General features: G+C 37.3%; 82 protein-coding genes, 3 tRNA genes and 2 pseudogenes (1 of these 87 cut by a window edge). 27 read left to right on the top strand and 60 right to left on the bottom strand.

The window, feature by feature from the left end; translation table 11 throughout:
* From ACFIKJ_RS02140 to ACFIKJ_RS02130, 3 genes and pseudogenes are all read right to left on the bottom strand, one after another.
* A pseudogene (locus ACFIKJ_RS02140) lies at nt 1–76 on the bottom strand (elongation factor Tu); the annotation flags it as partial.
* Nucleotides 77–256: 180 nt separating this feature from the next.
* Nucleotides 257–330: transfer RNA gene (locus ACFIKJ_RS02135), tRNA-Gly, on the bottom strand.
* A 31-nt stretch (nt 331–361) separates the two neighbouring features.
* Nucleotides 362–445: transfer RNA gene (locus tag ACFIKJ_RS02130), tRNA-Tyr, on the bottom strand.
* Between the two features lie 205 nt (nt 446–650).
* Between ACFIKJ_RS02130 and ACFIKJ_RS02125 the strand changes: the two genes are divergently transcribed.
* Nucleotides 651–1,481, top strand: a complete 831-nt coding sequence (locus ACFIKJ_RS02125; RefSeq protein WP_375625965.1) for a TrmH family RNA methyltransferase — start codon at nt 651–653, stop codon at nt 1,479–1,481.
* Nucleotides 1,482–1,484: 3 nt separating this feature from the next.
* Here ACFIKJ_RS02125 and ACFIKJ_RS02120 read toward each other — a convergent pair whose 3' ends face one another.
* The 6 genes from ACFIKJ_RS02120 to ACFIKJ_RS02095 all read right to left on the bottom strand — a co-directional run bounded on the left by ACFIKJ_RS02120 (nt 1,485) and on the right by ACFIKJ_RS02095 (nt 7,458).
* Entirely contained in the window at nt 1,485–2,210 is a 726-nt protein-coding gene (locus tag ACFIKJ_RS02120; protein WP_375651534.1) for a rhomboid family intramembrane serine protease, read from the bottom strand.
* An 879-nt stretch (nt 2,211–3,089) separates the two neighbouring features.
* Nucleotides 3,090–3,515 carry a DUF2155 domain-containing protein gene (locus ACFIKJ_RS02115; RefSeq protein ID WP_375625183.1) on the bottom strand — a complete coding sequence of 142 codons (426 nt, stop codon included), beginning with the start codon at nt 3,513–3,515 and terminating at the stop codon, nt 3,090–3,092.
* Between the two features lie 89 nt (nt 3,516–3,604).
* Complete coding sequence (locus tag ACFIKJ_RS02110) at nt 3,605–4,003, bottom strand: NADH:ubiquinone oxidoreductase subunit NDUFA12 (protein ID WP_375624962.1); 399 nt, start codon at nt 4,001–4,003, stop codon at nt 3,605–3,607.
* Nucleotides 4,004–4,184: 181 nt separating this feature from the next.
* A complete protein-coding gene (gene gatB / locus ACFIKJ_RS02105; protein ID WP_375624963.1) occupies nt 4,185–5,684 on the bottom strand; it encodes an Asp-tRNA(Asn)/Glu-tRNA(Gln) amidotransferase subunit GatB in 1,500 nt (499 codons plus the stop codon).
* A 128-nt stretch (nt 5,685–5,812) separates the two neighbouring features.
* Nucleotides 5,813–7,240, bottom strand: coding sequence for a trigger factor (tig, locus tag ACFIKJ_RS02100; RefSeq protein ID WP_375625960.1), 1,428 nt, complete (start codon nt 7,238–7,240; stop codon nt 5,813–5,815).
* A 135-nt stretch (nt 7,241–7,375) separates the two neighbouring features.
* A tRNA-Leu gene (locus ACFIKJ_RS02095) sits at nt 7,376–7,458 on the bottom strand.
* 134 nt (nt 7,459–7,592) lie between these two features.
* On the opposite strand from ACFIKJ_RS02095, the gene trmFO reads away from it, so the two are divergent.
* A complete protein-coding gene (gene trmFO / locus ACFIKJ_RS02090; RefSeq protein ID WP_375625958.1) occupies nt 7,593–9,005 on the top strand; it encodes a methylenetetrahydrofolate--tRNA-(uracil(54)-C(5))-methyltransferase (FADH(2)-oxidizing) TrmFO in 1,413 nt (470 codons plus the stop codon).
* 986 nt (nt 9,006–9,991) lie between these two features.
* Here trmFO and ACFIKJ_RS02085 read toward each other — a convergent pair.
* The 8 genes from ACFIKJ_RS02085 to ACFIKJ_RS02050 form a co-directional block, all read right to left on the bottom strand.
* Nucleotides 9,992–10,270 carry an HU family DNA-binding protein gene (locus ACFIKJ_RS02085; protein ID WP_012231443.1) on the bottom strand — a complete coding sequence of 93 codons (279 nt, stop codon included), beginning with the start codon at nt 10,268–10,270 and terminating at the stop codon, nt 9,992–9,994.
* A gap of 231 nt (nt 10,271–10,501) precedes the next feature.
* Nucleotides 10,502–12,928, bottom strand: coding sequence for an endopeptidase La (gene lon, locus ACFIKJ_RS02080; RefSeq protein ID WP_375653317.1), 2,427 nt, complete (start codon nt 12,926–12,928; stop codon nt 10,502–10,504).
* Between the two features lie 183 nt (nt 12,929–13,111).
* Nucleotides 13,112–14,386, bottom strand: coding sequence for an ATP-dependent Clp protease ATP-binding subunit ClpX (gene clpX, locus ACFIKJ_RS02075; RefSeq protein WP_273723371.1), 1,275 nt, complete (start codon nt 14,384–14,386; stop codon nt 13,112–13,114).
* A gap of 183 nt (nt 14,387–14,569) precedes the next feature.
* Nucleotides 14,570–15,202, bottom strand: a complete 633-nt coding sequence (clpP, locus tag ACFIKJ_RS02070; RefSeq protein ID WP_012755012.1) for an ATP-dependent Clp endopeptidase proteolytic subunit ClpP — start codon at nt 15,200–15,202, stop codon at nt 14,570–14,572.
* 146 nt (nt 15,203–15,348) lie between these two features.
* Complete coding sequence (locus tag ACFIKJ_RS02065) at nt 15,349–16,158, bottom strand: hypothetical protein (RefSeq protein ID WP_375625953.1); 810 nt, start codon at nt 16,156–16,158, stop codon at nt 15,349–15,351.
* A gap of 10 nt (nt 16,159–16,168) precedes the next feature.
* Complete coding sequence (gene trkA / locus ACFIKJ_RS02060) at nt 16,169–17,545, bottom strand: Trk system potassium transporter TrkA (RefSeq protein ID WP_012755010.1); 1,377 nt, start codon at nt 17,543–17,545, stop codon at nt 16,169–16,171.
* A gap of 4 nt (nt 17,546–17,549) precedes the next feature.
* Nucleotides 17,550–18,908, bottom strand: a complete 1,359-nt coding sequence (locus ACFIKJ_RS02055) for a sigma-54 dependent transcriptional regulator (RefSeq protein WP_012755009.1) — start codon at nt 18,906–18,908, stop codon at nt 17,550–17,552.
* A 1-nt stretch (nt 18,909) separates the two neighbouring features.
* Complete coding sequence (locus tag ACFIKJ_RS02050; protein WP_375625950.1) at nt 18,910–21,177, bottom strand: ATP-binding protein; 2,268 nt, start codon at nt 21,175–21,177, stop codon at nt 18,910–18,912.
* Between the two features lie 173 nt (nt 21,178–21,350).
* Here ACFIKJ_RS02050 and rirA point away from each other — a divergent pair, with 173 nt between their 5' ends.
* The 3 genes from rirA to ACFIKJ_RS02035 are packed head-to-tail and all read left to right on the top strand — an operon-like array spanning nt 21,351 to nt 23,494.
* Nucleotides 21,351–21,794, top strand: a complete 444-nt coding sequence (rirA, locus tag ACFIKJ_RS02045) for an iron-responsive transcriptional regulator RirA (RefSeq protein WP_273788340.1) — start codon at nt 21,351–21,353, stop codon at nt 21,792–21,794.
* 24 nt (nt 21,795–21,818) lie between these two features.
* Nucleotides 21,819–23,009, top strand: a complete 1,191-nt coding sequence (locus tag ACFIKJ_RS02040) for a bifunctional 2-C-methyl-D-erythritol 4-phosphate cytidylyltransferase/2-C-methyl-D-erythritol 2,4-cyclodiphosphate synthase (protein ID WP_375670202.1) — start codon at nt 21,819–21,821, stop codon at nt 23,007–23,009.
* Nucleotides 23,006–23,494 carry a CinA family protein gene (locus ACFIKJ_RS02035; protein ID WP_375624974.1) on the top strand — a complete coding sequence of 163 codons (489 nt, stop codon included), beginning with the start codon at nt 23,006–23,008 and terminating at the stop codon, nt 23,492–23,494. Before ACFIKJ_RS02040 ends, ACFIKJ_RS02035 begins: the two co-directional genes overlap by 4 nt.
* 540 nt (nt 23,495–24,034) lie before the next feature.
* On the opposite strand, the gene ACFIKJ_RS02030 is transcribed toward ACFIKJ_RS02035, so the two are convergent.
* The 15 genes from ACFIKJ_RS02030 to tpiA all read right to left on the bottom strand — a co-directional run bounded on the left by ACFIKJ_RS02030 (nt 24,035) and on the right by tpiA (nt 39,051).
* Nucleotides 24,035–24,496, bottom strand: coding sequence for a type II toxin-antitoxin system RatA family toxin (locus ACFIKJ_RS02030; protein WP_375638538.1), 462 nt, complete (start codon nt 24,494–24,496; stop codon nt 24,035–24,037).
* Between the two features lie 2 nt (nt 24,497–24,498).
* The gene (gene lipA / locus ACFIKJ_RS02025; RefSeq protein ID WP_375670200.1) at nt 24,499–25,461 is read right to left on the bottom strand and encodes a lipoyl synthase; all 963 of its coding nucleotides are present in this window, start codon (nt 25,459–25,461) and stop codon (nt 24,499–24,501) included.
* A 67-nt stretch (nt 25,462–25,528) separates the two neighbouring features.
* Entirely contained in the window at nt 25,529–26,989 is a 1,461-nt protein-coding gene (gene lpdA / locus ACFIKJ_RS02020) for a dihydrolipoyl dehydrogenase (protein ID WP_375625945.1), read from the bottom strand.
* Between the two features lie 220 nt (nt 26,990–27,209).
* Nucleotides 27,210–28,553, bottom strand: a complete 1,344-nt coding sequence (locus ACFIKJ_RS02015; RefSeq protein ID WP_375670198.1) for a pyruvate dehydrogenase complex dihydrolipoamide acetyltransferase — start codon at nt 28,551–28,553, stop codon at nt 27,210–27,212.
* A gap of 14 nt (nt 28,554–28,567) precedes the next feature.
* Nucleotides 28,568–29,935 (bottom strand): pyruvate dehydrogenase complex E1 component subunit beta, encoded by a 1,368-nt coding sequence (locus tag ACFIKJ_RS02010; protein ID WP_375670197.1) that lies wholly within the window; start codon nt 29,933–29,935, stop codon nt 28,568–28,570.
* Between the two features lie 16 nt (nt 29,936–29,951).
* Complete coding sequence (gene pdhA, locus ACFIKJ_RS02005) at nt 29,952–30,992, bottom strand: pyruvate dehydrogenase (acetyl-transferring) E1 component subunit alpha (RefSeq protein WP_375651538.1); 1,041 nt, start codon at nt 30,990–30,992, stop codon at nt 29,952–29,954.
* Nucleotides 30,993–31,127: 135 nt separating this feature from the next.
* The gene (locus ACFIKJ_RS02000) at nt 31,128–31,439 is read right to left on the bottom strand and encodes a septum formation initiator family protein (RefSeq protein WP_012754998.1); all 312 of its coding nucleotides are present in this window, start codon (nt 31,437–31,439) and stop codon (nt 31,128–31,130) included.
* A 187-nt stretch (nt 31,440–31,626) separates the two neighbouring features.
* Nucleotides 31,627–32,079 carry a TM2 domain-containing protein gene (locus ACFIKJ_RS01995; protein WP_375670196.1) on the bottom strand — a complete coding sequence of 151 codons (453 nt, stop codon included), beginning with the start codon at nt 32,077–32,079 and terminating at the stop codon, nt 31,627–31,629.
* A 383-nt stretch (nt 32,080–32,462) separates the two neighbouring features.
* Nucleotides 32,463–32,873: an NINE protein gene (locus ACFIKJ_RS01990; protein ID WP_375670195.1), complete on the bottom strand. Its 411-nt coding sequence runs from the start codon at nt 32,871–32,873 to the stop codon at nt 32,463–32,465.
* A gap of 385 nt (nt 32,874–33,258) precedes the next feature.
* Entirely contained in the window at nt 33,259–33,666 is a 408-nt protein-coding gene (locus ACFIKJ_RS01985) for a TM2 domain-containing protein (protein ID WP_375625937.1), read from the bottom strand.
* Between the two features lie 111 nt (nt 33,667–33,777).
* Nucleotides 33,778–35,049: a phosphopyruvate hydratase gene (gene eno, locus ACFIKJ_RS01980; RefSeq protein WP_375625935.1), complete on the bottom strand. Its 1,272-nt coding sequence runs from the start codon at nt 35,047–35,049 to the stop codon at nt 33,778–33,780.
* A 70-nt stretch (nt 35,050–35,119) separates the two neighbouring features.
* Nucleotides 35,120–35,956: a 3-deoxy-8-phosphooctulonate synthase gene (gene kdsA, locus ACFIKJ_RS01975; protein ID WP_375625933.1), complete on the bottom strand. Its 837-nt coding sequence runs from the start codon at nt 35,954–35,956 to the stop codon at nt 35,120–35,122.
* 36 nt (nt 35,957–35,992) lie between these two features.
* Nucleotides 35,993–37,621, bottom strand: a complete 1,629-nt coding sequence (locus ACFIKJ_RS01970; RefSeq protein WP_375670194.1) for a CTP synthase — start codon at nt 37,619–37,621, stop codon at nt 35,993–35,995.
* Between the two features lie 127 nt (nt 37,622–37,748).
* Nucleotides 37,749–38,204: a preprotein translocase subunit SecG gene (gene secG, locus ACFIKJ_RS01965; RefSeq protein WP_375625929.1), complete on the bottom strand. Its 456-nt coding sequence runs from the start codon at nt 38,202–38,204 to the stop codon at nt 37,749–37,751.
* Nucleotides 38,205–38,286: 82 nt separating this feature from the next.
* The gene (gene tpiA / locus ACFIKJ_RS01960) at nt 38,287–39,051 is read right to left on the bottom strand and encodes a triose-phosphate isomerase (protein ID WP_375624990.1); all 765 of its coding nucleotides are present in this window, start codon (nt 39,049–39,051) and stop codon (nt 38,287–38,289) included.
* A gap of 154 nt (nt 39,052–39,205) precedes the next feature.
* Between tpiA and ACFIKJ_RS01955 the strand changes: the two genes are divergently transcribed.
* Nucleotides 39,206–41,095, top strand: coding sequence for a peptidyl-prolyl cis-trans isomerase (locus tag ACFIKJ_RS01955; RefSeq protein WP_375651540.1), 1,890 nt, complete (start codon nt 39,206–39,208; stop codon nt 41,093–41,095).
* 917 nt (nt 41,096–42,012) lie between these two features.
* On the opposite strand, the gene ACFIKJ_RS01950 is transcribed toward ACFIKJ_RS01955, so the two are convergent.
* The 9 genes from ACFIKJ_RS01950 to tatA form a co-directional block, all read right to left on the bottom strand.
* Nucleotides 42,013–42,873: a phytoene/squalene synthase family protein gene (locus tag ACFIKJ_RS01950; RefSeq protein WP_375670193.1), complete on the bottom strand. Its 861-nt coding sequence runs from the start codon at nt 42,871–42,873 to the stop codon at nt 42,013–42,015.
* A 773-nt stretch (nt 42,874–43,646) separates the two neighbouring features.
* The gene (locus ACFIKJ_RS01945) at nt 43,647–44,033 is read right to left on the bottom strand and encodes an Mth938-like domain-containing protein (protein WP_273723333.1); all 387 of its coding nucleotides are present in this window, start codon (nt 44,031–44,033) and stop codon (nt 43,647–43,649) included.
* 449 nt (nt 44,034–44,482) lie between these two features.
* The gene (gene yajC / locus ACFIKJ_RS01940; RefSeq protein WP_375670192.1) at nt 44,483–44,935 is read right to left on the bottom strand and encodes a preprotein translocase subunit YajC; all 453 of its coding nucleotides are present in this window, start codon (nt 44,933–44,935) and stop codon (nt 44,483–44,485) included.
* 684 nt (nt 44,936–45,619) lie between these two features.
* The gene (locus tag ACFIKJ_RS01935; protein ID WP_375625921.1) at nt 45,620–46,801 is read right to left on the bottom strand and encodes a peptidoglycan DD-metalloendopeptidase family protein; all 1,182 of its coding nucleotides are present in this window, start codon (nt 46,799–46,801) and stop codon (nt 45,620–45,622) included.
* A 155-nt stretch (nt 46,802–46,956) separates the two neighbouring features.
* Nucleotides 46,957–47,616, bottom strand: coding sequence for a protein-L-isoaspartate(D-aspartate) O-methyltransferase (locus ACFIKJ_RS01930; RefSeq protein WP_012754986.1), 660 nt, complete (start codon nt 47,614–47,616; stop codon nt 46,957–46,959).
* 133 nt (nt 47,617–47,749) lie between these two features.
* Nucleotides 47,750–49,027: a serine--tRNA ligase gene (gene serS / locus ACFIKJ_RS01925; protein ID WP_375625918.1), complete on the bottom strand. Its 1,278-nt coding sequence runs from the start codon at nt 49,025–49,027 to the stop codon at nt 47,750–47,752.
* Nucleotides 49,028–49,087: 60 nt separating this feature from the next.
* Nucleotides 49,088–49,870, bottom strand: coding sequence for a twin-arginine translocase subunit TatC (gene tatC / locus ACFIKJ_RS01920; RefSeq protein ID WP_375624998.1), 783 nt, complete (start codon nt 49,868–49,870; stop codon nt 49,088–49,090).
* Nucleotides 49,867–50,271, bottom strand: a complete 405-nt coding sequence (locus tag ACFIKJ_RS01915) for a twin-arginine translocase subunit TatB (RefSeq protein WP_375625916.1) — start codon at nt 50,269–50,271, stop codon at nt 49,867–49,869. Before ACFIKJ_RS01915 ends, tatC begins: the two co-directional genes overlap by 4 nt.
* A gap of 55 nt (nt 50,272–50,326) precedes the next feature.
* A complete protein-coding gene (tatA, locus tag ACFIKJ_RS01910) occupies nt 50,327–50,638 on the bottom strand; it encodes a twin-arginine translocase TatA/TatE family subunit (RefSeq protein ID WP_273788360.1) in 312 nt (103 codons plus the stop codon).
* A 1,637-nt stretch (nt 50,639–52,275) separates the two neighbouring features.
* Between tatA and ACFIKJ_RS01905 the strand changes: the two genes are divergently transcribed.
* From ACFIKJ_RS01905 to pgsA, 3 genes are all read left to right on the top strand, one after another.
* Nucleotides 52,276–53,139, top strand: a complete 864-nt coding sequence (locus ACFIKJ_RS01905) for a 23S rRNA (adenine(2030)-N(6))-methyltransferase RlmJ (protein WP_375670191.1) — start codon at nt 52,276–52,278, stop codon at nt 53,137–53,139.
* A gap of 397 nt (nt 53,140–53,536) precedes the next feature.
* Entirely contained in the window at nt 53,537–55,516 is a 1,980-nt protein-coding gene (gene uvrC, locus ACFIKJ_RS01900) for an excinuclease ABC subunit UvrC (protein ID WP_375670190.1), read from the top strand.
* Nucleotides 55,517–55,588: 72 nt separating this feature from the next.
* Nucleotides 55,589–56,170 carry a CDP-diacylglycerol--glycerol-3-phosphate 3-phosphatidyltransferase gene (pgsA, locus tag ACFIKJ_RS01895; protein ID WP_375625003.1) on the top strand — a complete coding sequence of 194 codons (582 nt, stop codon included), beginning with the start codon at nt 55,589–55,591 and terminating at the stop codon, nt 56,168–56,170.
* A gap of 333 nt (nt 56,171–56,503) precedes the next feature.
* On the opposite strand, the gene ndk is transcribed toward pgsA, so the two are convergent.
* The 4 genes from ndk to bafA (ACFIKJ_RS01875) form a co-directional block, all read right to left on the bottom strand.
* On the bottom strand, nt 56,504–56,926 hold the full coding sequence (ndk, locus tag ACFIKJ_RS01890) for a nucleoside-diphosphate kinase (RefSeq protein ID WP_375625004.1): 423 nt from the start codon (nt 56,924–56,926) through the stop codon (nt 56,504–56,506).
* A 383-nt stretch (nt 56,927–57,309) separates the two neighbouring features.
* Nucleotides 57,310–59,877 (bottom strand): BafA family autotransporter, encoded by a 2,568-nt coding sequence (bafA, locus tag ACFIKJ_RS01885; protein WP_375670189.1) that lies wholly within the window; start codon nt 59,875–59,877, stop codon nt 57,310–57,312.
* Between the two features lie 405 nt (nt 59,878–60,282).
* The gene (gene bafA / locus ACFIKJ_RS01880) at nt 60,283–62,847 is read right to left on the bottom strand and encodes a BafA family autotransporter (protein WP_375670188.1); all 2,565 of its coding nucleotides are present in this window, start codon (nt 62,845–62,847) and stop codon (nt 60,283–60,285) included.
* Nucleotides 62,848–63,209: 362 nt separating this feature from the next.
* On the bottom strand, nt 63,210–68,771 hold the full coding sequence (gene bafA, locus ACFIKJ_RS01875; RefSeq protein ID WP_375670187.1) for a BafA family autotransporter: 5,562 nt from the start codon (nt 68,769–68,771) through the stop codon (nt 63,210–63,212).
* A 562-nt stretch (nt 68,772–69,333) separates the two neighbouring features.
* Here bafA (ACFIKJ_RS01875) and ACFIKJ_RS01870 point away from each other — a divergent pair.
* Nucleotides 69,334–70,623 carry an MFS transporter gene (locus ACFIKJ_RS01870; RefSeq protein ID WP_375648258.1) on the top strand — a complete coding sequence of 430 codons (1,290 nt, stop codon included), beginning with the start codon at nt 69,334–69,336 and terminating at the stop codon, nt 70,621–70,623.
* On the opposite strand, the gene ACFIKJ_RS01865 is transcribed toward ACFIKJ_RS01870, so the two are convergent.
* The 3 genes from ACFIKJ_RS01865 to ACFIKJ_RS01855 are packed head-to-tail and all read right to left on the bottom strand — an operon-like array spanning nt 70,620 to nt 71,495.
* Complete coding sequence (locus ACFIKJ_RS01865; protein WP_012754973.1) at nt 70,620–70,883, bottom strand: hypothetical protein; 264 nt, start codon at nt 70,881–70,883, stop codon at nt 70,620–70,622. The two genes, ACFIKJ_RS01870 and ACFIKJ_RS01865, sit on opposite strands and share 4 nt — an antisense overlap.
* A complete protein-coding gene (locus ACFIKJ_RS01860; protein WP_375648256.1) occupies nt 70,873–71,049 on the bottom strand; it encodes a hypothetical protein in 177 nt (58 codons plus the stop codon). The genes ACFIKJ_RS01865 and ACFIKJ_RS01860 overlap by 11 nt, the downstream gene beginning before the upstream one ends.
* The gene (locus ACFIKJ_RS01855) at nt 71,049–71,495 is read right to left on the bottom strand and encodes a DNA polymerase III subunit chi (protein ID WP_375670186.1); all 447 of its coding nucleotides are present in this window, start codon (nt 71,493–71,495) and stop codon (nt 71,049–71,051) included. The genes ACFIKJ_RS01860 and ACFIKJ_RS01855 overlap by 1 nt, the downstream gene beginning before the upstream one ends.
* A gap of 397 nt (nt 71,496–71,892) precedes the next feature.
* Between ACFIKJ_RS01855 and lptF the strand changes: the two genes are divergently transcribed.
* The 6 genes from lptF to rsmA all read left to right on the top strand — a co-directional run bounded on the left by lptF (nt 71,893) and on the right by rsmA (nt 79,432).
* Entirely contained in the window at nt 71,893–73,083 is a 1,191-nt protein-coding gene (gene lptF, locus ACFIKJ_RS01850) for an LPS export ABC transporter permease LptF (protein ID WP_375653297.1), read from the top strand.
* Nucleotides 73,080–74,171, top strand: a complete 1,092-nt coding sequence (lptG, locus tag ACFIKJ_RS01845) for an LPS export ABC transporter permease LptG (protein ID WP_375653293.1) — start codon at nt 73,080–73,082, stop codon at nt 74,169–74,171. Before lptF ends, lptG begins: the two co-directional genes overlap by 4 nt.
* Entirely contained in the window at nt 74,172–76,532 is a 2,361-nt protein-coding gene (locus ACFIKJ_RS01840; RefSeq protein WP_375670185.1) for an LPS-assembly protein LptD, read from the top strand.
* A 109-nt stretch (nt 76,533–76,641) separates the two neighbouring features.
* Nucleotides 76,642–77,598 (top strand): SurA N-terminal domain-containing protein, encoded by a 957-nt coding sequence (locus ACFIKJ_RS01835; protein WP_375625012.1) that lies wholly within the window; start codon nt 76,642–76,644, stop codon nt 77,596–77,598.
* Nucleotides 77,598–78,611: a 4-hydroxythreonine-4-phosphate dehydrogenase PdxA gene (gene pdxA / locus ACFIKJ_RS01830; protein ID WP_375625893.1), complete on the top strand. Its 1,014-nt coding sequence runs from the start codon at nt 77,598–77,600 to the stop codon at nt 78,609–78,611. The genes ACFIKJ_RS01835 and pdxA overlap by 1 nt, the downstream gene beginning before the upstream one ends.
* Nucleotides 78,602–79,432, top strand: a complete 831-nt coding sequence (gene rsmA, locus ACFIKJ_RS01825; protein WP_375625014.1) for a 16S rRNA (adenine(1518)-N(6)/adenine(1519)-N(6))-dimethyltransferase RsmA — start codon at nt 78,602–78,604, stop codon at nt 79,430–79,432. The genes pdxA and rsmA overlap by 10 nt, the downstream gene beginning before the upstream one ends.
* Nucleotides 79,433–79,462: 30 nt before the next feature.
* On the opposite strand, the gene gmk is transcribed toward rsmA, so the two are convergent.
* The 7 genes from gmk to ACFIKJ_RS01790 form a co-directional block, all read right to left on the bottom strand.
* The gene (gene gmk, locus ACFIKJ_RS01820; protein WP_375625015.1) at nt 79,463–80,140 is read right to left on the bottom strand and encodes a guanylate kinase; all 678 of its coding nucleotides are present in this window, start codon (nt 80,138–80,140) and stop codon (nt 79,463–79,465) included.
* 300 nt (nt 80,141–80,440) lie between these two features.
* Nucleotides 80,441–81,472 (bottom strand): endolytic transglycosylase MltG, encoded by a 1,032-nt coding sequence (mltG, locus tag ACFIKJ_RS01815; RefSeq protein WP_375670201.1) that lies wholly within the window; start codon nt 81,470–81,472, stop codon nt 80,441–80,443.
* Between the two features lie 174 nt (nt 81,473–81,646).
* The gene (gene fabF, locus ACFIKJ_RS01810; RefSeq protein WP_375670184.1) at nt 81,647–82,909 is read right to left on the bottom strand and encodes a beta-ketoacyl-ACP synthase II; all 1,263 of its coding nucleotides are present in this window, start codon (nt 82,907–82,909) and stop codon (nt 81,647–81,649) included.
* Nucleotides 82,910–83,010: 101 nt separating this feature from the next.
* Entirely contained in the window at nt 83,011–83,247 is a 237-nt protein-coding gene (locus ACFIKJ_RS01805) for an acyl carrier protein (protein WP_004860281.1), read from the bottom strand.
* Nucleotides 83,248–83,508: 261 nt separating this feature from the next.
* Nucleotides 83,509–84,246, bottom strand: a complete 738-nt coding sequence (gene fabG, locus ACFIKJ_RS01800; protein ID WP_375625888.1) for a 3-oxoacyl-[acyl-carrier-protein] reductase — start codon at nt 84,244–84,246, stop codon at nt 83,509–83,511.
* An 18-nt stretch (nt 84,247–84,264) separates the two neighbouring features.
* Complete coding sequence (gene fabD, locus ACFIKJ_RS01795) at nt 84,265–85,209, bottom strand: ACP S-malonyltransferase (protein ID WP_375670183.1); 945 nt, start codon at nt 85,207–85,209, stop codon at nt 84,265–84,267.
* A gap of 74 nt (nt 85,210–85,283) precedes the next feature.
* Nucleotides 85,284–85,871: an undecaprenyl-diphosphatase gene (locus ACFIKJ_RS01790; RefSeq protein ID WP_375625884.1), complete on the bottom strand. Its 588-nt coding sequence runs from the start codon at nt 85,869–85,871 to the stop codon at nt 85,284–85,286.
* A 329-nt stretch (nt 85,872–86,200) separates the two neighbouring features.
* Here ACFIKJ_RS01790 and rpsF point away from each other — a divergent pair, with 329 nt between their 5' ends.
* The 10 genes and pseudogenes from rpsF (at nt 86,201) to ACFIKJ_RS01740 (ending at nt 96,657) form a co-directional block, all read left to right on the top strand.
* Complete coding sequence (gene rpsF / locus ACFIKJ_RS01785; protein ID WP_375625882.1) at nt 86,201–86,611, top strand: 30S ribosomal protein S6; 411 nt, start codon at nt 86,201–86,203, stop codon at nt 86,609–86,611.
* Nucleotides 86,611–86,859, top strand: a complete 249-nt coding sequence (gene rpsR / locus ACFIKJ_RS01780) for a 30S ribosomal protein S18 (protein WP_375625880.1) — start codon at nt 86,611–86,613, stop codon at nt 86,857–86,859. Before rpsF ends, rpsR begins: the two co-directional genes overlap by 1 nt.
* A gap of 150 nt (nt 86,860–87,009) precedes the next feature.
* Nucleotides 87,010–87,990, top strand: coding sequence for a hypothetical protein (locus ACFIKJ_RS01775; RefSeq protein ID WP_375625878.1), 981 nt, complete (start codon nt 87,010–87,012; stop codon nt 87,988–87,990).
* Between the two features lie 25 nt (nt 87,991–88,015).
* Nucleotides 88,016–88,612 carry a 50S ribosomal protein L9 gene (rplI, locus tag ACFIKJ_RS01770; protein WP_375625876.1) on the top strand — a complete coding sequence of 199 codons (597 nt, stop codon included), beginning with the start codon at nt 88,016–88,018 and terminating at the stop codon, nt 88,610–88,612.
* Between the two features lie 595 nt (nt 88,613–89,207).
* Nucleotides 89,208–90,698, top strand: coding sequence for a replicative DNA helicase (locus ACFIKJ_RS01765; protein WP_375619412.1), 1,491 nt, complete (start codon nt 89,208–89,210; stop codon nt 90,696–90,698).
* A 561-nt stretch (nt 90,699–91,259) separates the two neighbouring features.
* Nucleotides 91,260–92,249: pseudogene (locus ACFIKJ_RS01760) on the top strand (DnaB-like helicase C-terminal domain-containing protein); the annotation flags it as partial.
* Between the two features lie 6 nt (nt 92,250–92,255).
* Nucleotides 92,256–93,632 (top strand): DNA repair protein RadA, encoded by a 1,377-nt coding sequence (gene radA / locus ACFIKJ_RS01755; protein WP_375670182.1) that lies wholly within the window; start codon nt 92,256–92,258, stop codon nt 93,630–93,632.
* Nucleotides 93,633–93,759: 127 nt separating this feature from the next.
* Nucleotides 93,760–94,335: a CvpA family protein gene (locus tag ACFIKJ_RS01750; protein ID WP_375625022.1), complete on the top strand. Its 576-nt coding sequence runs from the start codon at nt 93,760–93,762 to the stop codon at nt 94,333–94,335.
* 82 nt (nt 94,336–94,417) lie between these two features.
* Nucleotides 94,418–95,911, top strand: a complete 1,494-nt coding sequence (gene purF, locus ACFIKJ_RS01745; RefSeq protein ID WP_375625023.1) for an amidophosphoribosyltransferase — start codon at nt 94,418–94,420, stop codon at nt 95,909–95,911.
* Between the two features lie 2 nt (nt 95,912–95,913).
* Entirely contained in the window at nt 95,914–96,657 is a 744-nt protein-coding gene (locus tag ACFIKJ_RS01740; RefSeq protein WP_375653329.1) for an SDR family NAD(P)-dependent oxidoreductase, read from the top strand.
* Nucleotides 96,658–96,727: 70 nt separating this feature from the next.
* Here the strand turns inward: ACFIKJ_RS01740 and pssA are convergent, their stop codons facing one another.
* From pssA to cysS, 5 genes are all read right to left on the bottom strand, one after another.
* The gene (pssA, locus tag ACFIKJ_RS01735) at nt 96,728–97,567 is read right to left on the bottom strand and encodes a CDP-diacylglycerol--serine O-phosphatidyltransferase (protein ID WP_012754949.1); all 840 of its coding nucleotides are present in this window, start codon (nt 97,565–97,567) and stop codon (nt 96,728–96,730) included.
* Nucleotides 97,568–97,575: 8 nt separating this feature from the next.
* Nucleotides 97,576–98,274, bottom strand: a complete 699-nt coding sequence (locus ACFIKJ_RS01730) for a phosphatidylserine decarboxylase (RefSeq protein WP_375638586.1) — start codon at nt 98,272–98,274, stop codon at nt 97,576–97,578.
* A 117-nt stretch (nt 98,275–98,391) separates the two neighbouring features.
* The gene (locus ACFIKJ_RS01725; RefSeq protein ID WP_375625026.1) at nt 98,392–100,275 is read right to left on the bottom strand and encodes an ABCB family ABC transporter ATP-binding protein/permease; all 1,884 of its coding nucleotides are present in this window, start codon (nt 100,273–100,275) and stop codon (nt 98,392–98,394) included.
* A 115-nt stretch (nt 100,276–100,390) separates the two neighbouring features.
* The gene (locus tag ACFIKJ_RS01720) at nt 100,391–101,062 is read right to left on the bottom strand and encodes a DUF421 domain-containing protein (protein ID WP_375625027.1); all 672 of its coding nucleotides are present in this window, start codon (nt 101,060–101,062) and stop codon (nt 100,391–100,393) included.
* A 45-nt stretch (nt 101,063–101,107) separates the two neighbouring features.
* A complete protein-coding gene (gene cysS / locus ACFIKJ_RS01715; protein ID WP_375625867.1) occupies nt 101,108–102,616 on the bottom strand; it encodes a cysteine--tRNA ligase in 1,509 nt (502 codons plus the stop codon).
* 499 nt (nt 102,617–103,115) lie between these two features.
* On the opposite strand from cysS, the gene ACFIKJ_RS01710 reads away from it, so the two are divergent.
* Nucleotides 103,116–103,442, top strand: the 5' portion of a protein-coding gene (locus ACFIKJ_RS01710) for a TIGR02301 family protein (protein ID WP_375651547.1). Its footprint extends 42 nt past the window's final position; only the first 327 of its 369 coding nucleotides appear in the window; its start codon is at nt 103,116–103,118; its stop codon lies off the right edge, out of view.

Here is a 103,442-nt window from a genome sequence, read left to right as displayed (position 1 = left end):
TCTTCCCATGATCAACGTGACCAATCGTACCAATATTAACATGCGGTTTTGTTCGTTCAAACTTGCTCTTCGCCATCGCTATTAATCTCTTGTTTTATTCCCTATTTTTGTTAGCACCTAGGGACAGTCCTGCAAAACTCAATCCGATTAGGCTGTAACCAGCTCAATCACCACAACTCTTAGACGGAAAACCCCACCCAATCTATAAATGGAATATCCTCCATCATACCTATTTGCCCAATCACCAACAACTATTTGGAGCGGGTAGCGGGAATCGAACCCGCATATTCAGCTTGGAAGGCTGCTGCTCTACCATTGAGCTATACCCGCATGACTCACATACAAACTCTCCTTCGATGAATGGTGGAGGGGGTTGGATTCGAACCAACGTAGCATACGCAACGGATTTACAGTCCGCCCCCTTTAACCACTCGGGCACCCCTCCATTACACCGGTAAAGTCGCGCAATGAGACATTACGACAACCATCTTGAATACCCATTCAATTCAATCTGATTGCGAAGTGGTTATGACGATTACTATTGTATCTGTCAACAGAATAAATACAATTCTGTACAAATTTCCTGCTCATAACTTTAAATCATAAATTTTTTCTCTCTATTTTTCTTATTAACACGCTATAAAGAAGCTATGAAAGAAAAAACATCACAAAATTCTCATTATGCTCGTTTACGTCGCCGATATCGCGATACAAAAAGCTCTTCTTCTCGATCTTTTACACACCTAAAGAAGAAAGCTGCTTCTTTACACCAAGGGATAATCCATCTTTATGGCATTCATTCTGTTCAGGCAGCTTTAGAAAACCCAAAAAGAATTTTAAAATGTCTTTACGTTACACAAAATGCCTTAAAACGATTAAATATATCCGAATCAGATTATCCTTGCTCTGTTACATTATGCACCCCCAAATATCTTGATTCGCTTGTTGGAAGTGAGGCTGTTCATCAAGGTATTGTTTTGGAAACTCTCCCCCTCAAACCATGCAAACTGTCGGAACTAACCAATACTGATCTGGTCATTGTCATGGATCAAATTACTGATCCGCATAATGTTGGCGCTATTATGCGCTCTGCAGTCGCATTGAAAGCTAAAGCGCTTATTACAACTTGCCGTCACTCTCCCCACGAAAACGGTGTTCTTGCAAAAGCGGCATCTGGAGCTCTGGAAATGATTCATTATATTACCGTACGAAACCTCGCTGAAGCTCTTCAAGAACTTCATCAAACAGGTTTTACAAGCTTTGGTCTTGATTCAGAAGGGCACAAACCTCTAGAAACAGCATTAACAGGGAATAAAATTGCTCTTGTTTTAGGAGCAGAAGGTAAAGGTTTACGTAAAAAAACACGTGAAACCGTTTGCGCTTTAACACGCCTTGATATGCCTGGAAATATTAAATCATTAAATGTTTCAAATGCAGCAACAATAGCGCTTTATGTGGCACATAAATATCTTAGATTCTAGTTTTTATTTTTTTTGTGAAACATCAAAAAAACCAACCAACAAAAAACCCGCAAGAAACCCGCCAATATGAGCTTCCCATGCTATTGAGATGCCATTTTCTTCAAACAAAATAGAAGAAATACCTATGATAAAATCAGCCATCAGCCATACACCCATATAAACGAGCACCCCCTTAGAACACAGAGCTTTTTTAATGGACAATAAAGGTCCCAAAAGTTTTTCGTTCTGCGCATTGACAGCTAGATTACCACTAGGAAAACCGTAACGTGCAATAGCACCCATCATTCCAGATACGGCACCTGACGCCCCAATAAGTGATATGGTACTTTCTTGATGAAATGTAAAATAAGTCAAAACAGAAATAACTGCCGTTAACACCCAAAAAATTAAAAAACGTAAAACACCAAAATGCCTTGCTAAAGGAGAGCCAAAAACCAAAAGCCAAACCATATTAAGAGCAACATGTTTAAAACTACTATGCATAAATGAATAACTCACCATGGTATAACAGAGTGCTACAGGATCCCTCTTAAACAATGCTGGTATAAATGAAAAAAACTCAAGACTTTCAGTATAAACCTGATGAGAGAAAAAATACTGAGAAATGCAATAAAGACAAAAACAAAATGCTATCAAAACAACTATAATAAATGGAACATTCAACAAGGGTTCTTTAGGTTGTTTCGGCAATCGGGAAACATCATTATGTTGGTGACTAAAAACTTTCATTGTATAAAATCTCGTATTTTTCAGAAAATGGGTTATTCTTTATACAAAATAAATATACCACTCCCAGTGATACAGAATCTTTTCAACGCCTCTTCGGAGCCCCTTTTTCAATAGCTCTACATGAAAACACGTGTATTTTATACAAAAGATTTTAAAAAGCATGGATACCAAGAATATGATTTACAAACTTAGTGGTATCCTGCTTACTTAAATGTGAAGTTATCATACAATACACAAGAACTTACGAATAGATAAACTCACTTATGAGGTGGTGTATAATCAAAATATATAAACATTGTTTTCTTACTAGAAATATATTGATCATTGCATTTTTTAACTAAGCTATACTTCGATTGATAAACTTTAAATAATCTTAAATCTCAATTTTTCCATTAATATAGCTTGCATTGCTTCTACTCTTTGAATGAAAAACGACATCTCTATGAGAAAAAACTACCAACACAGCTTTCTCTAGATATACTCATTGGTGTTTCATGATGAATTACTCTCTTGATAGCCTTTTTCCCTCATAAATGCAAAAGCGTCAGTCCATCTCTTTAACAAATATAAACAAGCCTTTCATTTCAACCTCTAACAGATATAATTCAAGAACTGTCTCCTATGAAACACTGAAAAAATACGTTGGTTCTAATGATGCATCTTTGAATTTAAACAGTTCATGAAGGAAATTTTTATTCCTTATCTTAGAGAATCTTATCTGCACATCCGCCACTTGTAATGCGCAAGAGAATAATTTGGATTAATTCAATATAGAAAAATTTTAAATGAGAAAATCATAGGAATTTGAACCTCCTATTAAGTTGTAAAATGATAAATGACCATTATAAATCAATGTATTATAAATAGATAACACACTCATCATTGAAGAGGAAGATCTTGAGAATTCTGCTTGCAATCCTTTAACCACACATCATAAATAGGATGCTCAACAGCATTCAAACCAGGACTATCTGCAAACATCCATCCTGTAAAAATACGCCGTATTTTTTTATCTAATGTCACTTCATTGACTTCAACAAAACCAGTTGTACGCGTTGGTTCATCTTTAGAGCTCGTATAACACGCACGTGGTGTTACCTGTAATGCACCGTACTGATAAATTTTACCAAGAGTAACTTCAAAACGTGTGGTCCGCCCCGTGATTTTGTCAAGACCTGCAAAAACAGCAATTCCATTGCTAATACGTTCAGCACGCACCCCATTATTTAAGGATAAAAACACTAAAATTCCCATTAAAAAAATATATATAAAATGCCTCACCCCTAACAATAAAAAAAATCTCATCATATCAAAATTAATCGCACCTTAAAAAATAATTCTTTTCATAACATAGATTCAAATAAGACAAAAATATACGAGCGCATTAAAACATTTTATTTTTTAGGTGACCACGCATCATAATCTTCATGCACACAAGAACGCTCTCCACTGGAGGTGATAGCCCCCTTTGGTCGATAGCTCTCACTTGTTCCTGTCATATTTGCAACATGGGGCTTTTCCCATTCATAAGGATGATAATCCTCCTGTGTTGGTGGAGAATCACAGCGATGATGAATCCAGCCGTGCCAACCTGGTGGAATAGTAGAGGCCTCAGAATAGTCTTTATAGATAACCCAACGGTGCGGATAACCATCCTTATGAAGTCCCCCTTCATAATATATATTTCCAAATTGATCTTCCCCTATCCGCTTACCTTTGCGCCATGTGAAAAAACGCGTACCAATGGTATTGCCATTCCACCATGTGAAGATTTGCTTAAAAAAACGAGCCATCTGCTATTCCATTCATTTAGTGCGCTCATGAAATTAATCGTTGGAATAAAACTGTTAACGATTGAAATTACCGAAAAAGTTACTAGGAAATTCAGCTACAATTCCAATTGATAGGATAACGTGCTATCCCTTAATTTCAAGAAGATATCATATGTATGGCTTCTTCTCCACCCCATAAAATTTAATCTATGCCAAGTTTCATCTTAACCAATTCATTAACAACTTGAGGATTTGCCTTACCACCTGTTGCTTTCATTACCTGTCCAACAAACCAACCAGCTAGAGCGGGTTTCTGTTTTGCTTGCGCAACTTTATCAGAATTATTAGCAATGATTTCATCAACGGCTCTCTCAATTGCCTTTGTATCCGTCACCTGCTTCATATTTCGCTCTTCTACAATTTGGCGTGCATCTCCCCCCTCATTCCAAATAATCTCAAAAAGATCTTTGGCAATTTTTCCAGAAATAACTCCTTCTTTTATGAGATCAATAATGCTTCCCAATTGATTTGGCGATACTGGTGACTCTTCAATCTCACGATTATCTTTATTTAAAGCCCCTAAAAGGTCATTAATCACCCAATTGGCAACCATTTTTCCATCACGCCCACGCGCTACTTCTTCAAAATAATCAGCAATAGCCTTTTCCGTCACAAGAATGGAAGCATCATACACTGTCAATCCCATTTCCTTAACAAAACGTGCTTTTATAGCGTCAGGCAATTCTGGTAAGTCTTCTGCCAAAGCATCCACAAATGCCTGATCAAATTCTAATGGTAAAAGATCAGGATCAGGAAAATAACGATAGTCATGTGCTTCTTCTTTTGAACGCATAGAGCGCGTTTCACCTTTAGCCGCATCAAAAAGCCGAGTCTCTTGATCTATGACTCCTCCCTCTTCTAAAATTGCGATCTGACGACGCGCTTCATACTCAATTGCTTGACCAATAAAGCGAATAGAATTAACGTTTTTAATTTCACAGCGCGTTCCAAAATTTTCACCAGGACGACGAACAGATACATTGACATCTGCACGCATAGAACCTTCATCCATATTGCCATCGCAAGTGCCCAAATAACGAACAATCGTACGCAATTTTGTCATATAGGCTTTGGCTTCATCTGATGAACGCATATCAGGTTTGGAAACAATTTCCATAAGAGCAACACCAGAACGATTAAGATCTACAAAAGACATCGTTGGATGTTGATCGTGCATCGATTTTCCAGCATCCTGTTCAAGATGCAACCTCTCAATTCCCACTTCAATATCTTCAAATTGGCCATTCGAATCTGGACCAACAGATATGATAATCTTTCCCTCTCCCACAATGGGATAGCGAAATTGAGAAATTTGATACCCCTGCGGTAAATCTGGATAAAAATAATTTTTGCGATCAAAAACAGATTTTAAATTAATATGCGCCTTTAATCCTAACCCCGTTCGAACCGCTTGACGGACACATTCTTGATTAAGAACAGGCAACATACCTGGCATGGCTGCATCAATGAGTGATACATGATTGTTCGGCTCTGCACCAAATTTGGTTGACGCTCCTGAAAAAAGTTTCGAATTTGATATGATTTGCGCATGAACTTCCATGCCAATGATGACTTCCCAATCACCTGTAACTCCAGAAATAAAACGCTTAGAATCAGGAGTACGCGTATCAATGATGCTCATTGCCAATCCACTACCAATATTTTAAAATACACTCATGGCTTATCTAAAACCATTCTCTCAGTGCAATCATAGGATATAAATCTTACAAAAAGCCCGATTCTATCGGGCTTTTTCTGTTTGCATAAATATTAAGCTTTTTTAGGAGCCTTTTTCTTAACTGATGTTTTCTCTGTAGAGGTTTCTTTCACTGCAGATTTTTTCTTTGCCGGCTTTTCTTCAGGGACATCTGATTCGTCATATTCTTTCATCAACTCTTCAACCGTCACTTCTTTATCTGTGACTTTTATCTGTGCTAATAAATGATCAATGACCTTTTCTTCAAAAATTGGAGCACGTAGATTTTCAACAGCTTCCGGAGTCCTGCGGAAAAAATCCATAATCTCTTTCTCTTGTCCAGGATACTGACGAACCTGATCAAAAACGGCTGCTTTTAGCTCATCCTCACTAACTTTAACACCAACCTTCATTCCAATTTCAGAAAGCACCAAACCAAGACGAACACGACGTTGCGCAAGGATACGATATTCCTCCCGTGCCTTTTCTTCTGTAATACCTTCATCTTCAAAACTGCGCCCAGCCTTTTTCAAATCATCATTAACCTGAGCCCATATATTGTTAAACTCAATCTCTAAAAGTTCTTCAGGAATCTCAAAATTATAATCAGCATCTAAAGCATCAAGAATTTGACGCTTAACTTTTTGACGTGTCACTGAACCATATTGGCTCTCAATCTGTCCACGAACGACCTCACGTAAGCGATCCAGAGACTCTAAACCAACTTTTTGTGCTGCTTCATCATCAATTTTTAATTCATCTGGTTTAAAGACAGCTTTGACAGTAATGTCAAACTCTGCTTCCCGTCCGGCCAAATGTGCTGCACTGTAATTATCAGGAAATTTAACAAAAATCGTTTTTGCATCCCCAGCTTTCACACCAACCAATTGCTCTTCAAAACCAGGAATAAATTGTTTTGACCCAAGAATCAGTTGTGCATCACTATCTGCCCCACCTTCAAATGGAGCGCCTTCAAGCTTACCTTGATAATCTATGGTAATACGATCACCTTCTTCAGAAGCCCCCTCTTTTAGGGAATAATTACGCGTAGAAGAAAGGACGCGATTGATTTGATCATCAATATCCTGTTCAGGAATAGTTGCAATTTCACGGATAACCTTAATATGTTCAAAATCTTTAATTTCAATTTTTGGTAAAACTTCATACTTTAAACTAAAAGTAAAATCAGCTTTGCCATCTAGAATTTTTTCATCTTCATCTATATCAATTTTCGGCTGCATCGCTGCACGTTCATTGCGATCTGCTAAAATAGACCGAGGCGCATCACTGAGTATCTCATTGAGAATCTCCGCCATAAAGGATTTACCATACATTTTTCGCAAATGCCCACTAGGCACTTTACCGGGACGAAAACCATTAAGCTTGATTTTTCCCTTGGTATCATCCAATCTTTCATTCAACTTTTCTTCTAAATCTTTCGCTGGAACCACGATCTTAATTTCGCGCTTCAGTCCTTCATTAAGCGTCTCGGTAACCTGCATTAAACACCTTCATTTTCCTAAGGAGAGGGATAAACCCACTCTAATAATCATTACATTCTAACACTTCGAGTGTTACATTTACCATGAAGCGGAATTTCAGACACGTAGAAATCCGTAGCACTTAAGGGATTGCTTTGGTGCGGATGGAGGGACTCGAACCCCCACGGTCTCCCGCCAGAACCTAAATCTGGTGCGTCTACCAATTTCGCCACATCCGCTCAAACTTACAAGCTAATAACCTTATACAAGCGGCGTTTCTATACCATTAATTACAGAAAAAAAGCAAACAAATATATTAAAAAAAACAAAATCTATGCTTTTCATACATAACTGCTTACGCTAAAAGTCAATTATGTTAAAGACATTTGATATCCCAATTCATATCATCGGTGGCGGTCTTGCGGGGTGTGAAGCAAGTTGGCAAATCGCTCAGTCAGGAATTTCTGTTGTTTTGCATGAAATGCGACCCGAAAAAAAATCAGATGCCCATAAAACCGATAATTTGGCAGAACTGGTTTGTTCAAATTCATTTCGTTGCGATGATTCATTAACAAATGCCGTAGGGCTTTTACATGCTGAAATGCGATTAGCGAAATCGTTAATTATGAAAGCTGCTGATGCCAACAAAGTTCCCGCAGGTAGTGCCCTTGCTGTTGACCGTGATGGATTTTCAAAAACTGTTACGACAGCACTCGAAAACCATCCTCTTATAACAATCAAACGTGAAGAAGTTCAAGAAATTCCTAAAGCTTGGAAACATGTTGTCATTGCAACGGGTCCCCTTACATCGCCTGCACTTGCTCAAGAATTACAAGCAATAACCGGTATAAAAGCTCTTTCTTTTTTTGATGCGATTGCACCTATTATCCATACCGATAGTATTGATATCAACATTTGTTGGTATCAGTCTCGCTATGATAAAATTGGTCCTGAGGGAACAGGAAAAGATTATCTTAATTGTCCCCTCAACAAAGAACAATATAAAACATTCGTTGAAGCATTAAAAAATGCTGAAAAAACAGAGTTTCGTGACTTTGAAAAAACGCCCTATTTTGATGGATGCCTCCCCATTGAAATTATGGCTGAGCGCGGACTTGAAACGTTAAGACACGGTCCTATGAAACCTATGGGCTTAACCAATGCCCATAACCCTACAGTTAAACCTTATGCTGTCGTTCAATTACGCCAAGATAATAAACTTGGAACGCTTTACAATATGGTCGGCTTTCAAACAAAACTGAAATATGGTGAACAAATTCGCATTTTTAGAATGATTCCCGGTCTTGAAAAAGCAGAGTTTGCGCGTCTTGGTGGTCTTCACCGCAATACCTACCTCAACTCGCCAATTATTCTTGATCAAACCCTTCGTTTAAAACAAAAAAAACAACTACGCTTTGCAGGACAAATTACCGGATGTGAAGGTTATGTAGAATCAGCGGCAATAGGGCTTCTTGCTGGACGTTTTGCTGCTGCCGAATATCATCATATTTCCCCTTGCCTACCCCCACAAACTACAGCATTCGGAGCCCTTTTGAATCATATTACGGGGGGACACATCATAGATGAAAAAGCAGAAACACAGTCCTTTCAGCCAATGAATATCAATTTCGGACTCTTTCCCCCTATTGCTTCTATTAAACATTCAGGAAAACGCCTAGCAAGTAAAGAAAAAAAATTAGTAAAAAAACAAGCCATAACAGCGAGAGCTCTCAATGATTGTACTCAGTGGTTAGCAGATAAAGAATCAAAGAGTTTCTGTTTATAAAAAACACACGATTCGCTTCTCATCTACTGATATGACTCTCGTGAAAAAATCATTCTAAAGCCTTTTAATGGCTGTCTCTCCCAATCAATAAATACTACCTACGTTTCATCATTTATTCAATTATGTAGGTGCTTGTAAAATAACTTTTGGCTATAAAAAACCTTTACCGCTACCAACAATTTATATGATTTAATAACTAAAAATAAAATAGATGGAAAATACACAAGCAATACTGTACTATCTCTATTGATTGATAGTTTTTATATTATGTAATGTAATTAGTTTATAGAAGAAAAACGCTCGCTTGCATATCACAAGTGAAATAAAGATATGGAAAAAATATTTGTAGGATAGAGCTTGATCTGTCTCTTCCCTCTTAAATGCCAAGAAAAAACATAATATTGAAAGTGAAATCTGATTATCATAAGATTCTTTCATTTCAGATTCTCTTATAATAAATCGATAAAAATTATCCTCTTGGTGCGTCACAAGCAAGCTTGGCGTATAAGTAAAAGAATAAAATTACCCCTTATGCACTCGTCTCAGATATTGAGGGCTAGTCGCAACATTATAGGAACTGAGAAAAATAGTACAATGGCACCAATATGCGCTTTTATTAAGCATAAATGGTGGTATATAATAACTTTTATACACTTCACAGAGTTTTTTGCCTCATACTATTTACGGGTCTTATTTTTGAAATAAACACCGTAACACTTCAGCGTAATAAAAGTTAACATTACATTTTATAACCCATACCAGTACTTCACTAATACAGTGCAATATTTTATTGAAATGTCTAAAAACAATATATTTTAAGCTGACAGTACTTTATACAACACTTAAAATCATTTTCAAAAATACCAGCAATAAATGAAAATAAAAAATACCGCAAAGATCTCAAAATATTATATAAAAAACACGCATAATACATGTGTAAAAAAAACCCGCTTATAAATAAATCGGGTTTTTTAATGTCGCTTAAATTATTTTTTATTAACTGCTTCTTTAAGGCTTTTTCCTGCAGAAAATTTGGGTACAGAACGTGCTGGAATATCGATTTCAGCACCAGTTGAAGGATTACGCCCCTTTGTTGCAGCACGATGAGAAACTTCAAAAGAGCCAAAACCAGGAAGACGAACATCTCCTCCTGAAGCCAAAGCTTCTGTTACAGAAGCCATAAAAGCATCAACAACAGCACCAGCTTGCGCTTTCGAAACACCTGCCTTTTCAGCAACGGAGCTAACCAATTCACTTTTATTCATAAAATATTTCCTTTCCCTATATTACCTGACAACATGACTTAATCATGTTATTGGTCAGTTTATTGAAAAGTACAACAAACAGAAGTCTTATTTTTATCCAAAACATTGTTTTTTTAGCAATAATCACAGTTATTCACGGAATTTTTTACTTTTTCCAACAAAAAACAGAATAATAACCTCAACAACGCCTTCTGCCACCTAAAAAATGTCGTTATAAATGAGATAAGTGAATCAGTGTGCAATCTGTATTCCTTCACTATCACTGCTCTCTGACCGGATTGGGACAGCCACCGTAGAGGGTTCTTTCCATTCAATAGTGTCTGGAAAACGAACCAAAGCATGTTTCAAAACTTCACTCACATGATTTACCGGAATAATTTCCATATTATTTTTGACATCGTCAGGAATATCAACCAAATCTTTTGCGTTTTCTTCAGGAATAAGTACTTTTTTTATCCCTCCTCGAAGAGCTGCTAGGAGTTTTTCTTTTAATCCACCAATTGGTAAAACGCGTCCACGTAAAGTAATTTCACCAGTCATTGCAATATCTTTATGCACAGCTACTCCTGTAAGAACCGAAACAATTGCTGTCACCATTGCAATCCCAGCAGATGGGCCATCTTTTGGCGTCGCACCCTCTGGAACATGAACATGGATATCGCGTTTTTCAAAAAGTGGAGGTTCAATACCAAAATCAACAGCACGAGAACGTACATAAGATGCTGCCGCTGAAATGGACTCTTTCATAATATCACGTAAATTTCCAGTTACAGTCATCTTACCTTTGCCGGGCATCATAACTCCTTCAATGGTCAATAACTCTCCACCAACTTCTGTCCACGCAAGGCCTGTCACAACACCAATTTGATTTTCTCCTTCAATCTGATTGTAATGATAACGTTTAACACCCAAGAAATCATGAATATTATTTTCTGTAACTTTTACAGATTTTTGATGCGTTTTGAGAATTTTTGTAACAGATTTGCGGGAAATTTTCATGAGTTCACGCTCAAGGTTACGAACGCCTGCCTCACGTGTATAAAACTGAATAATTGACCTTAGTGCTCCATCAGAAATACTAAGTTCTTTTTTAGACAAACAGTGATCTTTTAGTGCCTTTGGTAAAAGATGCTGTTTAACAATTTCCATTTTCTCACATTCAGTATAACCAGCAATACGAATAATTTCCATACGGTCCATTAACGGACCTGGAATATTAAGCGTATTGGCAGTTGTGATAAACATGACATCAGAAAGATCATATTCAACTTCCAAATAGTGATCAATGAATGTACTGTTTTGTTCAGGATCAAGAACTTCTAATAAAGCGGATGAAGGATCTCCACGAAAATCTTGTCCCATTTTATCAATTTCATCAAGCAAGAAAAGCGGATTAGATTTTTTTGCTTTTTTCATAGACTGGATAATTTTTCCAGGCATCGAACCAATATATGTTCGGCGATGTCCGCGAATTTCTGCTTCATCCCGCACGCCTCCCAATGAGATACGAACATACTCACGCCCCGTCGCCTTTGCAATAGAGCGCGCTAATGATGTTTTCCCTACACCAGGAGGACCTAACAAACAAATAATGGGACCTTTTATCTTTGATGCTCGACTTTGGACGGCCAAATATTCAATAATTCGCTCCTTAACTTTTTCAAGACCGAAATGTTCATTATTCATGACCTTTTCAGCAAAATCTAAATTGTTTTTAATTTTAGATTTTTTACCCCAAGGCATTGCTAATAACCAATCAAGATAGTTACGTACAACAGTCGCTTCTGCAGACATAGGAGACATATTCCGTAATTTTCTCAATTCTGCCCCAGCTTTTTCCTGCGCTTCCTTGGATAGTTTTGTATTCTTGATGCGTTCTTCTAATTCAGAGAGTTCATCTCGGCTATCATCACCTGCGCCTAACTCTTTTTGAATAGCCTTCATCTGCTCATTGAGATAATATTCTCGTTGGTTTTTTTCCATTTGCCGTTTAACATGCGAACGAATACGTTTTTCAACCTGCAAAACAGAAATTTCTCCTTCCATGAAGGACAGAACTCGTTCAAGACGGGCCCGTACAGGTAAGAGCTCTAATATTTCCTGTTTTTCTGCAAGTTTAATCATCAAATGAGAAGCAATCGTATCGGCAAGCTTAGAAGGATTATCAATCTGGCCAATCGCATTGACAACTTCAGGAGAGATTTTTTTATTAAGCTTTACATAGTTTTCAAAATAAGCAATCACTGACCTTGAAAGAGCTTCAATCTCAACATCACTCTCTCTAGGTTCTTCTGTAACAGTCGCATATGCCTGATGATAACCTTCACTTAAAGCAAATTGACTAATTTTTGCACGTGCAGTTCCTTCAACCAAAACCTTTACAGTACCATCAGGCAGCTTTAAAAGTTGAAGAATATTGGCAAATGTACCAATATGATAAATATCCTCTGATTTTGGATCGTCATCAGAAGCGTTTTTTTGTGTCACCAAGAGTATTTGCTTGTCAACCGCCATCGTTTCTTCAAGAGCACGAATTGATTTTTCGCGCCCCACAAAAAGTGGAACAATCATATGGGGGAAGACAACAATATCACGAAGAGGTAAAACAGCATAAACCCCATCTCTTACTTCATCTGTCTTTTCATCAATATATTGCATAACTCTCCTTTCTGGAGCCTATGAGCTATCTACAACAACCAGCTCACCTTTAGAAAACCTCAGCTCTTCACAATACATGAAGTGGTAATTACTCATACATAAATCAAGCATTATAATGATATTATTATAAACACCCATCAAATACCGTTCATTATCACCTTTTATATTGTGCATCGCACAATATCATGCTGATACATTTTCTTTATCTTCTGCACGTTCTGAGTAAATATAAAGAGGACGCGCTTTCCCATCAACGACATCACTCGAAATAACCACTTTTTGAACGCCTTCAAGAGCCGGTAGCTCAAACATCGTCTCAAGAAGGATCTTCTCCATAATTGAACGTAAACCACGAGCACCAGTTTTACGTTCAATTGCTTTCTTCGCAATAACACGTAAAGCATCTTCATGAAATGCTAATTCGACATTCTCCATTTCAAAAAGACGCTGATATTGCTTTACTAACGCATTTTTAGGTTGTGATAAAATTTGCATGAGGGCGTTAACATCTAAATCCTCTAAGGTAGCGACTATAGGAAGGCGCCCAATAAATTCTGGTATTAGACCAAATTTTATAAGATCTTCAGGCTCTAAATCACGAAAAATTTCACCGACACAACGCTCATCAGGAGCCTTAACGGTCGCAGAAAAACCAATAGAAGTTTTTTCACCACGTCCTGAAATAATCCGTTCTAAACCTGCAAAAGCTCCCCCACAAATGAATAAGATGTTTGTGGTATCAACCTGAAGAAACTCTTGTTGCGGATGCTTACGTCCACCTTGAGGAGGAACAGAAGCAATCGTTCCTTCCATAATTTTTAATAACGCTTGCTGAACCCCTTCCCCCGAAACATCTCTTGTAATAGAAGGATTGTCAGCCTTACGAGAAATCTTATCAACCTCATCAATATAAACAATACCACGCTGCGCACGTTCAACATTATAATCTGCTGCTTGAAGAAGCTTCAAAATAATATTTTCAACATCTTCACCCACATAACCCGCTTCAGTCAAGGTGGTCGCATCCGCCATCGTAAAAGGCACATCAATAATACGTGCTAATGTTTGTGCAAGATAAGTTTTACCACAGCCCGTTGGACCAACAAGAAGAATATTTGATTTAGCCAACTCAATATCATTGCTTTTAGACTGATGCGCCAACCGTTTATAATGATTATGAACAGCAACAGAAAGAACACGCTTTGCATGCTGCTGACCAATAACATAATCATCAAGAACTGTTATAATTTCCTGTGGCGTAGGAACACCATCACGCACCTTAACCCCAGAAGACTTATTTTCTTCCCGAATAATATCCATGCAAAGCTCTACACATTCATCACAGATAAATACAGTAGGCCCCGCAATGAGCTTACGCACCTCATGCTGACTCTTGCCGCAGAACGAGCAATAGAGAGTATTTTTTGATTCGTTCCCGCTATTGCTAATTTTGCTCATTTTTCTTTCCTTTCACCACGATATATGAATACTTTGCCTTTTCAAAGGAAGCTTTTCATCATGAAAACTAAAAGACATATAGAAAACCATGCATGTCTCAATCTTTTTAGGTGTTTGTCTTATTTTGCGATATTTTTTATAAAACTCTGTGATTTAAAGTAGCTGTTTTTTCTATAAAAACTCTTAATCTTTTTCTTCTTTTTCAGTTTCTGCACGATATTGTATAACATCATCAACTAAGCCAAACGCTTTGGCTTCTTCTGCTGTCATAAAATGATCGCGATCGAGAGTTCTCTCAATAATCTCATAATCTTGACCTGTATGTTGAACATAAATTTCATTTAAACGCCGTTTCATCTTTATAATGTCTTGCGCATGTCGCTCAATATCTGAAGCTTGACCTTGAAAACCACCAGATGGTTGATGCACCATAATACGTGCGTTTGGCAATGTAAAACGATGACCTTTTGCTCCAGCTGTTAACAATAAAGACCCCATAGATGCCGCCTGCCCCATGCAAAGCGTAGAAACAGGAGGGCGAATAAACTGCATAGTATCATAAATAGCCATACCAGATGTTACGACACCACCTGGAGAATTAATATAAAGACTAATTTCTTTTTTAGGATTTTCCGCTTCCAAGAAAAGCAATTGTGCACAAACAAGCATTGCCATACCATCTTCGACAGGACCATTAATAAAAATAATCCGCTCCTTTAAAAGACGGGAAAAAATATCATAGGCCCGTTCACCACGATTGGTTTGTTCAATAACCATAGGAACAAGGCTTAATGCTGTTTTCATTGGATCACTCATATTTTTACTTTCCGTTCATATAACAACCGCTCTTTACACATTCAATGTTTTTATCCATATGTTAACATTACTCTCTTGCGCAAGCTACAATCAAGAGCTATTTAAGGTAGATTAAAATCTCAATAGTTAAAATAGCAATAATAACTCTATCTAAACAAATGATGAACATCAGGGATGCGAGATACCGCCCAATGGTAAAAACTTCCTTCCTGAGGTCTTTTCGTGGTCTTTGTCTTTCTGTGAATATGAAAGCCTATCAAGCGTGAATCTGTAAGCGGCTTTATGCCAAAAGCTGGTTCAAAAATACGTTCAGTTTTTCGCCCAGTCCAATAATAAAAAGTTTCCTTTTCCTTTGCTTCATGAAAAAAACCATATCGTTTTGCTAATCGTGAAATACCATCATTGCCAAATATCGTAACACCAAGACTTCCCGGTAAAATCGGCATTTTTTTTCTCTTTAACCAGAATGGTCTCCAAATACGACGCTTAAATCCAAGCCAATGAGGAATAATTTCTGTGCCTGCCCAATAATCTTCAAATATTTTTATAATAGGGTTATTGGGCGGAAAATAAAGTGCAGAAACGCCTACTCTTGTATTATTTTCTCTTGCCAACCAAACCTTATCCGCATCTGGATGAAATTGTTTAACAAGGTAAACATCTGTATCTAACCAAACACCTTGTTGATATTTCATCAGCATAACACGAAAAAAATCCGAAAACTGAACAATTGTACACCCTGGTTTATTATCAGAAAAATCGGGGTCAAGGCGATAAATTGCTGAGCGTGGTAAAATTGATTCGGCTTCATGCAACTCAACACCGGCAGGAAGATTATCTATTTTTTTATCATAACTAAAAAGCTTAACGCGCTGTCCAGTTTTAACCATTGAGGACAAACAAAGCCTATCCACCAATCTTAATTGTCCACTATACCAAAAAGTACAAATATCCATAGATAATATATCAAAAATATTCTAAACTTACGCGAAAGAGTTGTTCAACATCACGAACCCTATCAGCAAGAGCAAAAATCACTATTCTATCACCAGACAAAATGCGCGTATCTGCCGAAAGTTGTATTATTGTCTTATTGCGATAAATTGCACCAATTCTCAAACCATCTGATAAATTGAGCTCTGATAATGACTTACCAACCAATGAAGATGTTTGCATCACTTCAGCTTCAATAATTTCTGCTCGGCCATTAAAAACTGAATGAACAGAACGAATACGTCCACGGCGCATTTGTTGCAAAATTCTCGATATTGTAACGCTATGGGGATTAAGATATGCATCCACACCAACAGCACGACTAAATTCTTGATAGGCAACATTATTAATCAATACCATATTGGCTTTGCAGCCCAATCTTTTAGCAATAATAGCGCTTAAGAGATTAACCTGATCTTGATTGGTCAATGTAATCATTAAATCGGACTGATCAATTCCCGCATCTTGAAGAATCACTGGATCTAACACGTTACCGTATAAAACTGTTGTTTTTTCAAGCTGATCAGCAATCGTGAGAGCTCTTTCTCTATGCGATTCTATAATCTTCAATTTTAATTTATGGAAACGCTTTTCAATAGCCTGTGCAACATAAAGGCCAATGTGACCGCCTCCTGCAATAATCATGCGGTGGGCATCTTGTTCTTTATGACCAAAAAGCCCAACAGCACGGCGCATTTGATCACGAGCAACAACAAGATAGGTTATATCACCAACGCGTAATTGCGTTTCTGAATGTGCAACCAATAATTCCGCGCCACGTTTAATAGCGGTAACCGTCGTATGAAGATCTGGAAAAAGCTCTGTTAATTGACGCAAAGGTGTATTAATAACTGGACAATCTTCCATGCATTCCAAGGCTAGCGCAACAACATCATCATTACAAAAATAAAGAACATCTATTGCACCAGGTAAAGCAATACGGCGCAAAACCATTTCCCCAACTTCAACTTCTGGCGAAATAACCACATCAATGGGAATATTCTCTCTGGAAAAAAGCGTCTTATAACGTGGTTCTAAATAAGATTGTGAACGAATACGAGCAATTTTTGTGGGCACATTAAATAATGAATGTGCTACTTGACAAGCTACCATATTGACTTCATCAAACAAAGTGACAGCAATCAACATATCAGCTTTGTCTGCATCTGCAGCCAAAAGAACTTCAGGACGTGAACCGTGACCAACAAAACCTCTCACATCCAATGTATCGCGAATCTTTTCAATTAATCTCGTTTCAATATCAATAACAGTAACATCGTGATTTTCAGCAGCAAGACGCTCTGCTATCCCATACCCAACCTGTCCTGCTCCGCAAATAATAACACGCATCGCTTTAAGAAACTCCAAGCGCTTTAAGTTTACGGTGCAAAGCTGAACGCTCCATGCCTATAAATTCAGCAGTACGTGATATATTTCCACCCAAACGCCCAATCTGTGCCACTAAATATCTCTTTTCAAACAATTCTCGTGCTTCACGTAACGGCAAATCCATTATACTTTCATCTGAATCCATTTGAAGACGTGGCAAAGAATCACTTACTTCACTGGGAAGAAAGTCCGCTGTTATAGGACCATCACCATCCCGCACAAGAATAAGAAGACGCTCAATATTATTGCGTAATTGCCGCACATTACCCGGCCAAGCATGCGTTTGCAAAATAGCAATCACATCATCACTGATTGCACGCGGTTTAATCCCAACCTGCTGTGATATTGTTTTTACAAAATGATGTACAAGTTCTGGAATGTCTTCACGACGCGCTGAAAGGGGCGGAACAGCAATAGGAACAACCGAAAGACGGTGGAAAAGATCTTCTCTAAAGCGCCCATCAGAAATGAGGTTTTCAAGATTTTGCGCTGTCGAAGAAATAATACGCACATCCACTTTAACACGTTTTGTGCCGCCAACTCTTTCAAATGTCTGCCCCGTTAACACCCGAAGAATCTTACCTTGAGTCTCACGTGGCATGTCAGCAATTTCATCAAGATATAATATACCGCCATGAGCTTCCTCTAAGGCACCGATCTTGCGCTCTCTTCCTTCCATTTCACTGCCAAACAGCTCTATTTCCATTCTTTCCGGAGTAATCGTTGCAGCATTTATTGTAACAAATGGCCCATTCGAACGCGTTGAGAGCGCATGAATAGTTCGTGCAACAGTTTCTTTTCCTGCCCCTGAAGGACCTGTTATCATGACGCGACTATTGGTTGGTGCTACTTTTTCTATGATTTGACGCAAATTTTTTACAACTGTCGATTTTCCGAGCAACTCTAATGTCTCGTTCGAACGCTTTCGCAATTCTAAAAGCTCACGTTTTAAATTTGAGTTTTCAAGTGTTCTCTCTGCAACCAATACAAGTCTATCAGCTTTAAAAGGTTTTTCAATGAAATCATATGCCCCTCGCTTTATAGCGGAAACAGCCGTCTCAATATTACCATGACCAGAGATCATAACGACCGGAAGAGCCGGATATTGCGTTTTAATTTCATCAAGCAATGCTAAACCATCAAGACGACTACCCTGTAGCCAAATATCCAAAAAAATGAGCTTTGGAATACGCTCACTAATTTGAGCCAATGCTTCATCAGAGTTACAAGCAACACGCGTTTCATAACCTTCATCATCTAAAATACCAGCAACAAGCTCACGAATATCTGCTTCATCATCAACAATCAAGATATCTGATACCATACTATTCCCCTATCTTATGATTTATGGCTTGTATAATACTACCCTGCTTACCCCCATCCGCCGGAAATATCAAACGGATCATCGCACCACGACCTTCATAAAAACTCTCCGGTGCATCATGAAGCTCCATGGAACCACCGTGATCTTCAATAACTTTGCGCACAATGGCTAACCCGAGCCCTGTTCCTTTTTCCCGCGTTGTTATATAGGGCTCTAATAACTTTTGTCTTTGCTCTTTAGGAAGTCCTTTCCCATTATCAACAACATCCACAACCACCCATTCCTCTTGACGATAAGAACGGACAAGAATATGACCGTGAATATTTTCCTCTCGCACAACTGAATCTATGGATTCGCTCGCGTTTTTGATAACATTGCAAAAAGCTTGTACAATGAGACGGTTATCAAATGCACCCATAAGTGGTAGACTTCCTAAATCTTGCTCAAAATGAATATCATGTCGTGTCACTTCTATCAAGAAACATGCTTCGCGCAACAATTCTCGTATATCTAAAATATGCATTTGTGGTTTGGGCATACGTGCAAAAGAGGAAAACTCATCAACCATACGCCCAATATCTCCAACCTGTCGAATAATTGTCTCAATACACCGCTCAAAGACCTCTCTATCTTGTGTAATAACTTTGTTATAACGTTTACGAATGCGTTCGGCGGATAACTGAATGGGTGTGAGGGGATTTTTTATTTCGTGTGCAATACGCCGTGCAATATCCGCCCACGCCGCTGTACGTTGCGCTGCAACAAGGTCTGTAATATCATCAATTGTTAGAACCCAAGATTGCCCCTGTCCATCATCCTCTTCCATCGTAACTTGGACATTACAGACACGCTCTTTTCCTGCAACGTTTAAAGTAACCTGCTCACGATGATTTTTACGATCCAATGAACGTGCAAACTGAAAAACCTGCCAAATTTCAGCACTTAAAGATAAAAGACTTTGTCCAACAACGTGTTCAGAGCGAATATCAAACATCGCTTCAATAGACCGATTAATAATTGTAATATCACCATTATCATCTATACCTGCTACTCCTGCTGTTACACCCGATAACACTGCTTCAGAAAAACGCCTTCTCTCATCAATTTGATCACGCACTGCAATCAACTCATTGCGCCGACTTTTCAATTCACTAACCATGTAATTAAAAGTTTTGGATAATTGCCCAATATCCCCATCTTTTGCTCGTACTGGCACAAAAATTTCCATATTTCCAGTAGCAACATCATCAGCTGCACTAATGAGAAGACGAATAGGACGTACTAAGCGATCAGCGACAGCAATAGCGGCCCAAATAGCTGATAGGAATAAACTAAAAAAAAGACATAAATAAAGCATACCAAATGCAATTTGCGTCAGCAGGCGATTTTCATTTAAATCACGATAACGATCTGTATTGACTTCTGTCAAACGCAAAGCAGATAAAACACCTTTATCAACGTCACGCACCAAATATAGAAATGTGTTTGGAATGTTGGTAAATTTTAAAATAATACCAAAATAATCATGCACGCCTGGTTGAAAAGAAAAAGGCCTCGCACTGGTTGCACGTTCAATAAGATTGGAAGGAGGAATTGGCAGTTTATCTTCATCACCAAGAGCACTCGATATAAAAATAGCTCCGCTAGAACTTAACAAAAATGCGCCACGCAAATTGCGTCCTATAGCATGGCGCGTCAATTGCATCCTATATTCAGCTGGATTACGTTCTAAGAGTTTTTTGTTATCAAGTGCAAATGCCATCGCGTAGGATAAATTTTTTAAATTTTGAAGCATTTCATCTGCATAAGCATTTGCTAAATCAATAGAAGAGCCCACAATTTGCCGCGTTGTTGTATCAAACCATCGATCAAGTCCCAAATTTAGTGCTGGACCCGATACAAGAGCTACAGCAACAGCTGGCATTGTTGCAACAAGTGCAAACAATGAAATAAGGCGCACATGAAGACGCGACCCTGCACGCCTTGAACGCCAAGCACGAATGATCGGAATCATCTCATAAAAAACGATGACAATAAGCCCTAAAACCCAAAAACTATTAATCCCTATAAGAATAAGAGTTACTGTTCTACTGGGAACAACAGGGGTTAATCCAATAAGAATAATAAATGAAACAGAGGCCGTAAGTAAAGCCAATACAATAATTGTAATCCCTAAAAAAATATATACCTTACTTAAACGATACAACTCATCGTTATAAGTATTTTTATCTATGTCTTGAAGATTCGTCACAGATGTTATATTCGTCATGAGCTTACATACCCTTATCCCATTATTCTCATATAACCTTTTGTAGCAAAAATTGACAATACTAATACTACATTTAAAATAGAGCAAATATAGTCAACGAGAAAGAACTTCTACATTTTGCAAAATATCTTTAAAATAAACTGTGTTCGACGATACTTTACGAAGGAAATGAGATGCGATTAACAAAACAAACAAATTATGCTCTTCGAATGCTCATGTATTGTGCAGATAATCAGGGAACTCTCAGTCGTGTTCCAGAAATTGCTAAAGCATATGCCGTTTCAGAACTTTTTTTATTTAAAATCCTTCAGCTGCTTGTTCAAGCAGGTTTTATACAAACAGTGCGTGGACGCAATGGTGGAGTTAGATTGGCGAAACCCGCAGCAGAGATTTCAGTCGCTGATGTTGTGAAAGTAACAGAAGATAACTTTTCCCTAGCAGAATGTTTCGATACTGCAGAACCAACTTGCCCCTTGATCGATTTTTGTGGTTTAAATACCGCACTTCAAAAAGCATTAAATGCTTTTTTTGAGGTGTTATCCGTGATATCCCTTGCTGATCTACAACAACCATCCTTTCAAAATCATTTTAAAATTAATGACAAAAAGGCAAACTAAGATTATAATACAAGGAGATTAGGTATTTCTATTGCAGCAATAATATTAGCCGCTGGACGTGGTGAAAGAGCAGGATCTCCCCATGAAATTCCAAAACAATATCGGCTTCTAGGACAAAAGCCGATTATTTATCATACCGTGCATTGTTTTTTGCAGCATCCAGCTATCACAACAATTATCCTTGTTATTCATCCAGAAGATCGTCAAATCTGTGAACAAGCTATTGGTGATTTTAAAGAGCGCCTTATTATCGTTGAAGGAGGCAATACACGTCAAATCTCTACCTTAAATGGACTTCAGGCACTCAAAAAATTCAATCTCCAATATGTGCATATTCATGATGGTGCACGCCCCTTTATCGAAAAAAAGCTTCTTGATAACATTCACAATACAATCACACCTCAAGAAGGTGTTCTTCCTGTCCTTCCCATCTCTGATACCCTTAAACGTGTAAATAATCAGCATGTTTTAGAAACAATTCCCCGTACCCATCTTTATAGTGCACAAACTCCACAGTGTTTTCCCTTTGAACATATCTTAGCCGCCCATAAGCAAGCAAAACAAGCTTGCAAAAAAGAATTCACTGACGATTCTGCGATTGCAGAATGGTTTGGAATTCCTATGCGTACCGTTCCTGGGGATCCTAACAACATAAAAATTACATGGCATGAAGATTTTAATACCGCACATTTATATCTCCAAAAGAAAATGCAAATGTTTCCTGATATCCGCACCGGCAATGGTTATGATGTTCACTCTTTCGAGGAAGGTGACTTTCTTATTTTATGTGGTATAAAAATCCCTTTTCATAAAAAATTAAATGGACACTCCGATGCAGATGTTGCTCTTCACGCGCTAACAGATGCCCTGCTCGCTACGCGAGGTGCTGGAGATATTGGCACACATTTCCCTCCCTCTGATCCCCAATGGAAAAATGCATCATCAGAAATTTTTCTCCGTCATGCTCTTGATATTCTAAAACAAGCAGGTGGTCGTATCGCCAATGTTGATATCACAATTATCGCTGAAAATCCTAAAATTGGTCCCTATCGTCATGCCATGACAGAAAATCTTATGACAATACTTTCAATGACACCTGATCGAATCTCTATCAAAGCAACAACAAATGAAAGGCTTGGATTTATTGGTCGTGGTGAAGGAATTGCTGCTCTTGCAACAGCGAGCGTTCTTTATTCAGGAGAACTTCCCCAATGACATATCTTTGTGAAAAACAAGCACATGAAGTCCTTAATATCTTTCGCCAAAAAGGTTTGCTGTTAACAACTGTAGAGTCTTGTACAGGAGGACTCATTGCTGCAAGCCTCACAAATATTGCAGGCTCGTCAGATGTTCTCGATTGTGGATTTGTTGTTTATTCAAATGAATCTAAAACACGCCTTGTTGGCGTTTGTGCTGAACTTATAAAAACCTATGGCGCCGTTTCAAAAGAAGTTGCTCTTGCAATGGCTGAGGGTGGATTAAAACATTCACAAGCTGACATTGCAGTCTCTGTAACAGGAATTGCTGGTCCAGGAGGAGAAAGTCTTGATAAACCTGTAGGACTTGTGCATTGCGCAGTTGCTTACAAAAATCATAAAACTCTGCACAAAGAAATGCACTTTGGTCATCTTAACCGCAATGCTATCCGCCATGCAACTGTTGAAAATGTTTTTAAAATGATTCTGGAATTGCTTCACTGAATTCCCCATACTAATTTCAAAGCTCTCTATTCCACATTGAGTCTATAATCGTCAACATCTTGAAAAAATGATTTATTGCGCCACAACTTTCAGTTGAATTAATCAAATTTATTCACTTGCACGCCACAAGAAAAAAACTGTATAAATAAAATGATTAAAGAAAAGGATACTTGTACCTCTCTCAAATGCTAAGAGCTCGCGCAACATCTCGAGAGATGGCAAATAAATGGTGCAGGCTGACTTCTTCATAAGTGTAAAGATGTTTATTTATATACTTTTACGAGTATCTATACTATTTATTATGAAATGGGTATGACGCAAGCATGTCCTATTTGGGCGTTTTGTTTGGATATGCCTCTATTAAAAAAGAGAAACAAAAGCGTGAAGCTGTGCATCATCTTCATCATTTAAAATGATATTCCTTTAATATGCTTTTCAAAGCTGAAAAAGATGAATTAAAACAAATAGTAAAGATGGAAACCAGTTTTCACCTTCACGCCGTTATAAGCAATACCTATTGTTAAAAAATAACAGAATAGACTATGTTATCGTAGAGCCATAAATCTGATGCGCACGCTTCTCAAAAGCGTCGGTGAATTTACGAAACGCAATATCAAACATTGAGCCCATCACTAATCCAAGCGTTTTACTTTTAAATTCATAATCAATAAAAAACTCTACATTACATGCATTGGTATTTTCAATATCATGAAAGGACCAACGATTTTCAAGATATTTGAATGGACCATCAATATATTTAACTTCTATAAGATTTTTTTCCGGCTGAAGAAATACTTGAGTCGTAAAAGTTTCACGGATAATCTTATAGCCAACGGTCATATCCGCAAGAAGCAATATTTTTTTCCCATACTCTTTTCGAGAACGTACTATCAAAGACTCACACATTGGTAAAAATTCAGGATAACGCTCAATATCTGAAACCAGCTCAAACATTTCACTGGCACTATGGGTGATCTGCCGATGTATTGTAAAAATCGGCATAATTATCTCTGTAAGGAAAATTTTTCATCACGCGCTTTTTGCAAAATAGCAAAATCATCTCCAGCATGATGAGATGAACGTGTCAGAGGATTGGAGGCCATATGTAAAAATCCTTTTACTTTACCAATCTTGGCAAAAGACTCAAATTCTTCAGGAGGCACAAAACGAACAACTGGATGATGTTTTCGTGTAGGCTGCAAATATTGTCCAATCGTCATAAAGTCAACATCAGCAGAGCGCAAATCATCCATCAATTGCAAAATTTCATTTCGCTCCTCCCCAAGACCAACCATAATTCCCGATTTTGTAAAAATTGTTGGATCAAGTTCTTTAACGCGTTGTAATAAACGAATTGAATGAAAATAACGTGCCCCTGGACGAACCTTCAAATAGTTAGAAGGAACTGTTTCTAAGTTATGATTAAAAACATCAGGCTTAGCAGCAACAACAACTTCTAAAGCGCCATCCTTATGACGAAAATCAGGTGTCAGAACTTCAATTGTTGTTTTAGGAGTTTTTTGACGAATCGCATAAATAACTTTTGCAAAATGCTCAGCACCACCATCAGCAAGATCATCACGATCAACAGATGTAATGACAACATGTTTTAATTCCATCCGTGCAACAGCATCGGCTACACGTTCTGGCTCATTATCATCAACGGCAAGTGGAATACCTGTTGCAACGTTACAAAAAGCACAAGCACGCGTACATATTTCACCTAAAATCATAAAGCTAGCATGCCGCTGGCTCCAACATTCGCCAATATTAGGGCAACCAGCTTCTTCACATACAGTCACTAACTTATGCGTACGTACAATACCATGTGTTTCCTTATAAATTGGCGATGTTGGCGCTTTTACACGAATCCAATCTGGCTTTTTTTGAACGCTTGTATCAGGACGATGTGCCTTTTCAGGATGACGCAAACGTCTATTTGTAACTCTATCAACAACCGTAACCATTTAAGCCTTTGCCTTATAAATACGAAGTAACAATCAAAAATATAAAATCTTTCATACAATCCAGTCATCAAGCGTTTAAAACTTGACCATAAGCATCCAATACACTTTCTTTCATCATTTCCGATAAAGTCGGATGTGGAAAGACAGTATGCATTAATTCTTCTTCTGTTGTTTCAAGATTCATAGCAATAACAAAACCCTGTATCAATTCTGTTACCTCAGCCCCTACCATATGGGCCCCAAGAAGCTGTCCTGTTTTTTTATCAAAAATTGTTTTTACTAACCCCTGATCTTCACCCAAAGCAATCGCCTTGCCATTCGCAGCAAAAGAATAACGACCAATACGTATATCATAACCTGCTTCTTTTGCTGTAGCTTCTGAAAGCCCTACAGAGGCAACCTGTGGTGTACAATATGTACACCCTGGAATTTTTCTTTTATCAAGCGGATGAGCATTCTTTAAACCTGCAAGATGCTCAATACATATCACACCTTCTTCTTCTGCTTTATGTGCCAACATAGGAGGACCTGCTACATCACCAATAGCATAAATGCCTTCCACCCCCGTCCAACTCCATTCATCAGTTACAATGCACCCGCGATCGGTTTTTATTCCCAAAGCTTCTAAACCAAGATTCTCAATATTACCTTGCACCCCAACAGCCGAAATCAACCGGTCAACAGTCATTGACTCTATTTTACCTTGAACATCAATATGTACAGTCACAGAATCAGAAGATTTTTCAACCTTTGTTACTTTTGCTTGACGAAGAATGCGTAAACCTTTTTTCTCTAACTGTTTACAAGCAAACGTTGAAATTTCAATATCTTCAGCAGGCATGATGTGGGGCATCATTTCAACAACAGTTACTGTCGCCCCCATATCACAATAAAAAGAGGCAAATTCAATGCCAATAGCCCCAGACCCTATAACCAAAAGCGATTTTGGCATTGCTGGCGGTATCATAGCTTCAAAATAAGTCCAAATGAGTTTTCCATCTGGCTCAATACCAGGAAGGACACGAGGACGTGCACCCGTTGCAATAATGATATGCTTTGCTTGATATGTTCCCTCCCCTAACGTCCCTTTAGGGACTGGATTTTGCGGTTGCATAATCGGTTTGGAGGATGAAGAAACCATAATTTCCGCAGGATGGCTTCTCTTCGCTTCTTTAGTAAGCTTTGCTTCACCCCAGATAATATCAATTTTGTTTTTTTTCATTAAAAAATCAACACCAGCATTTAAACGTGCTGAAACACCGCGTGAACGTGCCACAACATCTTTGATGTTTGCCTCAATTGAACCATTAATTTTTAGTCCATAATTTTTTGCATGTTCAGCAAAATGTTTCATTTCCGCTGAACGTAGAAGGGCCTTTGTTGGAATACACCCCCAATTTAAACAGATCCCTCCCAAATGTTCACGTTCAACAATCGCAGTCTTAAAACCACATTGTGCTGCACGAATTGCGGTTACATATCCGCCTGGACCTGATCCAATCACAATTACATCATAAAGATTTGCCACAGTAATTCCTCCATGGATATATATAAAACGGATATGCATTTTTTGAACTTAAAACTGCAAAACAACATCACAGAATTATCTTATGTCTTTTTCTTTAAGCTTCACGTAAATGCTTTACCCAAACTAGAAATAGCAATAACATTGCTCTTCAAACTCTTAAATTTGTTTTTATTCTCTTAACACACTCTCTCACAATTTACGTGAAGAACTGTTAAACAGTTCAAACCAACATTGCTAATGGATTTTCAATCATCTTCTTAAAAGCCCGCGCGAGCTCTGCGGCTAAAGCACCATCGACAGCACGATGATCCGCAGAAATTGTAACTGACATAATTGTCGCAACAACTAATGCACCATTTTTAACAACGGCGCGTTCTTCCCCTGCACCAATCGCAAAAATCGTCGCATGCGGTGGATTAAGGATAGCCGAAAAACTTTTTATACCATACATCCCCATATTTGATACAGCTGTTGTTCCACCCTGATATTCTTCCATTTTTAACTTGCCCTCACGCGCACGCTTTGCAAAATCCTTCATCTCTTTGGAAATAAGTGATAACGGCTTTTCCTCTGCATGGCGAATAATCGGCGTAATTAACCCATTGGGAATAGAAACAGCAACCCCAACATCACAATGTTTATGATGAAGCATTCCGCCTTCAAGCCAAGAGACATTCGCATCAGGAACAGCTTTCAAAGACAGTGCGACAGCTTTGATCACCATATCATTAACAGAAAGCTTATAAGTAGGCTGAGTTTCTTCCTGCCCCTTAATCATTGGTGCAGCAGCATTCAGTTGTGTACGCAGTGCTAACAGCGCATCAAGTTCACAATCTACCGTTACATAGAAATGTGGAACTCTCTGTTTTGATTCCATCAAACGTGTTGCGATTGTTTTACGCATATTATTATGGGGTGCGAAGGTATATTCATCCTCTTTAAAGAGTTTCAGTATCTGTTTGTCAGAAGCACCTGTAGCTACTAGCTCCCCTATTTGTGATGAATAAGACACTTTAGAAATATCACTACTCACAGCTTTTTCTACATCGCGCTTGATAATACGCCCATGCGGACCACTTCCAGAAATAAGGGATAAATCAAGGCCTTCCTGAGATGCTAATCGCCGCGCTAAGGGAGAGGCAAAAAGACGCGCTACCTTTTTATCTTGCTGTATTAATTGCTGAGCTGATGATTCATGAGACATTTTTGTACCCTTTGAGTCCGTCTGTTTCAGAGTATCTGTCTGTTTTACGCGCTCTGGTTCTTGTTTTGTAGAAGAAGAGATTTCTTCTGAAACTTTTGCCGCTTCAGCTAAATCTTCACCTTCTTCTGCTAAAACAACAATTAAAGCATTTACTTTAACGCCTTGTGTTCCAGCAGGAACAACAATTTTGGCAACCCTACCTTCATCAACGGCTTCGACTTCCATTGTCGCTTTATCCGTCTCAATCTCAGCAATAACATCACCGGAGGAAACCTTATCTCCCTCCTTAATATTCCATTTTGTTAAATTTCCCTCTTCCATCGTAGGGGAAAGTGCTGGCATTGTAATTTTAATGGGCATTATGCTTTCCTCCGTTATGCTCTGTATGTCACAGCCTTAACGGCCTCAATAATCTCAGCAGTATTAGGCAAAGCCAACTTCTCAAGATTAGCAGCATAAGGCATCGGAACATCTTTACCAGAAATCGTAGCAATTGGCGCATCAAGATAATCAAAAGCCTGCTGCATAACACGCGTTGCTATTTCAGTTCCCACGGATGACTGAGGAAATCCCTCTTCAATCGTTACCAAACGACCTGTTTTTTTAACTGAAGAAAGAATTGTTGGAAGATCCATCGGGCGAATGGTTCGTAAATCAATCAATTCAACATCGATACCAAATTGTTCAATTTCCGGCAACGCTTGAACGGCATAATGCATTCCAATTCCACACGCGACAATCGTCACATCTTGTCCAGACTTATGAATACGCGCCTTACCAATAGGCAAAACAAAATCATCCAATTGAGGGACATCAAATTGATGCCCATACAAAATCTCATTTTCAAGAAAAATAATAGGATTATCATCACGAATAGCAGCTTTCAGCAAACCTTTTGCATCTGCAGCACTATAAGGCATGACAACTTTCAGACCTGGTACATGACTATACCATGCAGCATAGCATTGAGAATGTTGAGCACCAACACGGGCAGCCGCGCCATTGGGACCCCTAAAAACCATAGGAGCGGTCATTTGTCCACCAGACATATAACGTGTTTTGGCTGCTGAGTTAATAATTTGGTCCATCGCCTGCATCGCAAAATTAAATGTCATAAACTCGACAATAGGACGTAACCCTCCAAAAGCAGCCCCGACAGCCAGCCCAGCAAAGCCGTGCTCTGTAATTGGGGTATCAATAACTCGGCGTTCTCCGAATTCTTCCAACAAACCTTGACTAACCTTATAGGCACCTTGATATTGCGCGACCTCTTCCCCCATGAGAAAAACTTTTTCATCACGCCGCATTTCTTCAGCCAAAGCCTGATTAAGCGCTTCACGAACTGTCATTGTAACCATTTGTGTTCCCGCTGGAATATCAAAATTAGGAAATGTATCAAAAGTAGAAGCAGACTGCGGAACTGACGATGCCAGAGAAAGAGGAGATTCCTTAGTTTTTTTTGCTGTATCAGTAGGTTGCGAAATATCCTCAGCACGCTCACCTTCTTCTAACAAAATCGCAATAACAGTATTAACCTTTACGCCTTCAGAACCTTCAGGCACAAAAATTTTACCAAGAGTACCTTCATCAACGGCCTCTACTTCCATTGTAGCCTTATCCGTCTCAATTTCAGCAATAACATCGCCAGAGCTAACCTTATCACCTTCTCTCTTGAGCCATTTAGACAGTTTACCTTCTTCCATAGTTGGTGAAAGCGCCGGCATCAAAATATCAATAGACATACTTGCTTCCCTCGCATCAAACTAAAATATCAGTATAGAGCTCAGAAGCATCTGGCTCTTGATCACTTTGTGCAAAATCTACCGCATCAGCAACAATTGCACGGACCTCTTTCTCAATAGATTTTAAATCATCTTCGTTCGCCCAATTTTTTTTAAGAATCCGACTTTTTACTTGATCAATCGGATCGTGCTCCTCTTTTATTTTTTGGACTTCTTCCTTTGAACGATATTTTGCTGGATCAGACATGGAATGACCACGATAGCGATAGGTCTGCATATCAAGAATGATCGGTCCTTTACCTGAGCGTGCCCAAGAAATCGCTTCATCAGCAGCTCCTTTTACTGATCGAACATCCATACCGTCAACAACAATACCTGGAATTTCAAAAGAAAGACCACGTCGGGAAAAATCAGTTTCTGCAGATGCACGTGAAACTGACGTTCCCATAGCATACTGATTATTTTCAATAATATAAACAACAGGAAGCTTCCAAAGTGAAGCCATATTAAAACTTTCGTAAACCTGCCCCTGATTTGCGGCACCATCACCAAAATAAACCAATGTCACATTATCTTTACCAAGGTACTGATTCGAAAATGCCAAACCTGAACCAATTGGAACCTGCGCACCAACAATACCATGTCCTCCATAAAAGTTCTTTTCTTTAGAGAACATATGCATCGAGCCACCTTTCCCTTTGGAAAAGCCACCTTGACGTCCCGTTAATTCTGCCATGACACCACGTGGGCTCATCCCAACGGCTAACATATGACCATGATCACGGTAAGACGTAATAACCTGATCACCTTCTTTTGCCGCTTTCAATGTTCCTATAACAACGGCTTCCTGACCAATATAAAGGTGACAAAATCCCCCAATAAGCCCCATACCATAAAGTTGTCCTGCTTTTTCTTCAAAACGGCGAATTAAAAGCATTTCACGATAAGCATCAATTTCTTCTTCTTTTGTAAAGTCTGCTATTGGTGCTTTCTTTGTGGTGCTTGATAATGCAGTGCGCGCCACCGACGCAGAATTTTTTTTAAGTCGTTCTGCCATATTAAACTCCCTTTTATGATTATTTAGGAATAACCTTTACGAACAAAAGTTACAAGCCTTATCAATCGGCTTAAACAATATCATTGCTGATTGTTGTTTAAAGTAAGCGATTTTTCATTTACCTTTGGTATCATTTCAAGGTATTAAGATTGTCAGTTCATTTGGCTTAGAAAAGTTCAAATTCTTTCGGACATACTCATCCAGCATATCTTTTTCTATATGTCCATTGCGTAAAAGAGAAATACGCTTTTCCATGAATATCCGCTCAGCTTCTATTTTATGAAGCTCCTTTTCTAATTCGCTAATATGCTGATTAACTTCACTGCGTGAATACAATCCATACTCACCATGATAAATGTGATAACTGAAATAGCTTAAGACTCCCACCGTCATAAGAGGTAGTACAAAGCGCACTTTGATTGATCGACGTTTCTGCTTTGTCCACATAAAATAGCACAGTCTTTACAGCACAAATTTTTTAATATTTTGCCCAACTATGCACGATTTTGATTAATACCTCATTACCAAATCTATACACTCAAACAATTTGTTATCGCCAATTTATCCCCCCCTTAAATACAATCAAAGTAAGCTGAATGCCCCACTTTTTGTATTACAAATATTGGATATCCCACTAACTTGTGATTTTACACCCATCTTTGTCTTTAAAACTTCCTGTTAAAATGACTATAAAATCAATCAATACCCAAGGTGTAATTATCAAAAAAATTCCTATAAGCCCTACCGGCATAAGTATTACACTTATTATAAGTATTACACTTATTATATTTATAAGAAGCATTGCAATGCCCGTTCCAACTTTACCAACCATAAAACGATGAAGTCCTAGTCCACCTAGAAAAAAACAAACGACCGCTAACGTCACTTTTGATTGCTGTGACTGACCTTCAGTCAAGATAGGGAAAATAGATTTAATGGTATCCCCTTCACACACAAAATCAACGACGTCACCAACTTTCGGCGGCGTTTTTCCTGACCAATCCCAATTCGCAAACTGATAGCGCTTACCATCAGCCCCTGAAATGAAATAATCTCCTTGATCATGACCAATAATCTTACCTTTCATCTTCACCACCTATAAAATTGTTATTCATAAAGAAGCTTTTCTTCTAATATGATAATATGTTGAATAAACATCACTGCATGAATACAGTCTGTATTCACCGTGATATATGACAATTTAAAAAGCTAAAAATTCCCCAACAACTTAAAATTCCCGCAATTACAAGTGGTAATACAAAGCACGCTGTTCGATTTGCACCTTTGCTTTTTTCATATGAAATAGTACAGTCTTTTTCAATAGTTTTATTTAAATATTCATAATTTTCTTTAATATTTCACATTTAAAGACATATATTAAAATAATTTACATTATTAAATTAATATATTGACAACATTAAAAGTAAAGAAAGTGCCTCACTCTTTACATTTTATATTATTCTAAAATTTCTACCAATTTATAATTTTATCCCCATTTTCATCCCTAAAATATCCGGATAAAATAACTATAAAATCGATAAACGACCACGGTATAGTAACTAACAGCCCTATACCTGTTATCGTTATAAGAAGCATTGCAATGCCCGTTCCGACTTTACCAGCCATAAAGCGATGAATTCCCAACCATCCAAAAAACCAACAAACAAGTGCTATCGCCAATCTTGATTTTTCTGACTGCGATTTACTCAAAAGAGGGAGAACAGATTTAACAACATTATCTTCATATACAAAATCAACGGTATCCCCTACCTTTGGTGGTTTTTTTCCTAACCAATCCCAACTCGTAAATTGATAACGCTTACCATCAGCCCCTGAAACGAAGTAATCTCCTTGATCCTGACCAATAATCCTACCTTTCATCCTTGCCCACCTATAAAGCTTCTCCTCATGTGTTATTCATAAAGAGATTATTTCTAATTTGATGATATATCGATTAACCTCACGGCGTAAATAAAATTTGTAGCAGCCGTGATAAACGTGAAATTAAAATAGCTCTGATCCCCCCAATGAGCTAATGTTTTCTGCTGCTATAAGCAGCAATACAAAACACACCTTAGTGGATTTACGCCGTTGTTTTACCCACATAAAATAGCACAGTCTTTTTCAATACTTTTATTCAACTGTGCATATTTCTCTTAATATCTCACATTAAAGAAATAGAGTACAATAATCTTGCATTATGCAACTCAATATATTGATCGAAATAAAAAGTAAACTTAATTATTTTCTTTTTATTATAAAATTTTTACAAATCTGTAATCTGATTCCCATCTTTATCCGTAAATCTTCCAGCAACAATGACTATAAAATCAACAATTGCCCAAATACCGGTAATTATCAATCCAAACAATGATAAAGATAGAACCAGCATTAAAGCACCAGTCCGAACTTTACCAACCATAAAGCGATGAACACCAAAGATACCTGCAACCCAACAAAGCAGTGCGAACATTATCTTTGTGTTCTCTGTACCTGGTCTCAACAATGGGAAAACAGAACTGACAACACCTCCTTCACAGACAAAATCAACAGCATTACCAATCCTTGGTGGATTCTTTCCCAACCAATCCCAAGTCGCAAACTGATAACGTTTACCATCATCACCCGAAACGAGATAATTTCCTTGGTCTTGACTAATAATTATACCTCTCATATTAATCCCTATAAATTTAAACACTTAAAAATTATTGCGTATATGCCTTTGATAAAAAATCTCAATTTCATAGTCTAAATAATATCATACTCTCACACTCTTTGCTCGCAACTATACACGATATAAATCACCAGCATAACGCGCTTGGGCTCCTAGCATTTCTTCAATACGAATAAGTTGATTGTATTTTGCTAATCTATCCGAACGCGCAAGAGAACCTGTTTTAATTTGTCCACAATTCGTTGCAACCGCAAGATCTGCAATGAAAGAATCCTCTGTTTCGCCTGAACGATGAGATATAATGGCACGATAACCTGCTTTATGTGCTACTTCTACAGCATCAAGTGTTTCACTCAATGTACCAATTTGATTAACTTTTATGAGAATAGAATTGCCTACCCCCATTTTAATACCATCACGCAAACGTGCTGAATTCGTTACAAACAAATCATCGCCAACAAGCTGACATTTTTCTCCAATTGTGTCAGTGAGTAACTTCCAACCTTCCCAATCATCCTCTGCCATTCCATCTTCAATTGTAATAATAGGATAATTTTTCACAAGCTGCGCTAAATAATCTACCTGCTCTTGGATGTCACGGCATTTGCCCTCACCTTTATAAAAATACGAACCATTTTTATAAAATTCGGTTGAAGCACAGTCTAAACCAATGGCAATTTGTTCACCTGGTTTATAGCCACATATCATGATAGATTCCATAATAAAATCAATAGCTTGATCAGCACTTTTAAATTGAGGTGCAAAACCACCTTCATCACCAACATTGGTATTATAACCCGCATCTTTTAAACGCGTTTTCAATGCATGGAAAATCTCAGCGCCATAACGGATAGCTTCTCTTACAGTAGGAGCTCCTATAGGAATAATCATAAACTCTTGAAAATCAATCAAATTATCAGCATGAACGCCACCATTAATAATATTCATCATGGGGGTTGGAAGAATATGCGCTTGTGTACCACCAATATAACGATACAAAGGTAAATTTAATGAATCCGCAGCTGCTTTTGCAACAGCTAATGAAACACCAAGAAGTGCATTGGCACCAAGACGGGCTTTGTTTGGCGTTCCATCCAAAGCAATCATTGCTTGATCAATAGCAATTTGATTTGTTGCATCCCGCCCACCAAGTTCTTCAAGAATTTCGCCATTAACTGCAGCAACCGCTTTTTCAACACCTTTCCCTTGATAGCGCAAACCACCATCACGAAGCTCTATAGCCTCGTGTGCTCCTGTTGAAGCTCCCGATGGAACCAGAGCGCGACCAAAAGCTCCATTCTCCAAACGAACATCAACTTCTACCGTTGGATTACCACGGCTATCAAGAACTTCACGTCCAATGATATCGACAATTATAGTCATATGTGTTTCCTTATCCAATAAAAGTCTTGATTCATTTCTAATGTCCTATTAATGAAGTGTTTTTCTCTTCTCAATTCAACTTCTTTGACAGATAATCAAACTCCATTAAAGTCTCAAGCAATCTTTGTAAATTATCAAGTTTAACCATATTGGGTCCATCAGAAGGTGCATTATCTGGATCTTGATGTGTTTCTAAAAAAATACCTGCTACCCCAACAGAAACAGCTGCACGCGCTAAAATTTCAACAAATTGACGCTGTCCACCAGATGAAGCACCCTGCCCCCCAGGTTCTTGAACAGAATGCGTTGCATCAAAAATAACAGGAGCACCAAATGAACGTAAAATAGGCAATGAACGCATATCAGAAATAAGTCGGTTGTAACCAAATGACGTGCCTCGCTCACAAAGCATAACATTCGGATTACCACTGTAAACAACCTTTTTTAAAACATTCTCCATGTCCCACGGCGCTAAAAACTGACCTTTTTTAATGTTAATAACACAGTCTGTTTTGGCGGCTGCTACCAAAAGATCTGTTTGACGACATAAAAAAGCCGGTATTTGTAAAATATCAACCGTAGAAGAAACAATTGTACATTGCTCTTCTGTATGCACATCAGTTAGTACAGGGCAATTAAACTCTTTTTTTAAATCAGAAAAAACAGCCATTGCCTTTTCAAGACCAATACCACGTGCCGCACCCAAAGAAGTTCGGTTAGCTTTATCGTAACTCGATTTATAAACAAACCCGATACCAAGCTGATCGGTAATTGTTTTAATACGACCAGCCATTTCAAAAGCATGATCGCGACTTTCCATCTGACACGGCCCTGCAATTAATGAAAGAGGCATTTCATTTGAAAAAATAATATTTCCAACTTTCACACGGGCATTTGGTTTAGTCATTTTATCCCTCAAAAGCAAAGTAACCCAATTTATGCATTAAACTAATCGACTTTGTTCTACAGCGGCTTCAATAAAAGAAGAAAAAAGCGGGTGAGGATCAAAAGGACGAGATTTTAATTCTGGATGATATTGAACACCAATAAACCATGGATGATCTGCATATTCTATCGTTTCTGGTAAAATACCATCAGGAGACATCCCAGAAAAAATCAAACCACACTGTTCTAACTTATCCTTATAATCAATATTGACCTCATAACGATGACGATGTCGCTCGACAATCTTGGTTATCCCATAAATTTGAGCAATATGACTCTCTTCTTTTAATTCAGCAGCAAAAGCACCAAGACGCATTGATCCGCCGAGAGCACCATTTCTTGTACGTTTTTCAAGAACGTCTCCTTTAAGCCATTCTGTCATTAAACCTACAATTGGATTTTCTGTTTCGCAAAACTCACTTGACGAAGCATTCTTAATCTGTGCAATATTGCGCGCAGCTTCTATACAAGCTAATTGCATCCCAAAACAAATCCCTAAAAATGGGACTTTACGCTCTCGTGCAAATTGAATTGCTCGAATCTTTCCTTCTGCCCCTCGTGCCCCAAAAGCACCTGGAACCAAAATTCCATGGGCTTTTTGTAAAGCTGAAACAGAATCTTCTTTTTCAAAAAGTTCCGAATCAATCCACTCAATATTAGCTTTTACTTTATTCGCTAAACCACCATGTGCAATCGCTTCAATAAGAGATTTATAAGCATCCTTTAAACCCGTATATTTTCCTACAACAGCAATCGTAACTTCTCCTTCAGGATGGTGAATACGATGCGTAATATCTTCCCAACGATCCATCTGAGGGGAAGGTGCCGAATCGATTCCAAAAGCACAAAGAACTTCAGAATCCAAACCCTCCTTATGATATGCCATAGGAACATCATAAATTGTTGGCATATCTAATGCCTGAATGACTGCATTGGAGCGAACATTACAAAAAAGTGATAATTTGCACCGTTCTGTTTCTGGAATAGATCGATCTGCACGTACAAGCAAAATATCAGGAGAAATACCAACTGCTTGCAATTCTTTGACAGAATGTTGTGTTGGTTTCGTTTTTAATTCACCTGCCGAAGGAATATAAGGCATTAATGTGAGATGGACATAAACGACACTTTGTCTTGGTAGCTCATTGCGAAGCTGACGAATCGCTTCTAGAAAAGGCATTGCTTCAATATCACCAACCGTTCCGCCTATCTCACACAAAACAAAATCAAATTCTTCATTTCCCATCGTAATGAATCTCTTAATTTCATCCGTAACATGAGGGATAACTTGGACTGTTGCCCCCAAATAATCACCACGCCGCTCTCGTTCAATGATATTGCGATAAATACGCCCTGTTGTGATATTATCTTGGCTATTTGCAGAACGCCCAGTAAAACGCTCATAATGACCAAGATCAAGATCCGTTTCTGCACCATCATCGGTCACAAATACTTCACCATGTTGATAAGGTGACATCGTACCTGGATCAACATTTAAATAAGGATCAAGTTTGCGAAGACGTACACGATAACCACGAGCCTGTAATAACGCTGCTAACGCCGCCGCTGCGATGCCTTTTCCAAGGGAAGAAACCACACCACCAGTAATAAAAACATAACGTGCCATGGGCTTATGGTGATAAGCAATTTATAATGATTTTTCCAGCAAAAAATGCAAAAAGAAACAATTTTTCTTCTAAAATAAAAAAGGTGAAAAAATCACCTTTTTAAAAAGTCTATATTTTCTTAAAAAACTATTTCGTACTGTTATCCGGAACTGTATTTTCAAGAACCGGTGGAACTGGACTTTCTGCTTCAGGATTTGCGGACTGTTTCTGTTCCTGCGGAGAATTCGAATTGCCTCCTAGCTGTTCAAGAATAGAAGGGGAAGAAGACTCACCATCTGATGATGGGACTGATTCTGATCCTTTATTGGTAGAATTCTGCTCTGAATTAACCGGTATACGCTTTAAAATATCAGAACTAGAATTTGATATATTACCCACCACGGTAAGCCCAATAGACACAACAAAAAAACAACAGGCTAAAATAGCAGTCAAACGTGTTAAAGGATTTCGAGATCCACGAGTTTTCATCAACCCTGAGCTATTACTCACACCTAGCCCACCACCTTCTGAAGGTTGGATTAATATAACACCAACCAGAGTAATCACAATCAACAAATGAATAACTATAAGTACTGTTTGCATAAACCCTGCTCTTCAAATAACTCTTTCATAGCTATTTACACATAAATAACACACAATCCAAGGAGAAACTAAAATTTCTCTACTATAGTTTACGACAAACATCGCAAATAGTTAAAAAATCAATCGCTTTTAAGCTTGCTCCACCTATTAAAGCACCATTAACATGAGGAATGCTTAAAAGCTCAAATGCATTGGATGGCTTTACGGACCCACCATAAAGCAGACGTATCTTATCGCCTTCATCACTAAAACGAGAGCGCACCTTATCACGAATGAAATGATGTACTTTTGCAATATCTTCTGGAGTCGCTGTATTGCCGGTGCCTATCGCCCAAACAGGTTCATAAGCGATAATGGTATTTTCTGCTGTTGCATCATCTGGTAAAGATTCTTCAAGCTGCTGCGTGAGAATATCTAGTACTTTATTATTATTACGCTCCTCCAATGTTTCACCAATACATACAAGAGCCACAAGACCTGCTCGCCACGCAGCTTGCACTTTAGCACAAACAATCGCATTATTTTCTTGGTACATTGTACGACGTTCTGAATGCCCAATGATGACATGACTTGCTCCTGCTTCTTTAAGCATAAAAGCTGAAATATCTCCAGTATAGGGACCATGATCATCAAAATGACAATTTTGTCCTCCCAAAAGGAGATTTTTGCCATCCAGCATATCAGAAGCACGGGATAAAAGCGTTGCTGGGACACAAATAAGCGCCTCAAAAAGATGACTGAGATCAGATCTAACGCCTGTAGCAATAGCACGCAACTCTCCAAGTGTTTCACCCGTTCCATTCATTTTCCAATTTCCAGCAAGAAAAGGCCGAGTATTTGGAGACATATTTTCACCTCAAGAGCTCTTACAATACATTGTTTATCTGTAGTTACCAAATTATAACATGAAAGCAAGTCTTTAAAGCTTGCATCTTTTGTCTCTTTATTGCAAATTCTATTACTGCTTTTGTAATAATTTATGTTAAAAATAGGATTGAACAATGCTTGACGTCATAAGAAGTGCTACAAATTCTTGGATTTTCAGAATTTTCCTTGCTATTTTACTCTTATGCTTCATTCTTTTATGGGGAGTACCGCATTTACACAAAAAAAGTGAAAGAGATCTTATTACTTCTGGAAAATCCACAGTAACTGTCGATGATTATCGTCTCGCACTTGCCGATCAAAGTGCACGTTTAGCCCAAGCGGCTCATCTTGGACGTATGTTTACAGCAAATGAAATGCAGCAATACCAAATTCCTGCTTTTGTGTTTAATCAATTACAACAAAATGTATTGCTTGATGAACAAGTACGTAAAATGAAAATAAGTCTTTCAAAAGATACAATAGCTCATACGATTGGTTCTGATAAGATGTTCCAAGTAAATGGCACTTTTGATAAAAATTTATTTTATAACTATCTTCAGCATTTACGTATTAGTGAAAGTGCTTTTCTTAATTATTACTCCAAACAAGAAAAGCGTAACCAACTTATTTCAGCTTTACTCTCTGATATGAAAGCACCAAATCTCTTTTATAAAGCACTTGCTCTTTATCAAGGAGAAATGCGTATTGCTGATTATCTCGTTATTGATCTAAAAGAAAAGGAAACAATTGCTGATCCTGATGACGAAACACTACAAAAATGGTTTAAAACACATCAAAGTCAATTTCGTGCTTCAGAATACCGCACTGTCTCTTTGTTATCTATGGAACTTAATAATTTTGTAAAACCTAAAGATATCTCAACAGATGAGGCAAAAGCCTATTATACACAAAATGCTTCACGTTTTGTAACGCCTGAAAAGCGTACATTCGAAGAACTGCGATTTCCCTCACGCGAAGAAGCCGATAATGCAGCAAAAAAAATAGCTGATGGATTGAGTTTTGATGAACTGGTAAAAGCTGAAAAAAAGACTCTTAATGACATAAAAAAAGGGCCTTTCGCAGAAAATGAACTTCCTAATCATCTAGCATCTGAAGTTTTTGAACTTCAACAAGGCCAAGTCAGTCCTGTGATAAATGACTTACAGGGTCCTGTTATCATTCGCGTCACACATATTGAACCCTCAAGCTCTCTTCCTTTTGAAAGTGTCGAAGAAAATATTCGCCAAACACTTGCCAAAAATCGTGCTACTGATGATATTCGTAACAATTATGTAGCCATTGAAAATGCTCGTTTTGAGGGTGCTTCTCTCAAAGAGCTAGCTGATCAATACAAGTTATCTTTGCGCACAATTACCATTGATAAAACGGGAAAAACGCTTGAAGGTGCAATACTCACGGATTTACCTCAAAAAGATATTTTACTGAATGCCATCTATCAATCAAACGAAGGAGTCGATCTTGATCCTCTCTCTTTTCAAAATGGTGGTTATCTCTGGTATAAGGTCGATAAAATTATTCCTGCCCGCGATAAGACACTTGAAGAGGCTAAGCTAGATGTTCTTTCTCAATGGAAAAGTGAGGAAATTCAACGTCTTCTTGATGAAAAAGCCCAAAATGCTCTCAAGCAGCTCACGGAAGGAAAAAGTCTTGTTGCTCTTGCTCATACCCTTGCTGTTACAAAACAAACAACACCAGCCCTCCGGCGTCAAGACTCATTTGCCCCCCTTGGCGTTGAAGGGATTAAAGCATTATTTTCTGCTCCCAAAGGTCATTATGGCATCATAAAAGGTCCAGTTTCAACAAACCGTATCATTTATCAAATAAAGACTGTAACCATGCCTCAAGATATCACGCCTCATACTCTTTCAACTGAGGTTCGCACCAATATAGATATGATGATAAGAGAAGATCTCAAGCTAGAAATGCTACAAGTTGCCAATAAAGAACACCCTTTGGAAATTAATAGCACAAATTATAATCAGATCTTTAACGCTCTCCAATAAAAAGATTGTGCATAATTTAAAGAACTTATTCGATAAAGTTTCCATCAACTCTTCGTCTATAGTTGAAGAGGTAAGATAGGTCTCTTGTTTCCATATCTTAGGATCAGTATTTGTATAATGATTAATTCTCTCGCAAATCAGTGCATGTATGGATTTGCGAGAAAATAGTCAACGGAATGTAGAGTCGTTTTTGCAACGCATTAAAAAATATTATCCATCCAAAGGTTGTAAAAGTTGCCGCACACTAAGCTATACCCATTAAGCTATAAATGTCATCCCTATCGTCATTCATTTATAGCTTATCATATTGCTACTCTTAATACTCATTCATAAGGAGCGTATTGCTTTTTCTTTAAATGATTTCATTTACACACCCAACTTATAATATACAAAAAAACTATTTTTAAAATTCATTATAAAAATGAAGAAATCTTTTTCTATTCAAGACTCTCATTCAATATGAGAAAAAACGAATTATCATTATAAATCAATATATTCATAAATCATAACAGTCATCAATTATGATTTTATAATTTCTCAAAAATAAGAGTTTTTTATAGACTTATAGACTGCCAAGACAACTTCTCTCATAAAATAGAAATTTTATTTCATTTGCAAATGAGATACAATCAACATACTTAAAAGTTTTTCATCAAACAAACCAATGTATTGAGCTTTATCTCATATTTTTCTTTCTCTGCATCTCACCCTTCCAATACACTGAATAAAACATATTACCGATAAAGAAATACATCGTATTTTCAAGATCATAAAATTTCTTATTCTTTTGCGCTCATAACAACCAAAACATCAACATTTTTTATAACAAAAAATGGTTTGGAAACACCATAGTTCCTTTTATCTTCATATGAGAAAATCAGTCTATATGTTACGCATTCCGACATAGTAATATTCTTTTACAATATCTTTGGAAAATTGCCGCTTATTGCTGCCCTTGTTATCAACCAATAGCGATATATCAATGGCAACGTTGCATTCTCTTGAAAAATTTCAGCCCCCAGCTGTATAGCTTTTTGAAGAGAAGCCGGTACAATGACCAATGGAAGAAAAGCTGGCTTAAGAACTCTAGGTAAAGCACAAGAATACTCGTGAAATTGGGTATAATGATCGCGCGATAATGCTACCATAGCTTCAACAATACGACCCTTTTGTTGATCACTGAGACGATGAGATTCCAAATCTTCCCTATTCACTCCTACAGCCTTTAATATATCAGTAGGTAAATAATATTGATATCGTGATTGCATGAATGATAAAAGACGCAATACACCGCTTAATCCTTGAGAAATCCCTCCATGCTCATAGATATCTGTAAACTCTTGTGCATTATCAGGATCTAATATCTGACAAGAAAGCTGTAAAATTATGCTTGCTGTCTCACCACAATAATGCTCTAGATCATGAAGCGTTTCTATTGGATTGTGATAAAGATCTAAAATTTGTGCATTACAATAACGTAAAAAAGCTGTCTTAGGTAAATTAAAAAGAGTCATTGCTTTCAATAAATCACTCAAAATCGGATTATTTCCACTCGTTTGTATTTCACCATGAGCAATAGAATCATACCACCAACGTAACCGTATTTCTCCTATGAGTGGATCATGTACACTTTCGCGAATACGAGAAACTTCAGCATTAAATACGTAAAGAGCAGCCAATGCTTGGCGCTTTTTTTTAGGCGCAAATAAAACCGATATATAGCGATCACGATCTATGGTACGTAAAATATCAAGACAATAAGGAAGAGAGCCTATCATTCGAACCTATTAACGTCCCTTTTTTAGCAATGAAATTAATATCCTCTTTTTATTCATATTAAAAAATGAGGGATAAGCAAATACAGCTCAGAAAATAAGATTTTTAAATGTGTCTCTTAACTGTATTATGAATTAAAATTTCTTTTCTAGTCACTTTTCGTTTTAGAAAGAAAAAAATTAAATAAATAACTTTTCTGATAAAACTTATCTTATCGAACCTCAAGTTTTCATTTGCAGTAAAAAAAGCTAAAAACTAATCGTAACATGCATAGTGAAAATTAGAACAACAAACAACGCAAAACACTTTTTAGTGGATAGATGACAATGTTATTTTGTAAAAAACGCACTGATCACAAAAACTTCATCAAAACATTGATTTATAATGATAAATTTTTATACGTTAAATTAGAATCCCAAATATCGTAGAATGCTTTCATTTCAAACCAATTCCATGTTGACTCAATCAAAACTATTCCCTTGCACGTCACAAGCGGAGCTGGCTTGTAGGTAAAAACTGTATAAGAAAGAATTTAAAATGCCTCTTATGAACTGTCTCAAGTGCCAAGAGTTGATCACTCATGTGATTCATTGAACTACGAACAAGCTCTGCCCTGAATACTTGCTGCTGTATTTAAAAACACTTAATGCGTTAAGTTATGTATATTTTATTCCCCTTATATCACCACTTTAAACGACGGTATTTTACGGCTTAGCAAAATACTCACACAAGTCTTTCATACTAGATGAGAGCATTTATTTTATTAAACAATACTCTATTCTACCGCAAATAATAACGCCGCAACAGCGCGATCTTCAGCCAATAAAACATTAAATGTACGCACCGCCGCTCCTGTACTCATTGTATCTGATGAAATACGTTTTTCCCATAAAAGAACCCGTAACTCTTCAGGTAATCGCAATAATTCAATGCCAGTACCTATTAATAAAACTTCGATTTCAGAAGCTTCTTCTAAAATACGAGATATATCCTCTTGAGTGGGAATAGGTCCTGCCATATCAATGCCATAAATACCTGATGGTACACAAATAATAGAACCTCTATGAGACATATCAGCAAAACGAAATCCACCATTTCCATAAGCATCAATAGGTGCGCGACTTGGAAAATGCGCTTCACGAATTTGAATTGCATCGAACATGAACAAGCACCCTTTATTTTTGAATAATCCAATTGTCTTTGCTACTTCTCACCATAAAATTAAAGGAAGGCTGATACAAACATTGATATCTTAACCATAGCCTAGTATTGAAGTGGAAATTTTATATAAAACCCTAATCTTCTCATACAACGAGTATATGAAAATTTGATAATAAACCGCAATCAAAAGCTATACCTGCTTAAATAAATCTATCTTTTAAAAAGTTTTCTCAGCTTATTTACTCGCAAGTTTCTTTTTATAGAAACAATGATCTTGTTTAAAAAACAGAAAAAAATTGCGTAATATTCTATAAATAAAGCAACTATTTTAATAATCTCAAGGAAACAAAAACTCCATTTTCTGTAGCCACTATAAAAGCTATTTTTCCAATGAAATTGTCCTGATCTTGCCAAGCTTTTTATAAAAATGCTTAAAACTGCCACTACACCTTAAGATGCATTTTCCTTTGATATAGCTTTTTTCTCTTTAGAGACACTCATATTTTCTTTCGTTGTCGTTTTAGATTTAGACTTTTGTGGTGTTTTTGTTTTAGCATTAAGCTTTGATTTTTTTTCTGCAATCGGCTCACCTTTAACGCGCACATCAGCTAATGTTGAGCGAATAACACGAATATTCATACTCTCACCAATTTCAACCTCTAATTCACCACTCTCGTCGTGAACCTTCGTAACTTTGCCGATGATACCACCACCCGTTATAACTGTATCACCACGACGTACTGCATTAAGCATTTCTTGGCGTTTTTTCATTTGAGCACGCTGTGGACGAATCATAAAAAAATACATAATTGCAAAAACTAAAATGAGAGGGACAGCGCTAGCAAATGAAATTCCACCGGAAACATCGCCTGCAACTTGAGCATAAGCGTTCGTAATAAACATTTTCATCTCCTATAGTTAAACCTCAGGTATTTCCCACTCTATTAAAATGAAATTCCGATACAGAAAAAATTCCTAAAGAATTTATCATAAAAAGCAATAACTACATAATCTAATCACAGCTTTACAAAAATACAATAAATCCTTAAGAGATAGAATACCAAAATACAATGAGAAAAATCTTTAAAATAGATTCACTTTCCCCTATTATATATCCTAAAATATAGAATTTTTCACTAACTCAATAAATTATACAAGATAATTTTTCTCATGAAAAAACTTTAATTTATATAGATAATTCATCGTTTTTGATATCGAATGACAGATCTAAGTACAGTAAAATACTCTCATTTCAAACCCTCTGAATTAATCAAAACGATTTTCTTGCACGTCTCACATATGAAATGAGCCTGTAGATAAAAACTTTTTAAGAAAAGCGTGAAATATCTCTTTTCATGCTTCTCTCAAATGCAAGAGCAGTTGGAACACTGAAAGCTGACAAATAGTATGATGCTATTGCCTTACACTTTCATAAACACAAAGATGGTAATATCTAACGCCCCAACGAAATACTCTGATTAAACCAATGATTTTTTGCTGCAATGTTATTGATTTAAGAAAATCAATTGTTTTTCATGAAGTTTCTATAAACTGTAAGGCTATTCAAATTTTAAAGTCATCAATCAATTAGTTTTCTAAATATTTAAGGGGATCAACAGGTAATGAATTCTTACGCATCTCAAAATAGACACGTGGCGTTTTAACATTTCCTGAAACACCAGATTTAGCAATCTCATCACCGCGTCTTATCCTTTGTCCTTTGTTAACAACAAGTTTACTGTTACATCCATAAATAGTGATAATATTATTTTCATGTCGAATCATCACAACATTACCAAGCTCTTTTAATCCATCTCCCGCGTAAATAACAACACCATTTTCTGCCGACTTTACCGAAGATCCTTCCGGCACTGCAATATCTATTCCTCGATTCATTACTGTTCCCTTTTTTTGACCGAACTGGCTTAACAAACGCCCTCGTACTGGCCAACGCATCTTAGAAATTCCTGTGGCTTGCGGAGTCGTCATATTATCTGTATTCGTAACAGTATTTGACAAACCAGTCTCATGATTCAATTGCGTCATCTGTTTAGAAAAATTTTTCTCAGAACTTGATTTGTTCATCTTTGCAGGGGGTGGCGTTGTTACAGGAGCTTTATATATAGGAGAGGACTTCTTGTTTTTTATAGAGGACATCAATTGAGATTGGGCTGCAGATTCTGTTTTTGACACTGTCCAATCGTTATTATTGTGTGCATTTGAAGCTGCTAATGTACGCCTGCTTGGAACAACAAGTACCTGACCGATATAAATGGAATTGCTGTTTATACCATTTGCTAATTTTAATGCCTCAACACTAACCCCTATTTGTCGTGCAATACTGAGTAGTGTATCTCCACTCTGGACAATATAAGAATTCCGCCGAAAAATAGGAGACTTATCCATTTGTGAACGAGAAAGAGTTCCAAGATTACGTGGAGGGGAGCCCATAACGCGACCATCAGAAGAAGTTATCCTACCTTGATGTGGAAAATTATAGGGAGAATTGTCATCTCCCCACGAATCATCGCTTGATTCCACAGGCGGCAATTCAGTGCTTTGTATCATACCACTACCGTATGATAGCATTCGCGGATCTATAGACATTGTGCTCGATATATTTGATTGAGATGATACCGTACGATGAGAGAACATATTAGAAAAACGCTGTGTACCAGAACTACAACCAGCAACAATAGTTACCACCGCTAAAAAAGTTATTCTCTGAAAATTATGCTGGAAAATATTATCCAAAGCTTTTAGACACATCGTTTTGCTCACTCATCAATAATCAACTCACTCTATTAAAGCTTTTTTAAATTACCGAAGAGTTAAAATGAGATGTTTTATTCATAAATATCTTTATATAAGATCAAAATGAATTTAACATAGACAATTTGCAGAAATTTCTTAGCTTTTAAAAATTAAAGTATCTCCGCAATGCCTTTAATAAAAGGTTGGTAACGCACTTGGAACAGTTCTAAACACTCAAATCGACTACCAATTTTTGTATAGCGCGTCACCGTTTGTACCCCTTCGTCAGGTCCTATCGCCTGAATGAGAATTCCGTTTTCAGCTAAAAGTTCTAAAAATTCCTTGGGTTCATCAAAACGTGATGGCCAAATAAGAATGCGATCAAATGATCCCAAGCCTGTCACACTATGACTTCCATCAATCTGCCGTATAATAATATTTTCAATTCCTAAAGTTTGAAATTTTTGGCGCGCCAAATCAACAAGCGTTTTATAACGATCAATCGTTGTCACACGGTCACTCAGACATGCCATAAGCGCAGTACAAAAACCAGATCCTGTACCGATTTCTAAAACGCGATGCCTTTTTTTCAACGATAATGCCGAAAGAATTAAGAGTTGTTCTTCCAAACGTTCCATATATTCACCACACTCAAGGGGAATAACCTTATTATCATAAGCACTATTAAACCAAGGAGCAGAAACAAACTGTTGACGCGGAATTTTCTCTAATGCCGAAAAAAATCGCACGTCATCAATGCCTTTGCTACGCATTTTCAGTACAAGAGCGGCTAACTCCTCACGAAATTGTAAAATACCCTTTTGCCCCATAGTATCATTCAATCTCCAATGGAGGTGCACTTTTATTATACTGACAAACTGCTTCTTTTAAAATGGCAAAAACTTGCGTTTGCATATTATCACCTCTTGGCAATAAACGCATATTGTCTCTCCTTTCGTAAAATTAAGCAGTAATACAACGCATGCCTCCCATATAAGGTTGTAAAACATCTGGAATAACAATTGATCCATCAGCCTGTTGATAATTTTCAAGCACGGCAATAAGACAACGTCCAACAGCTGTACCAGAACCATTAAGGCTATGAACAAAATGCAATTTTTTATCGCCTTCTGTACGATAACGTGCATTCATACGACGACCTTGAAAATCTCCACAAACTGAACAGCTAGAAATTTCACGATAACATTCTTGACCAGGAAGCCAAACCTCGATGTCATAGGTTTTACGTGCTGCAAACCCCATATCACCCGTAGAAAGAACCACTGTGCGAAAAGGCAAACCAAGTCGTTTTAATATATCTTCTGCACATTCTGTCATACGTTCTAATTCAATTAAAGACTGCTCTTCACTGGTAATTGAGACCATTTCAACTTTCCAAAATTGATGCTGACGCAACATACCGCGCGTATCACGACCGGCTGCTCCCGCCTCTGAACGAAAACAGGGAGATAAAGAAGAAAATCGCAGTGGTAGATCTGATATTTCAAGAATTTCATTGTTGACCAAATTGGTTAATGGCACTTCTGCCGTAGAAATAAGCCATCGACCATCTGTTGTACGAAAAAGGTCTTCAGCAAATTTCGGCAATTGTGCTGCTCCGTAAACAATCTCATCACGAACAAGAAAAGGTATTGAGACTTCTGTATAACCATGCTCATTGACATGCACATCAAGCATAAATTGACCTAATGCCCGTTCTAGCCGTGCTAACGCCCCTGAAAGTATTGTAAAACGTGTTCCAGACAAACGACTAGCTCGTTCAAAATTCATCTGCTTGAGATCTTGACCAAGATCAAAATGTTCCTTTGGTGTAAAATTAAATGTTGGAGGTGTACCAAAATGTCGAATGACGACATTATCACTTTCATCTTTACCTTCTGGAACATCATCTAATGGAATATTTGGAAGTGCTGAAAGAATTTTTTCAAGACTCTCCGTCAGCTGTTTTTCTTCCGCTGTTGCAGAGGAAAGAAAGATTTTAATCTCTTCACCTTCAGCTCTAAAGCTTTCAGCCTTTTGCTGATCAGATACCGCTAAAGCCTGTCCTATTTCCTTTGAAACCGCATTGCGACGTTCCTGCGCCAATTGTACCTTAGCAATATGCGACCGACGTGCAAGATCAAGTTGTATTAACCTCTCAGCTTGCGGCTCAAGACCTCTACTTACGAGTGCTTTATCTAATTTCTCAGGATTGTCACGAATCCACTTAATATCAAGCATAAAAATTCCTCATTTATATTTTTTTATTAATTTCTTATCGCATAAGATTATACACTTTTCTTAAGCGGATTTTCTTCTCTTTTCTATACTGTAAGCAATTAAAATTGAAATCTCGTAAAGTGCTATCGTTGGTAAAGCCACTGCAAACATCGTAAAAAAATCCGACGGCGTTATGATTGCCGCAATGATAAAAGAAAGTAAAATAGCCCATTTTCGTTTAGACGCCAAATCATGAGACGTTAAAAATCCAACTTTTGTTAAAAGACTGATGACAAGAGGTAATTGAAAAATCAAACCAAAAATTAGGATAAATGATGTCATAAAGCCCAAATAATCAGAAATACGCACTATAAACTCTATTTTTAAATGAACATCTGGAAGAAATTGTTGAGAAAGGCTAAACCATAGTATTATTGGCGCTAATAGACCATAAACAAACGCTCCCCCAATACAAAATAAAATAGGCCCCCCAATGAGAAATGGTAAAAAAGCCATACGCTCATTTTTATAAAGCCCTGGTGCAATAAAACTATAAAACTGAAAAGCCGTATAGGGAAAAGATAAAATAATTCCCCCAAAAGCAGAAAGCTTCATCTTCGTTAAAAAAGTTTCCCATACTTGCGTTGATTGCAAACGAATATCCTCAGGATTACCCCCTGCTATTTTCATTGCCCACTGATACGGCCATAGTAAAAAATTTAAGATATAATCTTTAACAAGAAAACACATCATAAAAGCGATCATAAATGCAACTAGGGCAGCAATAATTCGCTGACGAAGTTCGATTAAATGTTCTAAAAGTGGTGCCATATGGGCATCAACTTCATCTTTCTTAACATTCATGACACATCTTCTTTATCTTTAGAAGCTATAGATCCTGTCATATCTTTATTGGTTACGTTGTGATCGCATTCCAAAAAATCTTTACCTTTTTCTGATTTATGGTGTGTTGCCTTAACATCCAAATTATCGTGGATATCTTCTAATGTATTTTGAATGGGATCAAAAGTCTCTGTCAACTTCTTGCTTGAATCGCTAATATCCGAATATGTTTTTTGCAAATCATCGAGCTCGATTTGTCTTATTGCATCATCAAACTGATGACGCAGCTCTTTTGCCATTAAACACATATGAGCTCTTACCTTTGCTATTGTCTTTAATATTTTAGGTAAATCTTTCGGTCCAACAACAATGATGAGAACAAGTAAGATTACGACAAACTCTGGTCCATCAATCCCAAACATCTCTTAATTCGACTTCCTCATCAAAAAATAACGCACAATGATGATTACGTTTTTGTTATTTGACACGCTGTTTTTTAGCAACAGATGTTTTGCTTCTTTTAGAAGCAGAAGAAGCCTTTCTGCGCGCTGTTACATGTTTTACCGATAATGGCTGAGATTGTTGAGATTCTACATCAATTATTTGGGAAGTAGTAGCCATTTCAACTTTATCCTCAATGCCATCATCTTCTTCCTTCATATTTTTTTTGAAGGCTTTAATTCCCTTAGCAACATCGCCCATTAATTCAGAAATCTTACCGCGACCGAAAAGCACAAAGATAATCAGTAAAATTATAATTAAATGCGTTGGTGAAAAAATATTACCCATTACTCTCTCTAACTTTATGCTTTTAAATTTGATTTCATTTATTCATGCTTCCTCTGAAGAATGTATCAAATATAATATCTTAATTATATATTTTCTTCTTAACTTAAAAACAATCACACGCTTTTATTGCAAAAGAACTTTTTATCATCTCATCCCTTCTTAGCGTATTATAACACAAACCATTCAAAAATGATAAACCGCTTCATATAAAATTAAAAAAGCTTAAAAACTTTTCTAAAATAACTTCATCTGATCTCTTAGTTACTCATCTTCCTGTAAATACTATAGCTCATGTCTTTCCTTTTAAACAATGTTGTACGTATCATTACAAATATTTCCTCCAAATTATCCATTACTGATAAAAAACATACCATGCTGTAAAAAAATTTACGTATTCAATTAAAAAATTCAGAAAGAAAAATCTCTAAAAAACTTTCTTGACACATCATCAGTCTCTTTAAAAACTATCATCTTACGCATAAGATTTATTCTTTGCGTTGGTGGGAATTTTATCATCCATTATTCCATATACAATACGAAATATAAGCCATCATCGCATTCAATTAAATATCTGACGTGTGGATAAAAACTATTCGCGGAAAGAGTAAAAATGCACTTTATGAATCAGGTCAAGTGCCAAGAGGTATGGCCAATACTAAAAAATAAAAATGGTACCAGCTTGCGCCTTTATTCAGTAAAATACCTCCATATAACCAGCTCTTTGAACCGCTGCATGCCCTAACTATTACAAGTCTCCGGATTCTGGGCATGCGTTCTCATAATATCATGTGCTTAACTTATCTCAGTATTGAAAACAGAATGGGCATTAATAGAAAATTACATCCAATCAAAAGCATGGAATCGAAGCACAATCCATGTAAAAGAATTTCTTATCCTAGTCTTTTTATAAGATTATCTCATAAAGCCGCTAGATAATACAGTGTTAGAGATAGATACACCTATTTACTTTAGTTAAAAACCCCTCATTTTATTGAGATCGCTTGCAGAGAACATATCACTTTTTAAAAGTTTTGTTTTAGCACCATACACAATAATCTAGCCATTTAGCATGTATAATATAAAGCTTGGGTTTCGCTTAAACCAATGAGATTCATCCACACTTTTATAAAAATCTATCACTATAATACCAGCACTTTATTGCTCTATCCATAATTTTACGCTCGCTAAAAAAACTGATAAATGTAACAATGTTTTTATCAAGCATTTTAAATTCTTTAATCTTTAAACAAGTAAATTTATGAATGAATTTGAAAGATAACCTTAAATTTTTTAACAAACTTCACTAATATTCTCGTTAATTGCTTGTCTTTTATAGTTTTCCTGAAAGAGTCCGCGATCATAAGAAACTTCTCTTACAACATAACTATCTCTATTGAAATGTTTGCCCTCTCCCTATCTATTTTTCATATAAAAAAATTTAAGATCTTAATGATGAATCTCATGATATGAAAATAGCCCAGTGAATAAATGCTCCTATGACATTAATATTTTTCTGTAGGGTATTATTTGGGAGTGAGGGTATTATTTGATTTCTATAAGAGTATTTTTATGGATATCAATTCTAATATTCTATGCTAATAATCCGGTACAGTTATACATATGATAGAGTTTATTCCATGAATTATCGGCATATTTATCATGCTGGCAATTTTGCTGATGTTTTTAAACACATTATTGTCACTCGCATTGTAGAATATCTCAAACGCAAAGAAAAAGCTTTTCGCGTTATAGATACGCATGCTGGAATCGGTATTTATGACCTTTCTTCTTTAGAAGCACATAAAACAGGAGAGTGGCGCGAAGGTGTCCAACGGCTTTTTTCAACTCCTATCCCAGAAGATTTAAGAGCACTCCTTTGTCCATGGTGTGATATCATTGATGCCCTTAATAAAGGGGAAAAAGAAATTGTATTTTATCCTGGATCTCCTGTTCTTATTCGTCAATTATTACGGAAACAAGATCGCCTCACCGCAATAGAATTGCACAACGAAGATTATCATATTTTAGCAAAAAACTTTGCCGGAGATTATCAGACAAAAGTTCTGCATTTAGATGGTTGGCTTTCCTTAAACGCTCATGTACCACCAAAAGAAAAACGTGGCTTTATCCTTGTTGACCCTCCCTTTGAAAAAACTGGAGAATTTTCCCGCCTTATTGAGGGATTAATGAAAGCCTATCGTCGCTTTTCTGGAGGGATCTACGCTTTATGGTATCCTGTTAAATATGATAAAGAAATTGAAAGTTTTCTTCACGCGCTTTATCAAACTAGAATTCCTAAGATTCTACAGCTTGAAATGCGTATCCGAAAAAGCTCAAATCCACCAACAATGAATGGAAGTGGTATGATTATTATTAACCCTCCTTATCTTTTGGAAGAAGAAATGAAAAAACTCAGCCCCTTTCTTATCAACCGTCTGGGACAAGATGAAAATGCCCAAATAACGCATAAGTGGCTTCAAAAAGAACATCTATTATGTTAAATCTTTCTCTATATTTTTTCTAAATCAAATATCATGTTGTAAGATACAAACGCATTAAATGATAAAGTTCTTTGATTTTTTGAATAATATCAACATGTTATAATGATATGCTAACAACGATCAGCGTGAATTAATTTTTTCCCTTTTAGAAAGTCTATCCTCTTAATCATTATAGATTTCCTATTCCAATCATTTTAATGGATAAATTGAGCAAATTCATAAAACTATTTTAGAATAACAACTCTTATATTTTTTATAAAAGATCGGCTCTCTAAAATCATACTCTTATGCTATAAGATTTTATTGATAGAAAAAATTATAAAGATATAAATAATCATTATTTAATAAAAAAGAATATTTCATATATTAAACAACAAGCATATTCTTAATAAACGGAATGGTCCTGAAAAATAATACAAATTGTCCGCAAAATGAAGGGGAAAAGCTTTCTTTTCTCTCTAACATTACATGGAATAATGCCAATCAAAATAATGAGAAAAATCAATTCCAAGGTGTCAAATTCATACAAGAGTTTGTTAGACACCTCCCGCATAAGCCAGGGGTTTACCGGATGATTGGTAAAAATGGTGATGTTCTCTATATTGGCAAAGCTCGTAATCTCAAAAAACGTGTTTCAAACTATACACGTGAACAAGGACACAATAATCGTATTACCCGCATGATTCGCGCAACATATCATATGGAATTTATCGTCACCCATACAGAAACAGAAGCACTCCTTTTAGAAGCCAATCTCATAAAAAGATTGCATCCACATTTTAATGTATTACTACGTGATGATAAAAGTTTCCCTTATATTATGATTACAGATGATCATCGAGTGCCTGGACTTTACAAACATCGTGGTGCCCGAACACGAAAAGCTCACTATTTTGGTCCTTTTGCTTCTGCTGGTGCAGTGACACAAACAGTTCATGTTTTACAACGCGCCTTCTTATTACGAACCTGTACTGATTCAGTTTTTGAAAACCGTACACGCCCCTGTTTGCTTTATCAAATTAAGCGATGTTCTGCACCTTGTACCCATGAAATTAGTGACAATGATTATAAAGAACTGCTGAGGGGAGCAAAAGCGTTCCTTTCGGGAAAAGATCAATCTGTTAAAAGTAATATGGTTCAAGCTATGCATAAAGCCGCAGAAAATCTTGATTTTGAACAAGCAGCTTCCTATCGTGACCGCTTATCAGCCCTTTCTCATATACAAAGCCATCAAGGTATTAATCCTCAAACGATAAAAGAAGCGGATGTATTTGCAATTGCGCAAAAAGAAGGAATGACCTGTATTCAAGTGTTCTTTTTTCGCATGGGGCAAAATTGGGGAAACCGTGCCTATTTTCCTAAAGCAGATCCCTCTTTTTCCTGTACTGAAATTTTAGCGAGTTTTCTTGCTCAATTTTACGATGATAAACCACTTCCCAAAAGCATCCTTTTATCTGAAGAAATTGAAGAAAAGACACTTCTTACAGAAGCATTGAGTCTCAAAGCAAATCACAAAGTGTCTCTCTCTTTACCCAAACAAGGTGAACGGAAAACTCTTGTTAATCATGCCTATCTCAATGCTCATGAAGCACTTGAACATAAGCTTTCTGAAACAGCCACTCATACAAAATTGCTTCAAGGTCTTGCCAAAACATTCCAACTACCTTTTCCTCCACGCCGGATAGAAGTCTATGATAATTCTCATATCATGGGAACAAATGCTGTAGGTGCTATGATTGTTGCTGGTCAAATGGGATTTGTTAAAAATCAATATCGCAAATTCAACATTCGCTCAATAGATATCACGCCTGGCGATGATTTTGGCATGATGAAAGAAGTGATTAAACGAAGATTTTCACGCCTTATAAAAGAGCATGATCAGTCAAATAGAAGTCATGACATAAAAGATAATGATCTTTTTCCCATTTGGCCTGATCTTATCTTAATCGATGGTGGTGAAGGACAAATCAACAGCGTACATGCAATACTTGCTGAATTACAATTAAATGACCTCTTCACAGTTGTTGGAATCGCCAAAGGTGTTGACCGCCATGCGGGACGTGAACGATTTTTTATAAAAGGTATCCCCCCCTTTACACTTCCTCCACGTGATCCTATCCTCTATTTTTTGCAACGTCTGCGTGATGAAGCACACCGTTTTGCGATTGGAGCTCATAGGATAAAACGAAAAAAAGAAACATTCAAAAACCCACTTGATGAAATCGAAAATATCGGTCCGACAAGAAAGCGTGCGTTGCTTTATCATTTTGGAAGTGCCAAGGCTATTGCTAGTGCCTCACTTGAAGATTTAAAAAAAGTTACGGGAATTTCTATGACAATTGCACAAAAAATTCATAACCATTTTCATGAAAAATAGGCTTGTTTCATAACCTTTGCCTTGTTACGTTTAGGAAATATATTCTCTTTCACAAGAATTAAAAATGGCTCCATGAAAAATCATACTTTTTCTTTTCCAAATATTTTAACTTATGCACGAATTGTCGCAGTCCCAATGGTTGTTGCATGCTTTTTTTTAGAAGGGCGATTACAATCAAGTGATATCACTCGCTGGATTGCTGTGTCCATTTTTATCGTTGCATCCATTACTGACTTTCTTGACGGTTACCTTGCTCGTATTTGGGAACAAACATCCAATATTGGTCGCATGTTAGATCCAATTGCTGATAAACTTCTCGTCTCTGCTTGTTTGCTCTTGCTTGCCGCAGACAGTACCATCGCTGGGTGGACACTATGGGCAGCTATTATCATTCTTTGCAGAGAAATTCTTGTATCAGGATTACGTGAATATTTGGCTGAGTTAAAAGTTAGTGTTCCTGTCTCTCGTCTTGCAAAATGGAAAACTTTTGTACAGATGATCGCTATTGTATTTCTTTTAGCTGGACCAGCCGGTAATAAAATTTTCCCTTACACAATAGAGTTCGGCATTACTATGCTGTGGATTTCTGCCCTCCTTACATTGTGGACAGGATGGGATTATTTTCGTGCAGGTTTAAAACACGTTATCCTATGAATAGTATGGAGATTTATAATGATAATTTATCTTTTTGCACTTAAATAAAAGACGAAAATAGCATAAAATTGATTCATTTTAAATCTATTAATGATAAATCAATAAAACGCTCTTTTGCACATTACAAGTAAGGGTGGCATGTAGATAAAAGCTCTTCAAAAAAAGAGTAAATAGATTTTATATTCTTGCAAAAGCAGCTGCAATATTAAATGCTAACAACGATGAATGCTCCCTATGCTTTCAAAAAAGTCTATAATCTCATAAGCAAAAAACCGAAATATAGTGTTTCGGATTTTTGCTTCTTATAAACGCTTTATTATTATAAACTCTTGATTAACCAACAATTTCTACCTCAGAAAACCAAAAGGCGATTTCTGTTTTTGCCGTTTCAGCGCTATCGGATCCATGGACAGAATTTTCGCCAATCGATAAAGCATGAACCTTACGAATTGTCCCTTCTTCTGCATCACTAGGATTCGTAGCCCCCATTACTTCACGGTTTTTAGCTATTGCATTTTCGCCTTCCAAAACTTGTACAACAGTTGGACCAGAAGACATGAATTCAACCAATTCACTAAAAAAAGGGCGTTCTTTATGAACAGCATAAAAATTTTCAGCCTCACGTTTGCTCATCCAGACACGTTTAGACGCAATAACACACAAGCCCGCATCCTCAAGCATTTTAGTAATTGCGCCAGTCAAATTACGACGGGTTGCATCTGGTTTAATCATCGAAAAAGTACGCTCTAAAGCCATTTAACCACCTTTATTTCATTTATAACATTCTCTCGCCATTTCTATAGCGAGCAAGAAGCGATTTGCCAAGTGACTCTGCAAAAATCTACACAAATTCTCAAAAATATAGAATGAATTATAAAGAAAACTTTGATAGAAATACCTGTAATTTCTCATCCCATCATAAAGATGCGCTACCGACTCTCAATAAACATTGAACCTTCTTGTATAATCTTAAATGCCTCTCATCAAATTTATCATTGAAGTCATAAGAAAAGCCAAACATGCAAAATATATACCTTTTTGAAAGCCTTCTTCTTTAAAGAGGATGAACCTAGATACTTCGATCTAGGTTTGAAAATCCTTCTACACACATTGAGATCAATCAAAAAATAACCATATAATTAGAAACTATAGCGTACACCTAAAATACCCTGAAGGGACTGTTTTGTTTTACGTCCTTTAACATAATGTGCCTCACCATATAACTTTAACTTCTCACTCACTAAACTGCTCAAACCGATTCCTAACTTACCTGCATTACCCGATAAGTCAGTGGTAAATGAATGCCGTTGATTAATCAATGTATGGTTGTCATCTTTATGCTCACGCAACCATGCTGCTGTAATATACGCAAGTGATGAGGAATCCATACGAGAACCAAATTCATATCCTAAAGATATGCCAACCTCACTGCGTAATGAAGTGAATGGACGCATGTCACCTATCATGTCATTTGATAACTTGATTTCTTTACCTTCAACTTGCAACCATGTAAATTGTCCATAAGGCTGCAACCAACTGCTCTTTGACGTCTTAAGTCGATAACCTGCTTCAAAGGAAGTACCCACCGCCCATTGCCTATAACTTCCTTCAATCCCTAAACCATTCGTTGAAACTGCCTTTAGAGTATTCTGATAATGATTGTATTTTAAAATACCATCGAGATACCAACCACTATGATCCAAATAAGTAACATAAGCGCCAATGCCATAAGTATTAATACCGCTTATACCACCCCGTGCATGCGCAATGCGTGCGCGGTCATAACTGCCAAAACCACCTATATAAAATTCTCCATTTTCCCACTCGCTTAAACTATTGATCCCTAAAACAATACCTGTCTGATCCAACTTAAAATCTATATGCTCTGTAGCAATACTCTCTTTAGACTTGATCGCATAGGTCCATAAAGCTGCATTCTTGTTACTTTTATCTAGAATTCCTCTTCCCGCACGCACGGTTTGCATTTCATTGTGAAAAACCATCGCTGGAGCCACAGACATAGACAATACGGCATCTGTAGAGGGAGTGGTTAAAAAGTGAGAAACTGAAAGCGTCTCTCTCAATTGTGGAGAAGGCTGTTCTTTATGAACTGGACGCAAAATCATTTGATCGGCTAACGATTGTGAAGATTCTGAAACAACAGCAGGTTGCTTTCCATCAGAAAAATGAAGAGAACTTGTTGGAGGAGACTTCACATGAGTGCGATTTTCTTGAGAGGGAGATACCGAAACACTAGAGACATTCTGTCTTTCTGTTAAATGACGTGGAGGACGTGGCTTGGATTGCTCTTTTTTAGTAGGTTTACGAGGACCGGTATTTTTTCCTCCAGAAGGAGAACTTTGATCAGATAATGCAACAGGGACCTTCGTTTTTTTGTTTACACACTGTGTTTCAGTATTAGAATGTTCTGCATTTTCAGAAAGTCTACTTAAATACCAAATTGTAGCACTACCACTAGAACTAGCACATCTTTCTCTCTTCAGCAATTGATACTGATAGGTTCCACCATCGACAGCTGTAATGTCCTTGCCCAAAAAATCTGCCAGAGTAAAATTAGCTCCTCCATCTTGGCTTCTATCAGTAATTAACGGAAGTTCAGTAACCAGACTATTCCTTTTTGAGAGAGAACCTGTAATTTCACGACCAGAATCTGCAACGCTTATTTTGTGATTACCTGCGCCCTTACCAATTGATAAGTAATCATTCAAATCTCCCGTAGCACTAATATTGAATCGAAAATGTAAATCCCCTGAAAGTTTCTCAACATGAAGTAAAATATGTCGTGGATCATACGGGATAGAAGTAAAAATAACAGTTCCTCCGTGCCCCCCTAAATCTTCAATTTCAATCTGAGGTTTTTCTCCTATATTCCGCTCACCAACCTCAAATATTGTTTCATCAACTCTTGCCTCTATAGGAATCTTTTTCTTAGTGATATGGTTTGTCCTATCACCAGCAAATAAATAAAGTTCTCCGTGATCATTGACCCTTACTTCTCCAACGATTTTTTGAACACCAACATGGAACCACGATTTAGCAAAGCTGTTAACAGTCAGACCATCCACCAACCCTTTAGGATATACAACTTGAATAGCATGATCTTTCAAATTAGTAGCATAAGATTCTCCTAACGCTAAGACATGCTGTCTCCCATTCCCAGAGATCTCAGCATACATTGATTTTCCCCCCTCTTTTCTTTCTCCCGAATAAAGATTTTGTTCTCCGTTATCTCCCACTTTCGTATACCAAACCCACGTTCCATCATACACATTCTGCTGTCCAACTGCTCCACCATCCCCCGAAACTGTGGAATTATATGCACTACTTTTTCTCTCTACGCTTGTAAGATCAATATTTGGCTCTTCATGAATAAACTGCTGACCTCCCAAAATTTTGGCGTTCATTGCAATTCCTGCACGTGTAACTATTTGCATTCCTCCTTTTTTAATAGTGGAACCTACAGAAGTTTTTCCATTTTCAACAAGCTCTACATCACCATATTCAATCGTAATATTATTTTTAAAAAAACTAGCAATCTGTTCTAATTTTTTTTGTTCCTCTTCTCTATTTCGCACATGTGTTGCTCTTGTTAGCTCTCCATTCCTGTTTTCAACTGCACTTGCAACTTGTACAAGACAACTACTGATCATCAATACTGAGAAACTTAACTTATGTTTATACTGCATTATCGACACTCCACTCTCAATTATTTAGAAAAATATCCCACGGCTACGTAGGTAACTCGTCTTAGATTGTATCGTAATGTGTTTTATTTATGTTTAAAAACACTTTTTAAGTGTATTTTTTAATATAAACAACTTTAAGTTGTGTATCTATAAGCAGCTAGAAAGTTCTAACTTAAGGCAGAAAATCTGAATAAAATTCAAATTGTTTACTTGAGTTCAAGGAACAATTTTCAATATTTGAGGTTATAGATGAAAAAAACGCTCGTGCCTTCAAAGGAGAGTATAAAAATATCCTTACTGTTTAAGAAGATCTCTACACTCTCGAGAAGACAAAATCGAGCGTTATCTGTTTAAGCATGCAAAGCAATTACATTCATAAAGTTAATCAGCCGTGTACACACATATTTAGAAACTATAGCGTAATCCTAAAATACCTTGAAGAGCATTCTTAATCTTATGTCCTTTCAGATAATGTGCTTCCGCATAAAGTGTCAGTTTATCATTGACCGAGCCGTTTAAACCAATTCCCAATTTACCTGCACTGCCTGATAAATCTGTAATAAATTTATACTGGTTATTAATTGTCGTATAATTATTATTTATATTCTCACGCAACCAAGCTGCCATAATGTAAGCTGTTAATGAAGTTTCTGAATTCACAAAAAATTCATGTCCTGCAGTTAATCCAACTTCACTGCGGAATGAAGTTAATGGACTTAGATCACCTATCATTCCATTGGAAAGTTTTATTTTTTTACCTTCAACCTGCAAACCTGTTAGCTTGATATAAGGCTGCATCCAAGTATTCTGTGCCGGTGTAAAATAACAACCAATTTCAAATGACCCACCTATCGCCCACTGATTGTAATGACTTTGAATAGCTAAACCATTCGTGGAGATAGCTTTCAAATTATCTCGGTAATAATTATATTTCAAAACACCATCCATATACCATCCACGATGATCAAAATAAGTTGCGTAAGTTCCAATGCTATAAGAGCTCAAATCGCTGTCACCACCTCGTGCATGAGAAACACGTGCTTGATCATAACTACCGAAACCACCAACATACAACTCTCCATGCCTTAATTCACTCAACTGATCAGCACCAAAGACTAAACCTGTCTGCCCAAGCTTAAAGTGTGTATGGCCTGTCGCAACACGTTCTCTACTCTTAATCCCATAAGTCCATAGTTCGATATCTTTCTTATTTCTGTCCCAAATTTTTCTACCATTCCGTACAACTTGCAACTCATTATTAAAAATAAGTCCAGGAACTACGGACAACGTTAACACTGCATCTGTAGAGGGGGTTGTTGATGTTTCACCAGGAAAAAAAGGATCTGTCGGATTTGGCATAGAAGGCTCTGGTCCACTGAGGCGGTCTGCCGATAAAAACCAAACTTTTCCATTTTCATCCTTTCTTTCTTTCAAATCATACATATACGTTCCACCATCAATGGCGTTAATTTTGTCACCCTTAAGATCTGTCAACGTAAAATGTGCGCCACCACTTTGATCCCTAATTAAATCACGCTTATTTGAAAAAGGATCCGTGATTTCAACTCCAGAATCAGCAACACTTATTGTATGTTTCCCAGCGCCTTTCTCAACCAAGAGATAATCACCACGGTTATGAGCAATCGTCGTATTGAACGCGAAATGTAAATTTCCTGAAAGATTATTCACATGAAGCTGAGAATAATATGGATCAGAACCTGTAAACGAAAAAATAACACTCCCTTCACCACTTAATTTTTGTATCAAAGAACTTTTTCCATCAAACTCATCAGTAATAGAATACAGTTTTGTATCTTTTCCATTTAAAATAATATCTTCTACTATGGTACGATGTTGATCATTCCCAGCATAAAGATGAATCTGCCCAGAATGATTTACCTGTGTCTTGCCTTCTAATGTTGCCCCAGCATGCACCCATGATTTTGTTTCATCATTCATTGTTAGATTTTTTACAGATCCATCAGAATATATTTCCTGAATAGCGCTCTCATTTAAAGTAACTCCAATAGCCTTACCGCCTTTTAAGATACGCTGTTTACCACCGCCAAAAACTTCTGTGTCAAATGCAAAACCACCATTTTTAGCACTTTGAGATTTTTTTCCAACCTCTTGTATGCCCCCTCGCATAACTTTCGTATCCCAAACTTTTCCGCCATCATATACTTTTTGTTGGCCTAGTATTTCATCTTGACCATAAATGACAGTATGAGAAGCACTACTCCCTTTAACCTCTCCTCCAACATCCCCCTCCCCGAAAACAAGTTGCTCACCACCATAAATTTTAGTCCCCTCTACTTTTCCTCCATTTCCAACACTTTGTTGTCCACCTTCTTTAACGACAGCATTTTTCGAAAAGCCTTGTTTCCCCTTTAAAGCCTCGACATTTTCAATTCCACCATGTTCAATTTTACTATTCTCACTGAGTCCTCCTGCATACACATAAAGCTCTGCACCATTCCTTACAGTGTTATTAATGGATCGCCCTGGACTATTAATCTCACCATCATTTGAAATGTATGCTTTACCTTCATTATCAAGGATATAATTTTCTAACATTGCCCCATCTTTAATGGAGATAAGTTCAGGTTTTTTAAGAAACGCAATATTTTCTTCTTGTACATCATATCCAGCATTGTCACGACGACTGCTGTCAAGCTCCTGTTGACTCGCAAACACTCTAGCGCCCTTATCCATGATAAAATCGCTAGGCTTTTTTAAAAAGTCTAATTCATTGCGCATCCTTATAATAACATCATTAGATGCTCCAAGTATGCATCTGCCTGTTTTCATATCCTCATTGTATTGATCTTGAAATACTTTATCATTTTCATAACTTGAAGATTGACAAAAAAGTGCTGCCCCCCCCTCATTTGCAGCAGCAGCTTGCACAAAACAGCTGCTCAACATGAGTATCCAACAATGTTGTTTCCATTTATATTGTAGAGCCATATCCTCCCCCCTTCACGCCTGCATAGACACTAAACGTAATTAGCTCTACAAAACATATTTTCAACCTTAGATTGCAAACAATCCTTCTTAAAAATCCTCTTTATCCCATAAAAAACTGTTCTCTACAGTTTTTTAAATACTTTTTTGATCAAGAATATAAGGGCGTTTTTATAGTGCTTCTTTAGCATTTCCTCGGAGTTTTCTTATCAAAGAAAAAGTAATGCATAATAAAGTATATAAGGGTATACAGTTTATCATGAAAAGCGAAGCTGCATGCTCTGAAAAATTGTTCTCTGAACCTTCAATTAAAGACCTTTAAAAACAATCATACATTTAAAGATAACTAAAAAATAACCATATAATTAGAAACTATAGCGTACACCTAAAATACCCTGAAGGGACTGTTTTGTTTTACGTCCTTTAACATAATGTGCCTCACCATATAACTTTAACTTCTCACTCACTAAACTGCTCAAACCGATTCCTAACTTACCTGCATTACCCGATAAGTCAGTGGTAAATGAATGCCGTTGATTAATCAATGTATGGTTGTCATCTTTATGCTCACGCAACCATGCTGCTGTAATATACGCAAGTGATGAGGAATCCATACGAGAACCAAATTCATATCCTAAAGATATGCCAACCTCACTGCGTAATGAAGTGAATGGACGCATGTCACCTATCATGTCATTTGATAACTTGATTTCTTTACCTTCAACTTGCAACCATGTAAATTGTCCATAAGGCTGCAACCAACTGCTCTTTGACGTCTTAAGTCGATAACCTGCTTCAAAGGAAGTACCCACCGCCCATTGCCTATAACTTCCTTCAATCCCTAAACCATTCGTTGAAACTGCCTTTAGAGTATTCTGATAATGATTGTATTTTAAAATACCATCGAGATACCAACCACTATGATCCAAATAAGTAACATAAGCGCCAATGCCATAAGTATTAATACCGCTTATACCACCCCGTGCATGCGCAATGCGTGCGCGGTCATAACTGCCAAAACCACCTATATAAAATTCTCCATTTTCCCACTCGCTTAAACTATTGATCCCTAAAACAATACCTGTCTGATCCAACTTAAAATCTATATGCTCTGTAGCAATACTCTCTTTAGACTTGATCGCATAGGTCCATAAAGCTGCATTCTTGTTACTTTTATCTAGAATTCCTCTTCCCGCACGCACGGTTTGCATTTCATTGTGAAAAACCATCGCTGGAGCCACAGACATAGACAATACGGCATCTGTAGAGGGAGTGGTTAAAAAGTGAGAAACTGAAAGCGTCTCTCTCAATTGTGGAGAAGGTTGTTCTTTATGAACTGGACGCAAAATCATTTGATCAGCTAAAGATTGTGAAGATTCTGAAACAACAGCAGGTTGCTTTCCATCAGAAAAATGAAGAGGACTTGCTGGATATGCCCCTTCAATAATTTGACTTCCAAGAGTTGAAACAGTTAGAGATACAGAATCTGGAGATTTTTGCCTTAAGTTTTGGCGGTTTTCTCTTCGATGTAGCAACTTAATAGCATGCTCTTTTGTAACTGTAATAGTTGAAAGAGAAGAAACTGATTGATTTTGATTTAAATGCCACGCAGATCTACTCCTACTACGTGGCAAACTGTTGAGAAATGAAACATTATCAATAAATACCGCAGATAAATACCAAACTTTTTCACCCCCATCCTCATCAATTCTCTGTTTTAAACCATACATATAGATTCCGCCATCAATAGTTTTAACATTTGCACCAGAAAAGCTTCTCAGAGTAAAATGTGCTCCTCCACTTTGATCAACTATTAAATCAAGTTCTGTTGAAGAAGGATCAACAATTTCAATACCGGAATCTACAATACTTATTGTGTGAGAACCACGACCATTCTTGATAAAGAGATAATCACCCTCTCCTTCTGCAAGGCTAACATTAAAATCGAAATGTAGACTCCCAAAAAGATTATCAATATAAAGTTTAGAGTAATGTAAATCGGATTCTGTAGAAGTAAAAATAATATTTCCCACACCGCTTAGCTTCTTAATATAGATTTCTGTGTTTCCATATCCAGTAGAAATAGAGTATAATTTAGCGTTTTCTCCCTCTAAATTAATATCATCTACTGTTGTCTGAGAATTTTTATATTCAGTATAAAAGCTATTATTTCCAGCATAAAGATGGACTTGTCCCAAATCATGAATCTTTATTTTTCCTTCCAACATCGCACCAGCAAAAATCCATGAATTGGCTCCTTCTTTAATTGTTAGATTTTTTACAATGCTACCAGCATGAACTTCTTGAGCAGCATGGCGGTGTAAAGTCACAATATCCACCTCTCCCCCTGCTAATACCCGCTGTACCCCACCCGCGAAAACCTCAGTATTCACGGCTAATCCACCACTTTTTTGTATAAAATCATCATCTGCGAACCATTTAGCAAGAGTTTGTATTCCTCCACTCATCACTTTTGTTCTGACAACCATTCCATCATCGTATACATTCTGCTGTCCCGGTGTGTCACCTTGACCATAAATTGTCGTATCATAAGCACTGCTCCCAACAATTCCACCGTCCACATACCCATCTCCAAAAACAAGCTGCTCCCCACCATAAATTTCAGCTCTCAATGCGGATCCTCCTCCCTCCACTCTTTGTTTTCCACCCTCGTAAATAATCGTAAATTCTGAGATACCCTGTTCCCCTACAATCTCTGAACCACCATTTTCAATTGTTGTATTCTTACTAAAACCACCATTCTTAACATAGAGTGTTGCAGTTTCTGGAACTGTATTATTAATGGATAATTTAAAATCATCCGTTTCTCCATCACCAGCAATATAAACTATGCTATTGTCACCGAGTATGGAGTTTTGTAAAAATTTTTCACCTAGACCAGTAATGAAATCCTCTGCATAAAAATTGAAATCACCTGTATAAGAATTGGCTCTAGAATCTTCCGAAGGAGAAACAGTATTGTCTTGCTCAAAAGAGTTATCTATAGGCAACTCCGTATGAGATGGAGAAAAGATAGGAGTAGAAATTTTTTCCAATGTAGATGATGTCGATAAAGACCAAATCTTTCCACCGTTATGATCTCTTTTCTTTAGAGCGTACATGTAGACTCCATTATCAACAGTAGCTATCTCTTCACCCCCAAAATCTATCAGAGTAAAATGCGCATTTCCGCTTTGATCATGAATTAAATCAAGCTCCAAAACTAAGTTCTGATTTTGTGGAAGAGAATTGGTCATTTCAGCACCAGAATCGATAACGCTGATGGTGTGATGACCTGCTCCTTTTTTTATAAGAAGATAATCACCGCGCTGTTCTGCAAAATTAGTATTAAACCTAAAATGTAAATTACCTGAAAGATTACCGACCTCAAGTTTAGAGTAATGTGGATTAAACACGGTAGAAGTAAAAACAACGCGTCCATCCCCGCTTAGATCCTCAATCAAAGAGCTTTCACCATCCATCTTGGAAGCAATAGAGTATAATGTGGTATCTTTGCCATTTAAAACAATTTTTTCTACTTCAGTATGAGATTGCTCAGCACCAGCATAAAGATAAATCCGTCCAGAATCATGAATCATGGTGTTTCCTTCTAGTGTTGCACCAGAATGTAACCACGATTGTGCTTGATCCTTAATCGTTAAATCTTTTACATAGCCTCCTAAATCTATTGCTTGAAAAGCATTCCCTTGTAAGAGAACACCAATCGCGATTCCTCCCGCTAAAACGTGTTGTTCTCCACCAGAAAAGATCTTCGTATCAAATGCAAAACTGCTATAATGGTCTAGATCTTCTTCCACAAAAAGATTTTGTACCCCTCCTTCCATGATCTTTGTGCTAAAAACCTCTCCATCATCATACACATTCTGGTATCCTAGCACTCCATTTTTACCAGAAACGACAGTGTCATAGGCGCTACTCCTTACCATCCCACCTTTGATATTAGACTTTCCTGAAACAAACTGCTCACCACCGTAAATTTTAGCCCCTTCAGCTTTTCCCCCATCTTCAACCTTTTGTTTTCCCCCTCTCTTAACTGTACTATCCTGTGAAAGACCCTGTGTTCTAATAAGTTCAGTACCGCCTCTTTGAATTATCGTATACAGGCTAAAACCACCGTTATAAACGGAAAGCTTTCCAGCATCTTTAACTATATTACTAATTGAAGTTTCTCCATTGCTATCAACTTTCTCACTGTTACTATCAAAGCTAGGATCAGCAATCGTAATAATCATTCCCTTTTCAATTGTGCGTTCTATGAGATCATTCGATAATGAAGCCATAGCAGATGGTTGCAAGTTAAAATCAGAAAATAAAGAGGTATTTTCCTCATCAAGAGCATAATTCGCATCTAAATACCAAATTTTACCATTTCTCTCATTTTTTCTCTGTTTCAAACTGTACATGTAGGTTCCGGCATCAATAGCTCTGATTTTTTCACCAAAAGTGTTTGTTAAAGTAAAATGAGCGTTTCCACTATGATCGGAAATTAATTTAAGCTTTTTGTGGGAAGGGGCTGTACCCTCACCTCCAGAATCAGTAATACTTATTGTATGATAACCTGAACCACTTTCTTTAATGACAAGATAATCACTAAGATGCTTGGCGAAGTTTACATTAAAATCAAAATGTAAAGAACCTGATAGATCATCAATATTAAGCTTAGAGTAATGCTTATCAGCCCCAGAAGACGTAAAAATAACCCTGCCACTTCCAGTTACATTCTGGATATTAACCTGAGATTTTTTGCCATTATCTTCAACAGCAATAATGTATAGCTTGGCATCTTCTCCATTTAAAATAAGATTTTCTACTTCCGTAACAGCTTCACCATTCCCAGCATAAAGATAGAGGTTGCCAAAATCATTAACATTTGTATCCTTATCTAATATTGCACCAGCAAAAACCCATGATTGTGCTTGGTGGTTAATTGTTAGATTATCCGCGTATCCAGAATCATATATCTTCTGAGTAGCTCTATCATATAAAGTAACTTCGCTCGCATTCCCTCCTGCTAAGATATTCTGCGCACCATTTTTAAAAAGCTCGGTACTAAGTGCAAAAGCCCCCTCATTGATTGTAAAATCCTCATTTTCTGTATCAGCTGTATCAGTATCTTCTGAGAATCCGTTATTAAAATTCTCTTTACCATCAAGATTCTGGACACCTCCTTTCATAACCTTTGTATCAACAACCATCCCCCCACTATAGACACTTTGTAGTCCTAGGATTCCATCTTCAGCATAAATTTCGGTGTTATAAGCACTACTTTCCTTATCTTTACGCGACAAACCAGTTCCAAGGACCCCTTTACCAAAAATAATCTGCTCACCACCATAGATTTTAGCCCCCTCAGCATTTGCACCACTCTCAACAATTTGTTTACCACCTTTTTTAACAGTGGCATATTCTGAACTGCTCAGATTTTGGACGAATTCAATACCACCACTCTCAATTGTCGTATCCCTGCTAACACTTGCTGCATCAATGTAGAGTTTTCCACCTCCTTGAATCGTATTATTGATGGAATAGCCTGCATCTTCATATTTAAAGCTATTTATTTCAGAATCTTCAGAGTCACGATTAGTAATATAGACAATAGCACCATCACTTATTATTGAATTTGTGAGTACTTCAAAGAATAGGCTTTCTAATCTCTTCCTTTCCTCTTCTGAAGACTTACTTCCTTCTACTATCTGTTTATTCTCTATCCTTTTTGATCCCCCTTTTTTTTCTTTTAATCCCCTCACTTCCGATAACATTTTTTTTGTCTCTTCTAGATGTTCACTGATACTTACTGGTGTTAATAACTTTTCTTTTGGTGTCGCTACTCCATCTGCACTCGCAATCTTGACAAAAAAACCGCTGGTCATTAATGCATAAAAACTTAATTTAAATTTGCGTTGCATTATTCACACTCCATAATTTCAAATTTAAGTTTCCCTATTTAGAAAAAAGTGCATAGACCAAAACAACTCAATGCAATTGCTCAACCTCATGTCTTTTAAGATGATAAAGCATTCGATGGACTAAACTCTGACAGATCAAATATACATCCTGTGTTTTAAAATACATGCACAACTAAAAGATTTAATTTCTTTCAGATACGCTTAAAAAGTGTTATAATTACATCTATGAAAAATATTTTTGAGATACCAATGGCTGATCTATAAATAAGATTGATCCCTCAATAGATAAAAATGGCATTAAACATTAAAGGAAACAGTAATATTAATGAGAGCAGCCTTTATATCCACATATTTCATCCTCTACAGCATTTAAAACAGTGTCTTTATTCTATTTAACTTGGATAATCTAAAGAACACTTATTCATGCTCATCAAGCCATAACCATTGTTCTAATATATAAGAAACATCATAATATCGACTCGACAGTGATTTGAAATTTTTATAATTATAGTCAGTTAACTCATCATTTGATTTGTCATATACTGAAAGGGACATTCTATTCATGTCTATAAACTTAGAAATGCAAGGTAAAAGCAACAGAAATTCCCCTCGTCGCATTTTGTTTGCAAGCCTTATTGGCCCAACAATTGAATTCTTTGATTTCTACGTCTTTGCCACTGCCGCAGCTCTCATATTTCCTCATGTGTTTTTTCCAACACAAAATGATCAGATTGCCATTTTACAATCTTTCCTGATCTTTGGAGCAGCCTTTTTTGCCCGCCCCTTTGGATCAATTGTTTTTGGACATTTTGGAGATAAAGTTGGAAGAAAAGCAACACTTATTGCTTCTCTTCTCACGATGGGTCTTTCAACAGTCATTATTGGTTTTCTTCCTACTTATGAAACTGCTGGATGGTTTGCCCCTTTCCTCTTGACCTTGTGCCGTATTGGACAGGGAATGGGATTAGGAGGAGAATGGGGAGGAGCTGTTTTGCTCGCAACAGAAAATGCCCCTCCAGAAAAGCGCGGCTGGTACGCGATGTTCCCCCAATTGGGTGTTCCAATCGGTTTATTTTTATCTATTGCCGTTTATTTAGGTCTGTTGCATTTCCTTGATCATGAAGGACTTTTAGCTTGGGGATGGCGCATTCCTTTTATTGCTTCAGTTGTTTTTATGATTATAGGATTGTGGGTCCGTCTTTCAATCAATGAAACTGTTCAATTCAAAAAAACTCTTGAAAGTAAGGAACGAGTCAAAGTTCCTATCATCGATGTCTTTTTAAAATGTCCACGAATCTTATTTCTTGGAATATTTTCTGGTATGGCAACATTTGTTTTGTTTTACTTGGTCACTGCTTATTTGTTAAGCTACTCAACAAACCATCTGCAATTGCCATTTTATCAAGCTCTTCAAGTCGAAATTGTTGGTGCTATTTTCTGTGGAATTTTTACTGTCATCACTGGAAGACTCGCTGATCGTATTAGACGTAGAACTTTGATGATTTGGGTTACAATCATCACCGGTATCTATTCTTTTGCAATTCCTTATTTCTTAAATTCTGGAGTTATAGGAGTCCTTGCAATGTCTGTTATTGGTTTGTCTATCATGGGGATGATATACAGTCCTCTTGGTGCTGTTTTGGCTTCACCATACCCAACAGCAATTCGATATACTGGTTCTTCTATTACTTTCAACTTATCGGGTATCGTGGGAGCCTCTCTTGCGCCTTATATTGCAGAATATCTGGTACAGCATTTTGATACATCTTATATCGGCTATTATTTGCTTCTTGCTTCTTTTATTTCACTGATTTGCTTCGTCGGATTTACAGATGATGAAATATCCAACTAAAATATAATAAAGAAGAATAAAATAAGTACTGGCAGCAAAAATGCTGCCAGTTTCATTTTTAAAGACATGGGTTGCGGTATTTTCCACCACAATATTCCCGCGAACAAAGCGCTTAAAAAGAAAAATAAAAAATCTGCAATATTGCTTATATAAGCAACAGTAAACATTCCTGATAGGATATGTGTTGTTCCCAACCACGAAACGCAAAAAAAAGCCAATATCACAGCCCATAAAACAAGCAAAATTCGATCAATTATCATGATGCCGTTTCATTTTTTTAATTGTAGGCCATATCTTTAATATGCCTAAAAGAAAAATCACAATAAAAACCCAACGCCCTCCCCCTGATCCTTTCGCAATAAAAAGCGCTGGATTTACTATTCCTACCAATCCTATAAAAATCAGAACAACAGAGATGAGACGCATTAAACCTGTTTTTCCCAACAACGATCTTCAGTCTGTTGCCAATACGTTAAATTATGATTTTCCATTTTATATTTTTTCCACTGTGCACGAATAAGACTCAACTGCTCATCATTTCTACCATCAAATATCACAACAAGCCGTTGATAAGTATCAATATTCGAACATACGGCTCCCTCTATGAGAAAACGAATCTTTGAATCATTCGGATTTTCTTGTCCTGTCGTCAGAAATACAGGCTGAAAGTTTGAATATTGATCACACTCAGTTCCATGTCCAATAAATGATTCATCCGCATAAACCCATAAATGCATATCCATAGAATCGCGTTGTTCTTCACTTACACATTGTATTGTTACCTTACCAAAACGAGCCAATGCACGCTCTACAAGCGTTGGCAAAATATCTTTCAGCGTTGACTGCGTCAAATGATAGAATAAAATATCCAACCTCTTAAGCCCTCATCACTCTTTATAAAAAGCTAACATCTTTTTTAGAGAAACTTCCATACCCCCAATATAAAAGGAAACGGTTCAAGATATAAACCCTCTTTTTTGATTGAGATCATTATCTTTTTGCACATGTCTTTAAAAGACAAAAATTTTTATTTTCAACGTTAATAAAAAAGTTTTTTAAGTTATTTTCTAGATTCTTTGTAGACTATAGTTGAAAATAAAATATAATGTACGGAAAATTTAAAGAGGAACTCATAGGCAATTTTTTATTATTTATTTAGTTAAAATATCCAATTCATGGAAGGATATTTTTTCAAACTTTATTACATTTTAACCGAAAGCAGTAAAAATATTTGCTATCGAATTAAAGGCTGAGGATTTTCCCCAATTTATGCGTATTATTGAGTTCTACATCCTGAAACGTGTCCTTGTTTTGTTTAGTTCTGTCATGATTGCAGCAGTGGGCGTTAGTTGGACAGTACAAATTCTCGCACGGATAAACTTTCTCACAACAAGCAAACAAACACTCCTCACAGTCTTACAATTTTCACTCTCATTGGTTCCTTCTGTTATTTTTCTTGTCATTCCATTTGCATTAGTGATCGCAGTTACAACCATCCTCTCAGCAATGCATCAAGACTCAGAACTTGCTGTCATAAATGCCTCTGGTTTTCCTAAAAGTACTGTTTGGAAACCTATCCTTCTTCTTGCTATTGTTACATCCTGTATCTCCTTTTCTATAGCTAATTTTGTTGTTCCTCAAGCGCGTCTTCATATGCGACAAATGCTAGCAAGCGCTCATTTTGATCTTATTAATCTATTCATTAGTGAAGGAAGCTTTCAAAAACTCGCCAATAACCTTTACATAGAAATTGGCGAACGAAATCCAAATGGAACACTTGAACGCCTTTTCATTGCCGACCAGCGTGATCCTAAGACTGATCTTTTTTATTATGCAACAGACGCATCCATTGTGAGCAATAAAAACGGCAGTTTTCTGGTTCTCAATAACGGTGAAATAGAAAGAGTCAACCATCAAAATAACAGTGTTTCAATCGTTCAATTTAGCTCATACACTTTTAGCCTAGGGGAGTTTATCCCCAGTGATAAAGCACCTACTCTTTATCCAAAAGATCGGTCTCTTTCTTATTTACAAAACCCTGATCCAAAAGATCCCTACTATCAACGAAAACCACTCCAATATAAAGCTGAATTTCACCGCAGATTAACACAATGGCTCTACCCTATTGTTTTTTCACTTATTGCATTAGCAGCGGCAGGGGATGTACGCTCCCATCGACAAGCTCGTCATTCCGCAAATCTCTCGGCAATTGCCCTTTCTTTTCTGGTGTATTGGATAGGATATTTTTTCGCAGAAAAAGCAAAGAACGATCTTGCATACGTTCCTCTCCTTTATATTATGCCCATAGGAACAAGTGCATTTGTCTTTTTTATGCTTTTAACGAATCATAAAATTGGGCTCCCTACAAAAGTTAATGAGATTATTCAAATCGCTTTTCAAAAAGTAATGAACAAATTTGAACATCGAAAATCTCAAGATTCCTCGGATGAAATATCATGATTGGGTGGACACTTGGACGATACTTTTTTATACGTTATCTTAAAATAACTTGTTATTTCTGGGGAAGCATTTTTGTTCTTGCTCTTTTAATCGATTTCACAGAGAACTCCGGCAGGCTATCCTCCATTCCGCATCATACAGCAAAAGATGCATTTTTCCTCTCTGTTTTACGCATCCCTTTTATCATGCAACAACTCATCCCTTTCATTGCACTCTTTTCTGCAATGGCAACACTTATCTCGCTCAACAAAAAACTTGAACTTGTGGTGACTCGTTCAATCGGTGTTTCGGCATGGCAATTTCTTATGCCAGCCTGTTTGGGAGCTTTTCTTTTGGGATTATTTTCAATTCTTCTCATTAATCCACTTGCTGCATGGGGATTTTCTCAAGCAGAAAAAAAGATGACTGAATGGCGCAATAACAATGTACTAACACCTTTTCATAATACAGGTATCCACTGGTTAACACAACGTACAAATTTAGGCAGAACAACCATTGGTGCTAAATTTATCACTGACCAAGGACTTTCTCTTCTCGATGCAACCTTTGTACAATACAAGGACAACGCAACCGTCAAAAATTGGATTAATACCCCAAAAGCAACCTTGACTAATGGATCTTGGCTATTAACAAATGGAACAATCTATAAAATAGGGCATCCTCCTGAAAAATTTGCCGTGTTGCAAATAAAAACTAATCTAAAACCTGAATTTTTAACGGAACGTTTAGTGAATCCCGCGACTATTCCATTTTATCAACTGCCAAAAAAAATTATGATTGCACGTTCATTTGGCTATTCTGCTAATAATTTTGATATGTATTTCCAATCTTTGATTGCATTACCGGCATTGCTTGTGGCAATGACCCTCATTGCAGCAACTGTATCTTTAAATTTTACACGTTTTGGGCAATCTAGAAAGTTGATTCTTGGTGGCGTAATAGCCGGGTTTATGCTTTATGTTATTTCCGTACTCGTTCAAGCATTTGGTAATGCTGGATATATTCCACCAATTATTGCAGCTTGGACACCCGTTGTTATTGCGTTATTCTTAGGAATCTCTTTTTTACTGCATAAAGAGGATGGCTAAGTGAAAGCATTAACGCTTAAAAAAATTATTTTAACAAAATTAAGTGCTCTCGCTTTTAAAAGTGTTATGGGGGTTATTTTAGGAGGCGCTTTGTCTTATTGTGCGCACGCTCAAAGCCTTATGTCTCCTTCTCAAAGTCGCATTCAAAATCCGGAACGTCCTCTTTTGCTCTCTGCGGATGAACTCATCTACAATCGTGATGAAAACACTGTTTCTGCACAAGGTAATGTCCAAATCGAATATGATGGCAATAAAGTTGTCGCTCAAAAAATTATTTACAATCAAAAAACAGGACGGCTTATAGCACAAGGGAACGTTGAAATTACTCAAAAGGATGGTAATAAAATTTATTCCAACCAAATTGATATGACCAAAGATCTTGGCGAGGGTTTTGTAAACGCCTTACGTATTGATACAGCCAACAATGTTCACTTTTCAGCCCAAAATGCTACACGCAAAAACAATCACATAACAGTCTTTGAAAATGCAACCTATACAGCCTGTGAACCTTGCTCTTATAAACCAGATAGAGACGTCCTATGGAAAATTAAAGCAAGAAAGATCATATGGAATAATAGTATCAAAAAAATTCGGTTTGAAAATAGCAGTTTTGAAGTTTTTGGTGTCCCGATTATAAAATTTCCAAATTTTGAGATCTATGATCCAACTGTCAGGCGTGCTAGCGGTCTGCTTACTCCTCATTTTTTTTATACTGATTATCTCGGTATGGGGATAAAGAATTCTTATTTTTGGAATCTCGCCCCTCACTATGATTTTACCCTTTCTTCTACCGTTTATACCCAACAAGGGCTTTTAACCGAAGGGGAATGGCGTCAACGTTTAAAAATGGGCAGTTATAATATTCGCTTTGCTCATATATACCAAATGAAACAGCATAGATTTGATAATGATACGATTGATGCACAGCATAAAAACCGTTATATGCTGGCAACAAAAGGGGACTTTCGTATTAATTCACACTGGACTTATGGATGGGATATTCTTGCACAATCAGATCGGCATTTTAGTCGTGCCTATAAACTTGAAAACTATAGCAATCCTACACAACTTTCTCAGATCTATCTGAATGGTCTTGCAGGAAAAAAATATTTTGATATGCATTTTTATCATTTTAAAGTTCAAGATTCATTATTGAATGATCCTCATTATGAACGTCACTCTCGGCAAGCTTGGGTCCTACCGCGCATCGATTATTTTTTCACACCAGATGAACCCATTTATAATGGGGAGCTTACCTTCCATAGTAATATACAATCAATTTATCGTCGTCATGCTGACTTCAGTTCACACGACCAGAAGGGAAACCCTCTCAACATAGTAAGACTTTCTGGTATGGCTGGAAATAGTTTGCGTTTAACAAACGAGCTTCAGTGGAAAAAGCGCTTCAACACGCACAATGGCCTCATATTAACCCCTCTTCTCTCTCTACGAGCTGATATTATTACAACCAATGCAAGCGAAAATTATACAGATTCTACAGAAAACAATGCCTTATCCGCAATTCATGGTTCAACAATTCGTGGCATGGCAACAGCAGGCTTGGAACTACGCTATCCCTTCCTCATTACAGCTGATCATTCTACACATATTATAGAACCAACCGCACAAATTTTTATACGCAATAATGAACAATATATTGGACAAATTCCTAATGAAGATGCTCAAAGCTTTGTCTTTGATGCAACCACTCTCTTTAAACGAGACAAATTTTCTGGTTATGATCGTGTAGAAGGTGGCACACGAGCCAATATAGGTCTAAGATATTCTGGAAGCTTTAATGACAATTGGTCTCTTTATGCTCTTGTTGGACAATCCTTTCATCTAGCAGGAAAGAATTCTTTTGCAGAAAAGGACTTTGTCAATGTCGGTATTCATTCTAGCTTAGAGGCAAAACGTTCAGACTATGTTGCAATGTTTGGTGCGACCCATAAAAGTGGTTTTTCCTTAGAAACGCGTGGACGCTTTGACAAAAAAACAGGAAAAATCCGCCGTAGTGAAATCGAAGCATCACAAAAATGGCAAAATTTTTGGGCGGCTCTACAATATGCCTATATCGCAAAGCAACCAGATTATGAATATCCTCAAGAGCGCCAAGAAATTTCTTTTCAAACAGGACTTAAACTGGCAGATTATTGGTCTATTAATAGCAACGCCGGTTATGATTTAGTATCTGGTACGTTTGTAAAGCGAGGAATTAGCTTGAATTATACAGATGAATGTTTCGGGTTAACATTCGGTTATCAACAGGTAACGAATCCAGGCAGGAAAACACCCTTGCAAAACTTTAATTTCTCTCTTTCATTGCGTACGATTGCAGATATCGGAAAAAAGATAGATTAATTTATAAAGAGAATGTATCAGTCATTTAACTTATCATTGTTTTTATGAAAGAAAGAGTATATTTTAAGTTGTTGATGAGAATTAATAAACAATGCGAAAGCCTATTCACATGAATAAATTGAAAAAGCGTGTTCTTGCTTTATTTTATATTGCGTCTTTGAGCGTAAGTAGCCTTCTAATAAATGAATTTTTGATTCCGACAGTCTTTGCGCAGACTTCTATTGTTGTTACAGTTAATGGCAACCCCATCACAAATTATGATATACAAAGGCGCCTTGCTTTTCTCAGATTACAACAAAAGCAAGGCAATTTGGTGGCACAGGCTAAAAAAGAGCTTATCGATGAAAAGCTAAAAAATATTGAAATAAAACGTCGTAATATTGAAGTAAGCAATGATGAAGTTGATAAAGCTTTTGAGAATTTTGCGACACAAAATAATATGACGATTGATCAGCTCAACCAGATTCTGATCCAAACTGAGATCACTGTGCAACACTTTAAAGATTACATCCGTGGACAAATAGGATGGGGGCGTCTTGTTAGTGCACGCTATCAAGCTGAAACAGGTATGATTAGCGAACAAGAAGCTGTACGCAGGATATTAAAAAATGGTGGTGTAAAACCTTCAACCAATGAATATACATTACAGCGAATTGTTTTTGTTATTCCTGCACATCGTCGTTCAGAAATTTTTGAAAGACGTCAAAGAGAAGCAAGCAATTTTCGCGCACATTTCCGTGGATGTGCCAATGCTCACAATCAAGCAAGAGGTATTTTAGACGTTACTATCCGCCACTTAGGAAAGTTTCTGGAACCCCAACTTCCCAATGCATGGGAACAAGCTATTCTTGCAACGCCTGCTGGAAAAATGACAAAATTACAAGAAACATCTGATGGAATAGAAGCAATTGCTGTCTGCAAAATAAAAAGAGTTTCTGATGATTATGTCGCTCGACTAATATTTTCTCTTCAAGATAGTAAAAAAAGAAGCCCGCAAAAACTTGAAGAATTAAGCGACAAATATTTAGGAGAACTGCGGCGAGTGGCGCGCATTCAAAATTCATAATGGCTGCTCTTATTGTTAGCGGTGGTGATCCTGCCGGAATTGGTCCTGAAATAGTCCTAAAAGCGTGGAATTTGCGTGTTACGCGCCAAATTCCACCTTTTGTGCTTCTTGCTGATCCAGATGTTATTCGTTCGCGCGCTCGTTTTTTACAGATTGATGTTGAGGTGCAATCTGTTTTAATCAATAATTCCGCAAAAAATTTTCAAAACGCTCTTCCTATCATACCATTAAAAAACAAACAAAGTGATCAATTAGGTATACCTTCATCGAATAATGCCGCTGGAATCATTGAAGCAATTGAACGCTGTGTTCAATTGATTCAAAATGGCCATGCATGTGCACTTATCACTTGTCCTATTGCAAAAAAGAATCTTTATGATGCCGGTTTTCAATTTCCAGGTCATACAGAATTTTTAGCCGATTTAGCCCATAAAGCTTTTCATAAATGTTATCATCCAGTTATGATGTTAGCAGGACCTCGATTAAAAACAGTACCAATAACTGTTCATATTCCATTTAAAAATGTTCCTTCACAGCTTACCCGTGATTTAATTATTCAAACGGTACTTATTACTGAATGTGACTTAAAAACACGGTTTAAAATAACGTCACCCCGACTAGCTGTTGCTGGTCTTAATCCTCATGCTGGAGAAGAAGGTGCAATGGGAAAAGAAGATATTGAAGTTATCACTCCTGCTATTGAATATCTTAAAAAAAAAGGACTCAATATTGCAGGCCCGCTGCCTGCCGACACAATGTTCCATGAATGCGCAAGAAAGGCATATGACGTTGCCATTTGTATGTATCATGATCAAGCCCTTATCCCTGTTAAAACATTAGACTTTGATAGCACTGTTAATGTCACGTTAGGTCTCCCTTTTATTCGCACGTCCCCAGATCACGGAACTGCTTTTGACATTGCTGATAAAGGGATAGCCTCTCCCGAAAGCTTTATTGCTGCTCTTAAACTTGCAAATCAACTTGCCGAAAATAGTTTAATACCATGCCAATAGATAATCTCCCTCCTCTACGTGAGGTCATTGATATATATGGATTACAAGCGCATAAATCTTTGGGGCAAAATTTTCTTTTTGATCTTAATTTAACATCTAAAATTGCTCATCATGCAGGTAATATAGAAGGAAAACCTGTTCTTGAAATTGGTCCTGGTCCTGGAGGTCTCACACGAGCCTTGCTAGCAAAGGGCGCCATTGTAACAGCAATAGAACGCGATGAACGCTGCATACCAGCTCTCTTAGAAATAGAAAAACACTATCCTAAAAAATTAAAAATTATTTGTAATGATGCACTGAAGCAAGACTTCTCAAAACTCTTTGAAACAAGCCCAGAAAAACCTCGCATTATTGCAAATCTTCCCTATAATATTGGAACACAACTCTTATTAAATTGGCTTTTGACTGAACCATGGCCTCCTTTTTATGAATCAATGACATTGATGTTTCAACGTGAAGTTGCCAAACGGATTACAGCTAAACCTCAATCTACTCATTATGGACGTCTTAGTGTCTTAACTGGCTGGCGTACCACTGCTAAAATTGCTTTTGATGTGCCCCCTCAAGCCTTCATACCAATACCTAAAGTAACTTCTTCCGTTGTTCATATTATTCCGCGAACACAACCTCTTGCCTGCTCTGCACAAAAACTAAGCCTCGTCACAAAAACCGCCTTTGGACAAAGGCGAAAAATGCTTCGTCAAAATCTCAAAATACTTGGAGGTGAAGTGCTGTTAGAAAAAGCTGGAATTGATGGAACGCGCCGTGCTGAAACGCTCTCGGTTTCCGAATTTGTAACTTTAGCGCATCTAGTTCTCTAAAAAATTGCAATTTTTGTTATACAATCTTTTTTAATCAAGACATTTATCGATCTTTTCAGCAATAAGCCCATCAACAAAAGAGTCAAGATAAGAACAGCGCTCGCGTTTTGCGGTTTCAGCTAAATAAATTGATTTAATAAAAGATAAAGACTGATCTAAATCTTCGTTAATCACAACATAATCATAAGAACGCCAATGCTTTAACTCCGTTCGTGCATTTTCCAATCGTAAATTGATGATATCTTGACTATCTTCTGCTCGACGATGTAACCGCGAAACAAGCTCTTTCATTGATGGTGGAAGGATAAAAACAGATACAGTGTCTCCCAGCATCTTTTTTTGCAGCTGCTCGGTACCTTGATAATCAATATCAAATAACATATCACGGCCAATACTCAATGCGTTTTCAACAGTTTCACGTAAAGTGCCATAATAATTTCCGTGAACTTCTGCCCATTCAATAAATTCATCTCTATCACGCTTATATTCAAACTCTTCCTTTGAAATAAAGTGATAATGCAGTCCATCTACTTCACTAGGACGCCTTTTCCTTGTGGTCACACTTACGGAAAGCTCTAATTGTCCATCTTTTAGAAGTAATCGAGAAATTGTTGATTTACCAGCACCTGAAGGTGAAGAGAGAATAAATAAAAAACCGCGGCGTTGATTTATTTTTATAGCACTCAATTTACTTTCGAAGACTGTCATTACATCACTCTACTTTGTTCATAAATGTTTCTCCAAAATTTGAATTATACATTATCTCAACCTTTCCCCTAATCAATGTGTTTTCTTAGCAGTTTTCAATGTTATTCTGCTCTTTTTTGAGATACGTTATTAGCAGTGTATTCACTGCTTTCTTAAATATTTTTATCCATACGCTAATCCTACTTGTGACAGACAAAAAAATGATTTTTTTATCATTCTCATAAAAAGTTTAAAGAGAAAAATTTTACTATATTTTGCATTCTCATTTACGATGCAAAAAGATGTGTTATCGTTATAAATTCAATGTCTTGCCTTTAATTCTCGCCACTTGCGAACATTCACATTATGTTCTTCTAAAGTTCGAGAAAAAACATGCCCTCCTGAACCATCAGCAACAAAATAAAGTGCGTCACTGCTTGGTGGATGTGCCACCGCTTTCAAAGAATCTCGACCTGGATTTGCAATAGCTGTTGGAGGCAAACCATTAATTTTATAAGTATTATATGGTGTTTCCTTCTCAAGATCTGAACGATAAATTGCACGACCTGATGGCTTTCCTTTTCCTCCAAAGAGACCATAAATAACTGTTGGATCCGATTGAAGACGCATATGCTTTGTAAGGCGGTTATAAAATACCGCAGCAACCATTGGTCTTTCTGCTGCAATTCCCGTTTCTTTCTCAACAATTGAGGCTAATATAACAAATTCATCAATCGATTTAATGGGTAAATCAGGCGAACGCGTAGCCCATATAGCATGAATTAATTTTGTCTGTTCTTCACGCAATCTGTTTACAATCTCTTTACGCGTTGTCCCCCGAATAAAACGAACAGTATCCGTCATTAAACAGCCCTCTGGAGGCAAAATTTTTGGAAGATCTCCAATCAAAATTTCATTCGCAGCTAATCGATCGAAAACTTGCTGAACCGTTAAACCTTCAGGTACTGTAAATGTATACTCAATAGATTTTCCTTTCACAAGAATATCCATAATATCCTGCATCGAAGCATGTGCTGGAATTAAATATTCACCAGCCTTCAGATGCGTTGTTTTTTGGTGATAACCAACCCCATAAACAAAAATATCTGATGATCGAATGAAACCACGTTTTTCTAGCAATGAAGCAATTTCACGAATTCCTGTGCCAGGATGGATAAGAACAATTTGTTCTTCCTCAATTTTCCCCTTTTCTTCAAAAATACTTTTTCCAATATAAAGAGGAATACTTATGGCGAAAAGAATAACCACAATCAGCATAAGAAAAAAATGACCGAGAATAACCAACGGATTACGGACGATCGATGATTTCTTTCGTTTTTTATGTACTAACATGTCATAACTATCTGCTAAATGATTCGAAGAGGAATCACTTACGTCCATTAATGATTTTCCTTTTTTCACACCGGACATAACCCCTCAATAGCGATTAAGGACAATATTATAATTTCTCATTCACCTTATAATAAAGTAGAAAACTCAAAAGCAGAAATTAAATAAAAATACTTATTATCCCCTAAAACGTCGCATCACCAACGATGCATTTGTCCCACCAAATCCAAAAGAATTAGAAAGAATCGTATCAATCTTTCGTTCACGCGGTTTGTGTGGTACAAGATCGATTTTCGTTTCAATCGATGGATTGTCAAGATTAAGTGTCGCTGGGGCGATATTATCCCGTATAGCTAGAACAGAAAAAATAGCCTCAGCAGCACCGGCAGCACCAAGTAAATGCCCGATAGATGATTTCGTTGATGACATGGATACTTGTGGTGCATAATTCCCTAAAACACGCTCAACAGCCGCTAGCTCTATAGAATCAGCCATCGTTGATGTACCATGAGCATTAATGTAATCAAGTTCACTCACATTCACTTGTGCACGCTTAAGAGCAGCCATCATACTACGCTGAGCCCCTTCACCACTTTCTGAAGGCGCTGTAATGTGGTAAGCATCACCAGATAAACCATAGCCAATAACCTCAGCATAAATACGCGCTCCTCGTTTTTTGGCATGTTCCAGCTCTTCTAAAACAACAACTGCCGCTCCTTCCCCCATCACAAAACCATCACGATCAGCATCATAAGGACGTGACGCCCGTTCAGGATCATCATTGCGACAAGTAGAAAGAGCTCTACAAGCTGCAAAACCTGCAAGAGATATCCGATTTATCGGAGATTCGGTCCCCCCTGCCACCATGACATCGGCATCACCAAACATAATCAAACGTGCCGCATCACCAATCGCATGCGCTCCTGTCGAACAAGCCGTTACAACAGAATGATTAGGCCCTCGTAAACCATATTGAATAGACACATAACCAGAAGCAAGATTAATCAAACGACCTGGAATAAAAAAAGGAGAAACACGACGAGGTCCCTTATCACGAAGCGTATAACCAGATTCAACAATGCCCTCAATACCCCCAATTCCTGAACCAATTAACACACCTGTACAAATCTGATCTTCATCATTCTTAGGAAACCATTCTGCATCTGCAAGCGCTTGGTTAGCAGCAGCCATTGCATAAACAATAAATGCATCAACTTTACGTTGCTCTTTAGGTTCCATATACAAATCAGCATTATAGGTCCCCTCTGTTCCATCCCCTAAAGGGATACGCGCAGCAATCTGGCATGGCAAATCTGACACATCAAACTCAGTAATACGTCGGACACCACTTCTTCCTTCAAGAAGTCGTTTCCAACTATATTCAATATTACCAGCTAATGGAGATACCAATCCTAAACCAGTAACAACAACACGTCTCATAACTTCTAACCTTGAACTAAACTTCACCTCTCAAAGCTCTCTTTTCAAAAGAGCTCCGAAGAATATAGGCAAAAGCAATTTATGCCTTTGCCCTTTAGTAATCATGCAGAAGCTTTATCAATGAACTTGACTGCATCACCAACTGTGAAAATCGTTTCAGCAGCCTCATCTGGAATTTCTACCCCAAACTCTTCTTCAAAAGCCATAACGAGTTCAACTGTATCAAGGCTATCAGCCCCTAGATCATCGATAAAGCTTGCATTTTCTACAACTTTATCAGCATTAACCCCAAGATGTTCCACAATAATTTTCTTAACGCGCTCTACTGTATCACTCATGTTGAAATCCTCGAATTTATATTTTCCTATAATTTGGTTAACTATATCGGCTCATCTAATCAAGCAATAGATGCATCACTTTAAAAGATTTTAGCAATGATTTAAAACATCCTGTGGATATCCCCTACAAAATGAACCAATCTGACATTCCGACATCAATTGATCAACGGCCATGTTAAAGAAATAGATGCATCTTTCTATTTCAATCGTTACTATCTAAAATAATACAACTCATAAATCAATGTGGAATAAAATAAATACTCAAATCATTGCCATTCCACCATTGATATGAAGTGTTTGACCTGTCGTATAGGCTGCTTCATCGCTTGCTAAATAAACAGCAGCAGCGGCTATTTCTTGCCCACTTCCCATACGCTTCATTGGAATCGCCGCCATAATGGCTTCTTTTTGCTTTTCATTAAGCTTGTCTGTCATTGCAGATTTAATAAATCCTGGAGCAATACAATTGACAGTGATGTTTCGCGAAGCAATTTCTTGTGCCAATGCTTTAGAAAAACCTATCAAACCTGCTTTTGCAGCACAATAATTCGTTTGTCCAGGATTTCCCACAACACCAACAACAGATGTAATGTTAATAATCCTTCCATAACGGCGGCGCATCATAAAATGTATTAATTCACGCGTCAAAAGAGAAGCAGCTGTTAGGTTAACTTCTAAAACATCATCCCAGTCTTTATCTTGCATACGCACAAAAAGACCATCCCTAGTGATTCCCGCATTGTTAACCAAAATATCGACGCCATCCATTTCTCTTTCTGCAACTTCAGCCAATTGTTTAATCGATTGGCGTTCAGAAAGATTAGCGGGAAATACAAAAACATTCTGCCCTAATTCTGCCGCCACTTCTCTAAGCTTTTCTTCACGTGTTCCATGAAGTCCAACAATGGCTCCTTGTGCATGAAAGCAGCGTGCAATTGCCTCACCAATTCCTCCCGAAGCCCCCGTTACAAGAGCTTTACGTCCTGTTAATCTAAACATTTTTTTACTCCTTATAGATTAAACGCCAAGCATGCCTAGCGCTGATTCTATTTCATCAACTGTTCCAATTGTTACCCCCTTTATATCTTTGTTAATACGACGCGTTAAACCTGTTAATACTTTTCCAGAACCAACTTCAAAAAGCGTATCAACCCCATTAGCAGCGATCCATTCTATCGTTTCACGCCATCGCACTCTCCCAGTCACTTGTTCAACAAGAAGAGTAGTAATACGCTCTGGATTGCTCTCAGGTGCAACAGAAACATTAGCAATCAAAGGAACAATAGGGGGCATTTTGTTAACAGTCAAAAGTGCTTTCTTCATGGCATCAGCAGCAGGTTGCATTAAAGATGAATGAAAAGGTGCAGAAACTGGAAGAAGAAGTGCACGTTTTGCACCTTTTGTTGATGCAATCTCTACCGCTGTCTCAACTGCTTTTGCTTTACCTGAAATAACAATTTGCCCACCACCATTATCATTAGCAATTTGACATAGTCCTTCTCCAGAAACAGTTTCGCAAATTTCTTCCACAATGTGCTCTTCCAAACCAATCAGTGCTGCCATAGAACCTTCACCAACTGCGACAGCAGCCTGCATAGCATTGCCACGAATACGCAAAAGTCTTGCCGTATCTGTGAGAGTAAATGTACCAGCAGCACAAAGGGCCGAATATTCGCCTAAAGAATGACCAGCAACAAACTTTACCTTTTCTTCTATACGAAGCCCTAATTGTTGCATCACACGAATGACAGCCATGGATACAGCCATTAATGCCGGTTGTGCATTTGCTGTTAACGTTAAAACATCTGCTGGTCCTTCAAAAATGATCTTTGATAATTTCTCACCCAAAGCATCATCAACTTCCTCGAAAACCATCCGTGCGGCAATAAATTGCTCTGTAAGCGCCTTCCCCATACCAACAAGTTGACTTCCCTGCCCTGGAAAAATAAAAGCTGCACCCATTTATCAACTCCTAAAATTGTACAAAATTATTCTCTTTTGACCTTATTCATCCGCACAAATCAAGATAAAGCCCTTTATTTAAAACGAATACCACTCTTAAAATTATATTTTAAAGGCGGAATTTGATATAAAAACTTAGGAAAGTAGGGAGCTATAAACTGAATAACACCCAAACTTATGAGACTTCCTAAAATTGCACCTGCTAAAATATCAAAGGGATAATGTACACCCACAAAGATGCGCGCCCAACAGATCAAGCACAAAAACACCGTGGCAAATTTAAAAGCAACTTTGTATCGGTAAAAATAAAAGTTAGCTGCATAAGATGCAATGGTCAAGGCATGATTACTAGGAAAAGAAGCTGTTGCACGATGTTGAATAAGCGGTGTCGCTAACCCTACCACGAATGGGCGAGGATGAAAATAAAAAAGAGAAATGAGATAACCTACGAAAAGAGCCGCACAAATACTCATGCAAATGCTTAGTACGACACATCGTTCCCTCTCCCCACCACAAAACCACAACGCACAAAGATGGAGAGGAATAATGTAAATTAAAAACTTTGCACAAAAAATACTAAACAAAACTACAATCGACCAAGCTTGATGATTGCCGACAAACATTTCAAAGAGTGTAACATCAATCTGGTTTAAAAAGTCCATTTTTCTCTCCTTTATGTTACAGTACTATCTTTTTGTAGAAGAGGGAAATATATCAAGATTTAACAAATCAATTTTTTTATGTGCATAAACTTGCTATTTTAAAAGATAACCTGTAGATATGAAATATTCGTTGCCGGCACTTTAGCTGGAGGTTGAACGGAGGGCTGTAAAATATCAGTAGGAAATACAATGTTTCCGGCCTCCCGTGTCTCCGCTCTCGGATGTCTCGAATCGTAAACGCGTCCTTTCTTCTTTGGATTTCCAAAAAAGACAAGTCGCAGAGGCTTTGCGCTAAAACCGGTGAGATTTAATTGAAGAAAGGCAAAACAATGGCTCTTTATGAACATATGTTCCTTGCCCGACAAGACATTACACCGCAGCAAGTTGATGAACTTTTGAGTCTCTACAAAGGTGTCATTGAAGCACATGGTGGAAAAGTTGGGCGTGTAGAAAATTGGGGACTTCGTCCTCTTGCTTACCGTATTCGTAAAAACCGTAAAGCTTATTATACTTTGGTCAATATTGATGCACCAGCTTCAGCAATTGCTGAAGTGGAACGTCAGATGCGCATCAATGAGGATATTTTGCGTTATATGACCATTCGCGTAGAAAAACACGAAAAAGAAAAATCTGCTATGCTCTCACACCTTGATCGCAATAGCCATCACATTGGACACGATGAAGAGCGTCCTCGTTTTCCGCGTCGTCAACGTGAAAATGCTATAGAAGGGGTAGAATGATGACTGATACCAATCAAAACTCTGCACGTCGCCCCTTTCATCGTCGTCGTAAAACATGTCCTTTTTCAGGGACTAATGCTCCCAAAATTGATTATAAAGACATCAAGTTGTTACAACGTTATATTTCCGAACGTGGGAAAATTGTTCCTTCACGGATTACTGCTGTTAGTCAAAAAAAACAGCGTGAATTAGCTAATGCTATCAAACGTGCTCGCTTTTTAGGCTTACTTCCGTACATTATAAAGTAAACGATCAATACGCTATGCAACTGGAGAGTTTATCCAGTTGCTTTTCTTATATGGTTTTAAAAATAGCTTGTTGCATCCTATGTTAAGCTATTACATGTCAAAGTTGGGGTATTGACGCGCCCCTAACTGCAGAAAGCAGGACAGCAATAAATGAAAAAAAATCGTACCTATGAGATATTAATCGGTATTTTAGCAGGATTATTTGCTGTTGTAATAGGAATGGCAATCATCAGTGTTGCAAATATCGCGCCCTTTTTTTCTCTTCTTCTTGGCTGCTTTCTTTCATTGCCAATTTTTATTGTTGCGTTCGGTCAAGGAACATTAGCCAGTCTCATCGCCCTCATAAGTGCCACTGTTGTTCTTATCATAACCACTAATACCTATATTGCTCTTGGCTTGATGTTCTTATTTTTCCTTCCTGCTGTCTATGCTTCTTGGCTTCTTGGGCTTGCACGACCAGCGCAAAAAGAAAACGAACTGATATGGTATCCATTATCATCGGTTATTTTTCATTTAACTAATTTTATCGCTCTTATAGCAACTTTCATTGGGCTCTATGTTCAAACCCGTCCTTCCACACCCGTCATTGCAAAAAAAATCACCGAAAACATAGCACAAACTCTGCAACAATCACAGTCAATAAAAGAAGCCGATATACGCGCTTTTAGTGAGCTTTTAATGACGCATCCAGCAACTTTTACTGCTGTTTCTTTGACTCTTTATAGTTTGGTTTTTCTCATTGGTAACCTTTACTTTTCCATGATAGCAGCACAACACATGAAATGGCTGAAAAGACCCCGTGATGATTGGAGCCAAACTCTCCGCCTTCCAATTTCTGGAATTGTTATTTTCATTATTGTTTGCATAGCATCGATGGTTGAGTTGAGCGCTTCTCTTAACTTGAGTACCCGTGTCTTTAGTACTGCATACACTGTCATCATATTAATTAGTGGTCTAGCATATCTTCACAATATTACAAAAGGGGTAAACGGTCGGATTATTATACTTTCTCTTGTTTATATTGCTATTTTAACAGTCGTTTTTACTCCACCTATTGTTTTCATGATGCTTTTGATGGGAATTTGGGCTGCTATTCAATATAATTTTCAATCACGCAAAAAACTCCACTAAATTTATTTGTTCGAAAGGAAAAACTATGGATATTATTTTACTTGAGCGCATTCCTCGTCTTGGTCAGATGGGTGATATTGTCTCAGTTAAAGATGGTTATGCGCGTAATTTTCTCTTGCCTCAAGGTAAAGCTTTACGCGCAAATGAAGCCAATAAAAAACATTTTGAGATACAACGTGCACAACTTGAAGCCCGTAATCTTGAACGCAAAAGCGAAGCGCAAAAAGTTGCTGAAAAACTTGATGGACAATCATTCATTGTTGTTCGTTCTGCTGGTGAAACAGGACAACTTTATGGTTCTGTATCAACACGTGATATTGCTGAAATTATAACAGATGAAGGCTTTTCTATTGGGAGAAATCAAGTCGAACTTAACCATCCAATAAAAATGATCGGTCTTCACACAATCACTCTTAGCTTACATCCTGAGGTTCAAATTTCTGTGATTATTAATGTTGCGCGTTCTACCAGTGAAGCACAACGCCAAGCAGAAGGTGAAACTCTCACTTCTGCTAAAGAAATATATAATATTCAAGAAGAATTATTAGAAGAAAATCAGGAAGAATTATTGGTAGAAGAAATTAATGACAACGATATAAACAGTTCTCATCAAGAAGCTTAATTGCTATTTTTGCTTTCTGTTTTATATTTTTTATTCTATTTTAAATATTGCTCATAAAATACTCACACTTTAAAATTGGGTATTTTATGGCTATCATACATAAAGAACCTAATTTTTATGAAAGAATTAGGAATATATTATTTAAAGGCATTACATGCCGAGAATGATAATATCACTAAGAGGAAATTTTCTTTTGTTGTCTAGCATCTAAAGCAAAAATAATTTAAAGTTCTACCCTTAAGGGTAAGGTTTGTATGAGCGGTAAGTTGATTATATCAACACATGATCTGAAATAATTTCAGTTATAAAAAAGTAATTCTACTTACACAGATATTGGAATTTTAAGGTCACATAACTTCAAAACACTTAAATTTAGAATAGCAAAACTTCCACTTTAAAATCACGTATTATAAAATAAAATAGATCAATGTTATATAAATAATACACAAATGATAGATGAGCAACGAAAAGAGGGTTTTGAAAAATTATATAATTTTAACTTAAAATGAAGATTTGTAGCTCTATTCTTTTAATTATACGATTTTCAATTTATCGCCTAAAGTAGCTAGACTTAGAATTTTAGTGGAAAAATATTATGGAAGAAACTAACGTTGTTAATGTCAGCTCTTCAAAGAAGGAAGATTCTCCTTCTTTTCGGCAGCTTCCGTATAATATTGAAGCTGAACAGGCATTGCTTGGTGCCATCTTTATCAACAATGATTCTCTTGACCGCGTTTCAGATTTTCTAAAACCAGAACATTTTTTTGAACCATTGCATCAAAAAATTTATCATGTTTTATCTCACCTTATTAAAACAGGAAAACGTGTAGATCCAGTTACAATCAAGCCCTATATCCAAATGGAAGAAAAAATTGGAGATATTACTGTATACCAGTATGTTGTTCGCTTAGCCACAGAGGCAGTCACTATTATTAACGCTGAAGATTATGGACGCGTCATTTACGATCTTTTTATCCGACGGTCTTTGATTAACCTTGGAACTCAAGTTGTCAATACAGCCTTTGATGCTCCTGTAGAGCTCACGCCTACCCAACAAATTGAAACTGTTGAAAATCAGTTATTTGAGCTAGCAGAAAAAGGGAAATATGGAGGTGGATTTGAAAATTTTAATGAGGCTATCAAAAAAGCTATCGATATGGCAAGTGCTGCGAAAAAGCGCTCTTCACAATTATCAGGGATAGCCACCCATATTAAAACACTTGATGAAAAAATGGGAGGATTACAAGCATCTGACTTAATTATCCTTGCAGGACGCCCTGGTATGGGAAAAACCTCACTGGCTACCAATATTGCCTTTAATATTGCTAATGCTTATAATCGTAATGCCAATATCCAAGAAAATGAAGGGGGTATTGTAGGTTTCTTCTCACTTGAGATGTCATCCGAACAGCTTGCAACCCGTATTATTTCTGAACAAACAGAAGTCTCTTCTTCTGATATTCGGCGTGGTAATATCTCAGATGAACAATTTTCAAAAATTATTCGTGCGGTGAACCAACTACAAAAGGCACCACTTTATATTGATCAAACTGGGGGAATATCAATTACGCAATTAGCTGCTCGTGCGCGGCGTCTCAAGCGACAACATGGTTTAGATATCTTGTTTATTGACTATATCCAACTCATGACAAGCAGTTCAAAGCGTTCATCAGAAAATCGTGTTCAAGAGATCACAGAAATTACCACAGGATTAAAAGCGTTAGCGAAAGAATTGAATATTCCTATTATCGCTCTCTCTCAACTTTCACGTCAAGTAGAAAATAGAACAGATAAACGTCCCCAACTCTCAGATTTACGTGAATCTGGTTCAATTGAGCAAGACGCCGACATTGTTCTGTTTGTCTACCGCGAAGAATATTATCTCAAAAATGAAGAACCAAAATTAGGTAGCTTAGAACATACAAAATGGCAAGAAATAATGGACAAAGCTTTTGGAAAAGCTGATGTTATTATTGCAAAACAGCGCCATGGGCCGACAGGAATCGTGCCACTTGCCTTTCAATCTGATTTCACACGATTCAGCGATCTGGCCGATAGCAATTATCTTCCAGAGCAAATCGGTTAAATTAACATGGCGCGTAATCGTATTCAATTTATCTGTCAAAATTGTGAAACCATTCTTCTCATTAAAAAATGTAATTCTTATCAAGAATGAAATTTCTTACAAAGAATCATTTTTCAATGATTCTAGCCGCCGTTATTTGCTATTTAATAACATTCTTCTTGCATGAAATGATAACACATCTCTTAATGTTGTAAGTGGGGTACATATATTAAAATCCATAGCTAATTTAAACCTTGCTATATTGTTCCTTCTTTTACAAAGTCTCTTTCTTGCAAGACACCCATTTTCTCGTTATTAAATTTAAAAATAATTGCTGCTGTTGTGTATGGCAAGCTATTATGAAAATATCAGAAGATTTCCTCTTCATAGAAAAATCTCTAATTTTTTAACAAAAATATTTTCTAATTTATCTGAAAAAAATTACCCTAATTACCGTAATATAAAAAAACAAGCAGTGTTTTAAATATTACAGCACAGAGAAAATTCTATAACATGCAAAATATTCTTGATATAAAATTGTATAAAAACTGATATCTAACAAAAGGAAAATGTATAATTATGCTAGAAAAAAAAGAAGACTGCGATAGTGGATTTGACAGTCTTGATGAAGCTATCAAAAGAGTTATTGATATAGCAGGTGCTGCAAAAAAACGCTCTTCGCAAATATCAGGGATAGCAACTCACATTCAAACACTTGATGAAAAAATGGGAGGATTACAAGCATCTGACTTAATTATCCTTGCAGGACGCCCTGGTATGGGAAAAACCTCACTGGCTACCAATATTGCCTTTAATATTGCTAATGCTTATAATCGTAATGCCAATATCCAAGAAAATGAAGGGGGTATTGTAGGTTTCTTCTCACTTGAGATGTCATCCGAACAGCTTGCAACCCGTATTATTTCTGAACAAACAGAAGTCTCTTCTTCTGATATTCGGCGTGGTAATATCTCAGATGAACAATTTTCAAAAATTATTCGTGCGGTGAACCAACTACAAAAGGCACCACTTTATATTGATCAAACTGGGGGAATATCAGTTTCACAACTGGCTGCCCGTGCTCGGCGTCTCAAGAAAAAACATGGTTTGGATGTCTTAATTATTGATTATATCCAACTCATGACAAGTGATTTAAAATACACATCTGAATATCGTATTCAAGAAATCACTGCAGAATTAAAAGCATTAGCTAAAGAATTAAATATCCCTATTATTGCTCTTTCACAACTTTCACATCAAGTTGAAAACAGAACAGATAAACGCCCAAAACTTTTAGATTTAGGTGGATTTGGTTCTATTGAGCAAGATGCCGACATCGTTTTATTTGTCTATCGTGAAGAATATTATCTCAAAAATGAAGAACCAAAGTTCGGTAGCCTTGAACATATGAAATGGATAGAGACAATGGACAAAGTTTTTGGAAAAGCTGATGTTATTGTTGCAAAACAACGTCATGGACCGACAGGAATCGTGCCACTTGCCTTTCAATCTGATTTCACACGATTCAGTGATCTGGCCGATAGCAATTATCTTCCAGAGCAAATCGGTTAAATTAACATGGCGCGTAATCGTATTCAATTTATCTGTCAAAATTGTGGAACTGTCCATTCTCGTTGGGCGGGAAAATGTAGTGCTTGTGGAGAATGGAATTCCCTTATCGAAGAAACTATAAATGGCGGCATAGGAAGTGGTCCTAAACAGAATGCTCGTAAAGGACGCATTGTCACACTCACATCTCTTTCTGGAAATATCGAAGATGCTCCACGTATTCATTCTGGTATTGCTGAACTTGATCGTGTTACCGGTGGGGGCTTTGTCCGTGGATCAGCACTCCTTGTTGGAGGTGATCCGGGTATTGGTAAATCAACATTGCTGACACAAACAGCTGCTGCTTTATCACGCAAAGGATATAATGTTATCTATGTTTCAGGTGAAGAGGCTATTGCGCAAATTTGTCTGCGCGCGCAAAGGCTTGAAGCTAACAATACAGAGGTGAAACTTGCTGCTGAAACCAATGTTGAAGATATTCTGGCAACCTTAAGCGAACATAAAAACCTTGATATGGTGATTATCGATTCAATTCAAACCCTATGGTCAGATACAGCAGATTCATCACCCGGCACTGTCACACAAGTACGTATCGGTGCTCAAGCAATGATCCGCTTTGCCAAAAAAACGGGAACCGCCGTTGTTCTTGTTGGTCATGTTACAAAAGATGGGCAAATTGCTGGTCCTCGAGTTGTTGAACATATGGTTGATGCCGTTCTCTATTTTGAGGGTGAAGGAGGACATCATTATCGCATTCTTAGAACTGTAAAAAATCGCTTCGGACCAACAGATGAAATTGGTGTCTTTGAAATGTCTGATAAAGGATTACGCGAAGTGATAAATCCATCCGAATTGTTTTTAGGAGAACGTAATGAAAAAGCTCCAGGTGCTGCTGTTTTTGCGGGAATGGAAGGGACACGCCCGATACTCGTAGAAATTCAAGCGCTTGTTGCTCCTTCTTCCCTTGGGACACCAAGACGTGCGGTTGTCGGATGGGATGGAAATCGTCTTTCTATGATTCTTGCCGTTTTAGAAGCCCATTGCGGCATTCGTTTTGGACAGCATGATGTCTATCTGAACGTGGCAGGTGGATATCGCATATCAGAACCCGCTGCTGATTTAGCTGTAGCCGCTGCTTTGGTATCCTCTCTTGCCAATATCGCATTGCCAACGGATTATGTATATTTTGGTGAAGTCAGTCTTTCAGGAGCTACCCGCGCTGTTTCACATTCAGCACAGCGCATCAATGAAGCAAAAAAACTCGGCTTTCAAGGAGCATTTCATCCCACAACAACAACCGAAATGATGAAGTCGCTCAATTTTCAACAAAAAACTTTCTCCGACCTTCCGGAACTCGTTGCTACTCTTACCGTAAGTAAAAAATGATCTGCACCATAGATATGATAATATAGAAAAAACTCTATAAAATACAAAAGATCCTTGCTATAAGAACAAAAAATATATTTGCACATAGACTTAGAAGAACACAACTTTATGTATAAGGAACAAACAAATGATCATAACAATCCTTGATGGAATTGTCGTAGTAATCATCCTGTTGTCCGCTTTTCTTGCTATGCTTCGAGGGTTTTCACGTGAAGTGTTATCGTTGATTTCTTGGGCAGTTGCAGCTATTACGACACTGTTTTTATTCAAGCCTGTCTTACCTTTCTTTGAACACTATCTCTCTAATAAAATGATTGCATTGATCACAACATTGGTCACGATTTTTATTATTGTTCTCATTATTACTTCAATTATTACAATGAAGATCTCTGATTTTATTATTGATAGTCGAATTGGTATTCTTGACCGTGCTATTGGTTTTATTTTTGGAGCACTTCGCGGTTTACTTATCATGGTCATCGGTATGTTGCTGATTAATGCACTGATTAAACCCGAGCTTCAAGCGAATTGGTTAAAAAATGCAAAAACAAGGCCTATTTTAGATTCACTAGGACAAAAAGTTTGGGAAATACTCCCAAAAGATATTGGATCGGTTCTCGAAAAGGCGGAAAATTTGTTTAAAGACAGCAATAAACATACGTATGGGCAACACTCTCATGAAAAGATAATTTTCAAAAAATAGAGAATAGTTTTTCATGAGGAAAGAGAACTAAATGATGTAGAATGTGATATTAATGATTCCTTCGTATCACAACTGAAAGAATATGATGATAAAGAGTGATGTTTTCTGTCAAGAATTTTCATTAGATGATGATACCCTTCATGAAGAATGTGGCGTTTTTGGTATTCTTGGGCATGAAGATGCAGCAACATTAACAGCTCTTGGACTCCACGCACTTCAGCATCGTGGGCAAGAAGCGGCTGGTATTGTTTCCTACCATAATAAAATGTTTCATCAAGAAAAGCATTTAGGTCTTGTTGGTGATCACTATACCAATCCTACAACACTTGCACGCTTACCAGGAAATCGCGCTATTGGACATACCCGTTATTCAACAACTGGAGAAGTAGCATTACGCAATGTTCAACCCCTTTTTGCTGAGTTGAAAGCTGGAGGCATTGCTATTGCTCATAATGGTAATCTTACCAATGGTCTCACATTACGCCGTGAACTCATCGCTTCTGGTGCTATCTGTCAATCAACGTCAGATTCAGAAGTTTTTCTCCATCTTATTGCCCGCTCACGTTATGAATCGTCCTCTGATCGTTTTGTTGATGCAATTCGGCAAGTAGAGGGTGGATATGCTATGTTAGCGCTCACGCGTACAAAGCTTATTGCTGCACGCGATCCAACAGGGATTAGACCCCTCGTGATGGGGGAACTTGATGGTAAGCCTATTTTTTGTTCTGAAACTTGTGCTCTTGATATTATTGGAGCAAAGTATGTCCGTGATGTTAAAAATGGGGAGATCATCATATGTGAAATACAAAAAAATGGGGAAATTACTAAAAAAATTATAAAACCAAAAAATGAAAAACCAGAAAAACTTTGCTTGTTTGAATATGTTTACTTTGCCCGTCCGGACTCAATCGTTGGAGGGCGTAGTGTCTATGCAACACGCAAAAATATGGGAATACGTTTAGCACAGGAAGCCCCTTGTGAGGGTGATGTTGTGGTTCCTGTTCCTGATGGAGGAACTCCTGCTGCAATTGGCTATGCACAAGAAATTGGAATTCCCTTCGAGCTTGGTATTATTCGTAATCACTATGTTGGTCGCACTTTTATCGAACCAACACAACAAATTCGTGCTTTTGGTGTCAAATTAAAACATTCTGCAAACCGTCCTGTGATTGAAAGAAAACGTGTTATTCTTGTTGATGACTCTATTGTACGTGGAACAACATCTCTTAAAATTGTGCGAATGCTCCGTGATGCAGGAGCAAAAGAAGTTCATATGCGCATTTCTAGCCCTATGATTTTCTATCCCGACTTTTATGGTATTGATACACCTAAAGTTGAAAGCCTTTTAGCAAATCAATATCCAGATTTAAAATCTATGTGTGATTTTATTGGAGCGGATTCATTAGAATTTCTTTCAACGGATGGATTATATCTTGCTGTAGCAGGAGAAAAACGGAATAATGCCGATCCACAATTTACTGACCATTATTTTACTGGATATTATCCTACGCAGCTGGTTGATCAAGAAAACCTCTCCAAAACTCATCAATCATCTGTTCTTAGAACAAGAGATTAATGATGACAAAATTTAGTCTCCATGGGCGTGTTGCACTTGTTACTGGCGCATCAAGAGGAATTGGTTATTATTTGGCACTCGAGCTTGCTACACGCGGCGCTCATATTATTGCTCTTGCACGAACAGTCAGTGGACTTACTGAATTAGATAATCAGATCCAAGAAAAAGGGGCTCATGCAACCCTTGTTCCCCTTGACTTGCATCATATGGAAAACATCGATACTCTTGCTATCTCAATTGCCAAACGCTGGAAAAAACTTGATATTATCGTTGCAAACGCAGGAATCCTTGGAACACTCTCACCAATAGCGCATATAGAAAACACGGTATTTGAAGATGTTTTTCAAATAAATCTTTTCAGCCAATGGCGCTTAATGAAAGCTGTTGAGCCTTTATTACGAGAATCTGATGCTGGACGAGCCATTCTGTTATCCTCAAGCGTTGCGCATGCTGCGCGCCCTTTCTGGGGAGCTTATGCAGCCTCTAAAGCAGCTTTAGAGATGATTGCCCGCTGTTGGGCAGAAGAACTCAAACAAACCCCTATAAAGGTTAATTGTGTCAACCCTGGTGCCACACGCACTGCCATGCGCGCTGAAGCTATGCCCGGTGAAGATCCACAAACTCTCCCTTCACCACAAGAGGTTGCAAAAAAGATAGTACATTTGTTATCACCTGATTTAAAAGAAACTGGAAAACTCTTTAATGTCCATAAAAATCGGTTTGTAGATTATCATGTACCTGACTGATCATCATCGGAGAAGTAAATCGTTTGATTCTCTCTTTTTCCTGTGCTTCTCAACAGAAGAATGAAACACTTTATGATTCTTGGATAGCTTTAGCATCAGCCTTTTTCTCTTCTAAAGTAGCACGTTTATTATAAGCGATAAAACTACAGGGGAGAAAAATCATATAGCTAACAGCTGTAATCAATAAAGTTTTCCATGTGTAAGTCGCAAGAAAACCGACATAAATAACAATAACCAACATGCATGGTATAACGATATCGCGCCTTAAATTTTGATCAATTGTTTTTGCATTCCATACTGGTAAACGACTAATCAAAAGAAAAGCAATAATTACAGTATAAAGACTAAAAAATAATGCCCACCCCCAATTGGGGACCAAACCAAGAGCGCCTAAATAGGTAGGCAATAAAAGGAGTAATGCTCCTGCTGGTGCTGGAACACCAACAAAATAACTTTTCTGCCACTTAGGTATATTGGTGTTATCCAACATCACATTAAAACGTGCTAATCGCAAACAACAAGCAACACAATAAACAAGGGCTGCAACCCAACCAATGTGATTTGCTTGATTCAAGATAAAGGAATAAACAATAAGTGCAGGGGTAACACCAAAATTTATAACATCAGCAAGAGAATCCATCTGTGCCCCAAAAGATGAACTACCATCTATTAAACGGGCAATGCGACCATCAGCACCATCTAAAACTGCGGCCAAAAGCACCATTAAAATAGCAGCTTCATAGCGATGTTCAAAAGCCAAACGAATGCTGCTCATCCCTGCACAAATTGCTAAAATAGTAATGATATTGGGAATGACATACCGCATTGATGTAGGTGAACGCCGCCGACTTGCAACATCATCATGCTGCCCCTCAGGATTGAATGAAGAAAATGGCGAAAAATTTTTCATTGTGAGTCCTAATCGTATCTGAAGTCCGTTGTGGCACTCTTATCATCAAAAGAACCCAAAACTGTTTCTCCAGCAATTGCTGTCTGTCCAACTGCAACACGCAATTTCATTTCAGTTGGTATATAAATATCAAGGCGAGAACCAAAACGAATCAATCCAAATCGCTCACCAGTCATAACGGCATCGTTTTCTTTTGACCAACAAACAATCCGGCGTGCAACCATTCCCGCTATTTGTACGATACCGATTTTACCATGTTTGCTATCAATTACCATCCCATTACGCTCATTAAACTGGCTAGCTTTATCAAACTCAGCATTGGTAAATCGACCTGGATGATAAACGATAGACTCTACTGTACCACTGATAGGAATACGATTAATATGGCATGAAAAAATATCCATAAAAATGGAAATACGGATCATTTCATCTTTCCCTAATCCTAATTCTTCAGGTGGAACACATGATTCCACAAATGAAATACGCCCATCGGCAGGCGACATAACCCAATTTGAATTCAAAGGGATCACACGATCTGGATCACGGAAAAAGTATATACACCACACCGTGAGAACGAGACCAAACCAAAACAACGGACTCCATATCCAACCAAGAATGAGCGAAATAACAAAAAACGCTACAATAAAAGGATAACCCTCTTTATGAACCGGTACAAAGCTATTATGGAAAGATTGCAGAATACTCATATAATTTCCTATTCATCGTAAACTTAAACAAGCAACAAATCTTTTTGTTCCTCTTGTATCTTTTTATGTATTTAATCAATCACTCCATATAAAGATATAGATTACATTTTGCCCTATTTATTTTTTACGATTAACAACACTCGTCTCATCTTCTTCACGTATTTTACGTAATTTTTCTTCAGCTTTCGATGCTTCAAGCTGCTTATTCCACATTGAAGCATATAAACCTTTCTTGCGTAAAAGCTCTGTATGCGCCCCATTTTCAATAATACGACCACTTTTAAGAACCAAAATTTCATCAGCATTGATAACAGTAGAAAGACGGTGAGCAATAATCAATGTTGTACGTCCACGGCTTACAATATCCAATGCTTGTTGAATTTCCTGTTCCGTTGCCGTATCAAGAGCCGATGTTGCTTCATCTAGGATAAGAAGTGGGGGGGCTTTTAAAAGTGTCCGTGCAATAGCCACACGTTGTTTTTCACCACCTGATAATTTGAGACCTCGCTCTCCTACCATAGACTGAAAACCTTCCGGTAAAATTTCAATAAATTTTGATATTTGTGCCATTTCAGCAGCTTTGCGCATTTCTTCATCTGTAGCACTTGGACGCCCATAGCAAATATTATAGGCAATTGTATCATTAAATAACACTGTATCTTGTGGGACCATGCCTATCGCTTCACGCAAACTCTTTTGTGTTACGTCACGAATATCCTGCCCGTCAATTGTGATAGAACCCGCGTCAACATCATAAAACCGAAAAAGCAACCGAGAAATAGTTGATTTACCTGCACCAGATGGACCGACAATGGCGACTGTTTTTCCTCCAGGAACTTCAAAATCAATATCTCTGAGAATCTGACGTGTCGAATCATAGGAAAACTTTACCTGATGAAAACGAATGGTCCCATCGCTTATCTCTAACGGTTTAGCATCCGATTTATCAACGATCTCCTTCTGAACATCTAAAAGATCAAACATTGCTTCAATATCCGTTAAACCTTGTCGAATATCACGATAAATTGAACCAATAAAATTCAGTGGAATGGAAAGTTGCATTAAAAGTGCATTAATAAAAACAAAATCACCCAAAGTTTGTGTTTTATAAAAAACTTCATAAGCTGACATCAGCATCATGATCGTCATTCCAATACCAAAGATAAGAGCCTGACCAAAATTAAGCCAGCTTAACGATGTCCAAATCTTTGTTGCGGCTTTTTCATAACCTACCATAGAAGCATCAAATCGATCGGCTTCTAGAGTTTCATTGCCAAAATATTTCACCGTTTCAAAATTCAAAAGAGAATCAACAGCACGCGTATTGGCCTCAGTATCTGCTGTATTCATTTGTTGCCGAATACGAATGCGCCAATCACTCGCCTTAATGGTAAAAAAGATATATAATCCAACCGTTGCAACAACGATGAGAAGATAATGCCACCCATAACTTATGTAAAATACAAGTGCCGTTAATATAAACTCTAGAACTGTCGGTACTGTGTTCAGAATTGAAAATCTTACGATCGCTTCAATTCCTTTTGTACCACGCTCAATCACACGAGAAAGCCCACCAGTTCGGCGTTCCAAATGAAATCGCAAGGATAACTCATGCATATGTACAAAGGTTTTATAAGCCAATTGACGAACAGCATATTGACCAACAGTGGCAAAAAGAGAATCGCGTAATTGATTTAATCCAGCCTGCATAATACGTGCGACATTATATGCCAAAACGAGCATGATGGGAATAATCAAACTGGATGGGAACCATTCAGGTAGCTGAAAGCTTGAATCAAGCACATTCGTAGAATATTTAAAGAAATACGGTACAGATATGAGAACGAGCTTAGCCAAAACAAGATAAAATATTGCCCATAGCACACGTATTTTTAGATCACGCCGACCTACTGGCCACATATAGGGCCATAAATTGTAAAGTGTGTGCAGAGTTCTCCCTGTATCTGATGATACAGTTTTTGTCATTTCATTGCGTTTCATAAAGTCCTTACTTCTCTATCATCCACACGAAAAAGGCAAAATACCCCCCGTGGTTGTTTATAGATTTATCTCTTCATTACGCTTCCAATAAGCTATACCTACTCGTTGTTTGAAGTTAGACTGTTTTTGAAAAAGGAACAAGAAATAATCCACTATACAATTTATTATTTTGATCTGTATTTTCATACCACTCTGCTGCAAATAAATTTTCAACTTTTACATGTTTTTTTTTCAATTCTGCATGAAGCCACTTTTTTGTTTTACCAATCTCTTTAAGTCCATCATCAATAACTTCACCATTTTCTATTAAAATCGTCGATTTCTTCCCCTCTTCCTTTTTAATGACAGTGAAATCACCATTGGTTTCCAAACGAACAAAAGCGGCTTCATGTAAGTGACACCCTTTAAGACGTAACATCGTAATGAGATCATTAACATTGATCCCTAAGTTCTTAATCTTATCTATTTGGAAAACCCCATCTAAAACTAATGTAATATTCCGCCCCGCGATAAGACGACGAAAAAAAACTGAATAGCGTGCAAAAAAATTAAAAGATGTAATCAAGGTTTGCCAGATGAGTAAAACAAGCAATAATTGAATGCTACTAATATTCTGATTATAAATAACTCCGCCAATAATACCTCCCATAACAAAATTACTGACCAAATCAACTGGTGTCATCTGACTAAGACTCCCCCGTCCTGTTGTTCTTAAAATAAACAAGAAGGCAACAAGACCTACAGCCAGCTTAAGCGCGATATATCCATAATGATATAAAAATTCCATCAAACTTTCCTCCCTTTATTTATGTAAGCTGCTGGAATAGGAAAATTAAAATCGTTTTATTTCCCACACAGTTATGCGCTCACCACTCTGCGGATCCTTACTGTCTTTTAAAAGAATCCCCTCAGCTGCAAGCTCATCACGAATTGTATCCGCTGCTTCCCACTCTTTATTATGGATAAGTCGTAGTCTTTCAGCAATACGTTGATCAATAAATTTTGAATCAAGAAAAATTTTTTTTATAAATAATGGGCAGTCTATTTCTTTAATCCATTCTTGTCGTAACAGTCCTAATAAATTCATCCCATTAGCAAGAGCCAACGCATTCCCTTCTTTATAAAACTTTCGCAAAAGAGTCAGTGCTTTTGGAGTATTAAGATCATCACTGAGTGCATCTATCAAAGTATCATTAATTGCTTCATTGTTTTCCATCTCACTTTTTTTGCTGCGAAGCAATTCATACCAACGATACAGTTCGCTGCTCGATTGTATTAAACGCTGTGCTGTCCAATTTAATGGTTCACGATAATGCGTTTGCAACATCGAAAAACGCGCAGACAAACCAGCCCAATTTTTCTTCATTTCATCGGTTAAAATACCATTAAACTCCCAAAAGTTATTCTCTAAAACAGAACGAATAGTTATGAAATTGCCAAAGCTTTTCGACATCTTTTTGCCTTCAACTTGTAAAAAACCATTATGCATCCAAAAATTTGCCATTCGCTCCGTCCCAAAAGCTGAACAACTTTGTGCAATCTCGTTTTCATGATGAGGAAAAATTAAATCAAGTCCACCACCATGGATATCAAAAACATTCGCGGTTGGATCATCACAAGTTAAACCACCGCCATAGGGCGCTAATAACTTTGCCATTGACATCGCAGAACATTCAATATGCCAACCTGGACGACCTAAAACAGGAATTCCGGCCGGTGATTCCCAACCTGGTTCTCCTTCCACAGAAGGCTTCCATAAAACAAAATCCATCTCTTCCCTTTTATAAGCAGCAACATCGATACGCGCCCCCGCCCTCATTTCATCTAAAGAACGATTTGCAAATGCCCCATAATGGGGAGGATTTTTTATGCTACTTACAGAAAATAATATATGATTTTCCGCTTTATAAGCGTGCCCCTTTTCAAGCAATCTTTCAATTAAAGAGCGCATTTCCTCTAAATGCTCGGTTGCGCGCGGCTGACTGGTTGGTAATAGACAACCAAGTGCTATTGTATCTTGTTGAAACTGGAAATATGTACGTTCTGTTAATTGACGAATGGCGTCATTCAATGACAAGTTTGGATATTCAAAAGCTGCTCGTGCATTAATTTTATCATCAACATCTGTAATATTACGCGCATATAGAACATGCTCATTGCCATAAACATGACGCAATAAACGAAATAAAATATCAAAAACAATGACAGGGCGTGCATTTCCTATATGCGCATAATCATAAACTGTCGGACCACAAACATAAAGACGTACTCTTGTCGGATCTATTGGTGTAAAATTTTCTTTTTTACGTGTCAGCGTATTATAAAATCGCAACTCTCTCATTATTGACTCCATGGACGATACTATGCACCGCTCCTTTTAGATGTATCTTATCTCAACTTATCGTATTACGCGGTTTAGGCTCAAAACTTTTATCTTATAGTAAATTCTTCTTACCATTTTCCCACTAGTATTCACGGCTGTATTCATCATTTATCATAAAAACAATCTATTTTATTTGATTGAACAAAAGCATTCTATCATTAGAGATGCTTTTCCTCCTTAAAGAAAACGAGCTTAGAAAAAGTTCTATAGGCAATACAATATAAATCTATGTGAAAAATAGATAGCTTTCAGGAAGCAAATCTTAAATTTTTAACCACACAAAGCTTCGTCAGTATTTTCAATATTCCACAATGGGTTCCTTACTGCCTCTTACGCCCTATATTTTATAATCAATAATTGAGAATAATGTAGCAATTAACTCTATTTTTTTACACAGTTCTCATGACAAAATTATTTCATCTGTACAGAGTTTTATTCAAAGAAAGCAATAAAAATAATGCGTAATAGATTGATGAACATCATTATTTTAATATTTCTTGTCATTTCAATGCCAACCTTTGCGCAACAATCTCCACCTTATGAAAGAAAATTACTCCGACTAGCAGAAATTTTAGGATCATTGCATTCTCTCCAAAATCTTTGCGATCCTTCAACAAACCAATGGTATGATTATATGAATGCACTGATTGAAGCAGAACACCCCATTCCACAAAGACGTGCTTATTTTTATGAAGCGTTTAATGAAGCGTATCGTGCTTTCTCAGAAAATTATCATCATTGTACACAAGCAGCCATTGAAGCCAATCAAAGATACATTGAGGAA

Origin of the sequence: Bartonella sp. PS7NMGDW (assembly GCF_042193585.1) — a bacterium.
Classification (GTDB): Bacteria; Pseudomonadota; Alphaproteobacteria; order Rhizobiales; family Rhizobiaceae; genus Bartonella; species Bartonella grahamii.
This window is presented reverse-complemented; position numbering and strand designations above follow the sequence as displayed.

What these genes read in the sequence shown, in the direction of transcription:
- ACFIKJ_RS02125 (WP_375625965.1), top strand. Translation starts at nt 651, where the DNA reads ATGAAAGAAAAAACATCACAAAATTCTCATTATGCTCGTTTACGTCGC.
- ACFIKJ_RS02120 (WP_375651534.1), bottom strand. Translation starts at nt 2,210, where the DNA reads ATGAAAGTTTTTAGTCACCAACATAATGATGTTTCCCGATTGCCGAAA.
- ACFIKJ_RS02115 (WP_375625183.1), bottom strand. Translation starts at nt 3,515, where the DNA reads ATGAGATTTTTTTTATTGTTAGGGGTGAGGCATTTTATATATATTTTT.
- ACFIKJ_RS02110 (WP_375624962.1), bottom strand. Translation starts at nt 4,003, where the DNA reads ATGGCTCGTTTTTTTAAGCAAATCTTCACATGGTGGAATGGCAATACC.
- gatB (WP_375624963.1), bottom strand. Translation starts at nt 5,684, where the DNA reads ATGAGCATCATTGATACGCGTACTCCTGATTCTAAGCGTTTTATTTCT.
- tig (WP_375625960.1), bottom strand. Translation starts at nt 7,240, where the DNA reads ATGCAGGTTACCGAGACGCTTAATGAAGGACTGAAGCGCGAAATTAAG.
- trmFO (WP_375625958.1), top strand. Translation starts at nt 7,593, where the DNA reads ATGTTAAAGACATTTGATATCCCAATTCATATCATCGGTGGCGGTCTT.
- ACFIKJ_RS02085 (WP_012231443.1), bottom strand. Translation starts at nt 10,270, where the DNA reads ATGAATAAAAGTGAATTGGTTAGCTCCGTTGCTGAAAAGGCAGGTGTT.
- lon (WP_375653317.1), bottom strand. Translation starts at nt 12,928, where the DNA reads ATGCAATATATTGATGAAAAGACAGATGAAGTAAGAGATGGGGTTTAT.
- clpX (WP_273723371.1), bottom strand. Translation starts at nt 14,386, where the DNA reads ATGAGCAAAATTAGCAATAGCGGGAACGAATCAAAAAATACTCTCTAT.
- clpP (WP_012755012.1), bottom strand. Translation starts at nt 15,202, where the DNA reads ATGAGTGATCCAATGAAAACAGCATTAAGCCTTGTTCCTATGGTTATT.
- ACFIKJ_RS02065 (WP_375625953.1), bottom strand. Translation starts at nt 16,158, where the DNA reads ATGGATATTTGTACTTTTTGGTATAGTGGACAATTAAGATTGGTGGAT.
- trkA (WP_012755010.1), bottom strand. Translation starts at nt 17,545, where the DNA reads ATGCGTGTTATTATTTGCGGAGCAGGACAGGTTGGGTATGGGATAGCA.
- ACFIKJ_RS02055 (WP_012755009.1), bottom strand. Translation starts at nt 18,908, where the DNA reads ATGGTATCAGATATCTTGATTGTTGATGATGAAGCAGATATTCGTGAG.
- ACFIKJ_RS02050 (WP_375625950.1), bottom strand. Translation starts at nt 21,177, where the DNA reads ATGACGAATATAACATCTGTGACGAATCTTCAAGACATAGATAAAAAT.
- rirA (WP_273788340.1), top strand. Translation starts at nt 21,351, where the DNA reads ATGCGATTAACAAAACAAACAAATTATGCTCTTCGAATGCTCATGTAT.
- ACFIKJ_RS02035 (WP_375624974.1), top strand. Translation starts at nt 23,006, where the DNA reads ATGACATATCTTTGTGAAAAACAAGCACATGAAGTCCTTAATATCTTT.
- ACFIKJ_RS02030 (WP_375638538.1), bottom strand. Translation starts at nt 24,496, where the DNA reads ATGCCGATTTTTACAATACATCGGCAGATCACCCATAGTGCCAGTGAA.
- lipA (WP_375670200.1), bottom strand. Translation starts at nt 25,461, where the DNA reads ATGGTTACGGTTGTTGATAGAGTTACAAATAGACGTTTGCGTCATCCT.
- ACFIKJ_RS02015 (WP_375670198.1), bottom strand. Translation starts at nt 28,553, where the DNA reads ATGCCCATTAAAATTACAATGCCAGCACTTTCCCCTACGATGGAAGAG.
- ACFIKJ_RS02010 (WP_375670197.1), bottom strand. Translation starts at nt 29,935, where the DNA reads ATGTCTATTGATATTTTGATGCCGGCGCTTTCACCAACTATGGAAGAA.
- pdhA (WP_375651538.1), bottom strand. Translation starts at nt 30,992, where the DNA reads ATGGCAGAACGACTTAAAAAAAATTCTGCGTCGGTGGCGCGCACTGCA.
- ACFIKJ_RS02000 (WP_012754998.1), bottom strand. Translation starts at nt 31,439, where the DNA reads ATGTGGACAAAGCAGAAACGTCGATCAATCAAAGTGCGCTTTGTACTA.
- ACFIKJ_RS01995 (WP_375670196.1), bottom strand. Translation starts at nt 32,079, where the DNA reads ATGAAAGGTAAGATTATTGGTCATGATCAAGGAGATTATTTCATTTCA.
- ACFIKJ_RS01990 (WP_375670195.1), bottom strand. Translation starts at nt 32,873, where the DNA reads ATGAAAGGTAGGATTATTGGTCAGGATCAAGGAGATTACTTCGTTTCA.
- ACFIKJ_RS01985 (WP_375625937.1), bottom strand. Translation starts at nt 33,666, where the DNA reads ATGAGAGGTATAATTATTAGTCAAGACCAAGGAAATTATCTCGTTTCG.
- eno (WP_375625935.1), bottom strand. Translation starts at nt 35,049, where the DNA reads ATGACTATAATTGTCGATATCATTGGACGTGAAGTTCTTGATAGCCGT.
- kdsA (WP_375625933.1), bottom strand. Translation starts at nt 35,956, where the DNA reads ATGACTAAACCAAATGCCCGTGTGAAAGTTGGAAATATTATTTTTTCA.
- ACFIKJ_RS01970 (WP_375670194.1), bottom strand. Translation starts at nt 37,621, where the DNA reads ATGGCACGTTATGTTTTTATTACTGGTGGTGTGGTTTCTTCCCTTGGA.
- secG (WP_375625929.1), bottom strand. Translation starts at nt 38,204, where the DNA reads ATGCAAACAGTACTTATAGTTATTCATTTGTTGATTGTGATTACTCTG.
- tpiA (WP_375624990.1), bottom strand. Translation starts at nt 39,051, where the DNA reads ATGTCTCCAAATACTCGGCCTTTTCTTGCTGGAAATTGGAAAATGAAT.
- ACFIKJ_RS01955 (WP_375651540.1), top strand. Translation starts at nt 39,206, where the DNA reads ATGCTTGACGTCATAAGAAGTGCTACAAATTCTTGGATTTTCAGAATT.
- ACFIKJ_RS01950 (WP_375670193.1), bottom strand. Translation starts at nt 42,873, where the DNA reads ATGATAGGCTCTCTTCCTTATTGTCTTGATATTTTACGTACCATAGAT.
- ACFIKJ_RS01945 (WP_273723333.1), bottom strand. Translation starts at nt 44,033, where the DNA reads ATGTTCGATGCAATTCAAATTCGTGAAGCGCATTTTCCAAGTCGCGCA.
- yajC (WP_375670192.1), bottom strand. Translation starts at nt 44,935, where the DNA reads ATGTTTATTACGAACGCTTATGCTCAAGTTGCAGGCGATGTTTCCGGT.
- ACFIKJ_RS01935 (WP_375625921.1), bottom strand. Translation starts at nt 46,801, where the DNA reads ATGTGTCTAAAAGCTTTGGATAATATTTTCCAGCATAATTTTCAGAGA.
- ACFIKJ_RS01930 (WP_012754986.1), bottom strand. Translation starts at nt 47,616, where the DNA reads ATGGGGCAAAAGGGTATTTTACAATTTCGTGAGGAGTTAGCCGCTCTT.
- serS (WP_375625918.1), bottom strand. Translation starts at nt 49,027, where the DNA reads ATGCTTGATATTAAGTGGATTCGTGACAATCCTGAGAAATTAGATAAA.
- tatC (WP_375624998.1), bottom strand. Translation starts at nt 49,870, where the DNA reads ATGAATGTTAAGAAAGATGAAGTTGATGCCCATATGGCACCACTTTTA.
- ACFIKJ_RS01915 (WP_375625916.1), bottom strand. Translation starts at nt 50,271, where the DNA reads ATGTTTGGGATTGATGGACCAGAGTTTGTCGTAATCTTACTTGTTCTC.
- tatA (WP_273788360.1), bottom strand. Translation starts at nt 50,638, where the DNA reads ATGGGTAATATTTTTTCACCAACGCATTTAATTATAATTTTACTGATT.
- ACFIKJ_RS01905 (WP_375670191.1), top strand. Translation starts at nt 52,276, where the DNA reads ATGAATTATCGGCATATTTATCATGCTGGCAATTTTGCTGATGTTTTT.
- uvrC (WP_375670190.1), top strand. Translation starts at nt 53,537, where the DNA reads ATGGTCCTGAAAAATAATACAAATTGTCCGCAAAATGAAGGGGAAAAG.
- pgsA (WP_375625003.1), top strand. Translation starts at nt 55,589, where the DNA reads ATGAAAAATCATACTTTTTCTTTTCCAAATATTTTAACTTATGCACGA.
- ndk (WP_375625004.1), bottom strand. Translation starts at nt 56,926, where the DNA reads ATGGCTTTAGAGCGTACTTTTTCGATGATTAAACCAGATGCAACCCGT.
- bafA (WP_375670189.1), bottom strand. Translation starts at nt 59,877, where the DNA reads ATGCAGTATAAACATAAGTTAAGTTTCTCAGTATTGATGATCAGTAGT.
- bafA (WP_375670188.1), bottom strand. Translation starts at nt 62,847, where the DNA reads ATGGCTCTACAATATAAATGGAAACAACATTGTTGGATACTCATGTTG.
- bafA (WP_375670187.1), bottom strand. Translation starts at nt 68,771, where the DNA reads ATGCAACGCAAATTTAAATTAAGTTTTTATGCATTAATGACCAGCGGT.
- ACFIKJ_RS01870 (WP_375648258.1), top strand. Translation starts at nt 69,334, where the DNA reads ATGTCTATAAACTTAGAAATGCAAGGTAAAAGCAACAGAAATTCCCCT.
- ACFIKJ_RS01865 (WP_012754973.1), bottom strand. Translation starts at nt 70,883, where the DNA reads ATGATAATTGATCGAATTTTGCTTGTTTTATGGGCTGTGATATTGGCT.
- ACFIKJ_RS01860 (WP_375648256.1), bottom strand. Translation starts at nt 71,049, where the DNA reads ATGCGTCTCATCTCTGTTGTTCTGATTTTTATAGGATTGGTAGGAATA.
- lptF (WP_375653297.1), top strand. Translation starts at nt 71,893, where the DNA reads ATGCGTATTATTGAGTTCTACATCCTGAAACGTGTCCTTGTTTTGTTT.
- lptG (WP_375653293.1), top strand. Translation starts at nt 73,080, where the DNA reads ATGATTGGGTGGACACTTGGACGATACTTTTTTATACGTTATCTTAAA.
- ACFIKJ_RS01835 (WP_375625012.1), top strand. Translation starts at nt 76,642, where the DNA reads ATGAATAAATTGAAAAAGCGTGTTCTTGCTTTATTTTATATTGCGTCT.
- pdxA (WP_375625893.1), top strand. Translation starts at nt 77,598, where the DNA reads ATGGCTGCTCTTATTGTTAGCGGTGGTGATCCTGCCGGAATTGGTCCT.
- rsmA (WP_375625014.1), top strand. Translation starts at nt 78,602, where the DNA reads ATGCCAATAGATAATCTCCCTCCTCTACGTGAGGTCATTGATATATAT.
- gmk (WP_375625015.1), bottom strand. Translation starts at nt 80,140, where the DNA reads ATGACAGTCTTCGAAAGTAAATTGAGTGCTATAAAAATAAATCAACGC.
- mltG (WP_375670201.1), bottom strand. Translation starts at nt 81,472, where the DNA reads ATGTTAGTACATAAAAAACGAAAGAAATCATCGATCGTCCGTAATCCG.
- fabF (WP_375670184.1), bottom strand. Translation starts at nt 82,909, where the DNA reads ATGAGACGTGTTGTTGTTACTGGTTTAGGATTGGTATCTCCATTAGCT.
- ACFIKJ_RS01805 (WP_004860281.1), bottom strand. Translation starts at nt 83,247, where the DNA reads ATGAGTGATACAGTAGAGCGCGTTAAGAAAATTATTGTGGAACATCTT.
- fabG (WP_375625888.1), bottom strand. Translation starts at nt 84,246, where the DNA reads ATGTTTAGATTAACAGGACGTAAAGCTCTTGTAACGGGGGCTTCGGGA.
- fabD (WP_375670183.1), bottom strand. Translation starts at nt 85,209, where the DNA reads ATGGGTGCAGCTTTTATTTTTCCAGGGCAGGGAAGTCAACTTGTTGGT.
- ACFIKJ_RS01790 (WP_375625884.1), bottom strand. Translation starts at nt 85,871, where the DNA reads ATGGACTTTTTAAACCAGATTGATGTTACACTCTTTGAAATGTTTGTC.
- rpsF (WP_375625882.1), top strand. Translation starts at nt 86,201, where the DNA reads ATGGCTCTTTATGAACATATGTTCCTTGCCCGACAAGACATTACACCG.
- rpsR (WP_375625880.1), top strand. Translation starts at nt 86,611, where the DNA reads ATGACTGATACCAATCAAAACTCTGCACGTCGCCCCTTTCATCGTCGT.
- ACFIKJ_RS01775 (WP_375625878.1), top strand. Translation starts at nt 87,010, where the DNA reads ATGAAAAAAAATCGTACCTATGAGATATTAATCGGTATTTTAGCAGGA.
- rplI (WP_375625876.1), top strand. Translation starts at nt 88,016, where the DNA reads ATGGATATTATTTTACTTGAGCGCATTCCTCGTCTTGGTCAGATGGGT.
- ACFIKJ_RS01765 (WP_375619412.1), top strand. Translation starts at nt 89,208, where the DNA reads ATGGAAGAAACTAACGTTGTTAATGTCAGCTCTTCAAAGAAGGAAGAT.
- radA (WP_375670182.1), top strand. Translation starts at nt 92,256, where the DNA reads ATGGCGCGTAATCGTATTCAATTTATCTGTCAAAATTGTGGAACTGTC.
- ACFIKJ_RS01750 (WP_375625022.1), top strand. Translation starts at nt 93,760, where the DNA reads ATGATCATAACAATCCTTGATGGAATTGTCGTAGTAATCATCCTGTTG.
- purF (WP_375625023.1), top strand. Translation starts at nt 94,418, where the DNA reads ATGATGATAAAGAGTGATGTTTTCTGTCAAGAATTTTCATTAGATGAT.
- ACFIKJ_RS01740 (WP_375653329.1), top strand. Translation starts at nt 95,914, where the DNA reads ATGACAAAATTTAGTCTCCATGGGCGTGTTGCACTTGTTACTGGCGCA.
- pssA (WP_012754949.1), bottom strand. Translation starts at nt 97,567, where the DNA reads ATGAAAAATTTTTCGCCATTTTCTTCATTCAATCCTGAGGGGCAGCAT.
- ACFIKJ_RS01730 (WP_375638586.1), bottom strand. Translation starts at nt 98,274, where the DNA reads ATGAGTATTCTGCAATCTTTCCATAATAGCTTTGTACCGGTTCATAAA.
- ACFIKJ_RS01725 (WP_375625026.1), bottom strand. Translation starts at nt 100,275, where the DNA reads ATGAAACGCAATGAAATGACAAAAACTGTATCATCAGATACAGGGAGA.
- ACFIKJ_RS01720 (WP_375625027.1), bottom strand. Translation starts at nt 101,062, where the DNA reads ATGGAATTTTTATATCATTATGGATATATCGCGCTTAAGCTGGCTGTA.
- cysS (WP_375625867.1), bottom strand. Translation starts at nt 102,616, where the DNA reads ATGAGAGAGTTGCGATTTTATAATACGCTGACACGTAAAAAAGAAAAT.